Origin of the sequence: Aquisalimonas lutea (genome assembly GCF_030409225.1) — a bacterium.
GTDB lineage: Bacteria > Pseudomonadota > Gammaproteobacteria > Nitrococcales > Aquisalimonadaceae > Aquisalimonas > Aquisalimonas lutea.
This window is the reverse complement of record NZ_JAUFPK010000001.1, coordinates 2137795-2251004: the sequence shown is the minus strand read 5'-3', so window position 1 is coordinate 2251004 and position 113210 is coordinate 2137795. Positions and strand designations below refer to the sequence as shown.

Annotated in this window: 101 protein-coding genes, 4 tRNA genes and 1 riboswitch (2 of these 106 only partly in view); of the genes, 36 read left to right on the top strand and 69 right to left on the bottom strand. The window is 69.7% G+C overall.

The window, feature by feature from the left end:
* Nucleotides 1-822 carry the 5' portion of a sigma-54-dependent Fis family transcriptional regulator gene (locus QWY84_RS10570; RefSeq protein WP_290202551.1) on the bottom strand. It extends 1149 nt beyond the left edge of the window, so only the first 822 of its 1971 coding nucleotides appear in the window; the start codon lies at nt 820-822; its stop codon lies off the left edge, out of view.
* Nucleotides 823-1225: 403 nt separating this feature from the next.
* Between QWY84_RS10570 and QWY84_RS10565 the strand changes: the two genes are divergently transcribed.
* Nucleotides 1226-3028 (top strand): NAD(P)/FAD-dependent oxidoreductase, encoded by a 1803-nt coding sequence (locus QWY84_RS10565; protein ID WP_290202550.1) that lies wholly within the window; start codon nt 1226-1228, stop codon nt 3026-3028.
* A 147-nt stretch (nt 3029-3175) separates the two neighbouring features.
* Here the strand turns inward: QWY84_RS10565 and QWY84_RS10560 are convergent, their stop codons facing one another.
* Nucleotides 3176-3799: a class I SAM-dependent methyltransferase gene (locus QWY84_RS10560; RefSeq protein ID WP_290202549.1), complete on the bottom strand. Its 624-nt coding sequence runs from the start codon at nt 3797-3799 to the stop codon at nt 3176-3178.
* A gap of 53 nt (nt 3800-3852) precedes the next feature.
* Nucleotides 3853-4512, bottom strand: coding sequence for an ArsR/SmtB family transcription factor (locus QWY84_RS10555; RefSeq protein ID WP_290202548.1), 660 nt, complete (start codon nt 4510-4512; stop codon nt 3853-3855).
* A 585-nt stretch (nt 4513-5097) separates the two neighbouring features.
* Between QWY84_RS10555 and QWY84_RS10550 the strand changes: the two genes are divergently transcribed.
* Nucleotides 5098-6528, top strand: a complete 1431-nt coding sequence (locus tag QWY84_RS10550; RefSeq protein ID WP_290202547.1) for a multicopper oxidase family protein — start codon at nt 5098-5100, stop codon at nt 6526-6528.
* Nucleotides 6529-6557: 29 nt separating this feature from the next.
* Entirely contained in the window at nt 6558-6998 is a 441-nt protein-coding gene (locus QWY84_RS10545; RefSeq protein ID WP_290202546.1) for a DUF411 domain-containing protein, read from the top strand.
* Nucleotides 6999-7057: 59 nt separating this feature from the next.
* Here the strand turns inward: QWY84_RS10545 and QWY84_RS10540 are convergent, their stop codons facing one another.
* Nucleotides 7058-7528 (bottom strand): hypothetical protein, encoded by a 471-nt coding sequence (locus tag QWY84_RS10540; RefSeq protein ID WP_290202545.1) that lies wholly within the window; start codon nt 7526-7528, stop codon nt 7058-7060.
* Nucleotides 7529-7553: 25 nt separating this feature from the next.
* A complete protein-coding gene (locus QWY84_RS10535; RefSeq protein WP_290202544.1) occupies nt 7554-7937 on the bottom strand; it encodes an ArsR/SmtB family transcription factor in 384 nt (127 codons plus the stop codon).
* A 152-nt stretch (nt 7938-8089) separates the two neighbouring features.
* On the opposite strand from QWY84_RS10535, the gene nthA reads away from it, so the two are divergent.
* From nthA to QWY84_RS10520, 3 genes are read left to right on the top strand one after another with little or no spacing between them, the layout of a single operon-like run.
* On the top strand, nt 8090-8722 hold the full coding sequence (nthA, locus tag QWY84_RS10530; protein ID WP_290202543.1) for a nitrile hydratase subunit alpha: 633 nt from the start codon (nt 8090-8092) through the stop codon (nt 8720-8722).
* The gene (nthB, locus tag QWY84_RS10525) at nt 8719-9369 is read left to right on the top strand and encodes a nitrile hydratase subunit beta (protein ID WP_290202542.1); all 651 of its coding nucleotides are present in this window, start codon (nt 8719-8721) and stop codon (nt 9367-9369) included. Before nthA ends, nthB begins: the two co-directional genes overlap by 4 nt.
* On the top strand, nt 9359-9709 hold the full coding sequence (locus QWY84_RS10520; protein WP_290202541.1) for a nitrile hydratase accessory protein: 351 nt from the start codon (nt 9359-9361) through the stop codon (nt 9707-9709). The genes nthB and QWY84_RS10520 overlap by 11 nt, the downstream gene beginning before the upstream one ends.
* 21 nt (nt 9710-9730) lie before the next feature.
* On the opposite strand, the gene QWY84_RS10515 is transcribed toward QWY84_RS10520, so the two are convergent.
* The 7 genes from QWY84_RS10515 to QWY84_RS10485 form a co-directional block, all read right to left on the bottom strand.
* Nucleotides 9731-10444, bottom strand: a complete 714-nt coding sequence (locus QWY84_RS10515; RefSeq protein WP_290202540.1) for a glutathione S-transferase — start codon at nt 10442-10444, stop codon at nt 9731-9733.
* Nucleotides 10445-10545: 101 nt separating this feature from the next.
* On the bottom strand, nt 10546-13665 hold the full coding sequence (locus tag QWY84_RS10510) for an efflux RND transporter permease subunit (RefSeq protein ID WP_290202539.1): 3120 nt from the start codon (nt 13663-13665) through the stop codon (nt 10546-10548).
* Nucleotides 13655-14887: an efflux RND transporter periplasmic adaptor subunit gene (locus QWY84_RS10505; RefSeq protein WP_290202538.1), complete on the bottom strand. Its 1233-nt coding sequence runs from the start codon at nt 14885-14887 to the stop codon at nt 13655-13657. The genes QWY84_RS10510 and QWY84_RS10505 overlap by 11 nt, the downstream gene beginning before the upstream one ends.
* Nucleotides 14887-16308 carry a TolC family protein gene (locus QWY84_RS10500; RefSeq protein ID WP_290202537.1) on the bottom strand — a complete coding sequence of 474 codons (1422 nt, stop codon included), beginning with the start codon at nt 16306-16308 and terminating at the stop codon, nt 14887-14889. The genes QWY84_RS10505 and QWY84_RS10500 overlap by 1 nt, the downstream gene beginning before the upstream one ends.
* Nucleotides 16309-16429: 121 nt before the next feature.
* Nucleotides 16430-17164, bottom strand: coding sequence for a DUF72 domain-containing protein (locus QWY84_RS10495; RefSeq protein ID WP_290202536.1), 735 nt, complete (start codon nt 17162-17164; stop codon nt 16430-16432).
* Between the two features lie 16 nt (nt 17165-17180).
* On the bottom strand, nt 17181-18434 hold the full coding sequence (locus QWY84_RS10490; protein WP_290202535.1) for a GGDEF domain-containing protein: 1254 nt from the start codon (nt 18432-18434) through the stop codon (nt 17181-17183).
* A 334-nt stretch (nt 18435-18768) separates the two neighbouring features.
* Nucleotides 18769-19704, bottom strand: a complete 936-nt coding sequence (locus QWY84_RS10485; RefSeq protein ID WP_290202534.1) for an alpha/beta fold hydrolase — start codon at nt 19702-19704, stop codon at nt 18769-18771.
* 79 nt (nt 19705-19783) lie between these two features.
* Between QWY84_RS10485 and QWY84_RS10480 the strand changes: the two genes are divergently transcribed.
* Entirely contained in the window at nt 19784-20152 is a 369-nt protein-coding gene (locus QWY84_RS10480) for a DUF6164 family protein (protein WP_290202533.1), read from the top strand.
* Nucleotides 20153-20242: 90 nt separating this feature from the next.
* Here QWY84_RS10480 and QWY84_RS10475 read toward each other — a convergent pair whose 3' ends face one another.
* From QWY84_RS10475 to QWY84_RS10450, 6 genes are all read right to left on the bottom strand, one after another.
* Nucleotides 20243-20719: a hypothetical protein gene (locus QWY84_RS10475; protein ID WP_290202532.1), complete on the bottom strand. Its 477-nt coding sequence runs from the start codon at nt 20717-20719 to the stop codon at nt 20243-20245.
* 60 nt (nt 20720-20779) lie between these two features.
* Nucleotides 20780-21235: an FxsA family protein gene (locus QWY84_RS10470; protein WP_290202531.1), complete on the bottom strand. Its 456-nt coding sequence runs from the start codon at nt 21233-21235 to the stop codon at nt 20780-20782.
* A 117-nt stretch (nt 21236-21352) separates the two neighbouring features.
* On the bottom strand, nt 21353-21718 hold the full coding sequence (locus QWY84_RS10465; protein WP_290202530.1) for a hypothetical protein: 366 nt from the start codon (nt 21716-21718) through the stop codon (nt 21353-21355).
* The gene (locus tag QWY84_RS10460) at nt 21711-22322 is read right to left on the bottom strand and encodes an IMPACT family protein (protein ID WP_290202529.1); all 612 of its coding nucleotides are present in this window, start codon (nt 22320-22322) and stop codon (nt 21711-21713) included. Before QWY84_RS10460 ends, QWY84_RS10465 begins: the two co-directional genes overlap by 8 nt.
* A 65-nt stretch (nt 22323-22387) precedes the next feature.
* Nucleotides 22388-22888 (bottom strand): hypothetical protein, encoded by a 501-nt coding sequence (locus QWY84_RS10455; protein WP_290202528.1) that lies wholly within the window; start codon nt 22886-22888, stop codon nt 22388-22390.
* A gap of 75 nt (nt 22889-22963) precedes the next feature.
* Nucleotides 22964-23221, bottom strand: coding sequence for a hypothetical protein (locus QWY84_RS10450; RefSeq protein WP_290202527.1), 258 nt, complete (start codon nt 23219-23221; stop codon nt 22964-22966).
* 123 nt (nt 23222-23344) lie between these two features.
* A riboswitch (cobalamin riboswitch) is annotated at nt 23345-23479 on the top strand.
* Nucleotides 23480-23568: 89 nt separating this feature from the next.
* Here QWY84_RS10450 and QWY84_RS10445 point away from each other — a divergent pair.
* Nucleotides 23569-23988, top strand: coding sequence for a hypothetical protein (locus tag QWY84_RS10445; protein WP_290202526.1), 420 nt, complete (start codon nt 23569-23571; stop codon nt 23986-23988).
* Nucleotides 23972-25030 (top strand): NAD(P)H-dependent flavin oxidoreductase, encoded by a 1059-nt coding sequence (locus QWY84_RS10440; RefSeq protein ID WP_353959887.1) that lies wholly within the window; start codon nt 23972-23974, stop codon nt 25028-25030. Before QWY84_RS10445 ends, QWY84_RS10440 begins: the two co-directional genes overlap by 17 nt.
* Before the next feature lie 58 nt (nt 25031-25088).
* On the opposite strand, the gene QWY84_RS10435 is transcribed toward QWY84_RS10440, so the two are convergent.
* On the bottom strand, nt 25089-26843 hold the full coding sequence (locus QWY84_RS10435; RefSeq protein ID WP_290202524.1) for a PHA/PHB synthase family protein: 1755 nt from the start codon (nt 26841-26843) through the stop codon (nt 25089-25091).
* 188 nt (nt 26844-27031) lie between these two features.
* Here QWY84_RS10435 and QWY84_RS10430 point away from each other — a divergent pair, with 188 nt between their 5' ends.
* Nucleotides 27032-27874 carry a universal stress protein gene (locus QWY84_RS10430; RefSeq protein WP_290202523.1) on the top strand — a complete coding sequence of 281 codons (843 nt, stop codon included), beginning with the start codon at nt 27032-27034 and terminating at the stop codon, nt 27872-27874.
* Here QWY84_RS10430 and hspQ read toward each other — a convergent pair.
* Entirely contained in the window at nt 27847-28155 is a 309-nt protein-coding gene (gene hspQ, locus QWY84_RS10425) for a heat shock protein HspQ (protein ID WP_290202522.1), read from the bottom strand. The genes QWY84_RS10430 and hspQ overlap by 28 nt on opposite strands.
* A 168-nt stretch (nt 28156-28323) precedes the next feature.
* Between hspQ and QWY84_RS10420 the strand changes: the two genes are divergently transcribed.
* The gene (locus tag QWY84_RS10420; protein WP_290202521.1) at nt 28324-28914 is read left to right on the top strand and encodes a 2-hydroxychromene-2-carboxylate isomerase; all 591 of its coding nucleotides are present in this window, start codon (nt 28324-28326) and stop codon (nt 28912-28914) included.
* A gap of 29 nt (nt 28915-28943) precedes the next feature.
* Entirely contained in the window at nt 28944-31214 is a 2271-nt protein-coding gene (locus QWY84_RS10415) for a mechanosensitive ion channel family protein (protein ID WP_290202520.1), read from the top strand.
* 42 nt (nt 31215-31256) lie between these two features.
* Here the strand turns inward: QWY84_RS10415 and QWY84_RS10410 are convergent, their stop codons facing one another.
* From QWY84_RS10410 to QWY84_RS10400, 3 genes are all read right to left on the bottom strand, one after another.
* The gene (locus QWY84_RS10410; RefSeq protein ID WP_290202519.1) at nt 31257-31496 is read right to left on the bottom strand and encodes a CDGSH iron-sulfur domain-containing protein; all 240 of its coding nucleotides are present in this window, start codon (nt 31494-31496) and stop codon (nt 31257-31259) included.
* An 86-nt stretch (nt 31497-31582) separates the two neighbouring features.
* Nucleotides 31583-32941, bottom strand: coding sequence for a VWA domain-containing protein (locus tag QWY84_RS10405; protein WP_290202518.1), 1359 nt, complete (start codon nt 32939-32941; stop codon nt 31583-31585).
* 8 nt (nt 32942-32949) lie between these two features.
* Entirely contained in the window at nt 32950-33876 is a 927-nt protein-coding gene (locus QWY84_RS10400; RefSeq protein ID WP_290202517.1) for an AAA family ATPase, read from the bottom strand.
* Nucleotides 33877-34084: 208 nt separating this feature from the next.
* Here QWY84_RS10400 and QWY84_RS10395 point away from each other — a divergent pair, with 208 nt between their 5' ends.
* Nucleotides 34085-35569: an NCS1 family nucleobase:cation symporter-1 gene (locus QWY84_RS10395; protein ID WP_290202516.1), complete on the top strand. Its 1485-nt coding sequence runs from the start codon at nt 34085-34087 to the stop codon at nt 35567-35569.
* A gap of 16 nt (nt 35570-35585) precedes the next feature.
* Here the strand turns inward: QWY84_RS10395 and QWY84_RS10390 are convergent, their stop codons facing one another.
* Nucleotides 35586-36686: a mechanosensitive ion channel family protein gene (locus QWY84_RS10390; RefSeq protein WP_290202711.1), complete on the bottom strand. Its 1101-nt coding sequence runs from the start codon at nt 36684-36686 to the stop codon at nt 35586-35588.
* A gap of 155 nt (nt 36687-36841) precedes the next feature.
* On the opposite strand from QWY84_RS10390, the gene QWY84_RS10385 reads away from it, so the two are divergent.
* Nucleotides 36842-38152, top strand: a complete 1311-nt coding sequence (locus tag QWY84_RS10385; RefSeq protein WP_290202515.1) for an MFS transporter — start codon at nt 36842-36844, stop codon at nt 38150-38152.
* 69 nt (nt 38153-38221) lie between these two features.
* Complete coding sequence (locus tag QWY84_RS10380) at nt 38222-39061, top strand: oxidoreductase (RefSeq protein ID WP_290202514.1); 840 nt, start codon at nt 38222-38224, stop codon at nt 39059-39061.
* A gap of 14 nt (nt 39062-39075) precedes the next feature.
* On the opposite strand, the gene QWY84_RS10375 is transcribed toward QWY84_RS10380, so the two are convergent.
* Nucleotides 39076-39879, bottom strand: coding sequence for a transglutaminase domain-containing protein (locus QWY84_RS10375; protein WP_290202513.1), 804 nt, complete (start codon nt 39877-39879; stop codon nt 39076-39078).
* Between the two features lie 179 nt (nt 39880-40058).
* On the opposite strand from QWY84_RS10375, the gene QWY84_RS10370 reads away from it, so the two are divergent.
* A complete protein-coding gene (locus QWY84_RS10370) occupies nt 40059-41324 on the top strand; it encodes an acyl-CoA dehydrogenase family protein (RefSeq protein ID WP_290202512.1) in 1266 nt (421 codons plus the stop codon).
* Nucleotides 41325-41357: 33 nt separating this feature from the next.
* Here the strand turns inward: QWY84_RS10370 and QWY84_RS10365 are convergent, their stop codons facing one another.
* From QWY84_RS10365 to smc, 5 genes are all read right to left on the bottom strand, one after another.
* Nucleotides 41358-42500, bottom strand: a complete 1143-nt coding sequence (locus QWY84_RS10365) for a toxic anion resistance protein (protein ID WP_290202511.1) — start codon at nt 42498-42500, stop codon at nt 41358-41360.
* A 4-nt stretch (nt 42501-42504) separates the two neighbouring features.
* On the bottom strand, nt 42505-43449 hold the full coding sequence (locus QWY84_RS10360; protein WP_290202510.1) for a cobyrinic acid a,c-diamide synthase: 945 nt from the start codon (nt 43447-43449) through the stop codon (nt 42505-42507).
* 29 nt (nt 43450-43478) lie between these two features.
* The gene (locus QWY84_RS10355) at nt 43479-44330 is read right to left on the bottom strand and encodes a 3-hydroxybutyryl-CoA dehydrogenase (RefSeq protein WP_290202509.1); all 852 of its coding nucleotides are present in this window, start codon (nt 44328-44330) and stop codon (nt 43479-43481) included.
* A 33-nt stretch (nt 44331-44363) separates the two neighbouring features.
* On the bottom strand, nt 44364-45458 hold the full coding sequence (gene zipA, locus QWY84_RS10350; protein ID WP_290202508.1) for a cell division protein ZipA: 1095 nt from the start codon (nt 45456-45458) through the stop codon (nt 44364-44366).
* Nucleotides 45459-45610: 152 nt separating this feature from the next.
* Entirely contained in the window at nt 45611-49135 is a 3525-nt protein-coding gene (gene smc, locus QWY84_RS10345) for a chromosome segregation protein SMC (protein WP_290202507.1), read from the bottom strand.
* A 161-nt stretch (nt 49136-49296) separates the two neighbouring features.
* Here smc and queF point away from each other — a divergent pair, with 161 nt between their 5' ends.
* The 7 genes from queF (at nt 49297) to acs (ending at nt 57937) form a co-directional block, all read left to right on the top strand.
* Nucleotides 49297-49686 (top strand): preQ(1) synthase, encoded by a 390-nt coding sequence (gene queF, locus QWY84_RS10340; RefSeq protein ID WP_290202506.1) that lies wholly within the window; start codon nt 49297-49299, stop codon nt 49684-49686.
* A gap of 91 nt (nt 49687-49777) precedes the next feature.
* On the top strand, nt 49778-50173 hold the full coding sequence (locus QWY84_RS10335; RefSeq protein ID WP_290202505.1) for a hypothetical protein: 396 nt from the start codon (nt 49778-49780) through the stop codon (nt 50171-50173).
* Nucleotides 50170-51075, top strand: coding sequence for a tRNA glutamyl-Q(34) synthetase GluQRS (gene gluQRS / locus QWY84_RS10330; RefSeq protein WP_290202504.1), 906 nt, complete (start codon nt 50170-50172; stop codon nt 51073-51075). The genes QWY84_RS10335 and gluQRS overlap by 4 nt, the downstream gene beginning before the upstream one ends.
* Before the next feature lie 84 nt (nt 51076-51159).
* Complete coding sequence (locus QWY84_RS10325; RefSeq protein ID WP_290202503.1) at nt 51160-51357, top strand: hypothetical protein; 198 nt, start codon at nt 51160-51162, stop codon at nt 51355-51357.
* A complete protein-coding gene (locus tag QWY84_RS10320) occupies nt 51347-54316 on the top strand; it encodes a sensor histidine kinase (protein WP_290202502.1) in 2970 nt (989 codons plus the stop codon). The genes QWY84_RS10325 and QWY84_RS10320 overlap by 11 nt, the downstream gene beginning before the upstream one ends.
* A gap of 43 nt (nt 54317-54359) precedes the next feature.
* Nucleotides 54360-55703, top strand: a complete 1344-nt coding sequence (locus QWY84_RS10315; RefSeq protein WP_290202501.1) for a sigma-54-dependent transcriptional regulator — start codon at nt 54360-54362, stop codon at nt 55701-55703.
* Nucleotides 55704-55999: 296 nt separating this feature from the next.
* A complete protein-coding gene (acs, locus tag QWY84_RS10310; protein WP_290202500.1) occupies nt 56000-57937 on the top strand; it encodes an acetate--CoA ligase in 1938 nt (645 codons plus the stop codon).
* A 97-nt stretch (nt 57938-58034) separates the two neighbouring features.
* Here the strand turns inward: acs and QWY84_RS10305 are convergent, their stop codons facing one another.
* The 4 genes from QWY84_RS10305 to QWY84_RS10290 form a co-directional block, all read right to left on the bottom strand.
* Nucleotides 58035-58808: an SDR family NAD(P)-dependent oxidoreductase gene (locus tag QWY84_RS10305; protein ID WP_290202499.1), complete on the bottom strand. Its 774-nt coding sequence runs from the start codon at nt 58806-58808 to the stop codon at nt 58035-58037.
* Nucleotides 58809-58843: 35 nt separating this feature from the next.
* A complete protein-coding gene (locus QWY84_RS10300; RefSeq protein ID WP_290202498.1) occupies nt 58844-60520 on the bottom strand; it encodes an ABC-ATPase domain-containing protein in 1677 nt (558 codons plus the stop codon).
* 40 nt (nt 60521-60560) lie between these two features.
* Complete coding sequence (locus QWY84_RS10295; protein ID WP_290202497.1) at nt 60561-61226, bottom strand: MOSC domain-containing protein; 666 nt, start codon at nt 61224-61226, stop codon at nt 60561-60563.
* A gap of 83 nt (nt 61227-61309) precedes the next feature.
* Nucleotides 61310-64396, bottom strand: a complete 3087-nt coding sequence (locus QWY84_RS10290; protein ID WP_290202496.1) for a bifunctional diguanylate cyclase/phosphodiesterase — start codon at nt 64394-64396, stop codon at nt 61310-61312.
* Between the two features lie 228 nt (nt 64397-64624).
* On the opposite strand from QWY84_RS10290, the gene QWY84_RS10285 reads away from it, so the two are divergent.
* Complete coding sequence (locus QWY84_RS10285) at nt 64625-65914, top strand: metallophosphoesterase (RefSeq protein ID WP_290202495.1); 1290 nt, start codon at nt 64625-64627, stop codon at nt 65912-65914.
* On the top strand, nt 65911-69195 hold the full coding sequence (locus QWY84_RS10280; RefSeq protein ID WP_290202494.1) for an ATP-binding protein: 3285 nt from the start codon (nt 65911-65913) through the stop codon (nt 69193-69195). The genes QWY84_RS10285 and QWY84_RS10280 overlap by 4 nt, the downstream gene beginning before the upstream one ends.
* 247 nt (nt 69196-69442) lie before the next feature.
* On the opposite strand, the gene flgL is transcribed toward QWY84_RS10280, so the two are convergent.
* The 13 genes from flgL to QWY84_RS10215 all read right to left on the bottom strand — a co-directional run bounded on the left by flgL (nt 69443) and on the right by QWY84_RS10215 (nt 82020).
* Nucleotides 69443-70642 carry a flagellar hook-associated protein FlgL gene (gene flgL, locus QWY84_RS10275; protein WP_290202493.1) on the bottom strand — a complete coding sequence of 400 codons (1200 nt, stop codon included), beginning with the start codon at nt 70640-70642 and terminating at the stop codon, nt 69443-69445.
* Between the two features lie 5 nt (nt 70643-70647).
* A complete protein-coding gene (gene flgK / locus QWY84_RS10270; RefSeq protein ID WP_290202492.1) occupies nt 70648-72684 on the bottom strand; it encodes a flagellar hook-associated protein FlgK in 2037 nt (678 codons plus the stop codon).
* A gap of 17 nt (nt 72685-72701) precedes the next feature.
* The gene (flgJ, locus tag QWY84_RS10265) at nt 72702-73679 is read right to left on the bottom strand and encodes a flagellar assembly peptidoglycan hydrolase FlgJ (RefSeq protein WP_290202491.1); all 978 of its coding nucleotides are present in this window, start codon (nt 73677-73679) and stop codon (nt 72702-72704) included.
* Nucleotides 73680-73689: 10 nt separating this feature from the next.
* On the bottom strand, nt 73690-74814 hold the full coding sequence (locus QWY84_RS10260) for a flagellar basal body P-ring protein FlgI (RefSeq protein ID WP_290202490.1): 1125 nt from the start codon (nt 74812-74814) through the stop codon (nt 73690-73692).
* Between the two features lie 17 nt (nt 74815-74831).
* Complete coding sequence (gene flgH / locus QWY84_RS10255) at nt 74832-75506, bottom strand: flagellar basal body L-ring protein FlgH (protein WP_290202489.1); 675 nt, start codon at nt 75504-75506, stop codon at nt 74832-74834.
* A gap of 25 nt (nt 75507-75531) precedes the next feature.
* Nucleotides 75532-76317: a flagellar basal-body rod protein FlgG gene (gene flgG / locus QWY84_RS10250; RefSeq protein WP_290202488.1), complete on the bottom strand. Its 786-nt coding sequence runs from the start codon at nt 76315-76317 to the stop codon at nt 75532-75534.
* 39 nt (nt 76318-76356) lie between these two features.
* Nucleotides 76357-77100: a flagellar basal-body rod protein FlgF gene (flgF, locus tag QWY84_RS10245; RefSeq protein ID WP_290202487.1), complete on the bottom strand. Its 744-nt coding sequence runs from the start codon at nt 77098-77100 to the stop codon at nt 76357-76359.
* 29 nt (nt 77101-77129) lie between these two features.
* Nucleotides 77130-78377, bottom strand: coding sequence for a flagellar hook protein FlgE (gene flgE, locus QWY84_RS10240; protein WP_290202486.1), 1248 nt, complete (start codon nt 78375-78377; stop codon nt 77130-77132).
* A 15-nt stretch (nt 78378-78392) separates the two neighbouring features.
* A complete protein-coding gene (locus tag QWY84_RS10235; protein ID WP_290202485.1) occupies nt 78393-79070 on the bottom strand; it encodes a flagellar hook assembly protein FlgD in 678 nt (225 codons plus the stop codon).
* 11 nt (nt 79071-79081) lie between these two features.
* Nucleotides 79082-79504 (bottom strand): flagellar basal body rod protein FlgC, encoded by a 423-nt coding sequence (gene flgC / locus QWY84_RS10230; RefSeq protein WP_290202484.1) that lies wholly within the window; start codon nt 79502-79504, stop codon nt 79082-79084.
* Between the two features lie 3 nt (nt 79505-79507).
* Nucleotides 79508-79915 (bottom strand): flagellar basal body rod protein FlgB, encoded by a 408-nt coding sequence (gene flgB / locus QWY84_RS10225; RefSeq protein ID WP_290202483.1) that lies wholly within the window; start codon nt 79913-79915, stop codon nt 79508-79510.
* A 227-nt stretch (nt 79916-80142) separates the two neighbouring features.
* Entirely contained in the window at nt 80143-80970 is an 828-nt protein-coding gene (locus QWY84_RS10220; protein WP_290202482.1) for a CheR family methyltransferase, read from the bottom strand.
* A gap of 105 nt (nt 80971-81075) precedes the next feature.
* On the bottom strand, nt 81076-82020 hold the full coding sequence (locus tag QWY84_RS10215; RefSeq protein WP_290202481.1) for a chemotaxis protein: 945 nt from the start codon (nt 82018-82020) through the stop codon (nt 81076-81078).
* A 285-nt stretch (nt 82021-82305) separates the two neighbouring features.
* Here QWY84_RS10215 and flgA point away from each other — a divergent pair, with 285 nt between their 5' ends.
* The 3 genes from flgA (at nt 82306) to QWY84_RS10200 (ending at nt 83966) form a co-directional block, all read left to right on the top strand.
* Nucleotides 82306-83052 (top strand): flagellar basal body P-ring formation chaperone FlgA, encoded by a 747-nt coding sequence (gene flgA, locus QWY84_RS10210; RefSeq protein WP_290202480.1) that lies wholly within the window; start codon nt 82306-82308, stop codon nt 83050-83052.
* 119 nt (nt 83053-83171) lie between these two features.
* Entirely contained in the window at nt 83172-83483 is a 312-nt protein-coding gene (gene flgM / locus QWY84_RS10205) for a flagellar biosynthesis anti-sigma factor FlgM (protein WP_290202479.1), read from the top strand.
* Nucleotides 83484-83486: 3 nt separating this feature from the next.
* Nucleotides 83487-83966 carry a flagella synthesis protein FlgN gene (locus QWY84_RS10200; protein ID WP_290202478.1) on the top strand — a complete coding sequence of 160 codons (480 nt, stop codon included), beginning with the start codon at nt 83487-83489 and terminating at the stop codon, nt 83964-83966.
* A 72-nt stretch (nt 83967-84038) separates the two neighbouring features.
* On the opposite strand, the gene QWY84_RS10195 is transcribed toward QWY84_RS10200, so the two are convergent.
* From QWY84_RS10195 to gltX, 4 genes are all read right to left on the bottom strand, one after another.
* Entirely contained in the window at nt 84039-84263 is a 225-nt protein-coding gene (locus QWY84_RS10195; RefSeq protein WP_290202477.1) for a hypothetical protein, read from the bottom strand.
* 54 nt (nt 84264-84317) lie between these two features.
* Nucleotides 84318-85796 carry a DHA2 family efflux MFS transporter permease subunit gene (locus QWY84_RS10190; RefSeq protein WP_290202476.1) on the bottom strand — a complete coding sequence of 493 codons (1479 nt, stop codon included), beginning with the start codon at nt 85794-85796 and terminating at the stop codon, nt 84318-84320.
* Nucleotides 85797-86195: 399 nt separating this feature from the next.
* Nucleotides 86196-86271 (bottom strand) — tRNA-Ala (locus QWY84_RS10185).
* 67 nt (nt 86272-86338) lie between these two features.
* A complete protein-coding gene (gltX, locus tag QWY84_RS10180; protein ID WP_290202475.1) occupies nt 86339-87757 on the bottom strand; it encodes a glutamate--tRNA ligase in 1419 nt (472 codons plus the stop codon).
* Nucleotides 87758-87877: 120 nt separating this feature from the next.
* On the opposite strand from gltX, the gene QWY84_RS10175 reads away from it, so the two are divergent.
* The 3 genes from QWY84_RS10175 to QWY84_RS10165 all read left to right on the top strand — a co-directional run bounded on the left by QWY84_RS10175 (nt 87878) and on the right by QWY84_RS10165 (nt 91296).
* Nucleotides 87878-87952, top strand: a tRNA-Val gene (locus QWY84_RS10175).
* 445 nt (nt 87953-88397) lie between these two features.
* On the top strand, nt 88398-88607 hold the full coding sequence (locus tag QWY84_RS10170; protein ID WP_290202474.1) for a hypothetical protein: 210 nt from the start codon (nt 88398-88400) through the stop codon (nt 88605-88607).
* Between the two features lie 565 nt (nt 88608-89172).
* Nucleotides 89173-91296, top strand: coding sequence for a TonB-dependent receptor plug domain-containing protein (locus tag QWY84_RS10165; protein ID WP_290202473.1), 2124 nt, complete (start codon nt 89173-89175; stop codon nt 91294-91296).
* Between the two features lie 150 nt (nt 91297-91446).
* Here the strand turns inward: QWY84_RS10165 and QWY84_RS10160 are convergent.
* The 9 genes from QWY84_RS10160 to pncC all read right to left on the bottom strand — a co-directional run bounded on the left by QWY84_RS10160 (nt 91447) and on the right by pncC (nt 99223).
* Nucleotides 91447-91523: transfer RNA gene (locus QWY84_RS10160), tRNA-Arg, on the bottom strand.
* 375 nt (nt 91524-91898) lie between these two features.
* A tRNA-Ser gene (locus QWY84_RS10155) sits at nt 91899-91987 on the bottom strand.
* A 113-nt stretch (nt 91988-92100) separates the two neighbouring features.
* Nucleotides 92101-92298 (bottom strand): carbon storage regulator CsrA, encoded by a 198-nt coding sequence (gene csrA, locus QWY84_RS10150; RefSeq protein ID WP_290202472.1) that lies wholly within the window; start codon nt 92296-92298, stop codon nt 92101-92103.
* 304 nt (nt 92299-92602) lie between these two features.
* Nucleotides 92603-93850 (bottom strand): aspartate kinase, encoded by a 1248-nt coding sequence (locus QWY84_RS10145; protein WP_290202471.1) that lies wholly within the window; start codon nt 93848-93850, stop codon nt 92603-92605.
* A 51-nt stretch (nt 93851-93901) separates the two neighbouring features.
* A complete protein-coding gene (gene alaS / locus QWY84_RS10140) occupies nt 93902-96508 on the bottom strand; it encodes an alanine--tRNA ligase (RefSeq protein WP_290202470.1) in 2607 nt (868 codons plus the stop codon).
* 53 nt (nt 96509-96561) lie between these two features.
* Nucleotides 96562-97026: a regulatory protein RecX gene (locus QWY84_RS10135; RefSeq protein WP_290202469.1), complete on the bottom strand. Its 465-nt coding sequence runs from the start codon at nt 97024-97026 to the stop codon at nt 96562-96564.
* An 18-nt stretch (nt 97027-97044) separates the two neighbouring features.
* Nucleotides 97045-98085 carry a recombinase RecA gene (recA, locus tag QWY84_RS10130; protein WP_290202468.1) on the bottom strand — a complete coding sequence of 347 codons (1041 nt, stop codon included), beginning with the start codon at nt 98083-98085 and terminating at the stop codon, nt 97045-97047.
* 86 nt (nt 98086-98171) lie between these two features.
* On the bottom strand, nt 98172-98705 hold the full coding sequence (gene thpR / locus QWY84_RS10125) for an RNA 2',3'-cyclic phosphodiesterase (RefSeq protein ID WP_290202467.1): 534 nt from the start codon (nt 98703-98705) through the stop codon (nt 98172-98174).
* Between the two features lie 2 nt (nt 98706-98707).
* Entirely contained in the window at nt 98708-99223 is a 516-nt protein-coding gene (pncC, locus tag QWY84_RS10120; protein WP_290202466.1) for a nicotinamide-nucleotide amidase, read from the bottom strand.
* Nucleotides 99224-99314: 91 nt separating this feature from the next.
* On the opposite strand from pncC, the gene mutS reads away from it, so the two are divergent.
* Together mutS and fdxA are read left to right on the top strand one after the other, a co-directional pair.
* Entirely contained in the window at nt 99315-101888 is a 2574-nt protein-coding gene (gene mutS / locus QWY84_RS10115; protein ID WP_290202465.1) for a DNA mismatch repair protein MutS, read from the top strand.
* 147 nt (nt 101889-102035) lie between these two features.
* Complete coding sequence (gene fdxA, locus QWY84_RS10110; protein WP_290202464.1) at nt 102036-102359, top strand: ferredoxin FdxA; 324 nt, start codon at nt 102036-102038, stop codon at nt 102357-102359.
* Between the two features lie 48 nt (nt 102360-102407).
* On the opposite strand, the gene QWY84_RS10105 is transcribed toward fdxA, so the two are convergent.
* From QWY84_RS10105 to QWY84_RS10095, 3 genes are read right to left on the bottom strand one after another with little or no spacing between them, the layout of a single operon-like run.
* Nucleotides 102408-103157, bottom strand: a complete 750-nt coding sequence (locus QWY84_RS10105; RefSeq protein WP_290202463.1) for a DsbC family protein — start codon at nt 103155-103157, stop codon at nt 102408-102410.
* Nucleotides 103158-103187: 30 nt separating this feature from the next.
* The gene (gene xerD / locus QWY84_RS10100; protein ID WP_290202462.1) at nt 103188-104120 is read right to left on the bottom strand and encodes a site-specific tyrosine recombinase XerD; all 933 of its coding nucleotides are present in this window, start codon (nt 104118-104120) and stop codon (nt 103188-103190) included.
* Nucleotides 104083-104877: a slipin family protein gene (locus tag QWY84_RS10095; RefSeq protein ID WP_290202461.1), complete on the bottom strand. Its 795-nt coding sequence runs from the start codon at nt 104875-104877 to the stop codon at nt 104083-104085. The genes xerD and QWY84_RS10095 overlap by 38 nt, the downstream gene beginning before the upstream one ends.
* A 169-nt stretch (nt 104878-105046) precedes the next feature.
* Between QWY84_RS10095 and rlmM the strand changes: the two genes are divergently transcribed.
* Nucleotides 105047-106126 carry a 23S rRNA (cytidine(2498)-2'-O)-methyltransferase RlmM gene (gene rlmM, locus QWY84_RS10090; protein ID WP_290202460.1) on the top strand — a complete coding sequence of 360 codons (1080 nt, stop codon included), beginning with the start codon at nt 105047-105049 and terminating at the stop codon, nt 106124-106126.
* Here the strand turns inward: rlmM and QWY84_RS10085 are convergent.
* Complete coding sequence (locus tag QWY84_RS10085; protein WP_290202459.1) at nt 106081-106728, bottom strand: hypothetical protein; 648 nt, start codon at nt 106726-106728, stop codon at nt 106081-106083. The two genes, rlmM and QWY84_RS10085, sit on opposite strands and share 46 nt — an antisense overlap.
* Before the next feature lie 338 nt (nt 106729-107066).
* Here QWY84_RS10085 and QWY84_RS10080 point away from each other — a divergent pair, with 338 nt between their 5' ends.
* Nucleotides 107067-107387, top strand: a complete 321-nt coding sequence (locus QWY84_RS10080) for a VOC family protein (RefSeq protein ID WP_290202458.1) — start codon at nt 107067-107069, stop codon at nt 107385-107387.
* A gap of 23 nt (nt 107388-107410) precedes the next feature.
* Here the strand turns inward: QWY84_RS10080 and QWY84_RS10075 are convergent, their stop codons facing one another.
* The 3 genes from QWY84_RS10075 to gloA form a co-directional block, all read right to left on the bottom strand.
* Complete coding sequence (locus QWY84_RS10075) at nt 107411-108892, bottom strand: RsmB/NOP family class I SAM-dependent RNA methyltransferase (RefSeq protein ID WP_290202457.1); 1482 nt, start codon at nt 108890-108892, stop codon at nt 107411-107413.
* A gap of 71 nt (nt 108893-108963) precedes the next feature.
* Nucleotides 108964-109782, bottom strand: a complete 819-nt coding sequence (locus tag QWY84_RS10070; RefSeq protein WP_290202456.1) for a hypothetical protein — start codon at nt 109780-109782, stop codon at nt 108964-108966.
* A gap of 57 nt (nt 109783-109839) precedes the next feature.
* Entirely contained in the window at nt 109840-110376 is a 537-nt protein-coding gene (gene gloA / locus QWY84_RS10065; RefSeq protein WP_290202455.1) for a lactoylglutathione lyase, read from the bottom strand.
* 225 nt (nt 110377-110601) lie between these two features.
* On the opposite strand from gloA, the gene QWY84_RS10060 reads away from it, so the two are divergent.
* Nucleotides 110602-111687, top strand: a complete 1086-nt coding sequence (locus tag QWY84_RS10060; protein ID WP_290202454.1) for a TRAP transporter substrate-binding protein — start codon at nt 110602-110604, stop codon at nt 111685-111687.
* A gap of 49 nt (nt 111688-111736) precedes the next feature.
* On the opposite strand, the gene QWY84_RS10055 is transcribed toward QWY84_RS10060, so the two are convergent.
* Entirely contained in the window at nt 111737-113107 is a 1371-nt protein-coding gene (locus QWY84_RS10055; protein ID WP_290202453.1) for a TRAP transporter large permease, read from the bottom strand.
* Nucleotides 113107-113210, bottom strand: the 3' end of a protein-coding gene (locus QWY84_RS10050) for a TRAP transporter small permease subunit (RefSeq protein ID WP_290202452.1). The gene runs 478 nt beyond the window's last position; 104 of the gene's 582 nt are visible here — the last part of the coding sequence; its start codon lies off the right edge, out of view; the stop codon is at nt 113107-113109. Before QWY84_RS10050 ends, QWY84_RS10055 begins: the two co-directional genes overlap by 1 nt.

The following is a 113210-nucleotide window of genomic DNA, read 5'->3' as shown; positions in this document are numbered from 1 at the left end:
CGTTATCCGCAGCGGATCCGGCCCCTGCCCCGCCTGCCGGCGAAGGAGCTCGCGCCCCGGGGTATTGGCCGCGAGAATGGTACCGTCCTCTTCCATGGCAACCAGGTAGCGGCCGCTCACCCGCACGAACTCCCGCGAGGAGTCGCAGCGCAGGATGTAGCTGTTGCGGTAGCGGCGCAGGAAGTAGGCGTCCTCGATCATGCGTGCATAGAGCATGACCAGGTGGTGGCCGAACGTCTGGCTCTCCGGCGCAGTGGGCGAATCCAGCGCCGAGATGTTGAGTACGGCGAGCCGGTTGCCATCCGGGTCGCGGATCGGCGCCGCGGTGCAGGTCAAGCCGATGTGGGTGGCGTCGAAGTGGTCGGTACGGTGGCAGCTCAGGGAGACATTGTCCCGCAGGCAGGTGCCCACGGCGCACGTGCCGGCGTAGTCCTCGCTCCAGTCCGCGCCAAGGTACAGCCCCGCCTCGCGGAGCCGGGCGTCCCGCCGCTTGTCACCCAGGTACTGCACCGTGATGCCGCGGTCATCGGTGAGCAGCAGCACGTAATCGAGCTGCGCCGCCTGCTGGTAGAGCTGGTCGACACCAGCGCGGGCCACGCTCAGCAGCTCGTCGGCGCGGTCCTGATGCTCCCGCAGCACCTGGCTGGTCACGATCCGGGCGGGACGGGGCCGGGTCGGGTCCAGCCCGTACTCGTCGATGCACCGTTGCCATGACCGGCCGATCAAGGGCGAGTTCGGCGTCTGGGCGATGGGCTTGTTCGTCCCTTCGGCATACCGCAGAACGGAGTCGATGTGCTCGCGCTGTTCGCGGCGAAGGCCCATGTCTTCTCCTCCCGGAAGCCGGTGTCCGGCAACCGATATTATTGGCTGCCGTGCAGGCAGCCTTATCGAGCCAAAACACCACACCCCGAGGGGCCTGTCAAATCGATGTAAAGCCCGGCATATCAGTTCGTTACACCTGTAACGATGAGCGTCTCAGGTGTAACGCCGAGCCCGATCCAGCGCGTCCCCGCTCGCTGGACCGCCCCGCCCGCGAGCCCGAAGAAAATACAACACGCACAATCCGTTACGGGCTCTCGACGAGCCCGGCCGGGAACTGGCACGGGATCTGCTGTGCTCTACCGCGAAGGCCCGGTCGACAGGGCCAGCCGGCCGTGGACGACCGCCGGGCGCAACCGCCCGGCGGTGCCGAAACCACGTGCCTTATCAACGGGAGGAGAACAGCATGTCGGTAACACAGAACACCCCGAACGAGCAGATTTCCGATTGGCTCGCGGATCTCGACGCCGCGCTGCAGCAGCAGGACTTCGATGCCGCCACGCACCTGTTCCTGGACGACTGCTACTGGCGGGACCTGGTGAGCTTCACCTGGAACATCAAGACCGCCGAGGGCCGTGACGCGATCCGCGCCATGCTCGCCGCCACCGTCCCGCACGCCCAGCCGGCCGAATGGGCGCCCGAGGGCGATGCCACCGAGACGGACGGCGTCGTGGAAGGGTGGTTCACGTTCCGCACCGGCGTCGCCAACGGACGCGGCATCGTCCGCCTCCAGGGCGGCAAGTGCTGGACGTTGCTCACTAGCATGACGGAGCTGCGGGACCACCCGGAGCCCATGAACCACCGCCGCCCGAAAGGGGCCAGCCACGGGGCCTCGAAGCAGCGCGAGACCTGGAGCGAGGCGCGCGAGCGCGAGCAGGCGGAGCTCGGCTACTCGCGCCAGCCCTACTGCGTGATCGTCGGCGGCGGCCAGGGCGGCATCGGCCTCGCTGCGCGCCTGCGCCAGATGGACGTGCCCACCATCGTCGTGGAGAAAAACCCCCGCCCGGGCGACTCCTGGCGCAACCGCTACAAGTCGCTGTGCCTGCACGATCCGGTCTGGTACGACCACCTGCCCTATCTGCCCTTCCCGGACAACTGGCCGGTGTTCTCGCCGAAGGACAAGATCGGTGACTGGCTGGAGATGTACACCAAGGTGATGGAGCTCAACTACTGGACGTCCACGGAATGCGAAAGCGCCAGCTACGACGAGGCCGCCGGAGAATGGATCGTCAGCGTCAACCGCAACGGCGAGCGGGTAACACTGCGCCCCAGGCAGCTGGTACTGGCCACCGGAATGTCCGGTGTACCGAATATCCCCGAGTACCCGGGCGCGGAGACGTTCCAGGGCGAGCAGCAACACTCCAGCCAGCATCCCGGCCCGGACGCCTATCGCGGCAGGAAGTGCATCGTGGTGGGCTCGAACAACTCCGCCCACGACATCTGCGCGGCGCTGTGGGAGAACGACGCCGACGTCACCATGCTGCAGCGATCCTCCACCCACATCGTGAAATCGGAATCGCTCATGGATGTGGTGCTCGGGCCGCTGTATTCCGAGCAGGCCGTGGCGAACGGCATCACCCACGACACGGCGGACATGATTTTCGCCTCCATCCCCTATCGCGTGCTGCCGCAGATGCAAAAGCCCGCCTTCGACACCATCCGCGAGCGCGATGCCGAGTTCTACAACCGGCTGGAAGCCGCCGGCTTCCTGCTCGACTTCGGAGCCGACGATTCCGGGCTGTTCCTCAAGTATCTCCGCCGGGCCGGGGGCTACTACATCGATGTCGGCGCCAGCGAGCTCATCGCCAACGGCGACGTCAAGCTTCGCAGCGGCGTCAGCATCGAGCGGATCAACCCGAGCTCCGTCACCCTAACGGACGGCTCGGAGCTGCCGGCGGACCTCATTGTCTACGCGACCGGCTACGGCTCCATGAACGGCTGGGCGGCCCGGATCGTGTCCCAGGACGTGGCCGACAAGGTCGGCAAGTGCTGGGGGCTGGGCTCGGATACACCCAAGGACCCGGGCCCCTGGGAAGGCGAGCTGCGCAACATGTGGAAGCCCACCCGGCAGGAGGCGCTGTGGTTCCACGGCGGCAACCTGCACCAGTCGCGGCACTACTCCCACTACCTGGCGCTGCAGCTCAAGGCCCGCATGGAGGGCATCCCGACGCCCGTCTACGGCCTGCAGGAGGTGCATCACCTGGCCTAGCAGCGCCTCAGTGGCCCGGCGCCGTTACCGCGGCGCCGGGCCATGCAGATGCTCCGCACACCGTGTCGCACCGGCCGGTCGCCGATGCCGACAAGATCGCCCGTGCCGTGTTCCCGGACTGTTCCTGCGGCGCTGTCCTGTAGCCGCCTATCCCGCCGTCCGCAGGCGGAAATGCGCGTACAGGAACTGCTGCGTCGTCCCTGCAGGCGTGACGTGGTCCTCGGTGATGTGCTCCACCAGCGCAAAGCGCGGACCGAGCTGCTCGTGCAGCGTTGCCGCATCATAGCGCACGACGTCGAGCCCGCTGCACTGCTCCGGGCCCTGCGGCCCGAAGGTCGCCATGATGAGGCTTCCGCCCGGGGTCAGGCTGCCCAGCGCCTGGCGCACATAGGCGGCGCGGAGCCCGGGATCGACCAGGAAGTGGAACACCGCGCGATCGTGCCACACGGCATAGTGCTGCTCCGGCAGGGCCGCCCCGGTGATGTCGGCGACCTGCCAGTCCACGTCAAGGGCCCGCTCGCCGAGCCGTTGCCGGGCCACGTCGACGGCGGCCCGGGAGAGATCGAGCACCGTGACGCGCCGGTAGCCCTCCGCCAGCAGGTCGTCGACCAGCGTGGATTCGCCGCCGCCGACATCGATGATGGGCGCCGCGCGATCCGGCGCCGCCTCCCGGATCAGCCGCAGCGACGTCTCCAGGTGCGGGCGGTACCAGCTCACCTCGTCGGGCGCCTTGTCGCGGTAGATCGCCTCCCAGTGGGACTGCATTGTCATCGCTCTCCTCCGGATCGCCCTTCCCCCAACGGCGTGGCATGCGGCGATCCGCGTCAGGCCACGGGCAGCCCGGCCGCCTTCCATTCCGGGAAACCCTCCCGGTACCGCCGCACCCGGAACCCGCGGCGCCGCAGGAACTGCTCGGCCTCGTGGGAGAGCACGCAGTAAGGGCCGCGGCAGTAGGCAACGATCTCCTGGTCGCGCGGCAGCCGATCCAGCATCGCCTCGAGCCGGTCCGCCGGCACGTTGATGGCCTCGGGCAGATGGCCGGCGCGGTACTCCGGCTCCGGGCGCACGTCCAGGAGCGCGACATCGCCGCGCTCCAGCGCCGCCCGCAGCTCGTTCCGGGACATGGGCTCGAGCGCGCCATCGGCGTCGTCGTCGGCGAACAGCCTGCCGACCAGCCGCTCCACCTCGGCAAGATTGGTCTCGGCGACCTCCCGCATGAGCCCTATCAGCGTCACGATCCGCTCGTCGGTGAGGCGGTAGACCACACGGCGTCCATCACGGCGCGTGGTGACCAGCCCCGCCCGACGGAGGTGCTGGAGGTGCTGCGAGGCATTCGCCACGGACAGGCCAGTCGCGTGCGCCAGCGCCTCGACCGGCGCCTCCGTCTGCGCCAGCCGCTCGAGAAGCTCCAGGCGGTGGCCGTTACCCAGCGCGCGTCCTACTCCGGACAGCGTGTCGAAGAGTTCCTGGCGGGCTTGCGGCATCGGCACCTCGTTCGGGAATACGCGCTGTCATGGATGCATACTACATTTTAGTATATTCAATTGATAATTTGAATATACTAGCGAAATGCGGATCTCCAGCATCAAAACCTCCGGCTTTCCGGCGTTTACTTGCCGGTGAGGCGGTGCAATACTCAGTGCATGGTTCGCAGCCCTCTCGTCCTCGCCATTGCGTTGCTGGTCACCGCTGTCATGCTTCTGCACGGGACAGCGGTCATGGCGTGCAACGCCAATGCCCCCAAGGGCAGCCCTGGCACGAACGTAACGGGTGAGACCACTGCGGTGTGCGCGGCATGCGCCGAGCCGGATTCCCCCGCGCCGGCGGCCGATTCCTGCGGTACCACGTGCTCATCGGCCACGGCCTGCATCGATACCAGTACCGCGGGTCAGGATGGCGAGCGCCGGTATGCGGTCAGCGGTCCCTCCCGTCAGACCCGGTATTCCAACACGGTCGAGCCACCGCCGCCGCGATCCACTCCTGTCGTCTGATCCCGATGGACCGGCTCTTGTCGGAGCCGAGGACCGGTCGGTACGCCACCGACCCTGTCTTGACGAGGAGTAGCACCGATGTCCGACCTATACCGCCTCCGGGGGCTGTCGCGCCGCCGATTCCTGGCTGCCAGCGCCAGCGCTCTCGGCCTCGCCGCATTGCCCGCCTGGAGCCGCCGGCTGCCGGCAACCGACGACCTCTTCCGGCTCCGTACCGGCCCCGCCCCGTGGTCCCTGCAGCCTGTCGGCCCTGCAGTCTCCGGCGCCTGGGGCTACAACGGGATCGTGCCGGGTCCGACGCTGCGGTATCGCCGGGGCGAGCAGCTTCGCATTCTGCTGGACAACGGGCTCGCACAGCCCACCAGCGTCCACTGGCACGGGATCCGCCTGCCCAATGCCATGGACGGTGTCCCTCACTTGACGCAACCTCCGGTGGCACCGGGAGAGACATTCGAGTACGTTTTCGAGCTCCCCGATGCCGGAACGTACTGGTACCACTCCCACCTGAACGGCCCCGAGCAACTCGCTCGCGGACTGGTGGGGGCATTGGTGGTGGAAGAGCCGGATCCGTACCCGGTGGACCGGGATATCGCCTGGCTCCTGGACGACTGGCGGCTGACGCGACAGGGCGCCATCACCGAGGACTTCAACAATCCCCACGACATGAGCCACGCGGGCCGGATCGGCAATACGGTAACCGTCAATGGACGGCTGCCGCACGCCATGGACGTTCGCCCGGGCGAGCGCATACGGCTGCGCCTGATGAACGCCGCCAATGGCCGCATCTTCGGGCTCGCTTTCGATGACCTGCCCGTGCACGTGATCGCCTTCGATGGCCAGCCGGTCACGCCCCACCAACCCGAGGGCGGCCGGGTCGTCATCGGCCCGGGCATGCGTGCCGATGTGGTCCTCGACTATCCCGCGGAGGCGGACCGACCGTTCGTGGTCCGCGATACGTTCTACCGGGGAATGGAGTACCAGCTCATGGCCTTCACCGTCACCGGTAGTCAGGTCCGGGAAACAGCACCGGCTGGGTCTCCGCCGGCCTTGCCGGCAAATCCGGTACCGGAGCCGAATCTCGACGGAGCCGAAACCCGTGAGATTGTCTTCGGCGGCGGCATGATGGGCGGCACCGGCATGCAGCAGATGATGCGGATGATGCGTGAAGGCATGGCGTGGACGGTCAACGGCAGGCCCGTGGAAGGCCCGGGACAAGGCAACCGGGAGCCTACGTTCACTCTCGCCCGGGGCCAGAGCTGCCGGATCGTCTTCCGCAACGATACCCGCTGGCATCACCCTGTCCACCTGCATGGCCATCACTTCCGGGTGCTCACGAGAAACGGCTCAGCGGAGCCCTACCAGCCATTCCGGGATACGGTCCTGATGAACCCCGACGACACGATCGAAGCGGCCTTCGTGGCCGACAACCCCGGTGACTGGCTCTTCCACTGCCATATTGCCGAGCACCAGGCCGGCGGCATGCGGGGCATGTTCCGGGTACGCGACTGACCGGCTACACCACGACTGGAGATGAAACCATGAAAGACCTGACCCTGATGATGATCGCCGCGGGCGGACTGCTGGTCGGCGGCTTCGTCCATGCCGACCACGACATGCTCCACGCCACGCTCTACAAGAATCCGCAGTGCGGCTGCTGCGAGGCCCATGCGAATCACCTGCGCGAGCACGGCTTCACGGTGGACACGGAACCGACCCACGAAATGCCGGTGCTCAAGCAGGAGCACGGGGTGACCCGGGAGATGGCGGGATGCCACACGACGGTCGTGGATGGCTACGTAGTGGAAGGTCACGTGCACGCCGGCCTGATCCACCGCCTCCTGGAGGAACGCCCGGATGTCACCGGCATCTCCCTGCCGGGAATGCCGACGGGCTCCCCGGGCATGCCCGGTCCGAAGCCGGAACCGCTGGAGGTCTACACCTTCGACGGCGAGGAAACCGCGTTGTTCGGTACACAGTAGGCGCCGGGTCCGGCCGCGACGGGGACCGCCCCCCCCTGCCGGGGCCGCCCCGCCCCCTTTCAAGCGGACCGCCCGGTTACGCTCCCGGTATCCGGAATCATCAGGCGACCCAGCCCCCAGAGAAAGACCGCGAACAGCAGGTGGGGAACCAGCGAGGCCACGATGAGGGCCGGGCTCACGTCCAGGCCGAGCACGCCCCAGCCGATGACCGGGAAGAAGATCACCAGCGCCGCCAGCCACAGGACCAGGCCGAGGGCGAGCGCGCGGGTGAATGCCAGGTCCGGGTAGGCCGCGGCGATGAACAGCAGCGACCAGAGGGTGACGTAGGCGACGTGGAAGAGCAGTCCGACCGGCAACGGCAGCGCCGTGCCCAGGAGCGTTTCCGCGAACGCGAGACTGGGCGGCTCGGGCATGGGCGAGATGCCTGCCAGGTTCACGGGCACCATCACGGCGGACAGGAGCACGGCGTTGATCACGCCCACGCCCAGCGCCCGCGGCCACAGCTTCTGCAGGTTCGTGGTCAGGCTCATCATCCCCTCCCGGTTTGTCCAGTGGTCATGATCCGGCCCCGGACGCCGGCCCGGCCGGCTCGGGCCGCGGTTCCCCGCCCGGCGTGCGCCGGGCGTCGCAGGCCGGCGAGCAGGCCTCGTCGCTGCGCGCGCAGCAGCGCTCGCCGAGGAACGCCATCAGGCCCTCGACGTGTTCGTAGCGGGCGGCGTAGACGATGTGCTGGCCGTCGCGCCAGGACTCCACCAGCCCCGACCGGCGCAGGCGGTTGAGATGGAACGACAGCGCGTTCGGCGCGATACCGAGCGCGCTCGCCAGCCCGCCGGCGGAAAGCCCGGGCGGGCCCGCCTCCACCAGGGCCACGAATACGTCCAGGCGCGCCTCGTGGGCCAGCGCGTCCAGAATCTCGACCAGGGCTTTCTTTTCAATCATACAACAATTATTGAATTCTTTATTGCCGCCGTCAACGGCAAGCGATCCGCCGGCGTCGCCCGCGATGACGGGACGCCGTCCGGCGGACGCACTGTAGACACGGGCGCCAGACGCGCTATTGTCGGTACCAGGATCGCAATCCGGACGAGCCCATGAGCCACGATCACGATCATCCCGACCACAGCCACGTTCCGCCGGAGCCCGCCCTGCGGGTGCAGGCGCTGGAGTCGCTGCTGACCCGCAAGGGGCTGGTGGACCCCGGGGCGCTGGAAGCCATCATCGAGACCTACTCCGAGGAGGTCGGCCCGCGCAACGGCGCCCGCGTGGTGGCGCGCTCCTGGGTCGATGCCGGCTACCGGCAATGGCTGCTGGACGATGCCACGGCGGCCATCGCCCACCTGGGCTACGAGGGGCGCCAGGGCGAGCACATGGTGGCCCTGGAGAATACCGAGCGGGTGCACAACCTGGTGGTGTGCACCCTGTGCTCCTGCTATCCGTGGACGGTGCTGGGCATCCCGCCGGGCTGGTACAAGTCCGAGGCCTACCGCGCGCGGGCGGTGCGCGAGCCCCGGGCGGTGCTGGCGGAGTTCGGCGTCTACCTGGACGACGACACCGAGGTACGGTTGTGGGACAGCACGGCGGAGATCCGCTACCTGGTCGTCCCGCAGCGGCCGGCCGGCACCGAGGGATGGAGCGAAGAAGCCCTGGCGGAGCTGGTCACCCGGGACGCCATGGTCGGCGCCGGCCGCGCCCTGGCCCCCGGTCAGGCAGGAGGTGCCGCATGAACGGCGCACACGATCTCGGCGGCATGCACGGCTTCGGTACCGTGCCCGACAAGGCCGACGACCACCCCCACCCGGCATGGTACGATCGCGCCATGGCGCTGACCGTGGCCATGGCGGCCTGGGGCCGGTGGAACATCGACGCCAACCGGCGCGCCCGCGAGGACATGCATCCGGCACAGTACCTGGGCTACAGCTACTACGAGCGCTGGATCGACGCCCTGGAGCGGCTCATGGTGGAGACCGGGCTGGTCACCGAAGAGGAGCTGCGCACCGGGGAACCCCAGGGGCCGGCGCTGACGCCGCCGGTGGACGCCGACGGCGCCCGGCGCATGCTCCGCCGCGGCGGTCCCACCGAGCGGCAGGTGGCCACCCCGCCCCGCTTCCGGGTCGGCGACCGGGTGGTCACCCGCAACGAGCACCCGGCCGGCCACACGCGCCTGCCCCGCTACGCCCGGGGGCACACCGGCATCATCCTGCGCCACCACGGCGGCCACGTGCTGCCGGATAGCAATGCCCACTTCCGGGGCGAGCACCCGGAGCACCTGTACACGGTCCGGTTCCCCGCCCGGGATCTCTGGGGGACCGAGGCCGACGGCGCCGACACCGTGATGCTGGATCTCTGGGAGAGCTATCTCTATGCACGGTGACCACCAGCCGCCGTTCGAGGCCCCCTGGCAGGCCCAGGCCTTTGCCCTGGCCGTGCATCTCAACCAGCGCGGGCTGTTCACCTGGAGCGAGTGGGCCGCGGCGCTGGCCGCGGAGCGCCGCCGCTCCGCCGAGGCCGGTGTCGCCGACGAGCCGCAGCAGTACTACCTGGACTGGCTGCAGGCGCTGGAACGACTGCTCACCGAGCGCGGCGAGGCCGCCGCCGACGAGCTGGGCACGTTCCGCGAGGCCTGGGTCGCGGCCTACGAGGCGACACCGCACGGGCATCCCGTGCGGCTGGAAAAGGGCTTCGACGCGCTGTCGCGGTCCCGGCACGGGTAGGCCCGGACACCTGCCGCCCGCTCAGTCCAGTTCCGGGTAGTGCCGGAAGATCCCGTGCTCGCTGAACGCCAGCCGCCGGCCGGACTCCAGGTACGCGGCGATGCGCGGGCGCGCGGCGACACGCTCGCGCAGCCCTTCCAGCCGCGGATAGGCCCCGCCCAGGCCCTGCATGGTCCGCGGAAAGGCGTAATAGAGCCCCTCCAGTACCTGGAACACCGCCAGATCCGGATGGCTGGTGGCCCCACGCACCAGGCAGTCGTCCGCCGCGGGATTGCGCTCCAGCACCGTCTCGAAGTAATCCATGAACTTCGGCAGGCGGCTCTCGCGGAATACCGCCGCGCGCCGGGCCGCTTCGGCCTTCTGCTCCTCGTAGTGCAGCGTGGGGCCGAGCGGGTGGTGGGTGTCGTGGATCTCCACCACCCAGTCGGTGACGGTGAGCTGCAGCTGGGCGGCCCAGTAGCGCCCCGCCTCGTCGGCCGGCGCCAGGTCGTGATGATCGCCCAGGAAGCAGAGGATGTTCGCCGTCTGGGCGATGCACAGCTCGCCGGCCCGGAGCACCGGCGGCGCCAGGGCCGGGAAGTCGCCATCGAGGACGTCGGCCACGGCCTCGACGCCGCCCTCCTCCGAGTCCTCCCGGGCGATGTCCCGGTACGCGACACCCGCATCCTCGAGCGCCAGGCGGATGAACTCGCCGCGGCCCGGGATGAACGGCCAGTAGTAGAGAATGTACGTCATGATCGACCCCGCTGTAGCAAACCGACAGGGACCACGGGGTCAACGTACCACGTCCGGCGCCTGCGGCGATCCCCGCCGGCGACGCCGCGCGTGCGGCACCATCAGTGCGCGCCGCTGGCCGCCGTGTGCCCGGCGGTGCGCGTGCCCGGCAGCCGCCGCAGATCCTCCAGCGCCATGGCCAGGCACGGGATGAGGAACAGCAGGATGGCGGACGAGAACACGATACCGTAGCCCAGGGACAGCGCCATGGGGATCATGAACCGGGCCTGGACGGAGGTCTCGAAGATCATGGGCGCCAGTCCGCCGAAGGTGGTCATGGTCGTCAGCGCGATGGGCCGGAAGCGCCGCACGCCCGCGCTGTAGAACGCCTCGAAGGGCGCGTGGCCCTCGCGCAGCCGGGCGTTGGCGTAGTCGATCATCACCAGCGAGCCGTTCACCACCATGCCCCCCAGGGCGATGATGCCCATGACGCTCACCAGGCTCAGGCTGTAGCCCATGATCAGGTGCCCCAGGATGGCGCCGACGATGCCGAAGGGAATCGCCGTCATCACCACCAGCGGCTGCAGGTAGCTGCGGAAGGGAATGGCCAGCAGGGCGTACACGCCCAGCAGCGCCAGGGTTACCGTGGTGGTGAAGCTCTCCAGGGCCTCCTGCATGCTCTCCTGGCGGCCGCCGAAGTCGTACGACACGCCCGGGAAATCCGCGACCAGGCCCGGCAGCACGGACTCGCGCACCTCGGCGAGCACGCGGTTGGTCTGCTCCATGGGCACGACGTCGGCGGTGATCTGCAGCATCCGCCGGCCGTTCTCCCGGCGGATCCGGGTCAGCGCGCGGTCGCGCTCGATGGTGGCGACCTGCTCCAGAGGCACCCGCTGGCCGTCCGGGGTACGCACCATCAATGACGGCACGGCCGCCTCGCTGTCCACGGCCGCGGGGGGCAGCTGGACCCGCACGGTGACCTCGTTGCCGCCGCGCAGCAGCTTGAACGCCTCCTCGCCGTTGAATGCCGCGCGCACCTGTCCCCCCAGATCATTGGCCGACAGCCCCAGGGCGCGGCCGGACTCCGTGAGGCGGAGGTTCCACTGCGGGCTGCCGAGACGATAGCCGTCATCGACATCGGTGACGTAGCTGAGCTCGCGCAGCCGCTCGGCCAGGGCCGAGCTGGCCCGCCGCAGGGTGGCGGTATCGCGGTGGCTTAATCCGATGGTCAGCGCCGCCCCGCCTCCGGGGCCGCCGCGATCCGAATGGAAGCGGATGGATTCCAGGCCGGGAATCTCGCCGGCACGCTCGCGCCACAGCCGGGCGAAGGCGCTCGTCCCGATGGGGCGCTGATCGGCCGGCTCCAGATAGGTCACCACCTCGATCTGCGTGCCCTCGATCTCGGCGTAGATCCCGCGGCTGAGGCCTGCTCCGCCGTTGTCGGCCACCACTTCCTCGGCCGCCTCCACCAGGGTATCGCGCACGCGCTTCATGGAGGCGTCGGGCGTGCCCTGGGGCAGAACGGCGACGACCTCCGCCTGGTCCGACTCCACCGTGGGCATGAGCGAGAACCCCATGGCACCGCTGAGCGGATACGCCAGGGTCACCGCCAGCAGCGCCATGGCGGCGGCCAGGGTGACGTAGCGCCAGTGCATGGCGAAACGCAGGACCGGCCCGTAGACATTGCTGATGAACCGCGAGAAGCCGCGGCTGACCGCCTGCTGGCCCCGGTGCAGCCACGCCCCCGGCCGGGTGCGCCCGCCCTCGCCGGTATAGGCCAGGTGCGCGGGCAGAATGATCAGGGCCTCGATGAGCGAGATGGCGAACACCGTGCCCACCACGATCGGGATGACGGCCCAGAGCTGGCCGAAGGAGCCGGGAATCAGCGCCAGCGGCACGAACGCGACGATGTTGGTGAGCACGCTGACAATGATGGGCACGGCGATGTCGCGGGCCCCCTGAACCGCCGCCGGGACCAGGCCCATACCCTTCTGCCGGTACTCGTAGATGTTCTCGCCGGCGACGATGGCGTCGTCCACGACGATGCCCAGCGCGATGATGAACGCGAACAGCGAGATCATGTTGATGGTGACGTCGAAGAACGGCAGGAACAGGAACGCGCCCAGGAACGATGTCGGAATGCCCACCGTCACCCAGAACGCCAGCTTGAACTCCAGGAACAGGCTCAGCAGCAGCAGGACCAGCACCAGCCCGATGAATCCGTTCTTCATCAGCAGATCCAGCCGTTCCTGGTAGATCTCGGAGGAATCGCTGGCCACGGACACGTCGATGCCGGGCGGCAGCTCGGCCCGGATATCGGGCAGCACCGCCTCACCGGCCTCCGATACGCCGATGGGGGTCTCGTCGGCGACCCGGAACGTCTCCAGCTGCAGGGCCGGCTCGCCGTTGTAGGTGGAGATCGACTCGACCTGATCCGAGAAGGCCTCGCTCACCGTGGCGATGTCGCGCAGCTGCACACGGGATCCGCCGGCCCCGGCGAGCACCGTGATGTCACCGAACGCCTCGGCGTTGACGCGGCGCTCGTCGACTTCCAGCAGGATATCGCCGCCGGGCGTCTTCACGGTTCCGGCGGCGCGGTCCCGGGCGTTGGCGGCCACGACCTCCGCCACCTCCTCCAGGGTCAGGTCGTGGGCGCGCAGCCGGCTCTCGTCGATGTCGACATGGATCTCGTAGGCGCTGACGTCATCCAGCCCCGCCTGGGTAATGCCCGGCGCCAGCAGCAGCTCGTCGCGCACCGTCTCGGCGGCGGCCCGGAGCGTGTGCTCCGGGACATCGCCGTGCACCAGGAAATCCACCACATCCCGGCGCCAGCCGCTGAACTCGATCTCCGGGTCCTCGGCGTCGTCGGGAAAGGTATCGATGGTCTCCACGGCGCGGGTGACGTCCTGGTAGGTACGCTGGACATCCGCGCCCTCGATGAGCTCCAGGGTGACGGTGCCGCTGCCCTGGCCGGCGACGGCGGTCACCTCCTCGATGCCGGGCAGCCCGCGCACCGCCTCTTCCACCGGCTGCACCACGCCCTGCTCGATCTGCTCCGGCGTGGCGCTGGGATAGGCGACGCTGACCTCGATGGCGTCGGTCTGGAAGTCCGGGAAGACCTCCTGGGTGATCTGAGTGGTCATGTACAGACCGCCCACCAGGAGCAGCATCATGATCAGGTTCGGTGCGACCCGGTGGTCCACCATCCAGCCGATGAGGCCGTCGCCGCGCTCACGCGCCATCCCGGCTCTCCCCGGTCGAGCCCTCGTCGGCGGTACGCAGCGGCATGCCCTCGCTGGGCAGGGCCAGCGGCGAGGTCACGATGCGGTCGCCCGCGGCCAGCCCGTCGGTCACGAGCACCCGGCTGTCATCCCGGTAGGCCACCTCCAGGTCGCGGATCTCCAGCAGCCCCTGGTCGTCCATCACCCAGACGGTATTCCCCGGCCGCAGCCATGACGGCTCCAGGGCCACGGCCTGCTCCAGGGTCCGCCCGCGGATCTCCGCGCGCAGGAAACTGCCCAGCAGCAGCCGCGGCCCGTCCGTGGCCCGGGCCAGGGGATCGTCCACGGCCACAAGCACCCGTGCCAGACGGCCGTCCTCCTCCAGCTCCCCCAGCAGGCGCACGACCCGGGCTTCGCGGTGAACCCCCGGCGCCCACACGCCCTCGTTGTAGAGCCGGACGACGGCGCCGGGCTCGCCACCGTCGGGGAAGCTCAGCCAGCGCAGGGCACTGGCCGGCACGGCCACCTCGATCCACCAGGTATCCACGCCCACCAGCTCGGCAACGGCGGTGCTGGAATCCACCTCGCCTCCCACCGCCACGTCCGTGCTGCGGACCAAGGCGTCGAACGGCGCCGTGAGCTCGGTATCGCCGAGGGCCCGACGAGCGTCCGCGACATCCGCCTCGGCGGCAGCCACGGCCGCCTCGGCGCTGTTCAGCTGCGGCTTGCGCAGCATGAGCGCCCGCTCGGCATCGTCCACCGGCTCGTCCATGAGCTCGAACTCGCGCTGGGCGATGGCCTGCTGGCCCTGCTCCAGGGCCAGGTCGGCGCGGGCCTGCGTCAGCGCCGTACGAGCCCGGCGCAGGTCCACCTCGAAGGGCTCGCGGTCGATGCGGATCAGTGGCTCCCCCGCCTTCAGCAGGCCGCCGGGGGTGAGCGCCTCGCTCACGTGCGCCACCCGGCCGCTGACGCGGGGCCGCAGGCTCAGCTCGCGCTTCGGCCGTGCCTGCCCCCAGGCCGTAACGGAGATCGTGTGGCTGGCCATCTCCGCCGGCGTGGTCTCCACCAGCCGCGCCGCCCGGTCCCTGGACGGCCGTTCACCGGCGGTGCGGTCTTCCTGCAGGAACCAGTACCCGGCGGCAAGGCCGGCCGCGAGGACGGCGACCGCGAGGACCGCGTGCACGCCGGCCCGCAACCGGCCGGTGCGGGCCGGCGCTCGGCCGTTGTCCGGTGATTCTTCCATCAGCTGCTCTCGTCGGCGTAGGGGTTGTCTTCAGCCCCGGAATCCGCGGCCGTATCGCCGGGCCAGCCGCCGGCCAGGGTTCGCACCAGCTCGATGCGGTCGGCGACCAGGGCCCAGCGCGCTTCCAGGAGGCTCCGCTGGTTGTCCTGCAGCGTGGTCTGGGCATCGAGCACGTCCAGGAAGTCGGCGGCGCCGTTGCGGTAGCGGTAGCGCAGCTGCTCCAGCACGCGCTCACCCAGCGAGACCTGCTTCTCCAGGCTCGCCACCCGGCTGCGGTCGGCGCGCTCGGCGGCCAGGGCGCTCTCGACCCCCGCCACCGCATCCAGCACCGTCTGCGCATATTCGTTGAAGGCCACGTCCCGGGCCGCCCGCGTCCGGTCCACGTCCGCCTCCAGCTGGCCGCCCCGGAACAGCGGCACCGTCAGGCCGGCGGCGATACGGCCGATCCAGTCCTGGAACAGCGCCGACGGGGACGCCGCAGCGCTCTCCAGGGAAGCGCTCAGGTCCAGGCGCGGATAGCGGGCGGCGATGGCCGAGGCCAGCTCGGCATCGGCCGCCTGCACCCGCAGGAACGCCGCCTCCAGGTCCGGCCGGCGGCGCAGCCACTCGGACGGCACCCCGGCATCCGGCAACGGCGGCACGTCCACCAGCTCCGCGGACTCCGGCAGCGTCAGCGCGTCGGGGCCGGGGCGTCCCTGGAGCGCTGCCAGCTCGGCGCGCAGCCGTTCCAGCTCGCCGGCCACCGATGCCAGCTCCGAGGTGGTGCTCTCCACCAGCTGGCGCTGGCGGAGCAACTCGTCGGCGCCCGCATTGCCCCGCCGGTAGCGCAGCTCCACCAGCTCCTCGATGCGCCGGTTGGTGTCGATCTGCCGGCGGATGAGCTCCCGCAGGGCGCGCTCCCGCAGGATGCCGTAGTACGCGCTCGCGGCTTCCGCCGTCAGGCTGATCCCCGCGGCGCGGAGATCGCGCTCGGTGGCCCGCGCCTCCAGCGCCGCGGCCTCGGCGGCGGAATCCAGCCGCCCCCAGAGATCCACCTCGAAGGCGGCCATGGCGCCGACGGCGTACTCGTCGGTTGTCCGCCCGTCGCTGCGCGTCGCGGATGCGTCGCCGGTGGCATCCAGGGTGGGCAGGCGGCCGCCGGCCTCGCCCCGGGCGGCCGCCCGGGCCTGGCGCAGCCGGCCGCGCGCCGCTGCCAGGGAGAAGCTGTCGTCGACCACCCGCTCCATGACGTCGTCCAGCGCCGGGTCGTCGAAATGCCGCCACCACTCGCCGGGAACAGCGGGCCCCGCCCCGTCTCCCAGGCGATCGGGCAGGGGCACGTCGGCCCGCTCCGGGGCGGGCGATCTGGACGCGCAGCCGGTCAGGAGTATGGCGACGAGCAGGCCGGCCAGCAGCCGTGCGTCACTCCGGTCAGGGATCATGAATCGCTTCCGATTGCTCTTGTCACGGCCCGCGCTGCCGTGACGTGCGGCGCCGGTGGGGACCCGATGTCTTTGTCCCGCCGGCCCGGCACAGAGTTCCCCGCCCCGCGGCCGCACCCACTCACTCCGGTGACGGGAAGGCCCCGGCCTCGCGAAGGAGATCGTTCAGCGCCAGGGCGTTGCGCAGGCCCGCGGGTGTTGCCGTGTTGTTGAAAATGCACCAGGTCGGGCACCCGGTCTGCTGCAGGCGTGCCGCCAGATCGCGCAGGAACGCGTGATCGTATTCCGACTCGAATCGCTTGGGGGATCCGTGCAGCCGGTAGTATGCCAGCTCCCCGGCACCCCCCGGAACGTCCGCCCCCTCGGTCACGGGCGGGTGGGCGGCCGCCCGGGCGACCCGGAACCGCTGCAGCAGGGCCTCGCCCTCGTCGGTGAACCAGCTCTCGTGCCGCGGCTCGCACACCACGGACCCGTCGAACGCCGCGCGCAGGGTGCCGAGAAAGGCCTCCACGTTCTCCGGCTCCAGCCGCAGCGACGGCGGCAGCTGCAGCAGCAGCGGCCCCAGGGCGTCGCCCAGGCCCCCGACCTCCTGGAGGAACTGATCCAGGCCCTCGGTTCGCCGCAGCCGCGCCGAGTGGGTCAGCGCCCGGGGCACCTTGACCGCAAAGAGACGGCCCGGGCCGGCCTCGCGGGCCCACTTCGCGTACAGCGACGGCCGGTGGGGACGGTAGAAGCTGCTGTTGATCTCGCAGGCATTGAATTGCCGGGCATAGCGCTGCAGGTGCGTCCCCTCGCCGGGAAACTCCGGCTGCATCTCCTTCGGCAACCGCCAGCCCGCACATCCGACTCGCATCATCCGTGCAGCTCCGGGATCACGACACGTCCGCGGGCCCGGCCTGCTGCTCCGGCGGCCGGCCCTCGTCATCGTCCAGAGTGGAAGCAGGCGCCTCGATAACGCAATCCCGCCCGGCGCCCTTGCCGTGGTAGAGGGCCTCATCGGCGCGGTTCAGGGCAGGCTCGACACTGCGCTCGCCCGGCTCCACCTGGGCCAGGCCGATCGTGACCGTCGGCCGCAGGGGCGACGGCGACGCGGGGATCTCCATGTCTGCCACGTGCGCGCGCAGACGCTCGGCGACCTCATGCGCCTGGGAAAGCCCCGTGCCCGGCAGGGCGATGGTGAACTCCTCGCCGCCGAAACGCCCGATGATATCGGCTTCCCGCAGCACTTCACGGCAGCGGCGCGCCAGGGCGCGCAGGGCGCGGTCGCCCACGGTGTGGCCGTGGCGGTCGTTGATGGTCTTGAAGTGATCGACATCCACCATGCACACCGCCAGGGGCGTGCGCTCGCGGCGGGCGCGGCGCAGCTCCTGCTCCACGAGCTCGAAGAAGCGGCGACGGGTATTGAGCCCCGTGAGCTCGTCCGTGCGCGCCATGTGCTTGAGTTGCTCCTCCAGGCGCTGGCGCTCGGCGATTTCCTCCTGCAACCGCTGGTTGATCTCCCGCTCCTCCAGCAGCGACGCGTACTGCTCCCGCCGCAACCGGCTGAGGCGCGCGGCGGTCATCAGCCCCACCGTGTTCACGAACACCAGCAGCAGCGTCATGGTCAGGATGGTTCCCGCCGGTATGGGCGCGTATGCGACGACCGCTGCGATGAAGCCGATTCCCAGGTACAGGTTCAGCAGCACCATCCAGGGAATGCGGTTGGGAAAGAACAGGTAGACGGCGATGGTGGCCACCATGACCGCGGGCACCTGGGTGCCGACGGTCTGCGGGCGCAGGGGGACGATGAGGATGACCGCCGTCACGCCGACGAACACCACCAGGTTCACGGCCAGGGTGCTGTTGACCAGGGCCGGCCGGCGCACGAGCGCGAACGCCAGCGTCAGGGCCGCGAGAACGACCACCAGGCGCACGCCCAGCAGGGCGAGGAAACGGTCGCCGTAGCCGAGCAGTGCGTAGTCCGACAGGCTGAACAGCAGGAACAGTGCAGCCGCGACGAACAGCGAATTGCGCATCTGCTGCGCCGTACGGGCCTGCACGTAGCGCCGGAACTGCTCCTCCAGCCCCGCACTGACGAACTCGCCCCGCCACGGGGAAACGGCATCCACGTCCCTGCTGTTATGCACCCTCGGTCTCCCCGGCCCGCGACGCGGGACCTAAAAGACGCCGGCCGCCCATCGCCGCCCACCGGGCGATGGGGCTAAGGTTCGTATCGTTGTTCATGGACCGTTTCCCGGGATTCCGGCCCGGTGCAAGCGGTGGGCCGGATGGCTCTCGGGTCGACCAACCTTCGGCAGGACAAGCCGGGCCCTGGCGTCGCCGTGCGGCTTGCCGGCAAGACGCGCAAGCGAAGGTCGGACCGTGGAATCAGGGGCCGTCCGGTCTCCGGAAAGCACGAACAGGCCAATGGGAAAACCTATCGTGTCAGCGCACCAACCGCAACCTTGAATGAACAATCAGTCAAGGTTGCGGCAAGGGCGGGATCGCGGCGGGGCGATCCAGGGCAACGAAATGGCTGCTGGCCGGCACCGCGTCCATCTGCACGCCGGCGCCGCCCTGTTTCGCGCCGGCCTGCATGCTCGCGGGCTCGAGCACCCGATCCTCCGCCGGGACGACGACCCGCGCGGACTCCAGGTTGTGCCACAAACCGGGATCCGCGTTGCGGGTCCAGTCGCCGAGGTCCAGCAGGTTGCGCCGCACCGTCACGGCCCGGCGGGGGTTGAACGGCAGGCTGCCGACCAGCCGGCGCTTGCGTGGATCGTCCAATGCGCCCCACAGGGGTGCGTTACGGCGATTGATCGGTCGCCTGCGCCACAGCGGCAGCAACCAGGGCAGCAGCTCGATGATCGCCCGCGGGGGCGTCCATACCGGGCGCACACCCGGCAGCAGCGGCGCCTCCAGCAGGACGTCCGTGCCACGGAAAAGATCGGGCCGTCGGCGCGCGGCCTCCAGCACGACGGCGCCACCGCGCGAGTGGCCGTGCACCCGGACGGATCGCGTACTGATGAGGTGCTCCATGGCCTGCACGAGCACTTCGGCGTCGTGGGCGATGGTGCCTACCGGGGCCATCGGCCGCGCTCCCCAGGGGGCATCGATCTCCGAGCGGCAATCCAGTGCCGGGTGGTAGTCCGCGCTGCCCACCAGGATCACTTCCACTTCGGGCAGATCGTAAAGGGCGGTGAAATACGCCGGACTTTCCAGGAAGCCGTGCATGGCAACCACCGTGGCACGCGCCGTCACCGGGCGCCGGACATAGATGCGCGCGTCGGCCACCCGGTAGCAATCCCCGCCGAAGGGCTCCCGCGAAGGACCCGGGCCGGGCCGGAACAGCAACCATCCGTGCAGACCCGCGACGACGAGCAGCGCGAGGCCACCGATCCCGACTGCTACGAGCATACCCGCTGTCCTCTTGGAAACGGAGACGGAAGATCATGCGCAGGTAACGTTACCATGACGGCTGCGATGAGGAGGGACCATGGCGAGACTGCTGATGAATCTGCGGGGCGTCCCCGACGACGAGGCCGACGAGGTCCGGGCGCTGCTGCACGACAACGCCGTGGACTACTACGAGACACCGCCGAACCGCTGGGGGCTCAGCATGGGGGCGATCTGGGTCCGCGACAGCGACGACTACGACCGGGCGCGGGAGCTGCTCGACACCTACCAGGAACAGCGCACCCGGGACGCCCGCGCCGAGCAGGAGGAACGGCGCCGCGCGGGAACCCACGAGACGTTCGCCACGCTGTTCCTGCGCGCCCCCCTGAGAAATCTCGCCTACGTGGTCATCGTGGGACTGATTCTGTACTTCTCGATCCGGCCGTTCTTCGACCTGATCGGGGACTGACGGGAAGACCCGGGCAAGGGCAACCCGTTCTTACTGCATCGCAACGTTCCCCGAGAAGGCAACCCTCCGGACACCGACGTCCCGGTATCCCTACTGGCCGGCACCGGGTGCACTCCCCGGTGCCGGCTGGGAGCCGGGTTCCCCGGGCGCCCCGGAACGGTTGCCGGGCGCGGCCGGCGTGCGCTGCTCGCCCGGGACCGACGCCCGGTCGCGCCCGGCGGAACGCTCTTCCGGTCGACGCTCGCCCGGCATACCGGCACCGGCGGCACGTCCCGCGGGATCACCGCCGGGACCGAGGCCGGGGCGCGGCTGGTGCGGGTCCTCGCCCGCACGCTGCTCCCGGCGGATACGCTCCCGGACCGGCGGGCCGGGATCGACACCGCCGCGGGGACCCGCCGCTCCGGGCCGCCCCGGCGTCCCGGCACCCGGCTGGGCTCCGGGCTGGGTCCCGGTGCGGGGACCCTGGGGCGTCGCCCCGGCCGGAGAAGTCGTACTGGTCTGGGCCGATGCCAGCGCCGGCAGGCTCAGGAAAAGGCAGACGCAGATGACTCGCCCTGTTCGTCGCATGAATCGCTCCATGTCACGGTCCGCTGCCAGCCGGGACAATCGGGCTGCCGCCCGGGTTCCTCACTGCTGATCATCGCGGTCGCGGCGCTGGTACTCGCCCTCGATGGCATCCCGGCCCGACGATGACCGCTGCCGCGACGCCGCGCCGTCCACGGGCCCGTACTGGACGTGCACCCGGCGGAGCATGGCATGGACGATCAACCGGCGGGTCACCGGGATCAGGCAGGCGAAACCGATCACGTCCGTGGCGAACCCGGGGGTAAGAAGCATGACCCCGCCGATGGCCAGTGCCATGCCCTCGAACATCTCCATGGCCGGGACCGCTCCCCGGTCCAGGTTCGCCCGCGCCCGCTGCAGGGTCTCGAAGCCCTGCTGGCGCAGCAGCATGCCGCCGATGACGGCGGTCAGGACGCACAGCCCGATGGTGGCAAGGGCCCCGATGACCTGCCCGACCTCGATGAGGATGTAGAGCTCGACCAGGGGGACGACGATCAGTAGCAGCAGTAGAGCGGGCACGGCTCACCTCGGCATGTTAGGGACCAGGAACCTCTTCCGGGCAGTCATGGCGGCCCCGGAGCGAAAATGCAAGCCGTCTGCGGAACGCGACATCCTGATTCCCGGCGGAGGCTCGGATCAGTGCAGGTGCTCCGGCTCCGCGGTCAGGCGCAGCTTCCAGTCGCCTCCGTGCACGCGGGCGCACTCCTCTTCGCTGTCGAAATCCACGTGGTGGTCCATGTCTTCCACGGAAATCCCGGCCGCCGCCAGCGCCTCCCGGGTGAGATGGCCGAGATAGGCGTCGTACCCGGCGCGCAAGGCCTCCGCCAGGTGCCGGTTGCTGTCGAACACCCAGACCACCTGGATACTGCTGCTGACGTCGGAGGTATCCACGACGTGGGTGACCCACTGGAAGCCCGGAATCTCTTCCCGGGCCGCCTCGCAGGCGCGCCCGAGGGCGGTGTTGAGCTCGTTCTCCAGGTACTTGCGCTGGGAGTCAGTCATGGGAAGGCTCGCTGTGTACTTTCAGGCCGTGGATTGCACAGAACTCCGCGAGACGGTCGGAGGCCGCCTCGGGCAGCGTCAGATCTGCCTCGACACCCTCACTGTAACGAACGGCGTCAAGCCGCGCGTCGTGCTCCGCCGCCCAACGGCGCAGTGCGGACTCGCTGGCGAAATCCAGCGCCACGGTACGCTGCACCTGCGGCTCGTGCACCACCAGCGGCAAGGCCGCCAGAACCTGCTCCGTGGCCCGGGCGTAGGCCCGCGTCAGGCCGCCGGCGCCGAGCTTGACGCCGCCGAAGTAGCGGACGACGACCACGACCACGTCGCCGATGCCCTTGTGCTGGATGACATTGAGAATGGGCCTGGCGGCCGTCCCCGACGGCTCGCCGTCGTCATCCCCGGCGGCGGCCAGGACCGCGGCCGGATCACCGATGACAAAGCCCCAGCAGTGATGGCGCGCCTCCGGGTGCTCGGCACGCGCCGCCGCCACCCGTGCCAGCGCCTGCTGCCGATCCGCCGCGTGATGCGCCCGGGCGATGAACCGGCTGTTGCGTACCACCAGCTCGCGCTCCAGGGACTTCGCCGGAATCGTATACGCGTGCACTCCGTCCCTCCGGTCGCCGCCCCGCGGCCCGACGCACCCACCGCAGCCGTCCGCGGCGTCGACCGCTATTCCGGCTCGGCGGGCTCGGCCGCCAGGGCGTACTCCTCCACCGCGAACGCCTCTTCATCACGGCACACGCCGAGCCACACCTGCTCGCCGGCTTCCTCCAGCACCTCGGCAACGGCGCCCGCCGGCAAGGCGAGAACCTGCTCCTCGACACCGGCGCAGGCGGTCACCGCACTGCGCCAGCCGTCGTCGACGGACGGGTCGCAACCGTCGGCGAACAACGGCTGCGGTGCCTGCCCGGCGATGCCGTTGCTGCGCAGGAAGAGCCCGTCTCCCGCCACCAGGTGGAGCGCCGGCGGGACCTTGTCCAGGGCGAGATCCTCCCGGGGCGGCGGCATCCCGCGCGCGGGCCTGGGCGCGCCCACCCGCCGGAAGCGCGGCTCCAGCATCTGATCGGGCGTCGGCTCACGCTGCTCGCACCCGCGCGCATGCTCGACCAGGGCGCGCACCGCTGCGGCCTGGAAAGGCAGCCACCGCCATTGCGTCTGCGTCGTGCCCATGAGCTCGCGCACCTCCGGAAGAACAGGGATCCGTCAAGCCGCTCAGTGTAACAATCGCGGCGTCCCCGTGCCCGCTTACTGCTGCGACGCCTCGGCCGGCTCGCAGACCAGCTCGAGCTCGTCCAGCAACCCCCGGATCCGCGAGCGATCCAGATCCGGGCGCTCCTGCCGTGCCAGCACCAGGAAGGCATCCTTGGCGATTTCCCGGACCTGGCTCTCGGGCAGATCCCACTCCCCCGGGAACTCGACCCGGTTGTTGACTTCCGGCAGATCCAGCTCCCCGCGGAAGCGCTCGATGGACGGTTCATCCAGGTGGCAACGCCAGTACGTCATGTCCCCTCCTGTGCACGGGATCGCCTGTCACCAGGTATGGGGGCGGAGCGCACGCACGGCAACCCGAGGCGGGCGCCCCGGGGGCCGGCTGCAATCGTTGCATGGCCCGTCGAAAACCTATATCTTGCTTGTCGTCTTCACAGGACCTACAAGATCGTGGGTTCAGCGGGGAACACCGGTGAGAATCCGGGGCTGTCGCGCAACGGTGTGGCGAGCGTGCTCGCCGAGCCCGAATACCGCCGAAGACACGCACGGGAGCCTCGCGCCAAGGTTCTCCCGGAGACGAGCCACTCTTCTCCCGGGCAGCCCGCGACGGCTCCTCACCCTGCGCAATACGGGAGGAGCCCATGTATACCGACTCGACGCGCCCCGACCCGGGCCCATCCGCTCCAGCCGCCCGCACCGGTGCCGACCGGCCGATGGTCCGGGCACTGATCCTGCGCGACCGCATGCCTGCGGCGACGCGCCGCCTGCTCGCGGCCCTGGGGGTACGGATCGTCGCCGTCCACGGGCCCGGCCTCGTCGGGCCGGCCATGGACTACGTCGCCGGTCCGGCTCCCGAGGACACGCCGGACTGGCTGGATGCCGAGGGCGCCGAGGACCTGATTGCCGTGCTCCGGGCCATGGAACGCCGTCACAGGACCCCGCAGTGGGTGGACACGCTTCTGTCCCGGCACCGTTGCGGCGAGCTGCTGCTGGCCGATGGCTCGCTGGAGCTCGCGGGGCTGCTGGAGCCCCGGCGCCTGATCCCTGCCTTGCTCGGCTAGGCTCCTCAAGACAGATCGGTTCTGTCAGGATGGGCGCTCATCGAACAACTCGGAGATGCCCATGTTGCAGACGCGATTCACGGAAGCCTTCGGTGTCCAGCACCCGATCATTCAGGGAGGCATGCAGTGGGTCGGCACCGCCGAGCTGGTCTCGGCGGTGGCCAATGCCGGCGCCCTCGGCTTTCTCACCGCCCTCACCCAGCCCTCCCCCGAGGCGCTGAGCCAAGAGATCCGCCGATGCCGGGAGATGACGGACCGGCCCTTCGGCGTCAACCTGACGCTGCTGCCGTCGCTCAACCCGCCGCCCTACGAGGAATACCGCCAGGCCATCATCGAGGCCGGTGTCGGCATCGTGGAGACCGCCGGCAACAACCCGCAGGAGCACATCGACGCCTTCAAGCGCAACGGCATCAAGGTGATCCACAAGTGCGTCGCGGTCCGGCACGCGGTCAAGGCGGAGCAGCTGGGCGTCGACGCCATTTCCATCGACGGCTTCGAGTGCGCCGGGCACCCCGGGGAAGACGATGTCCCCGGCCTGATACTCATCCCCGCGGCGGTGGACCGGGTGAGCATTCCGGTGGTGGCCTCCGGCGGCTTCGGCGACGGCCGCGGCCTGGTGGCCGCCCTGGCCCTGGGCGCCGAAGGCATGAACATGGGCACGCGCTTCCTGTGCACCAGGGAGGCACCGGTGCACGAGCGCATCAAGGAGCAGATCGTGCGCAACGACGAGCGCTCGACGGATCTGATCATGCGCACGCTGCGCAACACCTCGCGGGTGGCGCGCAACGCGGTCAGCCAGGAGGTCCGGTCCATCGAGGCCCGCGGCGACGCCACCATCGAGGACCTGGCGCCGCTGGTCTCGGGCCAGCGCGGCAAGGTGGTGTACGAATCCGGTGATCCCGACCACGGCGTATGGTCCGCGGGCCAGGTCCAGGGGCTGATCCACGACATCCCCGGCTGCGGCGAGCTCATCGAGCGGATCATGCACGAGGCAGAGACCCTCATCGGCGAGCGCCTGCAGCGCATGACCGGCGCGCACTGACGGGCCGGCGTCCGCCGGCACCAGCCGCCGTGCGCGGATCCGCGCCCGGCGGGCGGCGCTATTTCAGGTGCACATACCGCCCCGGAGCATCGTCCCGGGGCGCGTAGCCCTGCTCGGGGGCGCCCATGGCCGGCGGCTTGCGCCGGTTGCCCGAGCGCTGGCGCAGCCAGCCCAGCCACTCCGGCCACCAGGAGCCCTCGGTCGCCGGCACCTGCTCCAGGTAGTCGTCGTCATGCAGCAGCAGCTCGTCCGGCTGGTGCGTGCGCGCCCGGTAGCGGCGCCGCGGATGGCCCGGCGGGCTGACGATGCCGGCATTGTGCCCGCCGCTGGTCAGCAGGAAGGTCACCGGGGCGCGGGCAAGGCGATTGATCTTGTACACCGACCGCCACGGGGCCACATGGTCGCGCTCGGTGCCCACCACGAAGAAGGGCACCTTGACGTCGGACAGGTGCACCACGTCGCCGTCCACCTCGAACACGCCGTCGGCGAACTCGTTGTCCAGGTACAGCCGCTGCAGGTACTCGCTGTGCATGCGGTACGGCAGCCGCGTGGCATCCGCGTTCCAGGCCATGAGATCGTTCATGGGGAAGCGCTCGCCCTTGAGGTACTGGTTCACCATGGCCGACCAGATCATGTCCTGGGAGCGCAGCAGCTGGAACGCCCCGGCCATCTGCTTGCCGTCCAGGTAGCCGGTCTCCCACATGATGTCGTCCAGGAACGTGACCTGGCTGTCGTCGATGAACAGGCCCAGCTCGCCGGGCTCGGAGAAGTCCGCCTGGGCGGCGAACAGGGTCAGGCTGGCCAGGCGCTCGTCCCCGCGCCGGGCCATCGCGGCCGCAGCGATCATCAGCAGCGTGCCGCCCAGGCAGTAGCCGACGCCGTGGACGGGCTGCTCCGGCACGATGGCGCTGATCGCGTCCAGCGCAGCCATGACCCCCAGCCGCCGGTAGTCGTCGAAGCCGAGGTCGCGGTCGCCCTCGTCCGGGTTCTTCCAGGAGATGGCGAACACGGTGTAGCCCTGCCCGACCAGGTAGCGGATCAGGGAGTTGTCCGGGCTGAGATCCAGGATGTAGTACTTCATGATCCAGGCCGGCACCACCAGTATCGGCTCGGGGTGAACCCGGGCGGTGGCCGGCTGGTACTGGATCAGCTCCATGAGCCGGTTGCGGTGGACGACCCTGCCCGGCGTCACGGCGACGTTCTCGCCGGGCTGATACGCCTCGGCACCGGCCGGGGGCGCACCGCCGAGGTTGCGCTGGGCGTCCTCCCACAGGTAGCCGGCACCCCGGACCAGGTTGGCGCCGCCCTCCTGGAACGTCTGCCGCAGCACCTCGGGGTTGCTGAGCAGATAGTTGCTGGGCGAGACCATGTCCAGGACCTGGCGCCCCATGAAGTTCACCACCTCCTCGTGGTGCGGCGTGACGCCGCGCACCCCCGTGGTGGCGTTGTGCCACCACTGCTGGGTCAGCAGGAATGACTGGTGGATGATATTGAACGGCCACTGCTGCCACTCGTCGCCGCGGAACCGCCGGTCGTTGGGCAGCGGCTCGATGCACGGCCTGGCACCGGCCTCGTGGCAGTGACAGCTGTACGCGGCCAGGCGCGCCGCCTTGCGCAGCACCTTGTCCACCAGCTGGCCCTGCTTGCCGGGGGCGCTGAGCAGGTGGACGGCCCAGTCCAGGTAGGCCAGCTGCAGCGCCGCCGGCGACAGGCCCATGGTGGCGCGGCCCAGGCCCACGCGCACCAGCCGGTCCAGCGGCGACGGCGGATCGGGCGGATTCGGATCCTGCTGGGGTACGGTACTCCGGGACATGGCTCACTCCCCGTGATTGCGCGTGCCGCCCCGGCGCAGGCGTGCAACGGAACGGCACTTGTTCCATTACAACCGATTCATCGGCGCTCCCCGTTGATCCGGATCAAGAGCACGGGCGTCGCGCTGGTGCAAAGTGCGGTTGATCGCATTCATTCTCAAGGCCATGCCGCACACAGGAGAGCGCACCCATGAACGCCAGCGAGATTCTCGTCCCCGTGGAATGGACGCGGCGGTCCCTCGCCGCTCTCACTCCGGCCCGCAGCCTGGCGGAGAGCACCGGCAGCCCGGTCCATCTGGTGTCCGTGATCCCCTGGGAGGCCTCCGACGACGAGCGCCGCCAGGCGCTGGTCGAGGAAGCCCGTCGCCACGGCCTCCAGCAGCCGCGCATCTCCGTGCTCAGGGCCGACCTCAACACCATGCCGGTGGGCAGCGAAGAAGGCGGCCTGCTGCAGCTCGTGGCCGAATCGCCCGGGACACTGGTGTGCATGGCGACCCACGCGCGCTCGGCCGTCGGCGATCTCCTGCTGGGCAGCGTCGCCAGCGCCATTCTCAACCGGGCCAAGCGCCCGGTGGTGCTCACCGGCCCCCGCTTCAGCGCCGACTGGCGGGGGCCGGTGCGCACGCTGGTGATCTGCCTGGACGGCTCGTCGCTGTCCGAGGCCATCATCGACCCGGCCGCGGACATGGCGTCGACCACGGGTGCGGATCTGCTGCTGGTCCAGGTCCAGTCGCCGGACGCCCCGGAGACGGCCCTTTCCCAGGATGCCGCCGAGAGCGGCTACCTGCAGGCCCGCGCGGCGGACATTCGCCGGCGGCACGGCCTGCAGGCGAACTGGGACGTGCTCCACGGCAAGGACCCGGGCCGGGCCATCGCGGACTACGTCGCGGGGTTCCCCGACGCCCTGGTGGCCATGACCACCCATGGCTACACCGGGCTCCGGCGGCTGGCCTTCGGCAGCGTCGCCCGGGATGTGGTCCACAACGTCGGCTGCCCCGTCCTGGTCTACTGCCCGGAGGACGCGGAGGCATAGTAGCGACCGTCCAGGAAACGGTCGAAGAACTCGCCGAGCGCCGGGTGCGCGATCTGGCCGCCGGACGGATCCGGCTCCAGGTGGCGCTCGGCGACATAGGTGCTGTGGGCCGCACCATCCACCAGCACGTGGTACCACGGCTGGTCCCGGGGCGGTCGGCTGCGCGCCATGGCCTCGTACCACTCGTCACTCCCGCGGTACACCGGATCCACGGCAACGATGACACCGCGATAGTCGAACTTGCGGTGGTGGACGATCTCGCCGACGCTGAACGTGGGCATGACACTCCCCCGCACTCGGAAACCTGGCTTTACTCGCTGAAAGGTTAGTACCCTGTCGCTTGATATGCGGTCGATGCAGACCGAATGCAAAGCCCCGTCCAACGACCTGACAATAGTTCCTGAAAGGTTGCTGGGCCCGGGCTGCCCGTACACTCTGGGGAGGCACGCATGACGCGGCAAGTGGAGTTCTTTTTCGATTTCGTCAGCACCGCCAGCTACCTGGCGTGGACGCAGCTCCCGCGACTGGTCCGCGAGACCGGCACCGAGATCCTCTGGCGGCCCATGGTGCTCGGCGCGGTCATGAAGGCCACCGGTAACCAGCCGCCGCCGAGCATTCCGGCCAAGGGCCGCTACATGCGCACGGACTTCTCCCGCTGGGCGCGGCGCTACGGGGTCGATCTCCACTATCCGTCCCGCCACCCGGTCAACACCATGGCGGCCATGCGCGGCGCCGTCGCCTACCTGGACCGCCCGGAGTTCCCGGCCTATGTGCGCGCGATGTTCGAGGGGTTCTGGGTTCATGACCGGGACCTGGAGGACACCGACGTGCTCACCGAGCTCGCCCGCGAGGCCGGCATCGGCGCCGAGGAATTCCGCGAGGCCGTGGACCGCCAGGACGTCAAGGACCGCCTGCGGGCGAATACCGACGAGGCGGTGGAGCGCGGCGTTTTCGGTGCGCCGACCTTCTTCGTCGGTGACGAGATGTTCTTCGGACAGGACCGCCTGGACTTCGTCATCGAGGAGCTCCAGCGCGCCTGACGGCACGGGCCGGAACGAAGGGGAACCGCATGGACATTGCCGCATGGGCCGTGCCGCCCCGGCGCCGCTGGCGCGCGCATCTCCTGGTCGCAGCCCTGTGGCTCCTGGCCCTCGCCTGCACCCCCCTGGCCGCGCAGCAGCTGCCGGTGGGCCAGCTCACCGGCTCCCAGGGCGGCGACAGCGGCACCACCGACCCGGAGGAGCTGCGGCAGAGCCTGGACCAGGTCATCACGACGCTGGAAGATGCCGAGCACCGCGAGGCCCTGCTCAAGGACCTCAAGGAGCTCCGCGCCGCTGTCGGGGAGGCGGAAGACGAATCCGGCCCCGGGCCGGGCCGGGGGCTGCTGGGCGCCCTGGGTGCGGCGGTGGATGAGCTCGGCCAGCCGGCCGGCTCCGGGGAGACCATCCCGGCGATGTGGCGGGAGCGTATCACCGGCGCCGGCGACGATCTCGCCTCCCGGATCGATGCGGCCAGCTACCGGGGCGCCATGGGCCTGGTCACCGACGCCGGCATGTTTCTCGGCCTGTGGATCGTCACCCTGGGTGCGGCCGCGTTCGCGGGCCGACGCCTGAGCCGGCTCAGGGACTGGCCGGCGCGCCTGCCCGCGGAACCGGGGGGCTGGCTGCTGGGTATCCATTTCCTGCGGCACCTGCTCCCCTGGGCCCTGGCGTTCGCCCTGCTGCTCGCGGCGCTGCAGTTCCTCCCCGCAACCCCGGGGCGCACGGCGGTGGTGGTCATCGCCTACGCCGGCCTGTGCGGACGCGCCGTGGCCATTGTCTGCGAGCTGGTCATTTCCCTGTCCAACCGCGGCCACCGCCGGCCCGCCGTGACCCTCTTCCGTCGCCACGGCCTGCCGCGCCTGTTCGTCATCGGCGTGCTGATCGGGCTCGCCGATGCGCTGGACTCCAACCGGCTCGGCTCGATCCTGGGCGAGGAGCTCGCCTCGCTGCTGTCGCTGCTCGGCACCGGCATCGCCACCCTGCTCATCGGGCACTTCATCCTGCGCTTCCGCCGGCCGGTGCAGCACCTGATCTACAACCGCCCCTACCACCAGCGCCGGCGCAGCAGCTCCACCAACGAGATCCTCCGGGCCCTGGGGCGGTTCTGGCATTTCCCCGCGCTCCTGCTCGTGGGCATCTCCCTGGTGACCCTGGTCGCGGCCGCGGGCGACCCGGGCGAGACGCTCACCCGCGGCGCCGTGTGCGTCGCGCTGCTGATCGTGACCCTGGTGGTCACGCGGCTGATCAACCACCACGGCGAGCGCCTGGCGCGCCGGCCCCGGCGGGTGTCGGAGTACCGGGTGCGCCTGGAGCGGTTCGGCTACATGGTGGGCCACCTGGTTCTGTGGACGGTGTTCGCGGAGGTGACCCTGCAGATATGGGGCGGCTCCCTGTTCGCCGTGGGCGAGGCAACGGCCGGGGCGCGTATCGGGCAGGCCGTGCTGGCGGTGGCGATCACCGCCCTGCTTGCCTGGCTGGCCTGGATCCTCGCCGACACGGCCATCCAGCACGGTCTCGCGTCCACCGTCGAAGGCCGGGGGCGCCGGGTCAACGCCGCGCGGGCGCAGACCATCACGCCCATGATCCGCAATGTCCTGTTCGTCACCATCCTGGTGATCGCCGCCATCGTCGCCCTGGCCAACCTGGGCGTGAACGTCACCCCCCTGCTGGCCGGCGCCGGCATCATCGGCATCGCCATCGGCTTCGGCGCGCAGACGCTGGTGCAGGACCTGATCACGGGGATGTTCATCCTCATCGAGGACTCCCTCGCCATCGACGATTTCGTCGACCTGGGCGGACAGATGGGCGCCGTCGAGGGCCTGAGCCTGCGGACCGTGCGGCTGCGGGACCTGGACGGCATTCTCCACATCATCCCGTTCAACCAGATCGGGGTCATTCACAACATGTCGCGCCAGTTCGGCGTGGCGCTGCTGCGCATCCAGGTGCCGTACACCCTGGCGGTGGACGATGCCATCCAGATGTTCCGCGAGGTCGGCGACGAACTGCGGAAGGACAGCATCATGGGGCGCCACATCTGGGGCCCGCTGGAACTGCAGGGCGTGGAGAGTTTCGAGGAGGGCGCGGCCGTGGTACGCCTGTCCATACGCACGGCGCCGGTGATGCAGTGGGACGTGGCCCGGGAATTCAATCTGCGCCTCAAGCAGCACATGGAGCGCAACGGCGTCGATCTCGCCCGCCAGCGCATCACCCTGGACATGGAGAGCCCGGTGACGGGGTCCGACGGGACCGCGCCGACGGCGTCGAGCGCCGGGGGCGAGCCCGCACCGGAAGGCAACTGACTCTCCGCGCGGTCACGCGCCGGCGCCCATCCGGGCGACGGCTCACCGGTACCGCTTGTGGCTGCCGTCGCAGTAGGGGGCGTTGGCGGTGTGCTTGCATCCGCACAGCGCCACCTTGCCCGGCTCCGCCACGGTGCACTTCTCCGGCGCCAGGCCCGTTCCCTTGTGGGAGCCGTCGCAGAACGGCTGGTTACCGGAGCGCCCGCACCGGCACCACCAGTAGGTGCCCGGCTCGAGCTCCAGGACATGCGGGCTCGTGCTGGCGATCACGGGTTCGGTCATGGTGCCCTCCCGGGGATGGCAATGGCGGTCGTCCCCATTGTTGCCGGAAACGGGGGGCGCCGTCACGGCCGCGGCGACCGGATCTCTCACCCGGCCCGCCGCAGTAGCTGCATCACCGCCCACTCGAGATCGCGCAGCGTGCGGCAGCGCAGGACCTGGTGGCAGCGGCGCGCGTAGGCGGGCATCTCCGAGTCGCCGGTGCCCCAGCTGCCTTCGGCCTCGGGATTCAGCCAGATGAGCTCGCGGCAGCGATCCGCGATCCGCGACAGGGCGGCCAGCGCCGGATCGCCGTAGTTGTTGCGGCCGTCCCCGAGGATCACCACCGTGGTCTGGCGCTGGATCAGGTCGCGGGTCAGGAGGTCGAACTGCGTCAGCGTGCCGCCGTAGTCGGTGGAGCCGTTTCCGTAGCGCGCCAGGGCCTCGGCCATGGCGCGTTCCGGCGGGTCGTGCCGGAACAGCGTGGTCACCTCGGCGGGGTCGCTGGCGAACACGAACGACCGCACCTCCGGGAGCACGTCCTGCAGCGCGTGGACGAACGGCAGCAGGACCGTCGCCTGGGCGCGCACCGACTGGCTGACGTCGCACAGCACCACCACGCGGGCGCGGTCGCGGCGGCGCCCCTTCCACACCGGGCGGAACGGCACGCCGCCCCAGCGCAGGCTCGCGCGCATGGTCGCGCCGGCATCCAGGCGACCCCGCTTGCGCCGGCGCCGGCGGCGGCCGTGGCGGGCCGCCAGGCGACGCGCCAGGCGACGGACCAGCTCGCGCATGCGCGCCTGGTCGCGGCGATCCAGCGCCGACAGCGGGGTCTGCCGGAGCACCCGGTCACGGAAGCTCCAGGCCTGCGCCTCTGCCTGCATCCGCACGCGCTGCTCCACGCGCTCGCGCAGGCGCGCATCGAACCCCGCCCGGGCCCGGGCGAGCTGTTCCGCGGGCTCCCCGGCCTCGCGCCGGGCCCGGATGAGATCATCCACCGCCGCGAGATCCAGCGCCTGGCGCACCCGCTGGGTGTACACGCCGGTCTGGGTCCAGTGGCGCGCCTCGTCCACCCGGGCCTCCGCCATGGCCGTCGCCAGGCGGGCCTCCAAGGCCGCGGTGTCTCCCGTCTCCAGCTCCCTGGCCAGACCGCCGCCGCTGCCCGGGGTCACGCCGGCCGCACCGGGAGCCGCATCCACCGGTTCATCGGTCTCGTCCGTCGTCTCCGTGCCACCCGCCTCCGCGTCCACCTGGCCCGCCACCCGGAAGAAGCGGTCGAAGCAGGCGTCGAACGCCGGGCGCTCGTCCGCGGTTTTCACCAGGGTGGCGGCGAGAACCGCCCGGGCGCGCTCGCGGTCGGCCATGCCGGTCAGGGTCAGGGCCCGGGCCGCATCCACGGCCTGCGCCGGGCCCACGTCGATACGGGCCCCGCGCAGCAGCTGGACGAACTCGGCCAGGCGCCGCTCCATGGTCGCGGCTACCCCCGGCGCCCGTTCTGGATGGCGCGGATCTGCGGCAACGCCGTGTCCACGTCGTCCTGGAACTTCAGCAGGACATTCAGGGTACGCTCGACCGTCGCCGGGCCGAGCTGGTCGGCCTGCAGCAGCACCAGGGTGCGTGCCCAGTCCAGGGTCTCGGAGATGGCCGGGCGCTTGCGCAGGTCCAGATCCCGCAGGCCATGGACGAACGCGACGATCTCGTCGCGCAGGCTGGCGCTCAGCTCCGGTACGTGCTGCGAGAGAATGCGCGCCTCCAGGCCGCGGTCGGGATACGGGATGTGCAGATGCAGGCAGCGCCGTTTCAGCGCCTCGGACAGCTCGCGGCTGCCGTTGCTGGTGAGGAACACCAATGGTGCATGACGCGCCGGAATGGTGCCGAGCTCCGGGATGGTGACCTGGTAGTCCGCCAGGAACTCCAGCAGGAACGCCTCGAACTCGGGGTCGGCCTTGTCGACCTCGTCGATGAGCAGCACGGCGCCCTGCTCCGAGCGCAGGGCCTGCAGCAGCGGCCGGGCCTCCAGGAACGGCTCGGAGAAGAAACCGCCGCCGAGGTCGTCGAGGCGGGCCACGGCGGCGTCGAGATCCGGCGCATCGGCGAGCAGCGCGGCCAGCCGGTCCCGCAGGAGCTGCGTATACAGGAGCTGCTTGCCGTACTTCCACTCGTACAGGGCGCGGCTCTCGTCCAGGCCCTCGTAGCACTGCAGGCGGATGGCCTCGCGCCCGGACGCCGTGCCCACGGCCCGCGCGAGCTCGGTCTTGCCCACGCCCGGCGGGCCCTCGACGAGCACGGGCTTGCCCAGGGCCTGGGCCAGGTACACCACCGTGGCAATGTCCTCGCCGCAGATGTAGCCGGCACCGGCCAGGTCGTCGTTCAGCGCCCGAATGCGCTCGGCGGCGTCGGTCATGTTCCCTCCTTGCTCCGCCTCCACCGTCATCGGTACGTCGCTCCCCGGAAAGCGAGCCGGGGCCCCGCTTCTGGAACGGGAAGTGCATGAAAACAAACCGATTGACGCATCATAGCCGAGCACGTACAAAGTTTTTGTATACAGAAGAACAGAGTTACTGCGTACATATCACCATAAAGCAACACCGGGCGGCACCCTGGAGGCCATCGTGAGCATCAAAGACAGCGATCTGGAAATCAAGTCGCAGGACGGGACCCTCTACAACGAGGATCTCGCGCCGGTCAAACACAGCGAACGCTCCTGGGGATGGTTCGAGATCTTCAACGTCTGGTCCAACGACATCCAGAGCCTGTTCGGCTACACCCTGGCCGCATCGCTGTTCCTGACCTACGGCATCAACGGCTGGGCGGTCATGGCCGCCATCATTCTCGCCGGCTTCGTGGTCATGGTGCTGGTCAATCTCACCGGCAGCCCCAGCGTCAAGTACGGCATCCCGTTCCCGGTCATGGCGCGCGCCAGCATGGGCATACGGGGCGCCAACTTCCCGGCGCAGCTGCGGGCCATCATCGCCATCTTCTGGTACGGCGTGCAGACCTATTTCGCGTCCACGGCCGTCTCCCTGCTGCTGGGCGCCCTGGTCACGGCCGGCACCACGGCGACGTTCCTGGGGCTGACCACCATCGACTGGATCTCCTTCATCATCGTCTGGGCGTTCCAGGTGCTGCTGTTCTGGCGAGGTATCGAGGGCATCAAGGTGTTCCTGAACTTCGCCGGGCCGTTCGTCTACGTGGTGATGGTCATTCTGGCCGGCATCATCTGGTACCAGGCCGGCGGCGAGCTGATGCCGGCCATCGGCACGGTATTCAGCAGCAGCGGCGACTACGAGGGCAGTGCCATCGCGGCATTCTTCGCCATTGCCGGCACCATGATCGCCTACTTCGCCGCCGTGGTGATCAACTTCGGCGACTTCACCCGCTTCGTGCGCAGCGACCGCGAGCTCAAGATCGGCAATTTCCTGGGCCTGCCGGTCAACGTCGCGCTGTTCTCGTTCCTGGCGCTGATCATCACCGCCGGGACCATCGTGCTCTTCGGCGAGACCCTCACGAATCCCACCGAGATCGTGGAACGCGTCGACGCGCTGTGGCTGACCTTCCTGGCGGCGGTAACGTTCTTCGCCGCCACCGTGGGCATCAACCTGGTGGCGAACTTCATCCCGCCGGCCTACGACCTGGCCAACCTGTTCCCGAAGTACATCACGTTCCGGATCGCCGGGCTGATCACGGCCGTGGCCGCATTCTTCATCGGCGGGCTGTGGGTGGCGGTGATCAGCGAAATCGGCATCACCGGCTTCGTTAACGCCCTGGGCGCCGTGATCGCGCCGTTCTACGGCATCCTCGTGGCCGACTTCTACCTGATCAAGAAATCCAGGCTGAACGTCCCCGACCTGTTCACGGCGGACCCGGACGGCGCCTACTACTACGTCAAGGGCTGGAACGTGCGCGCCGTGATCGCCTTCGTCCTGGCCGGGGCGTTCTCCGTCTCCTCGGTCTGGGTGCCCGCCCTGGCGGCGCTGGACGGCTACGCGTGGCTGATCGGTGCGGCCCTGGGCGGGCTGTTCTATTTCCTGCTCATGCGCGGGCACGTCCAGACCGCGGCGGCGGCCCAGCGCACCCACGGCGACTCGGCGGTGTGAGCGTGCGGAAACGGTTCTAGCCGCGATCGGCCGGCTCGCCCTGCGTCAGGGGCGCGCCGGTCGCGCCGGCGGCGTCGCTGAGCTGGGCCCGGATGCGCGGCAGATAGGCGGGGTAGTCCCGCTGCACGAACGCAACCAGGCCCTCCCGGACGCGGCAGCGCAGGTCCCAGGCCCGGGAGGAATCCGGCGCGCTCATGAGGAAGCGCACCTGCACGGCCTGGTCCGAGGAGTCGGTGACCTGGACCGTGCTGGTCACGCCGTCCCACTCCGGGGCCTGCCCCAGCAGGCGCAGAAACTCCTCGCGCAGGGCGTCCACCGGCATGCGGTAGTCCACCCAGAGGAAGACCGTGCCCAGGATATTGGTGGAGTTCCGCGTCCAGTTCTGGAACGGGTTCTCGATGAACCACTGCAGCGGCACCACCAGGCGCCGCAAGTCCCACACCCGCAGCACCACATAGGTGCTAGTGACCTCCTCCACCCAGCACCACTCCCCCTGGACGAAGACCACGTCGTCGATGCGGAACGGCTGGGTCAGCGCGATCTGCATGCCGGCGAGCAGGTTCGTCAGCACCGGCCGGGCCGCGAAGCCCAGGACGATGCCGCCGATACCCGCCGAGGCCAGCAGGCTGGTGCCGATCTGGCGCACGGGCGGGAACGTCATCAGCGCCGTGGCGATACCGACGATGACGATGAGGATGTTCAGCCCGCGGGTAATGAAGCGGGTCTGGGTCTCGATCTTGCGCGCCTGGCGGCTCTGCTCCGGCAGGGGCGGATTCAGATGAATGATCACTTCCCCGATCGCCGCGGAGCAGCGCACTGCGGCCCACGTCAGTGCCGCGATCAGGCCCAGGGTGAGCAGATACTCCACCGGGCCGGCCAGCGGCAGCTCCGTCGGCGCCGCCTGCCAGAAGACCTTCAGCGCGAACAGGCAGATCACTGCACCGAGGGCCCGGGCGGCACTGTCCAGGAACATGCGCGCGACGCCGTCGGCCCGGAGAATCCGCCGCAGGCTGGCCAGCGCCAGCCAGTACGCGCCGAGCACCAAGAGCGCCACCATGACCGCCGCCACGGCGATCACCAGCCACCCCTGCGCCGCCTGCTGCAGCTCTGCAATCATCGGCACCTGCCCATCCTTCGTAGCATCGCGGACGCGTCGGCCTCCGATCGTACCGGTTCCGACGCCCTGCCGGCACCCCGGGCTGCCGCGGCCGCCGCGCCTTGCCCCGTTGCCGTGCTTGGACGAGAATGCCGGCAGCAACCCGGAGTGTGCCTTTGCGCCAGTTCCTGATCTCGATCACCGCCCTGCTCGCCTCCATGGCATTGCTCCTCATCGGCGGCGGGCTCATGGGCACGGTCGTCAGCGTCCGGCTGAGCTTCGACGCCGTGGACCCGCAGATCAAGGGGCTGATCCTGGCGGCCTACTACATCGGCCTGGTGGCGGGCTCCCAGCAGGCCGGCCGGATCATCCGCCACGCCGGCCATATCCGGGCATTCGCCATCTTCGCCGCGGTCAGCACGGCGGCGATCCTTCTCCAGGGCATGTATGTGCTCCCGGCCGCCTGGTTCGTCGCCCGGGTCGTCATCGGCTTCTCCACCGCCGGCATCTACATGGTGGTGGAGAGCTGGCTCAACGAGCGCTCCGATACGGACAACCGCGGGCGCGTGTTCTCCGTCTACCAGATCATCTCCTACGTCGCCCTGGGCGCGGGTCAGTTCCTCATGCACCTCGGCGACCCGGCCGGCGCCGAGCTGTTCATGGTCGTGGCCGTCCTGTTCGCCCTGTGCCTGGTACCGGTCGCGCTGAGCCGCGCCAGCAACCCCCCGGAGCCGACCCCGCATACGCCCATGGCGCTGCGGCAGACCGTCACCGGCGCCCCGCTGGCCGCCTGGACGTGCCTGGCGTCGGGGCTGATCAGCGGCGCCATCTTTACGCTCACGCCGGCATTCGGCGTGCGCCTGGGTCTGGATGTCGGCGCCATCGCCACGCTCATGGCCAGCCTGATCCTCGGCGGCGTCGCCCTGCAGTGGCCCATCGGCCACCTCTCGGACCGCTACGGGCGCCGGCCGGTCATCCTGGCGGTGGGATTCATTGCCGCCGTCCTGGCCGCCGGCATCGGCTTCGCCGGCGCGCGCATGCCGTTCGAGGCCCTGCTGGTGAGCGTGGCGGTGCTCGGGGGCTTCTCCTTCACCTTCTACCCCCTGGCCGTCTCCCAGGCCAACGACACCATCGCCCGGGCCAGCGACTTCGTGGCCGTCGCCGGGGCGCTGCTGTTCATCTGGGGCATCGGCGCGGCCGCCGGCCCCATCGCTGCCGGCTGGGTGATCAACCGCACCGGCGATCCCGGGCTGTTCGTCTACATCGGCGCCGTCGCCCTGGCGACCGGCGCCGTCGCCTGGATCATGCGCTGGGAGTCGGCGCTGGCGCGTAACCCGTACCGGACGTTGTCCCGTACAACGGCGGTGATCACCGAGCTGGATCCGCGCGCCCGGGAGGACGCGGCGGAACCGTCCGCGACCCAGCCCGGCCAACCCGCGGCGGACAACGGGGAGGACATCACTCCCCCGGCCGCCGGGCGTCCCTGACGACCCGCTCCGGTTCCGGGGGCGGTCGCGCGGGGCTACACTGGCAGGCACAACCGGGAGGACAGGACCATGCCGCGCAACTGGATCATTACCGGCGCCTCGAGCGGCTTCGGCAGGGCCCTCGCCGAGGCCGTCCTCGCGCAGGGGGACCGTGCGGTGGTGACCGCGCGCAGCGAAGCATCCCTGGCGGACCTGCGCTCGGCGTATGCCGACCGGGTCGCCCCCGTCGTCCTCGACCTGACCCAGCCGGAACGGATCACGGCCGCCGCCCGGGAAGCCGAGAACGCGTTCGGGCAGGTGGACGTGCTGGTCAACAACGCCGGCTACGGGGTCATCGGTGCCGTCGAGGAGATGTCGCCGGCGGAATACCGCCCCATGATGGAAGCCAACTTCTTCGGCACGGTGGAGTTCACCCGCGCCCTGCTCCCGGCCATGCGCGCCCGCGGCCGCGGGCACATCGTCAACATCTCGTCGGTGGCCGGCATGGCCGCCCGGCCCGGATACGGCTTCTACGCCGCCTCCAAGTTCGCCCTGGAGGGCATGTCCGAGGCCCTGGCGGGCGAGCTGCGCCCGCTGGGCATCCACGTGACGCTGATCGAGCCCGGGCCGTTCCGCACCGAGTTCACCGGGCGCTCCCTGCAGCTCGCCGAGCAGGTCATCGGCGACTACGCGGCCACCGCCGGTGCCAGCCGCGAGACCGTGCGCAACCGCCACGGCAGCCAGCCCGGCGATCCCGCCCGGGCGGCCGCCGTCATCCTGGAGGCGGTCGCCTCGGAGGATCCGCCGTTGCGGCTCCCGCTGGGCAGCTACGCCTACGGCCGCATCCGCGAGAAGCTGGCCGGCGTGGCCGCCGACCTGGACGCCTGGGAACCCCGGGCCGGGGCGGCCACGGAGTTCTCCGGCGACTGAGGCGCAGGCGGGCCCTACGAACCTTCGCCGCGCTCGTCGATCGCCGTTACGCTGACCTCCATGCGCGACGGCGTCACCGGCGGGCCGAACTGGTTGAATACCGGGACGTCGGCAGCATCCCGGCCCACGGCCACGGTGACGCGCGCGGTGTTGCGGTCCGGCTGGGTCGGGTCGAACGTGTACCAGCGCCCGCCCACCCAGGCCTCGAACCAGGCATGCAGGTCCATGGGCTGGAGGTCCTGAACGTAGCCCACGACCATCCGTGCGGGGATGTTCAGGCTCCGGCACAAGGCCATGCCGAGATGCGCGAAGTCGCGGCACACGCCCTCGCCGCGCTTGCGGACCTCGTCCGCCGAAACCGGCGCCGGGTCCGAGCCCGAAAGATACTGGAGACGTTCGTATACCCACCGGGAGATCCGGGCCACCTGGTCGTAGCCCGGGCGGGCGTCCTGGACGACTTCCTGCGCCAGCGGCCCCAGGCGGTCGGACTCGCAGAACCGGCTCGGCATGAGATAGAGCAGAACCGTGTCCGGCAGCTCCTGCACGGGCACGTACGGCGCCCCCGGACAGACATCCTGCTGCGCGGGGACCCGCACCCGGGCGTGGTTGTCGATGCGGAACGGGCCGGCGGTGGTGACCAGCCGCTGGCAGCGGTTGCCGAAGCCGTCGGTGTACTCGGTGGCCGGCACCCGGGGGGCGAGGACGTAGCTCTCCGATTCCACCCACTGGTGCGCACCGCTGCTCGGGCGCAGCAGCAGGATCATCGGGGTCGGCTGCGGACAGTCCATCCGGATGCTACAGGTAACGTCGAGCCACATGGGCCATCTTCCCCGCCAGTCGGTCCGCCCGGGTGAGCATCTCTTACCCCGCCAGCATACGCGTCTTTCGGCCGCTCTTGGGACCGCTCCCGGGCCGCTTGACCTGGGTCATGGAGCCCGGGCCGCCGGCCGCCCACACTGCGATACAGGGACACCTTCCGCGATCGCCGGAGAACGCCATGGACTTCAGCCACAGCTCCCGCAGCGAGGCCATCCGCAGCCAGGTCTTCCAGTTCATGGAGCACTACGTGCTGCCGTACAACGCCCAGTGGCACCGGGAAGTCGCGGCCGGCCGGTACCCGCTGGAGCTGGTGAACGACATCAAGGCCCTGGCCCGCTGGGACGGCCTATGGAACCTGTTCCTCCCCGGCCTGCGCGACGACGAGCCCGGCACACCGCTGAGCACCCTGGACTATGCCCCGGTGGCCGAGACCATGGGGCGGGTGCACTGGGCCGCCGAGGTATTCAACTGCTCCGCGCCGGACACCGGCAACATGGAGCTCCTGCATCGCTTCGCGACACCGGCCCAGTACCGCGACTGGCTGGCTCCGCTCCTCGACGGCGAGATCCGCTCGTGCTTCGCCATGAGCGAGCCGGACGTGGCCTCGTCCGATGCCACCGGCATCCGCACCAGCATCCGCCGCGACGGCGGCGACTATGTCATCAATGGCCGCAAGTGGTTCATCACCGGCGCGCTGCACCCGAACTGCCGCCTGGCGGTGGTGCTCGGCGTCTCCGACGAGGCGCCCGACAGCGACCCGCATCACCGGCACAGCATGGTGCTGGTGCCCATGGACGCGCCGGGCCTGGAGATCGTCCGCGATCTGCCGGTCATGCACTACCACGCGCCCGAGGGGCACTGCGAGCTGGTCTTCCGCAACGTCCGCGTGCCGGCGGCCAATCTCCTGGGCGACGAGGGCCGGGGCTTCGCCATGGCCCAGGCGCGCCTCGGGCCCGGCCGCATCCACCACTGCATGCGGTCCATCGGCCAGTGCGAGCTGGCCCTGGAGCTCATGCGCGAACGCGCCCTGGAGCGCCGCAGCTTCGGCCGGTATCTCTCCGAGCAGGCCAACATCGGCGACTGGATCGCCTGGTCGCGCATGGAGATCGACCAGGCCCGGCTGCTGGTCCTCCACGCCGCCTGGCTCATCGACCAGGGGCGCGACAGCGAGGCGCGAACCGCCGTATCGGCCATCAAGGTGGTGGTCGCGCAACTGCAGACCCGGGTGGTGGACCGCGCCATGCAGGTCTTCGGCGCCATGGGGCTGACGCCGGACACGCCCCTGAGCTACCTCTGGACCTGGGGCCGGGCCATGCGCTTCCTGGACGGCCCCGACGAGGTGCACCTGCGCAGCGTGGCCCGGTCCGAGCTGCGGCGGGCCCGCGAGACACGCGGAGCCACGGCGCGATATTTCACGCTGCCCGGCGGCGGTGCCGAGACCTGACAGGATTTCCGGCAAGGCGCCTCAGCCGGGCGATCAGCCCTCCGGCGGCATGTCGCGCAAGGCCGCGTCCCCCTGCCGGGCCAGCTGCTCCAGGCGGTCGATCTGGGCATCCAGCCGCGGCAGCGCGTCGCGGCGATAGCGCGCCACTTCGTCGATGGCCGCCATGACGTTGGCGAACGCCTCCTCCAGCTGCTCCATGTCCAGCGACGTGGACGCGGCCCGCTGCTGGATGGCCACGCCCTGGTCGCGCAGCTTCTGCGCCGTGCCGGCGATCATGTTCGAGGTGCTGGCATTGAGCGCCTCCACCCGGTCCAGTACCAGGCGCTGGTTGGCCAGCCCCAGGGCCACGGTGACGGCCACGTTGAGCGCCGAGACGGTTACGTTCAGGGCGCGGTCGACGCCGCGCATGAGCTCGCGGTTGTTCCGGATCACCACCTCCAGCGCCAGGATCCCCTGCTGGGCCACCACCTGCTGCTGCTGGAGATCGGTGATGCGCTGGCGCAAGGGGAACAGCAGCTCGTTCTCCAGGAAGGTGCGTTGCGGATCGTCCTCGGCATGGCTCGAGGCCGCCGCCGCCAGCCGCTCGTCCATGAGCCGGCCCAGGGCGACCTGGCGCCGCAGGCGCTGGAGGCTCTCCTGCAGGGCCGCCTGATCGTCGCTCAGGGTGATGTTGTCCCGGCGCAGCATGTCCCGGCCGGACTCCAGGTCACGGATGATGCCGTCCAGCGCCTCCTGGGCCGTCTCGAAGCGGCGGAAGTAGCGCTGCAGGCGGCTCCCCACCCCGGGGATACGGGCCAGCAGGCGCGACATCCCGTCCCGGGAGAGATTGTGGCGGTTGGGGTCCAGCTCCTCCATGCGCCCGCGCAGCGCCTCCAGGGACTCCGCCACCGGCCCGCCGTCGTCGCCCTGGTGGGCCAGGCGCCGCAACGGCGTCTGCAGCATGGCGCTGCGATGGGCCGCCTCCTGCTGCTCCTCCAGGCCCAGCCGGTCCACGGTCTCGCGCGCGCTCCGGCCGTCCGCCCGGGCATCCTCGACCAGGCGGTCGACTGACGCCCGCGCCTCCGCTTCCAGCCCCGGGTCCGTATCCGGGGCCGCACCGCCGGCGACGTCCTCCGCGCCCGGCAACTCCAGGCGGAGCGGCTCGCCGCCGGCGGCATCCCCCTGTTGCTGGCTCATGCCCCTACTCCCGTGTCGATTCCGTGGTCCGCTGATACCGCTCCGCTCCCTGCACGAACCGCTGCAGATCCGCCAGGGCCCGGTCCGCGGTGACGGATGCGTGCCCGCGGCCGGTCTCGATGCCGGCCAGGGCCACGACGGCGTCGTCCAGGGCGGTCATGACGGTCTCCAGCCGCCCGGCCCGGCGCCGCAGCTCGGCCTCGGTGTCATCCACCAGCTGCAGGCGCCGCTCCAGCGCCCGGCGTTCCTCGGCGGTCAGTGTATCGCCCTCGGCTCGCAGCCGCCGCTGCACGTACTGCGCGTCCACGCCGAGCACGCCGGCAGCCCGGGAGGCCATGGACTCCAGCTCGTCCACGCCGTTGTGGCCCACCGCCCGGAGCAGCTCCAGCGCACGCTCGCCGGTCACCTCGCGGGCGTCGAAGCGCCGGCGCAGCAGCTCCAGCGCCCGCCGGTAGCGGGTGTAGAGGCGATCGGCATGCCCGGCCAGGTCCGCCCGCCGGGCGTCCAGGAGGCGCTGCTTGACGCGGCACAGGGCGTCAACCAGGGCGTCCGCATCCGCCGGCGGGTGCGCGGGATCCAGCTCGGTGACCCCTGCCTCGCGCTCCGAGGCCGCCCGGGCGGCCCGGCTGCGCTCGGCGCGGGCGCGCTGCTCCCGGTCCCGGCGCCCCGCCCGCCAGCGGCGCCAGCACCGCTCCAGGGGCAGCTCCACGGCGACGGCCAGCAGCCCCGCGATCCAGCCCAGGAAACCGGGGCCGAAGCCGCCCCACAGCGAGGTCAGCCACAGCACGAACGCGATGAACGGGATCGCCAGCCAGTAGCGCAGGATGACCTGCAGGCGCCCCGCCGGCTCCGCCGGCACGGCCAGGGCCGGATTGATCAGCCCCGCCAGGAACCAGGGGCCGCAGGAGACGAACAGCCCCAGGGCGAACCCCTGCAGGAAAGCCAGCATGCCCGCTCCTCTTGCCCGGCCCTACGCCGCTAGTCGTAGACGTAGAAGCCGCGCCCCACCTTTCGGCCCAGGTAGCCGGCGTCCACCATCTGCTGGAGCAGCGGCGAGGGCCGGTACTTGGGGTCGCCGAGCGAGCCGTGCAGGACCTTCATGACTTCCAGGCACGTGTCCAGCCCGATGAGGTCGGCCAGGGCCAGCGGCCCCATGGGGTGATTGGCGCCCATCTGCATCACCCGGTCGATGTCCTCCGGCGACGCAATGCCCTCGGCGTAGGCGAAGCAGGCCTCGTTGATCATGGGCACGAGGATGCGGTTGACCGCGAAGCCCGGACTGTCCTTGACCGCCACCGGCTCCTTGCCCAGCTGCCGGGTCAGCCCGTCCACCTGCTCGAACACCGCGTCGCTGGTCTGCAGCGCCCGCACGACCTCCACCAGCTTCATCACCGGCACGGGATTGAAGAAGTGCATGCCGATCACGCGCTCCGGCCGGGTGGTGGCCGCAGCGATGCGCGTCAGGGAGATGGACGAGGTGTTGGAGGCGAGCACCACGTGCTCGCCGACGAGCCCGGAGAGATCGCGGAAGATCTGCAGCTTGAGCTCTTCCCGCTCGGTGGCCGCCTCGACCACCAGGTCGCAGTCCGCCAGCGGATCCAGCCCGACGACGCCTTCCAGGCGCTCCAGGGCGGCGCCGTGATCGGCGACGCTGATCTTGTCCTTGGACACGAGCCGGTCCAGGCTCTTCTCGACCGCCTTGCGGCCGCGCTCGACCTGCTCGGGCCCGATGTCGGACATCTTCACGTTGAAGCCGCTGGCGGCAAACGCCTGGGCAATGCCGCTGCCCATGGTCCCGGCCCCGACAACGCCGACAGTCTTGACGCTCATTCATCTACCTCGCTGATTACTGGTTGACGGATATCAGGCGCGATGGCGCCGGGCGGCCAGGTGGGCCAGCCGCCGGTACTCCCGCAGATCCTCGCGGATGTGCTCCACGGTCTGATTGGTCAGGTCGCAGCGATTGCCGTCCAGCAGATGCCCTTCCAGGCGGTCCGCCAGGCGCCGGGCGCCCTCGAGCATCTGCTCGAACCCGGACAGGCCGTCGAACGGGCCGGGCAGCTGCATGAACAGCGCCAGCCCCGGCGTCTCCAGCGTGTCCGGATCGTTGGGGTCCAGGGTGCCCGGCTTGACCATGCTGGCGACGCTGAACATGGGCTCGTGCCCGCGGCTGGTCTCCACATGCCGGTGGAAGATGCCGTGCTGGCCGAAGCGCAGCCCCAGGGCCTCCAGCGCCTCCTGGACGGCCGGGGCGGTGAAGCACAGTCCTTCGCCCGCGTGGACATGGAGCACGATGATCTTCTCGCCGACGGCGGCGGCGACGGCCTCCCGCTCCGAGGTCTCCCCGGCGTCGCCGCCGGCTTCCTCGCGCCCGGCCGAGCGCTCGCCGTCCCGGGTCCAGGACGGCCGCGGAATGCGCACCGGCCCCAGGTTCCACGACGCGTCGTCATTCCGCGCCCCAGTACGCGCTTCTTCCCGTTCCGCCCGGAGGTCATCGGCGGGCGGCGGCTGGGTATCGAATTCCGGCTCGGGCTCGGGCTCGGGCTCCGGCGGCGGCCGCCGCTCGGGTTCTTCCCGCGAGGCCGCCGACCCGGCGGGCTCACCGACCTGCCGGACCCGCACCGGCCCCACCGTGTCATCGGCGTCGTCCAGGGCCCGCGGATTACCCACGGTGCGGGCGCGCCCGACGCCCTCGTCGGCGGATCCGAACGACGTGGCCCCGGCATCGCCGCCCGCGCGGGCGTCGACGTCATCGTCGTCGCCCAGGACGAAATCGTCCATGTCCTGCAGCGCCGCCTCCACGTCCCGGTCCTCGCGGCCGCCGCGCCGCGGACGCGACGATCGGCGCCCCGGGCGCTTCGCCCCGCTCTCCTGCCACTTGTAGTAGCCGAACAGGCCGGCAATCACCAGAACACCAACAGCCAGCAGTATCCAGCGCAGCGCGTCCATTGTCTCCATCCGCCAATCTTCAGGGCCTGCCCGTGCCGGACCGGGACCGTTTCCGCTCGGACCGGCTCCGTGTACAGGGTCCACGTTCGGGCCGCCACCGTCCAGCGTCTTCACAAGGAGACGCCCGCACCCGATATTCTGTTCCTTCTGCTGTGTTCCTGCTACACGGCCACCGCCATCTCCGCGGCCTCGTCGACGTCCACGGCGACCAGCCGGGAGACGCCGGCCTCGTGCATGGTCACCCCCATGAGGTGGCTGACGATCTCCATGGTCGCCTTGTTGTGGGTGATCAGGATGAACTGCACCCGCGCCGACATCTCCTGGACGAGCTCGCAGAACCGCCCCACGTTGGCCTCGTCCAGGGGCGCGTCCACCTCGTCGAGCATGCAGAACGGCGCCGGGTTGAGCTCGAAGATGGCGAAGATCAGGGCCACGGCGGTCAGCGCCTTCTCGCCGCCGGAGAGCAGGTGGATGGTGCTCACCCGCTTGCCGGGCGGCCGCGCCATGATGGTCACGCCGGTCTCCAGGAGGTCGTCGCTGGTCATCTCCAGGTAGGCCTCGCCGCCGCCGAACAGCCGCGGATACATGCGCTGGATGCCGGCGTTGACCTTGTCGAAGGTCTCGCGGAAACGCTGGCGCGTCTCGCGGTCGATCTTGCGGATGGCCGACTCCAGGGTCTCCATGGCCTCGGTGAGGTCCGCGTGCTGCTGGTCCAGGTAGCCCTTGCGCTCGGAGAGCTGCTCGTGCTCGTCGATGGCCGCCAGGTTGATGGGCCCCAGGCGGTTGATGCGCTGCTCCACCTGCTCCAGCCGCGCCTGCCAGTCCGCCTCGGCGGCCGACTCGGGCAGATTGGCCTGAAGCGTGTCCAGGTCGAAGCCGAGCTCCACCAGCTGCTCGGACTGCGTCTGCCGGTGCACCCGCAGCTCCTGGTCCCGCAGCTGCATCTGCTCCACCTCCCCGCGCAGGGCCTCGACCCGCTGCTCGGCCTGCTGGCGCTGCTCCTCGAGCTCCCGGAGGCGGCTCTCCACGGCGGATACGCGCTCACGGGCCGCGGTCAGCGCCTGCTCCGCTTCCACCCGCTGCTGCAGCAGCCGCTCCCGCTCCGCCTCCAGCCCCGGGACCGGGTCGCCCTGCTCGTCGCCGGCGGCCCGCAGCTCCTCCTGCTGCCCCTGCAGCCGCTCCTGCTGATCGCGGAGGCGGCGCAGCTGCTCTTCCAGGGACTGCTGCGCGGAGCTCGCGCTCTCCTGCTTGAGGGACAGCTCGTGCCGGCGCTCCCGGCGCTCGCGCATCACCTCGCGGGCGTCGTTGAGCGCCTGCTCGTGCTGCTCCCGCTCGGCCTGCAGCGTCTGCCGCTGCTCCTCGTCCGCCTCGCTGCGGTCCATGGCCTCCTGCAGGCGGGCCCGGGCGCTGCGCACCGACTCGTCCACCTCGACGGCTTCCCGGTCCAGGGCGTCGATGTCGTGCGCCAGGCGCTCGCCGCGCTCGCGCAGCTCGTCCAGGCGCTGGCGGCGGCCCTCCTCCCGCGCGCGCACCTCGGTGAGCCGCTGGGCGACCGTGTCGCGTTCCTCGCGCAGGCGGTCCCGGGTCTCCTCGTGGTCCATGCGGCGCTCTTCCAGCTCGCGGCGCTGCTGCAGCAATGTCTCCAGCCACTCCCGGGACGCCTCCAGGGACGCCCGCAGCTCCTCCATGGCGCGCTCGCGCTCCAGCAGGCCGTCGCTGTCGCCGTCGCCCCCGGCAACCTGGCTCCAGCCCCGGCCGTGCACCATGCCCTCCGGCGTCACCAGGCGCTCCCCGGGGCCCAGCTGCCCGCGCAGGCGCTCCGCCGCGGCCGCATCACCGGCACAGAAGACGCCGTGCAGGAGATCCGCCAGCGGTGCGGGCGCGGTGACGTGCGCCGCCAGGGGCTCGAGCCCGTCCCGGCCGCCGTCCGCCGACGGGGCATGACCGTCGCGCCGCAGCAGCGTGGCGCGGCCCTGTTCCGGCGCCCCGAGGGCATCCGCAGCGGGCATCTCGGCCTCGCCGACACACACCGCCTGCAGGCGTTCGGCCAGCACCGCCTCCACGGCCCGCTCCCAACCCGCGGCAACGGACAGGATCTGCGCCAGCCGCGGGTGGCCGTCCAGGCCGTGGCGCGCCAGCCACGCCACCACCGGGCCGTCGTCACCGGCGCCCAGGGCGTCCTGCTGCAGCGTCTCCAGCGACGTCAGGCGGGCCTCGCCCTGCTGGATCTCGCCGCGCAGGTCGTGGATGCTGTCATCCAGCTCCGTCTCCTGCTCGGCGAGCTCGGTGACCGCCCGCTGGGCCTCCTCCAGGGACTCGGCCAGCGTCTCCTGGCGCTCGGCCAGCTCGGCGGCCTCGTCGGTGAGCTCGTCCAGCTCGGCGGCCACGGCGTCCGGGTCCAGCTGATCCCGCTCGGCGACCAGGCGCTCGCGCCGCCGGGCCAGCTCCTGCTGGCGCTGCTCCAGCCCCTCGATGCGCGTGCGCTCCACCTGGGCCTGCTGCACGGCCTGGGCGGCCGCCTCGTTGAAGGCCTCCCAGCGCCGCTGCCAGTCGTCCATGGCCTGCTGCGCCTCGATGACCTGATCCGAGGCGGTCTCCTCCAGCCCCTGCAGCTCCTCGATCTCCGGCGTGAGCTCCGCCAGCCGGTCGCGGGCGGCGGCCAGCTTGTCCTCGTCGTCGCGGATGGTCTGCTGGAGATCCTCCAGCGCCTGGCTGTTGGCGGCCAGATCGTCCGCCTGCTTCTTCTGGCGCTCGCGCTCGTGCTGGATCTGCTGCTCCACCCGCGCGATCTCGCTGCCCAGGGAGTAGTAGCGACCCTGGGCGGTGTTGACCTCCTCGCCCAGCTCGCTCTGCTGCTCCCGCTGCTCCACCAGCTCGCGCTCGGCGGCGCGCTGGCGCCCGACCTCGGCCTCCAGGGCGTTGCGCTTTTCCTCCAGGGCCTGCTCGCCGGCGCGCATCTCCGCGACCAGACCGCGCAGGCGGATGGCCAGCAGCTCCGCGCGCAGCTGGCGCTCCTCCTTCTTGTATTCCTTGTAGCGCTCGGCGGTGCGCGCCTGCCGGCTGAGCTTGTCCAGCTGGCCGGCGACTTCCTCGCGGACGTCGTCCAGGCGTTCCAGGTTCTCCCGGGTGTCGCGGATGCGCCGCTCCGTCTCCCGCCGCCGCTCCTTGTACAGCGAGATGCCCGCCGCCTCCTCCAGGTACACGCGCAGCTCGTCGGGCTTGGCCTCGATGATCCGCGAGATCATGCCCTGCTCGATGATGGAGTAGCTGCGCGGGCCCAGGCCCGTGCCGAGAAACACGTCGGTGATGTCGCGCTTGCGGCAGCGGGTGCCGTTGAGCAGGTACTGGGACTGCCCTTCCCGGTTCACCTGGCGCTTGACGGAGATCTCCGAATAGCTGGCGTACTGCCCGCCCAGGGTGCCGTCGGCATTGTCGAACACCAGCTCGATGGACGCCTGGCTCACCGGCTTGCGGCTGCTGGAGCCGTTGAAGATGACGTCGGACATGGACTCGCCGCGCAGGTGCTTCGCCGAGCTCTCACCCATGACCCAGCGCACGGCGTCGATGACGTTGGACTTGCCGCAGCCGTTGGGGCCAACGACCCCGACGAGGTTGCTCGGCAGGTGCACCGTGGTGGGATCGACGAAGGACTTGAACCCCGCCAGCTTGATCTTCTTCAGACGCATGCAGCTCCGTCCCTTCCCCGCGGGGGCGTGTGGGTCATATCCCGGCATGGTCGCGGCGACGCCGCCGGCGCGGGTATAATCCGTCGCCGGGCACCCGCCGAACCTGCCCGGCGCCTCGGCGAAGGCGCCATTATCGCGTTGACTCAAACCGTTGGAAAGCCATGACCCAGGAACCCAGCCGCCAGATCGAGACATTTCCCAATCCGCAGCCGGAGCGCGACTACACCATCCGCATGCGGATCCCGGAATTCACGTGCCTGTGCCCCAAGACCGGACAGCCGGATTTCGCCACCATCCATATCGAGTACGTGCCCGACCGGGACTGCATCGAGCTGAAGTCGCTGAAGCTGTACATGTGGTCGTTCCGGGACCAGGGGGCGTTCCACGAGCAGGTCACCCACGACATGCTCAGCGACCTGGTGGCGGCCACCGCACCGCGCTTCATGCGCGTGACCGGCGACTTCAACGTGCGCGGCGGCATCTACACCTCGGTCATCGCCGAGCACCGGGCCCCGGGCTGGACGCCGCCGCAACCGGTAACGCTGCCGTAACGCGTTCCGGGTGACTATACTAGTGCCCTGTCCCCGAGGAACTCGGGACAGGACACTTGAGTTTGGCACGCGCGACGCAGTGGAAGGAACCATGCCGGACGAGGATCAGGATCAGTTGCCCCGTACCGCCTGGGAACAGGAGATCCGCCTGGTGCGCGGAACGGGGGATACCGTCAGTGCGCACAGCGAGAGCCTGTTCCAGCGCGGGCTCGCCGTGCTCGTGGACACGCCGCTGATGACCGGCGAGATCGTGGACGTGCACGCCGTTGTCCCCAATCACGAGGCCCACCGCCTGGAGCCGATCCACATCCGGTGCCAGGTCAGCTACCTGGTGGAGCTCACCCGCCCGGCGGCGCGGTTCCGCGCGGGGCTGACGGTAACGCACATGGCGCCGGCCGACCGTGAGCGGCTGCTGGCGTTCGTGCGCCAGGAGGCCCGGCGACGCCAGCGCCAGCGCCAGCGGATGAGCGGCCAGGGCGGTGCATGACGGCGACGGCGGCCTATCGCGGCCGGTTCGCACCGAGCCCCACCGGTCCGCTGCACTTCGGCTCGCTGGTCACCGCCCTGGGCTCGTACCTGGAAGCACGCAGCCGCGGCGGTGAGTGGCTGGTCCGCATCGACGACATCGATCCCGCCCGGGAGCAGCCGGGCGCGGCCGACGCCATCCTGCACACCCTGGCGCGCCTCGGTCTCGAGCCCGATGGCCCGGTGGTCTACCAGAGCCGGCGTCTGGATGCCCACCACGCCGCCATCGCCGAGCTGGTCGAGCACGGCCGTGCCTTCGCCTGCAGCTGCACGCGCAAGATGGTGCTGCGCCAGGGCAGGCCCGGGCCGAATGGCGTCATCTATCCCGGCACCTGCCGCAACGGCCTGCCACCGGGCCACGAGGCGCGCACCTGGCGGGCCCGGGGCGAAGGCACGGTGCGTTTCCGCGACGGGCTGCAGGGCCCGGTCCAGTGGGACCTGGCCGAGACCACCGGCGATTTCCTGATCCGGCGCGCGGACGGCTGGCCGGCCTATCACCTGGCGGCGGCGGTGGATGACATCGCCAGCGGCATCACCCACGTGGTGCGCGGCCATGACCTGCTGGCATGCACCCCGCCGCAGATCCGGATCATGCAGTACCTGGGCGCGGAACCACCCGCCTATGCCCACCTGCCCCTCGCCGTCAACGCCGACGGCCGCAAGCTCAGCAAGCAGAACCTGGCGGCACCGCTGGACGACGACGCCCCCGGCGCCGCGCTCCTGGCGGCGCTGGCGTTCCTGCGGCAGGAGCCGCCGGGGGAACTCGCCGGGGCGCCGCCGGCCGAGCTCCTCGCCTGGGCCGTCGCCCACTGGGACGCTTCGCTGCTGCAGGGTGTCACCGCTGCGGCCTCTCCCGTCGGCTGATCCGCATTCGCCCCGACAGAACCGATGTGCTACATTCGGTAACAATAACAAGAACAACCCCCACGCCGCGGGAGGAGAACCACGATGGCGCAGTTCCAGGAAACCGGCCCGGGCGGGCTGAGTGTCTTGCTGTTCCTGCTGGGGCTGCTGTTCCTGGCCTCGCCGTTCACGACCTGGTGGATGAGCACCGGGGCGCCCTGGTACACGGTGTGGGTCCTGTGGGCCGTCCTCATCGGGCTCTCCGGGGCCCTGGCACGACGCAGCGGGCACCATGACGTTTGACCTCGGCGTTCTCACGGCCATCGCCGTGGGCTACCTGCTGCTGCTGTTCCTCATCGCCTACGTCACGGACCGGCGGTGGCTGCCCACCTGGCTGACGCGCAACCCGTTCGTCTACGTGCTCTCCCTCGGGGTGTACGCCACCACCTGGAGCTACTACGGCAGCGTCGGCTTCGCCCAGTACCAGGGCCTCAACTTCCTGACCATCTATCTCGGCGTCACCCTGGCCTTCGTGCTGACACCGGTGCTGCTCATGCCCATACTGCGGCTGACGCGCACCTACCAGCTCACCTCGGTGGCGGACCTGTTCGCCTTCCGCTTCAACAGCCAGCCGGTGGGCGTGCTGGTGACCCTGCTCATGCTGGCCGGGGTGCTGCCCTATATCGCCCTGCAGATCCGCGCGGTGGCGGAATCCACCCAGGTGCTGACCCGGGAGTCCTCGCCGGACGTGCTGGCCTTCTGGTTCGTGGTGCTGGTCACCGTGTTCACCATCATCTTCGGCGCCCGTCACGTCTCGCCCCGCGAGCACCACGACGGGCTGGTGGCCGCCATCGCCTTCGAGTCGCTGATGAAGCTCGTCGCCCTGCTCCTGGTGGCGGGCGTGGCCATGTACATGGCCTTCGGCGGGCCCGTGGGCATGCAGCAATGGCTCGCGGCCCACCCGGAGCAGGTCGAAGCCCTGTACGCGCCGGCGCGCGAGGGGCCCTGGGCGAGCCTGCTGGTGCTCGCCTTCGCCGCCGCCTTCCTGCTGCCGCGGCAGTTCCACATGCTGTTCGCCGAGAACCAGGCGCCCGGGCACCTGAATGTCGCCTCCTGGGCGTTCCCGCTGTTCCTGCTGCTGCTCACCCTGGCCGTGCCGCCGATCCTGTGGGCCGCCCAGGTGCTGGAGCCGGGGACGCCCGGGGACTACCACGTGCTCGGCATCCCCCTGATGAGCGGCTGGCCCAGCCTGGCCCTGCTCGCCTACCTGGGCGGCATCTCCGCGGCCAGCGCCATGATCGTGGTCAGTACCCTGGCCATTTCCTCCATGACCCTGAACCACCTGGTCCTGCCCCTGGCCGGACCGCAGCCGCACCGGGACTTCTACGGGGCCCTGCGCTGGGCCCGGCGGGTCGCCATGGTGGCGGTGATCGCCGCCGGCTACGGCTTCTACCGCATTCTCGAGCCCACCTCCGGGCTGGTGGGCTGGGGCCTGATCTCGTTCCTGGCCATGGCCCAGCTCCTGCCGGGGATCGTCGGCCTGCTGTTCTGGCCCCGTGCAACTAGTCACGGCTTCATCGCCGGTCTGCTGGGCGGCGCCAGCGTCTGGGTGTTCACCGTGCTGCTGCCGCCGGTGACCGGCGACAGCACGCTGGCCTGGCTGGGCCTGACGGCCGCCGGCGACGGGCCCGCCGAGGCGTATCAATCGTCGACGTTCTGGTCCCTGAGCCTGAACGCCCTGCTGTTCGTCACCGTCTCGCTGCTCAGCCGGCCGGACGAGCAGGAGCGCGAGGCGGCGGCGGCCTGCCGCGACCTGAACCCGTCGCTGCCCGTGGGCGACCTGCAGGCGCGCTCGCCGAAGCAGTTCGTCAAGCGCCTGGCCACGGTCATGGGCAAGGACGCCGCGCGCAAGGAGGTGGACAAGGCCGTCCGCGAGCTCGGCCTGTCCTGGGACGAGCGCCGCCCGAACCATCTGCACGGGCTGCGGGCGCAGATCGAGCGCAACATCTCCGGGATGATGGGGCCGGTGCTGGCGCGGATGATCGTCGACGAGCGCCTGCAGCTGGACAAGGAGAGCCGCACGGCGCTGGCCCAGAACGTGCGCCTCATCGAGGACCGGCTGGAGACCTCGCGCACGCGGCTGCGCGGCCTGGCCGCGGAGCTGGACCGCCTGCGCCGCTATCACCGCCAGATCATCGAGGACCTGCCCCTGGGCGTATGCGCCGTGGCCCAGGGCGGGCGCCTGGTGCGCTGGAACCCGGCCATCGCCGAGCTCACCGGCATTCCCATGTCCGACGTCATCGGGCGGCGCCTGGACGAGCTCCCCGGCCCCTGGGGCATGCTCCTGGCCTCGTTCCTGGAATCCGACGCCAACCACTGGCACCGCCAGGAGATCCACACCGACGACCGCGCACGCTGGTACAGCCTGCACAAGGCGACCATCGAGGATCCGGGGCTGACCAGCCGCAGCGACGACACGGTGCTGCTGGTGGAGGACCTCACCGAGGTCTCCCTGCTGGAGCAGGAGCTCGCCCACAGCGAGCGCCTGGCCTCCATCGGGCGCCTGGCGGCGGGGGTGGCCCACGAGATAGGCAACCCTGTCACCGGCATCTCCTGCCTGGCCCAGGAGCTGCGCGACGAGGACACCGACCGCGAGCGCGAGCAGGCCATCGCCGAGGAGGTCCTGCATCAGGCCCAGCGCATCAACAACATCGTCCAGAGCCTGGTGCGCTACGCCCACGGCGGCGCCGACAGCCAGCAACCGCCGGAGCCGGTGCGGCTGCGCGAGACCGTGGACGAGGCCACGCGGCTGACCACGCTCAGCCGCCGGGCGCGTTTCGTGCGCTTCGACAACGATCTCCCGGAGACCCTCACCGTGACCGGCAATCCGCAGCAGCTGGTCCAGGTGTTCGTCAACCTGTTCAGCAACGCCGCCGACGCCTGCGCTGACCACGCCGACGAGGGCATCATCCGTGTCACCAGCGTCGACCGCGGCGACGGCTGGCTGACCGTCCAGGTGCGCGACAACGGCGAGGGCATTCCCGCGGATGTCCTCGACCAAGTCCTGGAGCCCTTCGTCACCACCAAGCAGCCCGGGCACGGCACCGGCCTGGGCCTGCCGCTGGTGTACAACATCGTGCGCGAGCACGGCGGCGAGGTGCTCATCGACAGCGATCACGAGGGGACCTGCATCACGCTGCGGTTCCGCCCCGGGGAGCCGCATGCCGCGGCCGCGGACACGGTACGGGAGCAGGCGGGCTGAGCCCGGACGGGACCCGGTTCACGAATCAGGAGGAAGCCGATTCATGGCATGGATTCTCATCCTGGAAGACGAGAAGGTCATCCGCCAGTCGCTCCGGCGGCTGCTGGAGAAACGCCAGCACACCATCGCCGAGGCGGATTCGGTGGAAGGCGCCGCGCGCGAGCACGACCTCACCGCCTTCGATCTCATCATCGCCGACCTGCGCCTGCCGGGGGCGGCCGGCACCGCGGTGCTGGAGAAGGCCCCCGGCGTGCCGACCATCATCATGACGAGCTACGCCAGCGTGCGCTCGGCGGTGGACGCCATGAAGCTGGGGGCGCTGGACTACATCGCCAAGCCGTTCGACAACGACGAGCTCCTGCTCACCGTCGAGCGGGCGCTGAAGGAACAGCGCATGCAGCGCCAGAACGCCGCGCTCAAGGCCGATCTCGACCGCGACTACCCGGTCTCCGGCATCGTCGGCAGCTGCAAGGCCATGCGCGATGTCTTCGACCGCATCACCCGCGTGGCGCCGGCGGCGACCACCGTGCTCGTGCTCGGCGAGTCCGGTACCGGCAAGGAGCTGGTGGCGCGCGCCCTGCACGAGGGCAGCCCGCGGCAGGACGGCCCCATGATCACCGTCAACTGCGCCGCTATCCCGGACACCCTCATCGAGGCGGAGCTGTTCGGCCACGAGAAGGGAGCGTTCACCGGTGCGGTGGGCGCCCGGGAGGGCCTGGTGGAGTCCGCCGACGGCGGCACCCTGTTCCTGGACGAGATCGGCGAGCTGCCGCTGGCGGCCCAGGCGCGGCTGCTGCGCGTCCTGCAGGAGGGCGAGATCCGCCGGGTGGGCTCATCCCAGCCCCGCCATGTGGACGTCCGCCTGATCGCCGCCACCCACCGCGACCTGGGGCGGCTGGTCAGCGACGGCGGTTTCCGGGAGGATCTCTACTTCCGCATCAACGTCATGGAGATCCGCCTGCCGCCCCTGCGCGAGCGGGGCGAGGACCTCCCCGAGCTCGCCCGGCACCTGCTTGAGCGCACCTGCAAGCGCCTCAAGAGCCCACCCATGCGGTTCAGCAACGAGGCCCTGGAGGGCATCCGGCACTACAGCTGGCCGGGCAACGTGCGCGAGCTGGAGAACGCTATCGAGCGGGCGGTGATTCTCAGCGACAGCACGGTGATCACCCCGGACATCCTGGGCATCCGGCCCGATGCCGAGCCGCCGCCGGATACCCGGAACCCGGGGCTGTCCCTGGAGGACTACTTCCGCCAGTTCGTGCTGGCCAACCAGGACCACTGCACGGAGACGGAACTGGCGCGGCGGCTGGGAATCAGCCGCAAGGCCCTGTGGGAGAAGCGCCAGCGGCTGGGCATACCGCGCAAGCCGCGGACCGAGGAGGCATGACCGCCGCGCGTTACACAGGACCTCAGCCGATGTTACTCTCGGTAACACGGAACCAGGGCCGCAAAGCCGTAACTCCCTGTCCAGAAGGGCGTTTCACACGTGGCACACGTTTCGCAGCAAGCGCAAAAGCATCCGTTCGCCAGACCCCGCCCGCTCCCGCATCAGGGAGCGGCACCCGGCCGGCGCGTCTCCGGCACGCCCCGGCCGGAGTGCTAGGCTTGGCGGTAGCAGGACCAAGAACACGCGGCGCGGCGGTATAGCCGCTGGCCGTACAATCCCAGAGGAGGAGTCATCCCATGTCCGAGAGCAAGGTCTATCCCGTTCCCGCAGACATCGCCAAGAGCGCGCATATCGATGCGGATACCTATCGGGCCATGTACAAGCGATCCCTGGAAGACCCGGATGCGTTCTGGGCCGAACAGGCGGAGCGCCTGACCTGGTTCAAGCGCTGGGATACGGTGAACAACTCCGACCTGAACAAGGGCGAGATCCGCTGGTTCGACGGCGGGCGCATCAATGCCGCCTACAACTGCCTGGATCGTCACCTGGACAGCCGCGGCGACCGCACCGCCATCATCTGGGAGCCCGACGACCCCAAGGATCCGGCCCAGCACATCAGCTACCGGGATCTGCACGAGCGCGTCGGCCGCCTGGCCAACGCCCTCAAGGAGCGCGGCGTCAAGCGCGGCGACCGCGTGTGCATCTACCTGCCCATGGTGCCCGAGGCCGCGGTGGCGATGCTGGCGTGCGCGCGCATCGGCGCGATCCATTCCGTGGTCTTCGGCGGGTTCTCGCCCCAGGCCCTGCGCGACCGCATCCAGGACTCGGACTGCCGCGTGCTGATCACGGCGGACGAGAGCGTGCGCGGCGGCCGCAACTTCCCGCTGAAGGCCAACGCCGACGAGGCCCTGCAGGAATGCCCGGACGTGCACACCGTCCTGGTCGTGCAGCGCACCGGCAACAAGGTGGACTGGCAGGACAACCGCGACGTCTGGTACCACGACGCGGTCAAGTCGGTCTCCGCCGACTGCCCCGCCGAGGAGATGGAGTCCGAGGATCCGCTGTTCATTCTCTACACCTCGGGCTCCACCGGTAAGCCCAAGGGCGTTCTGCACACCACCGCCGGGTATCTCCTGGGCACCAGCCTCACCCACGAGCACGTGTTCGACTACAAGGACGGCGAGGTGTACTGGTGCACCGCCGACGTCGGCTGGGTCACCGGCCACAGCTACATCGTCTACGGCCCCCTGGCCAACGGCGCCACCACGCTGATGTTCGAGGGCGTGCCCACCTACCCCGATGCCAGCCGGCTGTGGGAGATCGTGGACAAGCATCAGGTGTCCATCTTCTACACCGCGCCCACCGGCATACGCGCGCTCATGGCCAAGGGCGAGGAGCCGGTGAAGAAGCACAGCCGCAAGTCGCTGCGCATCCTGGGCACCGTGGGCGAGCCCATCAACCCGGAGGCCTGGGAGTGGTACTACCGCGTCGTCGGCGACGAGCGTTGCCCCATCGTCGACACCTGGTGGCAGACCGAGACCGGCGCCATCATGATCTCGCCCCTGCCCGGCGCCATCGACCTCAAGCCGGGCTCCGCCACGCTGCCGTTCTTCGGCGTGGAGCCGGAGCTGCGGGACAACGAGGGCAATCTCCTGGAGGGTGCCACCGACGGCAACCTGTGCATCGCCCGGTCGTGGCCGTCGATGATGCGCACCATCTACGGCGACCACAAGCGCTTCATGGAGACGTACCTGTCCGCCTACAAGGGCAAGTACTTCACCGGCGACGGGGCCCGCCGCGACGCCGACGGCTACTACTGGATCACCGGCCGCGTCGACGACGTGCTCAACGTCTCCGGCCACCGCATGGGCACCGCCGAGGTGGAGAGCGCCATGGTGCTGCACCCCAAGGTGGCCGAGGCCGCCGTGGTCGGCTTCCCCCACGACGTCAAGGGCCAGGGCATCTACGCCTACGTGACCCTGGTCGAGGGCGCCTCGCCGTCCGACGAGCTCAAGCAGGAACTCGTCGACCTCTGTCGCAAGGAGATCGGCGCCATCGCCAAGCCGGACTTCATCCAGTGGGCCCCGGGCCTGCCGAAGACCCGCTCCGGCAAGATCATGCGCCGCATCCTGCGCAAGGTGGCGTCCAACGAGCTGGACAACCTGGGCGACACCAGCACGCTGGCGGATCCCTCGGTGGTGGACGAGCTCATCGACAACCGCGAGAACCGCTAGCGAGCGGAGCGTGGTGCTCCCGGGCAGCGCCCCGGGAGCACCCGCGCAAGCAGGACTCGCCCCGCGGCTCCAGGGCCGCCGGGCGGGTTTGCTGCGGCTAGAGCGATTTCAGCAGGTGGCCGCCGTCCACCGGCAGGGCTACGCCGTTGACGAAGGAACCGGCGTCGGAGGCGAGCAGCAGCAGCGGACCCGACAGCTCCGGCAGGTCGCCCAGGCGCTGGCCAGGAATGTGCTCGCGGATGTAGGCCTGGCCCTTGTCCGAGGCGAAGAAGTCCCGATTCATCTCGGTCTCGAAGTAGCCGGGACAGATCGCGTTGACGCGAATGCCGTAGCGCATCAGCTCCAGCGCCATGTGGCGGGTAAGCTGGACCACCCCGGCCTTGGAGGTGGCATACAGCGACTCGCCGAACTGCACGCCCAGGCCCAGCAGCGAGGCGATGTTGACGATGCTGCCGGGCCGGCCGGCCTGCTTCATGCGCTCGGCGCCCGCGCGCGCCACCCGCCAGGCCGCCTTGAGATTGGTATCCATGACGTAGTCCCAGTCCGCCTCGGTGGTCTTGAGAAACGAGCGCGGCTGCGCCACGCCGGCGTTGTTCACCAGCAGGTCCACCGTGCCGAAGGCTTCCCCGGCGGCATCGAAGCCCGCCTGCACGCTGTCCGGGTCGGTGACGTCCATGGCAATGGCCCGGGCCTCGCCGCCGTCGGCGGCAATCCCCTCCACGAGCTCCTGCAGGCGCTCCACCCGGCGCGCCGTCGCCACGACACGGGCGCCGTTACCGGCCAGCACCCGGGCGAAATGCGCCCCGAGACCGCTGGACGCCCCGGTAACCAGGGCGACACGGCCTGAAAGATCGAACAGCTCGTCGTTCATGGGATCTCCTCCGATGATGGTTATTCCTGGGGTGTTCACTCGCCCGGTGGCGTCGCCCCCGGCCGGAACCGGGCGGAACGCAGCCGGTTCAGTACCGCCATGACCTCCGCCAGCCGCGGGCGGACCAGGTCTCCGTCCGGGCGCCCCGTGAGCTCCTCCCAGGGGCGCTGCAGGTGTGCGCGGAACCAGGCCGGCACGTCGTCGACGTCCGCCACTCCGGCTGCTCCCGCGGCCGGCAGGAGCAGCCCGATGGCGCGGACCTGGGACGGGTCCACCAGCTGCTCCAGGGCGCGCAGATCCACCACGTCGTCGCCGAACTCCAGCGACTCCACCCCGCGCACCTTGACGCGGCGCTTGCCGCGCTTGCCCGCCGGATCCACGGAACGCGTGGCCAGCACGCGGGGGCGCGGCGCCCGCAGCGGTTCCGGGGCTTCCATGTGCCGGGCGGTGTCGTACTCACGGGCGATCCGGTGGGCTTCCGCCGTGACGTCCCGGGGCTGGTAGTCGTGCATCTGGATGACCGTATCCGCCGCGCCGAAATAGTCGCCGGAGCCCCCCATCACCAGGATCGTGGACACGCCCAGCCGGTCGCGCAGCTCGGCGATGCGGTCGACGAACGGGGTGATGGGCTCCTCCTCGCGGGCCACCAGCGCCTGCATGCGGGCATCCCGGATCATGAAGTTGGTCGCCGAGGTGTCCTCGTCCACCAGCAGGGGATCGGCGCCCAGCTCCAGGGCCTCCTGGAGGGCCGCCGCCTGGCTGGTGGAGCCGGAGGCCAGGGCCGTGGAGAACGCCCGCGTGGACTTGCCGAACGGCAGCTCCTTGATGAACGGCGACAGGTCCATGGCGTGCACGGCGCGGCCGTCCTCCGCCCGCAGCTTGACGGCCTCGTCCCGGGCCACCACGCGGTCGCGGCCGTCACCGGGGAGATGATCGTAGACGCCGTTCTGGACAGCGCTGAGCAGGGTGGACTTGCCGTGGAAACCGCCGCCGACCACCAGCGTGATCCCGGCGGGGATCCCCAGGCCGGCGATCGCTCCGGCGTTGGGCGCGTCCAGGGTAACCCGCAACGACTCCGGTGCACGAAAGGCGACCGCTTCCTCCAGGGGGCGATCGTCGACGCCCGAGCGGCGCGGCAGAATCGAGTCGTCGGCCACGAACGCCACCAGGCCGGCCTCCGCCAGGCTGCTCCGCAGGGCGCCCTGGTCCTCCACCGTATCGCAGTGCCCGCGGAGGGCGTCGTCATCACGATACTCCGGGCGCAGCGTCGCCCGGACGATCCGCGGCAGCGTCCGGCACAGCAGATCACGGGCGGTCTTGCCCAGGATCGTCCGCCCCTTGGCGGGGAGGTTCACCGTGAAGCGCAGCTCCACGCCGTCGCCGGTGAACAGCACCGCCGTGCGGTCGAGCACGGTCTGCCCGCCGGCATCGATGCGGATGTCCGGCGTCTCACGGGCCGCCTCGCGGAAGGCCCGGCCCAGCCAGTCGCGCGCGGCCCGCTCCCGGGACGCCGGCTCCCGCGCGCCGTCCGGCAAGCCGGCCTCGGACCACGGCATGACGGCACGCATGCGCGACGGGCTGGCGAAGGGGTCTCCCTGGACGTGGTCCACCTGCAACCGGAAGTCGTCGAAACGGTACGTCCCGGTCAGCTGGCGGTAGGCCTTGTAGCCCTTGCCATCGATACCGAGCAGCAGGGACTGCAAGCGCTTCATTCATCCTCCCGTCGGAAATGCCGCGGATTGCGGTCAGGGTCTACGCGTGGCGGCGCAGCCAGTCCAGGCGCTGGGCGAAGCGGCGGCGCCAGGAATCGGCGAGCACGTCCAGCTCGGCGAGCGCTTCCAGGTCCTCGATGGACGGCCGGGTGCTGTTGTGGATCGCCCACATGTCCGCCAGGGTAATGCCGTGCGCCGCGGTATCGACCCGTTCCGCCACGTCCCCCGGCCCCAGGTAACCGGGCTCCAGGACGCGATACAGCCAGCCGGAGCGGCCGGTGCTCGCGACTTCCCGGGCCAGGTCCGGGATCTCCAGGCGCTGGCTGATCTTCCAGCACGGCTGCCGGGGCTGGCTCACCTCGACCACGGCGGTCCCCATGCGAAAGACGTCGCCCACGCGCACGTTCCTCTCGGTCAGGCCGTTGGTGGAGATGTTCTCGCCCAGCACGCCCGGGCCGAGCAGCGACGCCGCGTCGGGGTAGAGCTCCGCCCAGATGGCGTAGTGCTCCGCCGGGTAATGACTCAGCGCCCGGTCCGGGCCGCCGTGGGCGCGCGCATCGCCCTGGTGATCATCCTCGATCCCGGCATCGTCCACGGCCACCGCCTCGCGCACCGGCACCTTGTAGATGGCCGTGGGCCGGCCGTCGCCGTCCATCGGGCGGACCTGGCCCTGGTAGACACCCGTGATGGTCACCATCTCCGTCATGCGCTTCCTCCGGCGTCAGAGCGTTGCCCGGGGCATCAGGCTACAACGGTTCGGGCCCGCTGTGCACGGAGCGCGGCGTTTCCCTAGAGATGCTCGAGGATGGCGTCCGGGCTCGCCGGGCGGTGGAAGTAGTAGCCCTGCAGGGTGGTGCAGCCCAGCTCGCGCAGGCGCTCGGCCTGGTCCCGGGACTCCACCCGCTCGGCGACCACGTTCAGTCGCAGCGCCTGCGCCATGGCGATGATGGTGCGCACGATCTCCTCGTCCTCCGGACTGAGAAGCATGGCGTCGACGAAGGAGCCGTCGATCTTGAGCTCGTCGATGGGCAACCGCCGCAGGTAGGCAAGGCAGGAGTAGCCGGTGCCGAAATCGTCGATGGCGAAGCGCACGCCCAGGTCCCGGAGCCGGTTCATGCGCCCGACCACGCCGTCGCCCTCGTCCGCCAGCAGGCTCTCCGTGACCTCCAGCAGCAGGGCGCGGGGCGGCAGGCCGCTTTCCTCCAGGATCCCGGCCACCATGGTCTCGAAATCGGGATCGTGGAACTGGCGGACGCTGACGTTGACGGCCAGCGCCGGCAGCGGCCGCTCCGGGGCGCCGCGATGCCAGTCCGCGAGCCACCGGCAAGCGGCCCGGAGAATCTGGGCCCCCAGGGGGCGGATGAGGCCGGACGCCTCGGCGATGGGAATGAACTTCGCCGGCGACACCGGCTCCCCGTCGAACTCCCACCGGGCCAGTACCTCCAGGGCCGTGATGCCGCCCTCGACGTTCACCAGCGGCTGCAGGCAGAAGCCGATGCTCGCGTCGTCCACCGCCTGCCGCAACGCGCGCTCCAGCTCGCGGCGCTCGCTGGCCTCGGCCTCCATTTCCGGTGCAAACCAGGCCACGCCGTTGCCGCCCTGATGGCGTGCCTGCCCCGCGGCGATCTCGGCGCGCCCCAGCAGTGCCGACGGATCGTCCATCCCGGCTTCCATGACGGCGACCCCGATGCTGACCCCCGACTGCACCATGGTGCCGCTGACTTCCACCGGCTGCAGGAAGGCCCGTCGCAGGCGCTCCGCTTCGTCGGCAACCCGGCCCCAGAAGGCCTTTCTCTCCTTCGGCAACGTGGCGCCGCTGAGCAGCACGGCGAACTCGTCGGCCCCCACCCGCGCCACGGCGGCGGCCCCCGGCACCAGGGCCCGGAGACGCGCCGCCTGGATCTCCAGCAGCGAGTCCGCCGTCTCGTAGCCCATGCCCTCGTTGACGCGACGAAAGCCGTCCAGGTCCATGACCATCAGGACGTCGCCGCGCCCCCTGGCCGGGACCTCGTTGTTGCGCGCCAGGCGCCCCAGCAGCGACGCCCGGTTCGGCAGCCCCGTCACGCCGTCCTCGAAGGTCAGGCGATGGATGCGCTCTTCCGCCTCCCGGTGCCACGTCACGTCCAGGAAGCTGCCGATGAAGTGGGCGTCCCGGTCATCCGCCCCCTCCAGGGCGGTCAGACTCAGCCGGTAGAGGCGTTGCCCCCCGTCCCGGCTGCGTGCCCAGACCTCACCGTGCCAGCGACCATTGCGACGCACCGTCTCCTGGATATCCCGGCGCACCGGGCCGCCACGCCTGCCGCCCAGCAGCAGGCGCAGGCCGTGGCCGACGACGGCGCCCGCCGGATAGCCGGTCATGCGGCTGAACGCGTCGTTGACGTGCACGAAGCGGTAGTCCCGGTCCAGGATCATGATCGCCTCGTGGGTCTCGAAGGCCAGAGCCGCCAGCCGCGTATCGCGCTCCGCCCAGAGCCGCTGCAGCTCCAGACGGATGCGGACGGCCGCGTGCTCCAGCGTCCGCTGGACCGGTTCCACCGGCCCCAGGGCATGCCTGCCGACGACCGCCAGCAGCCCGACGGACCGCCCGTCGCCGTCGCGCAGGCGGACACCGGCGTAGCTCCGTGCATCCAGCCGGGTGAGAAGCTCATCGTCGGGATACCGGGCCTGCACCTCGTGGTTGATGACACAGGCGTCGCAATGGTTCAGCTCCGCACAGGGCGTGCCCGCAAGGGCGTAGGAGTCGATATCCAGGGGCGCGCCGCGCGCGCTCGCGGAAAGCACCCGGGCGACGTTCCGGCTCGCGTCCACGGACGCGACCACCGCCGCGTCGGCCCCCATGACGCTGCGGATCTGCTCCACGAGATGGTCGAGGTAGCTCCAGCCGCCGCCGGCCTCCGGAAGCGAGGCGACGCGGTCCATGTACCGGCGGATCAGGGTGCTCTCGGTGACATCCTTGAGCAGCGACAGGAAGCCGGTGATGCGCCCGTCACGGCCCGTTACCGCCAGGTTGAACCACTCCACCCAGATGGGGACGCCGTCGCTGCGCCGGCAGCGGGCATAGGTGTGCATGTGCCGCATGCCGCCGCGGCGCATGTCCTGCTTGATCGCGGTCAGGCCCTTGCGATCCTTGTCGTGGAGCAGGAAGTCCTCACCGGTCATGCCGATCAGGTGATCCGGCAGGTAGCTGAACATCTCGGCCGCGGCGGGATTGCCGAAGCGGATCCGGAAATCGGGATCCCACTCGATGCAGCCGATGGAGCTGCCCTGGATGTAGCGCAGCAGCCCCGCGATGTCCCGATCACCCTGCTGTCCGAGCTCCTCGATGACCAGCGCCGTGCGCACCAGGCCCACGAGCCGTTGCATGGGCTCCTGCGCCCCTTCCGGAGGGGCATCCATGCGCTGCGGGAAGTGCATCGATACCGTCGCCAGCACCTGGCCCGAGCCGTCGAGCACCGGCACGGCCCAGACCGAGCCCACACCCAGGGGCCGGATCAGCTCGCGGTAGCGCGCATACGCAGGGGAGTCGAGGACATCGGCCACGAACACGGGCTCGGCCAGCGTCGCGGCGCGCCCGCAAGCGCCGCTCTGCCTGGCCACCTGCAGGCCGTTCACGGCCCGCCAGAAGGCGCCGGGCATACCGGGCCCCGCGACGTACGAAAGACGGCCCTCACGGATCAGGCAGACAGTCGAGCGGACGCCGTCATCGCCGAGCTCCGAATCAATGCCTGCACAGATCCGCGACAGGGCGTCGGACAGGCTGCCGCCTTCCAGCAGCACGTGCGCCAGCGTATCGGCGCCTTCCGTGAAGGCCGTCTCGGCGCCGGCGGGCGGCCCCGTGTCGGCCACCAGTCCGGTCGACAGGCCCTTGATCGGCATAGCTCTGCGTCCCCGTCTGCGTGACCCGCGACCACACGTCCGCACCCGTGTGCCCGGGTGGCGTCTTCCTGAATTCCGGTATCGTTATCGTGACGCCGTTGTTATTCAGTATCCCAAATCAAGACCATACGTACACCATTGCACGTAAAATGTGAAGCAGTTCCGGTTTGTGCGCCTGCGCGCATTCCGCAGTACTCAACCCCCCGGCAACCGTGATCCAATAGAGACATGCAGCTACTCGCCGTGGGAGATCTCCATCTGGGCCGGCGCCCCGGCCGCCTGCCGGAGGCGGTGCGGGCACGCCACGATCTCGGCCGGCTCGGACCGGCGGGCGCCCTGGACCGGCTGGTGAGCGAGGCGGTCCACCAGGGCGTGGATGTCGTGGCGTTCGCCGGCGACGTGGTCGAGCAGGAAGACGATTTCTTCGAGGCCTACGGCCGTCTTCGCCGCGCCGTGGCGAGCCTCGTGGATGCCGGGATCACCGTCGTCGGCGTCGCCGGCAACCACGACGTCCAGGTACTGCCGCAACTGGCCCGGGAGGTGCCCGGCTTCCGGCTCCTGGGAGCCGGCGGCAACTGGGAATCCGTCACTGTGCGTGATGCGGGCGGCGTCCCGGTACGGCTGCACGGCTGGTCGTTTCCCCGCCCCGTTCCCGCCGAGAACCCGCTGCAGGGGGTGCGCTTCTCCCGCGACGGCACCCCCGCCCTGGGGCTGCTTCACTGCGACCGGGATCAGCCCGCCAGCGCCCACGCCCCGGTAACGAGCCGCGAGCTCGCCGCCGCGGGTCTGGATGCCTGGCTGCTGGGCCACATCCACAAGCCGGACGCCATCAGTGCCGGCCATCCCTCCGGCTACCTGGGATCAGTGAGCGCGCTGCGGGCCAGCGAGACCGGCGCCCGCGGCCCGTGGCTGTACACCATCGGCAGCGGGGGCATCGAGGCCGTGACCCAGTGGCCCCTGGCCCCGCTGCGCTGGGAAGCCCTGGAGGTGGACGTCACCGGCATGGACAGCGCCGCCGAGGTGCGCAGCCGGATTCTCCGGGCGGCCGACGAGACCGCGGCGGATCTCGCCGACCAGCCCTGGCAGCCTGCCGTGCTGGGGCTGCGGGTCCGCCTGCACGGACGCACGGGGCTGCGGCGCCAGATCGGGAGCCTGCTCGCCGGCGAAGACATGGACGATCTCCCCCTGGCCGGCGGAATCCAGGGCTTCGTGGGCCGATGGTGGCTGGACACACGGCCGGAGATGGATATCGACGCCCTCGCCCGGCGGCCGGACCCGGTCGGCCTGCTCGCCCGCCGGGTCCAGCTGCTGGACCAGGCGCCCGGGAGCGACCCGGAGCGCACGGCCCTGCTGCAACGCGCCCGGGAGCATCTGATGCCGGTCCACCGGGACACGGCATGGCAGGGGCTGGACGCCGGCGAGCCGGATGACGCCGCGGTCGCCGACTGGCTGCGGCGGGCCGCGCTGGCGGCGCTGGACGAGCTCCGGGAGCGGGACGATGCCGAGGTGACCGCGTGAGGCTGGACGCGCTCCATATCCGTCGCCTGCCGGGCATCCAGGGCACGCTGGCCGTGGACAGCTTCAGCGCCGGCGTCAATGTCGTCACCGGTGCCAACGCCTCCGGCAAGAGCAGCCTCCTGCGGGCGCTGCGCCTGCTGCTGACGCCGCGCCGGGATGACCCGCCCAACGTCATGCTGGAGGCGGTCTTCAGCGATGACCATCACCGCTGGCAGGTGGAGCGCATCGGCCGCGAGATCCTCTGGCACCGGGACGGCGAGCCCCACGCCCCGCCGCCGCTGCCCGATGCCGACACCCTGGGCGGCTATCTGCTGCCCGTCGACGAGCTCCTGCAGCTCAGCCGCACCGACCAGGCGGTGGCCAGCCGGCTGCGGCGCGAGCTCGCCGGCGGCTACGATCTCTCCGTGCTGCGCGGCGACGGCGGCGTATTCGCCGTCCACCCCCGGCGTGACCGCACCGCGGGTGAAACGCTGCAGCACAGTGAACAGGCGCTTCGCCGGGCCGAGGCGGACAACCGCCAGCTACTGGAGCAGCGCCGCCGGCTCCCGGAGCTGGACGAGGACATCGCCCGCGCGGGCACGGCCCTGCGTCGCGCCCAGCAGTATCGCGCCGGACTGGAGCTCGCGGACGCCTGCCGGGCGACCCGGGAGGCGCGCCTCTACCTGGACCGCTTCCCCGACTCCATGCCGGAAGGCATTACCGCCGAGGAAGTCGACAACCTGGAGAAGGCCCGCGAGCGCGAGTCCGGCCAGGCCGAGGCCGCCCGCGAGGAGGCGGACGCTGCCCTGGCGCGGCTGCAGGCCACGGGGATGGAGGAAACGGCACCGGAGGCATCCGCGATCGCCGCCATGCGCACCCGCCTGGACGAGCTCCGGGACCTGGAGGCACGGCGGGAGAAGGCGTGCGAGGAGCAGGCCGCGGCAGCGGAGCGCATGCGCGAGGCGGGCGAGCTCCTGGGCATCGATGTCGGCTCCCGCGCGCAGCTGGATACCGCGCAGGTGGCACGCCTGGAGGAAGCGGTGCAGGAACTCGCCCAGGCCGCCGCGGACCATCGCCAGGCACGTGCCGTCGCCGCGGCGCACGAGGCGAATGCCCCCGCGGGGCGGCCGGCTGCACGACGTCACCTGGCCGTGGCCTTCACCCTGATCGGCGGCGGCGCCCCCGCCGGCGGCGGCTTCGCCGGCTGGGGCCCGCTCGGCTGGTGGGCCGTGCTGGCGGCCGCGGCGGCGGCCGCCGGTGTCATCGGTCTCGCCTGGCTGCTCCGGCAGGCGTTGCGCCCCGCGACGGCGACCGGTCGCGATGCGGCCGCGGCGGACCGGCTGAACGAGGCGGATCAGGCGCTGGCCGCGGCCCGGGAGCGCCTGCGGGCCCGGGCCGCCGAGGCAGGCCTGCAGCTGGACCCGGAGCACATCGCCCAGCATTTCCAGCTGGTTCTCCAGCGCGTCGTCGCGCTGGACCAGGCCCGCGCCGAGCACGCCGGCGCGTCGGCCCGGATCCACCACCTGGACGACAGCGCAGGGCCGCTCCGCGAGCGGCTGGTGGAGTTCCTGAACGGCTGGGATGCCGCTGCCGACGGCCGCGACCCCGCGGCCCTGGGACGCGCCCTGGAGACCCTGGATCAGCAGACGCAGACGGCGTGGCAGGCGCAGCGCGAGTACCAGCAGGCACAAGAGAAGGAAGCCCGTGCCCGCGCGGCCGCCCGGGATGCCGATGCCCGGCTCCGGGAGCTCTATCAGCGCGCCGGGGTGGAACCCGGCGACCGGGCAACGCTCCTCGAGCGCATCCGGGATCTTCCGGCGTGGGAACAGGCCCGCGACGCCCTGCGCACGGCCCGCATCCAGGAGGACACGGCACGGCAGCGCCTGAGCGACGCCCCCGAGGACATCCGCGCCCGCGCGGAGGCGGAGGACACCGCCTGGCTGCAGGAGCAGCTCAACATCGCCGCCGCCGAGGCGGACCGGCACGAGGCGCTCATCCACGAACGCGCCGGGATCGATCACGCCCTGCGGGACGCCGAACGCCAGTTGCGGCTGGAGGCCGCCCGGGCGGAGCGCGACGAGGCCGCGGAAGCCGTCGCGGATCGATACGAGCAGCGCATGATCGCCGAGGCCGGGCGTTGCCTCCTGGATGAGGTGGAGCAGGAGCACCGCAGCCGGCACCGGCCCGAGGCCATCCGGCTGGCTGACGAGCGCCTGCGGCGTTTCACCCACGACGCGTTCACGCTGGAGCTGAACGACGCCGGCGAGCCCTGCGCCCGCGAGACCGCCACCGCCGCCGTCCGCCCCCTGGCGGAGCTCTCCGTGGGCACGCGCATGCAGCTGCTCATCGCCCTGCGCATGGCCTGGGTCGAGCAGCACGAGCAGCACCACGTCGCCCTGCCGCTGATGCTGGACGAGGCCCTGACCACCACCGATCCGGCGCGCTTCGACGCCGTCGCCGGCGCCCTGCACGCGCTGACCCGGGCCGAGGCACGACAGCTGGTCTATCTCACCGCCCAGCCGGAGGACGCCGAGCGCTGGCGCCGGGCCACCGGCGAGGCGCCGCGGGTCATCGACCTGGACCGCCTGCGCATGCCCGACACCCCGCCGCCGGAGCCGCTGCCCCTGCCGGCCCGGGAACGCATCCCCGCCCCGGAGGACCACGACCGGGAGAGCTACGCGGCGGCGCTGGGGGTTCCCGCCGTCGATCCACGGGCGCCGGCGGGGTCGCTGCATCTGTTCCATCTACTCGGCGACGACCTGGCGCTACTCCACCGGCTGCTGGCGGATTTCCACGTCACCACCCTGGGGCAGGCGGACAGCCTCCTCCAGGGCCCGGCCGGGCAGCGCCATCTGGACCAGGCGGCCCGCCGGCGCCTGGTCCATCGCATCGCCGCGGCCCGCGCCTGGTTCGACGCCGTGGACATCGGCCGCGGCACCCCCGTGGACCGCCCCGCCCTGGAGCAAGGCCCCATGAGCAACTGGCAGCACCTGGACGCCCTGGCCGAACGCGCCGCCGAGGTGGCGGGCGACCCCCGCGCCTTCGTCGAGTCGCTACGCGACAACCGCATCAGCGGTGTCGGGCCGAAGAAGATCGAGCAGATCGCCGCCTGGCTCGAGGAGCAGGGGTTTGTCGATCCCCGCTCGCCGCTGGACGCCACCGAACGCTGGCATCACGTCCTGGCACGGCTGCCCGACGAGGCGACGGCCGTGGCCGAGGCCCAGTGGGTCGTCGCCGCGCTGGAGCAGGCCGTCGGACAGGAAGCATCGGCGGACGGCAACGCCGTCATGGCGGGGTGGTGAGGGGGAGCGGCGTCTTGCACCACGGTATCGGCCAGCATCCGTAGGAGCGACATCAGTCGCGACCGTTGCAGGGGATGCTGCCCTCTGGAACGTCGGGGCTGAAGCCCCTCCCACAATGGCACCAGGGCCCGAGGCCGGGGTTGTAGGAGCGGCTTCAGCCGCGACGTTCCAGAGCATCAGGTTCTCTGCAACGGTCGCGACTGATGTCGCTCCTACGGGCGCGTTCGCTCGCGGATACCGGCAGCGATCAGATGTACTGGAACAGCGACAGGTTCTGCACCTGGGCATAGCTCTTCTGGGCGGCCTGGAGGCCGACGCTCTGCTGGTTGAGGCGGCTGATGGCCTCGGCGTAGTCCAGGTCCTCCACCCGCGATAGCTCGGTCTTGAGATCGAGCTTGGCCGTCTCGTTGGCCTGGTACTCCGACTCCAGGGCATTCATGCGCGCCCCGGTCTCGGCGCGGGTCTCGGAGAAGGCGTCGATGGCGGCGTCCAGATCCTCCAGCGCCTGGTAGCTCTCGGTGGCGAGGCGGGCACGGTCGGCATTGTTGTCGCCGCGGGTCTCCAGGGACTCGATGATGTTGTCGACGGTGCCGAAAATGGACCGGCTGTCGGCTTCTTCCACGGTGAAGCTGTCGCCGAACTCCGGGGTTCCCTCGAAGGTCACGGTCCGGCCGTCGAAGGTGATCTCTTCGCCCGGCTCGTAAGGGCTCGTGCTGACGTTGCCGCCGCCGTCCTCGACCTCGACCTCCAGGTCGCCGCTGCCGTTGTCCACGAAGCGGATCTGGTACGGCCCGTCGAAATCGGCCTGGGGATTCGTGCTCTCCCCCGCCAGCCGGGCGCTGCCCTGGTTGGCCTCGTCGGGCACCACGCGGAACTCGCCGTTGCCCGTCGGGATGTCCATGAACGTCTCGAAGCCGTTGTGGCTGCTGTCCACCTTGCGGGTGGGACCGACCTGGATGTCGCGCTGGCCCTGGTCGCCCTGGTAGGCGACGCCGCCGCCCTCGCTGACAAAGGGCTGGGTATCGGTCTTGAGCCCGGAGAAGAGGTACTCGCCGCGGCCGTCCTTGGCATTGGCCAGATCCACCAGCTCCTCGCGGCGCTCGCGCAGCTCGGCAGCGATGGAGGCGCGGCTGTTCTCCGTCTGCGTGCCGTTGGCCGCCTGGACGGTGAGCTCGCGGATACGGTTGGTGATGTTGGACACCTGGTCCAGGATGGAGTCTTCCTGCTTGAGCCGCAGCTCCGCCTGCTCGTTGTTGCGCTGGTACTGCTCGGTGCTCTTCACCGCCGAGTCGATGTCCAGCGCACGGGTCGCGCCGGCCGGATCGTCGGACGGCGTCAGGATCCGCCGCCCGGTGCCGAGCTGGTTCTGGGTCTTCAGCAGCTGGGCCTGCTGATCCAGGATGGTATTGGTCGTCGCCTGCTGGAACTCACTGGTGGATACACGCATCGCTATCACCGCTGCACTGCGCTGAGCAGGCTCTGGAAGACTTCATTGGCCACCGTGGTGGCCCGGGCGGCCGCCTGGAAGCCCTGCTGGAAGCGCAGGAGATTGGCCGCCTCCTCTTCGAGATTGACCCCCGAGACGGCCTCGCGGTCGGCCCGGGCCTGGTCCAGCAGCTGCTCCTGGGCGTCGCGGCCGCTCTGGGCGCGGCGGGTCTCGGTGCCGATCTCGCCCACCATGCCGCTGAAGAAGTCCTGGGGGCTGTCGTTGCCGTTGTTCAGCAGCCCCTCGTCGGCAATGCCGGCCAGCTCCTGGGCATTGCGGTTGTCGCCGATGGCGTCCGCGTTCGCCTCCATGACGAAGGCATCGCCGTCGTCGGGCTCACCGGCGAGGGTGAACGACACCCCCTCCAGCGGGTTGTCCGGGAAGTTGGTGGTCGAGTAGTCCGCGCCCTGGGCATCCAGATCCGCACCGGAGAACGCCACCCCGCCGCTGTCGGTCTGCGGATCGTAGCCGAGCACCACCGGGTTGCCGCCGCCGTCCTCGAGCACGTTGCCGGCGTCATCCTGGATGACGAAGCCGTTCTCCGCCTCCCGGTACTCCAGGGTCACGTCGTTGGCGAACGGGACGTTCGCGTCCGAGCTCACCTCCACGCCCCCGATGGTTCCACTGCCGCTGTTGATCGCCTCGCCGCCGCTGCCCGTCACCTCGCCGGCGGCAATGGGCCCGGCTGCAGCGATGCGGTCACCCGAGCCCGGCAGCACGTCCATGCCACTGACCGCCTCGCGTGTCGGCTGGAGCAGGAAGCTGTCGCCGTCCTGCGCTCCACTGATCGGCGCGGTATCGATCTCCAGCCCCTCGAACGTGGCCGTATTCCCGGCAGCGATCGTCTGGGTGGCGCCGCTGTCGATGTTCTCGACCTGCCACTCGCCGGCGCCGCCGTCGAAGGTCATGCGGTAGTCCGCACCGGTGAGCTGTCCGCCGGCGTTGTCGGCGATGGCCACATCCGGGCTGCCGGAGATGGCGCCGCTGTTGAAATCCGAGGCAAGCACCCGCGGCTGCCCCGTGGCAAAGAACGCGCTGCCCTGGTTGCCGTTGGCGTCCAGCCCGAGCTCGTGCTGGGCGTTGAAGGCACCGGCGAACTCGGTGGCCAGGCGCCCGAGATCGTTCCGCGCCGGATCCAGGATCTCGGAGCGGAAATCCAGCATGCCGCCGATGCTGCCGCCGCTGATCGTCCCGGTGATGGTCTGCTGATTGCCGCTGCCGCCGGTGAACGTAATCTCGCTGCGGCCGGGGTCGTACTCGCTGGGCTGCATGGCCAGCTCGCCGGCGCGGTCGCCGCTGACCAGGGGCTGGCCGTTGCCCACGAAGACATTGATGGCACCGTCGTCCTGTCGCACGGTCTGGGTGCCGATCTTCTCGGAGAGCTTGCGGATCTGCAGGTCGCGCTGGTCCAGAAGATCGTTGGGGGGCTGCCCGGTGCGGCCTTCGGCCTCGCGGATCTCCTGGTTGAGCTCCGCGATGCTCTCCGCGTACTGATTGATCTCCTTGATCTCGCCCCGGAGCTGGGAGCTCACCTCGCTGTCCAGGTCGCGGAACCGCTGGTCCAGCAGCTCGAAGCGGCTGACCATGTTGTCCGCCTCGGCCAGGGCCACTTCCCGGGCCGAGCTGGAGGACGGATCGTTGGCCACGTCCTGGATGCTGTCGAAGAACGACTGCATGGCCGGCGCCAGTCCGGCCTCCTTGTCGGCGAGCAGGTTGTCGATGCGCCCGGCGTAGGTGGCCAGGGTGTCCATCTCCTGGAAATCGGAGCCGGCGTTGCGCAGCGCATCCTCGCGCTGCTGGTCGAACAGCCGGCGCACGGTGTCCGTCTGCACGCCGTTGCCGATGAAGCCGTCGCCCCGGGGCGTGGCGAGCCGGGTCTCCAGCTCCGCCCGCTGGCGGCTGTATCCCTCGGTGTTGACGTTGGAGATGTTGTGGGAGGTGGTCGCCAGGGACCGCTGGAACGCCAGCAGGCCGGAGACACTTGTACCGAGCATGTCCGCCATGATGTGTTACTCCTTCCCTATGTCTCCGTTATCGGCCGATCCGCCGAGGGCTTGAGCGGCTCGAGCGCCGCCTCCAGCTGCCGGCCGCCCAGGATGCGCTGGAGCTTGTCCGCGTAGGCCGGATCCGTGGCATAGCCGGCCTCCTGCAGCCCCTCCGTCCAGGCCTGCGGGTCGCCGGCGCTGTCCAGGGCCTGGCGGTAGCGCGGGTTGTCCTCCAGGAAGCGCACGTAATCCTGGAACCCCTCCTCCAGCGAGCCGTATGCGCGGAAGCTGGCCGTCTCCCGCTGGGGGATGCCCTCCCGGAACTCCAGGGTGGGAACACGCACGGAATCCCCGTCCCAGCCGGCGTCCGCCTTGATGCCGAAGAGGTTGTTGCTGCTGTTGCCCTCGCCGTCGCGGATGACGTGCTGCCCCCAGCCCGTCTCCAGGGCCGCCTGGGCCACCAGGGCGCGCGGATCGGCCCCGAGCTGCTCGGCCGCCCCCTTCGCCGCCGGCCAGACGTCCCGCACGAAGGCCTCCGGCGTGTCCCAAGCCGCACCCTTGCCGCCGGGGCGATGCGGCTCCGGGGCGCCGGCGCGGGGTGCGGCCGCTTCGGTGTCGGGCACGTTCATCCGCATGGGCGGCAACCGCCGGTCATAGGCCTCCAGCCCCCGATCGCCCACACCCGTCGCCCGGGTCTCCAGGCCGGCCTGCTCGCGGAGCTGGCGCTCCACCATGTCGGCGATGCCGAAGCCGCCCTGCTGGCCCACGCTCCGCGCGAGCTGCTGGTCGTGGAGCTGCTGGTACTTCTCCATCGCCTGGCCGCCGAAGAGCTCGTCGCCCGGCGTGGCGGCGCGCATGTTCTTGAGCATCATGCCCACGAACACCGACTCGAACTCCTCGGCCACCTGCCGGAGATCCGACGGCTGCGGATCCTTGAGGCCGTGGCGCAGCCGGTCCAGGGAACCGGTGTCGAAGATGTTGGCCTCGGGATGCTGGGGAGCGCTCAGGACCATGACAGCTGCCTCAGATGATCACCAGCTCCGCGCGCAGGGCGCCGGCCTGCTTGAGGGCCTCGAGAATGGCCACCAGGTCCCCCGGCGCCGCGCCGACGCGGTTGACCTGCTCGACGATCTCCTCCAGCCGGACGCCGGGGCCGAACAGGAACATGGGGTTGTCCTCCTGCTGTACCTCGATGTCGGTGTCCGGCGTGACGACGGTCTCGCCCTCGCCGAAGGGCGGCGGCTGATCCACGTCGAAGTCCTCGGTGATGGTGACCGTCAGGCTGCCGTGGGTCACCGCCGCCTGGCGCACGCGCACCTCGCTGCCCACCACCACGGTGCCGGAGCGGGAGTTGACGATGACCTTGGCCGGCGCCGCCCCGGGATGCACGCGGATCTTCTCCAGATAGGCCATGAAGCCGACACGCTGGTCCGGATCGTCGGGGGCGCGGACGCTGACGGCGCCGGCGTCCTTGGCGCGGGCGGTCTCGGGGCCCAGCTCCTCGTTGATGGCGTCCGCCATGCGGCGGGCGGTGGTGAAGTCCGGGGTATTCAGGGTGAGCTCGATGGTATCGCCGCTGTTGAACGGCGAGGCCACCTCCTGCTCCACCGTGGCACCACCGGGGATGCGGCCGGCGCTGGGAATGTTCACCGTGATGCTGGAGCCGTCCTCGCCGCCGACGCCGAAACCGCTCACCGTCAGATTGCCCTGGGCCATGGCGTAGATCTCGCCGTCGGCGCCGCGCAGGGGCGTCATCAGCAGCGATCCGCCGCGCAGGCTCTCGGCATTGGCGATGGACGCCACGGTCACGTCGATATCCTGGCCGGGCCGGGCGAACGCGGGCAGATTCGCCGTCACCATCACGGCGGCGACGTTCTCCGTCTGGAAGCTCACGTCGGGCGGGACCTGCACGCCCTGGGAGCTCAGCATGCTGCGGATGCTCTGCGCCGTGAACGGTGCCTGGGTGGTCTGGTCGCCGGTTCCGTCCAGGCCCACCACCAGCCCGTAGCCCACGAGCTGGTTGTCCCGCACGCCGGCCACTTCGGCGAGATCCTTGATGCGCTCGCCGGTCCAGTCCTGGGCGTGCAGGCTGCCGGCGTTGGCGCCGAGCACCAGGGCGATGAGAGCAATGAGAGGCATACGTAGCATGGCCAGTCTCCTGGTTGTCAGAACGGCCACAGAGGGCTGTTGAGAATGCGCTGACCCCAGCCCATGCGGTTGGAGTCCGCGAGCGTGCCGGTGCCGGTGTAGGCGATCTGGGCGTTGGCCACCCGCTCCGAGGAGATGGTGTTGTCCGGCGCCACGTCGTCGGGACGGACGAGGCCGGTGAGCGTAATGTACTCGTCACCCTGGTTAATGGTCAGTCTCTTGCGGCCCTGGACCACCAGGTTGCCGGACGGATGGACCTCCACCACGACAGCGGTAAGCGTGCCCGTCAGCTCGTTGCCCTGGTCCACGCTGCCCGAGCCGTCGAAGCCGCGGGATCCCTCCAGGCTCGCCGATACCGGGTTGCCGTTGATGGTGGCATCGCGCCCGAAGATGCTCGGCACGCCCAGTTCCGCGCTGCTGTCCTTGGTCACGCTGGTGCTGGCGTTCTTGCTGGCACCGGTCTGCTCCTGCAGCTCGATGGTCAGGATGTCACCGGGGCGCAGCGCCGTGCGGTTCTCGAACAGCCGCTGTCCCTGGTTCGCCTGGAAGATGGCGCCGTTGTTCTCGCGCTCCGGTTCCGACACCACCGGCTCCGGCAGGGCCGGCGGGTCCCGGTACTCCGGCGGCGTCGTCGTGGCGCAGCCGCCGAGGACCAGGGTCGCCAGGGCAATGATCGCCGTTATCCATCGCATGAGCGGGCCCTCCACGCGGCCGCGGTTACAGGTTCTGCGTGACGAACTGCAGCATCTGGTCGGACGAGGAAATGGACTTGGTGTTGGTCTCGAAGGCCCGCTGGGTCTCGATCATGTTCACCAGCTCCTCGGCGATGTTGACGTTGGACGACTCCAGCGCCCCCTGCATGACCGAGCCCAGGCCATCGAGCCCGGGCGTGCCCACCTGGGGCTGGCCGCTGGCGGCCGTCTCGCTGTACAGGTTGCCGCCCATGGGCTGGAGCCCCGCGGGGTTGACGAACTCGGCGAGCTGGATCTGGCCGATCTGCTGGGGTTCCGCCTGCCCGGGCACGGTGACCGTCACCGTGCCGTCGCGGCCGATGGTGACGTCCTGGGCGTTATCCGGGATCTGCAGCGGCGGCTCCAGCTCGAAGCCGCTGGAGGTCACCACGGTGCCCTCGCTGTTCACCTGGAAGGAGCCATCCCGGGTGTAGCCCACCGTGCCGTCGGGCTGGAGCACCTGGAAGAAGCCGTCGCCCTCGATGGCGACATCCAGGGCATTGCCCGTCTGCTGGAGATTGCCCTGGGTGTGCTCCTTCTCCGTGGCCACCACGCGCACCCCGGTCCCCAGGGACAGGCCCGTGGGCAGCTGTGCGTCCTGGGTGTTCTGGGCGCCCGCCTGGCGGACGTTCTGGTAGACCAGGTCCTCGAACACCGCGCGGTCCTGCTTGAAACCGGTGGTATTGACGTTGGCCAGGTTGTTGGAGACGGTCTGCATGCGCGTCTCCTGGGCTTCCAGGCCCGTTTTGGCTACCCACAGTGCCGGATTCATCTGGTTACCCTCCCTGCCGCAACCGCGGCGTTATCCGGTTCAGCCCTGCAGCCGCAGGAGCTGGCTGCTGGCGGAGTCATTCTCCTCCGCCTTGGTGAGCATCTTGATGTTGGTCTCGAACTGGCGCTGGTTGTCGATGAGCTCGACCATCGCCTCCACGGAGTTGACGTTGCTGCCCTCCAGCATCCCGGAACGCACGCGCACGGCCCCGTCGGCGGGGGCGACTCCGCCGTCGGCGAGACGGAACAGGCCGTCGTTGCCCTTCTCCAGGTTCTGCGGGGCGGCATCCACGAGCTTGATGCGGTCGATCACCGCCATCTCGCCGCCCTGGCCGCCCGGCGGCACGATGCTGATGGTGCCGTCCTCGCCGATCTCCACCTCGTCCGCGGGCGGCACGGCCACCGGGCCGTTCTCGCCCATGACCGGGTCACCGGCACCGGTCTCCAGCAGGCCCATGCTGGAGACACGGAGGTCACCGCGCCGTGTGTAGGCCTCGTTGCCGTCGGCACCCTGGACGGCGATGAAGCCGTCGCCCTGGACGGCGACATCCATGTCGCGACCGGTGGTGCGCATGGGCCCGGGCTCGAAGCTCGCGCCGATGCTGCTCTCGGCGGAGTACGCGCGGCTGTCGAACCCGGGCCCCTGGACCGGCTGCGTGACCAGCTGGTCCAGGTCCGCCCGGAAGCCCGGCGTGTTGGCGTTCGCCAGGTTGTGACTCGTGTGCTGCTGCGCCTGCAGGGCGTGCTTGGCACCGGTCATGGAGAGATAGGAGAAATTGTCCATGGCTCGTTTCCTCGCCGGCGTGCGCCGGATCAGCGGATATTGAGAATCTCCTGGGTCACCTGGTCCTGGGTGCTGATCATCTGGGCGTTGGCCTGGAAATTCCGCTGGGCGGTGATCATGTTCACCAGCTCCGCGGTGATGTCCACGTTGGACTGCTCCAGGGCCCCCCCCTCGACACCGCCGAGGCCGGAAGTCCCCGGCGCGCCGACAATGGGCGCTCCGGACTCGGCGCTCTCGGTCCACATGTTGTCGCCCTGGGGCGTGAGGTTCTGCTCACTGGGGAAGCGCGCCAGCGGCACCTGCCCCATCGCCTGGGACTCGCCGTTGGTGTAGCGGCCGAAGATGGTGCCGTTCTCGGCGACCTCCAGCCCGGCGAACTCACCGGCCTCGTAGCCGTCCTGGTTCAGCTCGTTGACCGCCGAAGGGGTACCGAACTGCGTCGTGTCCGAGAAATCGATATCCGCAACAATGGGGTCGATGCCGCCGCCGAGGTTGAACTGGTAGGGATCGTTCTCCGGGTCACCGGAGGCATCCGCGATGCCGGCATAGGAGCCGTCGTTGTTGAACGTCAGCGTCTGCTGGTCGCTGAAGTTGTCCGGCGCCTGGCCGTCCACGCGCACGTTCACGCCCCATTCGTTGGCGGCATCATCCGTGTGCGTGAAGTAGAAGTTGGCTTCGTGGGCCCCGCCCTGGGAATCGTACACCGTGGTGGAGGTAGAGAAGTTGTACGTCTCCGGGTCGGTGGCATCGAAGGGATTGGCCGTCTGGTCGATCTCGTCCGCTTCCGAGGTCAGGTTCGCGTTCACGGTCATTCCGCCGGTGGCCTGGGGTTCGATGTTGCCCGTGTTCACCTGCAGCGGTGCCAGGTTGCCGCCGATATTGCCGTTATTGTCCGCCGGATAGCCCGTGAGCTGCAGCCCGTCGGCGTTGACGATGGTCCCGTTCTCGTCGATCTGGAAGGCGCCGTTGCGCGTATAGGAGATGGCGCCTTCCTGGTCGCTCATGCGGAAAAAGCCCTCGCCGTTGATGCCGAGGTCCAGGCTGTTGCCGGTGAAGTCGAACTGGCCCTGGGTGAACTGCTGGGCGACATTGTTCAGGCGCACGCCCTGCCCGATGGCATTGGACGCGACACCGAGCTGGGAGCTGGCGAAGACGTCGGCGAACTCCGCCCGGGAGTTCTTGAAGCCCACCGTCTCACTGTTGGAGATGTTGTTGCTGGTCACATCCAGATCGGACTGGGCTGCGTTGAGACCGGACAGTGAAGTATTGAAAGCCATGGATGCACCCCTTGCTTACTGAATGTGGCGAACGGAATCGAGGGAGACGTCACCCACCCCCGCCAGGTTGAGACGCGGGCTCTGCCCGTCACCCTCCAGGCTGACGCTCTGGACCTCGGCCGAGGCCAGCGTCTGCACCGCCACGCTGTCCTCGCCGCTGCCGGCCCGGGCACGCACTTCGTACGTTCCTGCCGGCATCATTTCGCCGTCGTCATTGCGCCCGTCCCAGCTGAAAGCGACATCGCCGGCATCCTGCTGGCCCATGGCGATCTCGCGCACCTTCTGGCCAGCACCGTCGTGGATCTCCACGGTGAGGCTGCCGGTGTTCTCGGACAGGCGCGCCACGCCGCTGAGACCGCCCTCGTCGAGGCGCATAGTGTCGCTCTCCGCCAGCACGTTGCGGCCCACGAGGCTGCCGGCGCGCAGCGCCTGGCTCTGGCTCATCTCACTGGCGAAGTCCTTGAACGACTGCTGCAGCTGGGAGATGCCGTTGGCCGTGGTGAACTGCGTGAGCTGGCCCATCATCTTTTCGCTGTCCATGGGCTCGAACGGATCCTGGTTCTGGAACTGGGTCATCATCAGGTTGAAGAAGTCCTTCTGTTCCAGATCCTGCATGGACTTGCCCTGGGCGTCGTCCGGTTGCCTGGTGTTCGAGCTGCCGCTGCTGCCCATCAGTGCGTCCAGTCCGTTCATGGTCCATCTCCTCAGTTCTGGCCGAGCTGCAGCGTCTGCAGCGCAAGCTGCTTGGAGGTGTTCATCACCTCCACGCTGTTCTGGTAGGAACGCGAGGCGGAGATCATGTTGGTCATCTCCTCCACGGTGTTCACGTTCGAGCGGTACACGTAGCCGTTCTCGTCCGCGGCCGGATGGTCGGGCATGTGCAGCCGCTGGTTCGGGGCATCGCTCTCGGCGACATCCCGCATGGTGACACCCACCGCCGCCTGCTCGCCGCCGCCCTGGACACTGCGCAGCGCCGCGGCGAACACCGGCTGGCGGGCCTTGTAGGCCTCCTCCGGCGAGCCGGCGACGGTCTCGGCGTTGGCAAGATTGCTGGCCGTCATGTTCAGGCGCAGGGACTGCGCGTTCATGGCGGAGCCGGCGACATCGAACACGCTGAATACGGACATGGCTTACTCTCCTCGCAGGGCACCGATCAGGGACGTGACCTTGCCGCCCAGGAAGTTCAGGGACGCCCGGTACTTGACGGCGTTCTCGGCGAACTTTGCCTGCTCGACGTGGGTCTCTACGGTGTTGCCGTCCAGGGATGGGCTGTTGGGCACGCGGTAGAGGGTATCCACGCCCGACGTGCCCTGGCCGCTGCCGTTGCCGATATGCCCCTGGTTCGTGGTCGCCAGCTGAAGCTGACCGTTCTGGCCCTGCTGCACCTGCTCCAGTGCCGTGGCGAAATCGAAATCCCGGGCCTTGTAATGCGGCGTATCCGCGTTGGCCAGGTTCTCCGACAGCAGCTGGTGCCGCTCGCCCCGAAGTTTCAGCGCCGCGGCGTGAACACCGACGGCATCGTCAAAGGAAAGGCTCATGACCTGTCTCCTGTCGCTTCCCGGGCAAGAGCTAGCAATCCCCGTGCCATGAGCGCCGGATGCGGCGAGACGAGCCGGGTCGCAGCGGGGAACCGCAAAGGCCGGGGCACGATTCGGGGAGGGATGCTCAAGTCCCGGACGGGACGGCCGATACGCCGGGGTGACGGAATCCCGCCACCGGCAATGCGGCAACCGGGCGGCAAGCCCTTGCCGCCCGGCGCGGTTTGCTACTTGCCCCGCAGGCGGTAGATCACGCCCCCGTGGCTGCGGACCATTTCCAGGTCCCGGGCATGGCGCGCCAGGGACTCGGAGGCACCCACGATGAGATAGCCGCCGGGGCGCATCTGCTGGATCATGCGCGTGAGAATGCTCTCGCGGGATTCGGCGGAGAAGTAGATCAGGACATTGCGGCAGAAGATCAGGTCGAACCGCCCCAGGTTGCTGTAGCTGTCCAGCAGGTTGTGCACCGTGAACTGCGTCCGCCGGCGGATTTCCGGGCGTACCACCCAGTCGGCCCCCTCACGGACGAAGTAGCGATCCCGCCGCTCGGGACTCAGGCCGCGATTGACGGTGGATGCGGAGTAGCGGGCCTCGCGGGCCTGGGTGATCATCGCCGGGGAGATATCGGTGCCCACGATCTCCGCCTCGAGCCGGGCACCCCGGGCCCGGTACTCCTCCAGCGCGATGCTCAGCGAGTACGGCTCCTGGCCGGAGGAGCAGGCGGCGGACCAGATCCGCATCTGCTGCACGCCCCGCCGCTGGTACTCCGGCAGGAGCGTCTCCTGGAGGATGGTGAAGGGATAGGTATCCCGGAACCATTGCGTCTCGTTGGTGGTCATGGCTTCGATCACCATGCCCCGCAGACGCTGCCCGCCCGGCTGCTGGACCCGATAGACCAGCTCGCCCAGGTCCTTCAGGCCCTCGCGCTCCATGAGCTGGCCCAGGCGGCTGGACACCAGGTACTGCTTGTTCTCGCCGAGAACGATACCGCAGGACTGCTCCAGAAAGGCACGGAACGCCTGGTAATGCTCCGGGATGATCTCTCTGGAGGACACCAACAGGGATTTCCTTCGCGGCTGCTCGGATCAGGACCTCACCGGCCAGGCTACAAGCGCCGGTGCGGCGATTGTAGCCCGTACGGTACCAGGACAACCAACCTGTCAGGCGTTCACCTGCTCCATGCGCTGGTGCACCCGCTCCGCCAGTTCGCCGGCGGCGAACTTCGCCAGAAAATCGTCAGCGCCGACCTGCCGGACGAGCTCGGTGTTGAACATGCCGCTCAGCGACGAGTGCAGGAGCAGGTAGATCTCGCGCAATGCATCGTCGCGACGGATTTCCGTCGCCACGGTGTAGCCGTCCATGCGCGGCATCTCCACGTCGGAGATCACCATCAGCAGCTGCCGCCACGGCGATTCCTCGGGCCGGGACGCCCAGTCCCGGAGGACCTCCAGCGCTTCCTGGCCGTCCCGGGCCAGGGTGACCTGCAGCCCCATTTCCTGGAGGGTGTCACGAATCTGACGCCGGGCCACGGTGGAGTCGTCCACCACGAGCACGTGCCAGGACCCGGCGTCTGCCCCCGCGGACTGCAGACCGCCCTCGTCCATGCCCGGCAGACGTCCGAGCCCCCCGGCCTGGTTGAGCTCGTCCATGACCTTTTCCACGTCGATGATCTGCACGAGCCGCTCTTCCACGCGGGTGACACCGGTGAGATAGGCGGTGTTCGACCACTTGCTCGGCGGCGGCATGATGTCCTTCCAGTTCACGTTCACGATGCGGTCCACGGCACGCACCATGAAGCCCTGCACGCTGCGGTTGTACTCGGTGACGATCACCGAGGTGCCCGAATGCTCCTCAAGAGGCCGGCCAGTGGTCGCCATGGCGAGGTCGAGCACGGATATGGCCCGGTCGCGGATGTAGCAAACGCCCGCCACCACGGGGCTGGAGTGGGGCAGGTGCACGAGGCGGGGCACCGGGATGACCTCGCGCACCTTGAAGACGTTGATTCCGAAGAGCTGGGCACCCGCCAGCTGGAACAGCAGCAATTCCATGCGGTTGGTTCCCGCCAGTGTGGTCCGCTGATCCACCGAATCCATAATGCTGGCCATGATTAGCTCCCCAACGCGCGACCCGTCTCCGGATCGTGACCTTGATGCCGGCGGACATCGGTCCGCCCACTGTCTGCTTGCCCGCGGCCGCCCCGACCCTCGCGGCGCGCCCCGATCACCGGCGGCAAAACCATGCCGGCCTGGATGCTATCGGCAGCCACGCCGCCGACTTGATGGAGCCCGTCGACACAGGCCCCGCAATCATCCTGGCCCGATTCCTGCTAGACACTCGGGCACACGGCAGCCAGGCCGCAATTCCTGGAATCAGGGTAGCTTGAGTGAACCATGGACACTCGGACGCGCATCACAGCTTGCACCTCCCGGATCGGCCGCGGATCGCGCCGCGCCGTCGCCATGCTGGCCGTCACCGCCGTGCTCTGGACCGGGGCCGCGGGCGCGAATGACCGGCAATCGCTGGACGAGATCCGCGAGGCCGTAACAGAGCACGCGCGCGCGAAGCTCGCGGAAGGGAGCAACAGCACCGTGGAAGTCAGCCGCGTGGACCCGAGGCTGCGGCTGGCGCCGTGCGGCGAGCCGCTGGAGACATTCGAGCCGCCGGGCCGTGGCGGTCGGTCACGGGCCACCGTCGGCGTGCGCTGCCACGCCCCGAGCCCGTGGACACTGTATGTCTCGGTGCGCATCGAGACCATCAAGGATATCTTCGTCGCGGCCCGTACCATCCCGCGCGGCACCCTGCTCACGGAGTCGGACCTCACCCGCGTGGAGCGCAACGTCAATCGACTCACCCGGGGCTACTTCACCGATGCCGAGCAGCTCCTGGGAATGGAGGCCAGCCGCCCTCTGCGGGAAGGCGAGATCATCACCGCCGGGCGCATCGACGCCCCGCGGCTCGTGGAGCGCGGGCAGACCGTGTTGATCACCGCGAGCGGCTCGGGAGCCAGCATCAGCATGAGCGGCGAAGCCCTGCAGTCGGGCGCCCTCGGGGATCGCATCCGGGTACGCAACAACTCCTCCGAGCGTGTTGTCGAAGGAGAAATTGTGGCCGACAGCCGGGTTCAGGTGGGATACTGATGCGAGGCGGCCATCGAACCCGTATCCGGGACTCAAGTTTCACCGTAAGGTGCCGATAGGCACTGGAAACCGGGGAACCGCATGGGGCCCCGGAGCGCATTAACGACAGGAGCGACCTCATGGCGAACCCGATAGACGGCAGTGGACGGCCCACAGGTAACCCGTTGCAGGAGGCACGGGGCAACCGCCAGGTCCAGCAGCAGCTCGATCCCTCGCGGGAGAGCAACACCCAGGGCGACAGCGCCCGGAAAGTCTCCTCCGGTGAGTCGGAGCGCCTGCAGTCCGTCCGCGAGGCCATCGACCAGACGCCGGAAGTGGACCGCGAGCGGGTCGATGCATTGCGCGAGCAGATTGCCAACGGCGAGTACCCGTTGAACGCCGAGAGCATCGCGGATCGATTCGCCGAGCTCGAAGGCCTTCTGGAGAGCTGAGCGGTGACTGATCCCCGCAGCGATCTGGACCAGCTCCTCCACGACCAGCTGGAGCGCCTCGAGGCGCTCAACCAGCTGCTCCAGGACGAGCAGACGGCGCTGGTGGCCCGGGACATGGAAGCGCTCCCCGGCCTTCTCAGCCGCAAGGTGGAGCTGCTCGGGGCCGTGGAGGCCGACGAGCAAAGGCGCGTCCAGCTGGCCGCGGCGATCGGCGACGACCACGGCGAAGCAGGCATGGAGGCATGCCTGGAGCGCATGCCGGACCCGGACGCCGCGCGCAGGCGATGGCACGACCTGGTCGAGGCCCTGCGGCAGTGCCGTGCCCTGAACGACGCCAACGGCCGCGTGATCCAGAAGCAGCAGACCGGCGTCCAACGCACCATGGAGCTGCTCCAGGAAGATACGTCCGCCTCATCGGCGTACGGCCCGGACAACGCCTCCGAGCCCTCGCCGGGGGGCGGGCGCGAGATCAGCCGCGCCTGACATCCCCACGCCGTTCCATTCCCACCGGGCGTCCGTGCCTGCCCTGCCCGGGCTCCGGGCAAAAAGCCCGGATTACCGCCTTCGCAGCCGACGCATAACGCCCGTAACAGCAAACAGCAGAATCATCCAGAATCCCAGCGAGATCACCCCCGACCAGAAGACGTAGGACTCCGTCGTGAAGCCGAACCCGTACCGGATGACGATGTCCGGGCAGGTATAGGCGAGCCAGTCCATGAACGTGCCGCCCGGCCACAGCAGGATCTTCTGCCAGGGGGACAAGGGAAGAGTCTCGAACACGGCGTTCCCCGCGATGCGGTCAGATGCCTTCCATGATAACGCGCGTAACCGCCCTCATGATCGCGAACCCTGGCTGCGGGCGAACCGCGCCGCGGCGAGCAGCGCAACCAGGAAAACCGCCCCGAGCCCGACAAAGCTCCACTGGAATGCAGCGGCATAAGCCGTGCGGTAGACGGACACCGGCAGCCCGGCCAGGACACCGTCCGCGGCGGCCAGGGCGTCGGCATCCAGAACGCGCGCCTCCCGCAGCGCCCGCCAGTCCAGCACCAGGGACAGGCTCGTCACGCCCAGCGCGCCGCCGAGCTGCTGGGCGAAGTTCAGGGCCCCCGCCCCCGGTGCCGTCCGCCGCAGCGGCAGCCGCGACAGGGTGCCGGTGTGGATCGAAGGCATCCCGAGGCCCAGCCCGACACGCCCCAGCGCCGCCCACAGGGTCACCGCGATCACGGTGGTCTCGGGCCCGGCCATGCCCAGGGCCACGCAGGACGACGCCATGATCACCAGGCCGATGACAATGGGCACAACCACCCGGATCCGGTCCGCCAGATGGCCGCCGAGGGGGAACATCGCCGCCATCACCAGCCCCGCCGGCATCAGGGCGAGGCCGGCCATGGTCGGGCTCAGCCCCTGGACTTCCTGGATGAACAGCGGAATCAGATAGGTCGAGCCGAACAGCCCCGCGCCGAACAGCAGCGCCATGACCGAGCCGGCCGCAAACCCCGGAACCGCGTACAGCGACGGGTCCAGCAGGGGGGATCGTGTCGTCCTCTGGCGCACCACGAACACGGCCACGGCAACGAGCGCCCCCGCAAGAACCGGCAGCACCGGCCACTCCAGCCACCCCAGCCGCTGGCCGCTGACCATGGACCAGAGGATCCCCGTCACGCCGGCGCCCAGGAGCACAACGCTGGGCCAGTCCAGGCGCACGCGGCGGCCGGCCGCCCTGCCCCGCGGGACATAGACCAGGGACAGCAAACCGCCCAGAAGTGCCGTCGGCACCGGCAGCAGCATCACCGCCTGCCAGCCCGTCAGATCGACCAGTACGCCGCCCATGGCCGGTCCCACGGCGGGTCCCAGGATCACGCCCAGGCCGAACAGGCCCACGCCCAGCCCCCGCTGGTGTGGCGGGAAGACCTGGTAGATGAGCGTAATCGCCATGGGCTGCAGCAGGCCGGCCACCGCCCCCTGCAGGATCCGCGCGACAATGACGAGCCACAGCTCCGCTGCCCAGACGCCCAGCAGGGACGCCGCGACGAACACGGCCATGCCGGCCACGTACACCCGCCGCATGCCGAAGCGCTGCAACGCCCAGGCATTGAGGAGAATGGCGGTGGTCATGGCGGCCAGAAAGCCGGTGGAGAGCCAGTGGGCCCGGCTCTGGCCGACATCGAACGCGCGCATGACGTCCGGGATGGCGACGTTCACGACGGTGGTCGCCACCGCGGCCGACAGCGTACCGAGCATGACCGTGGCCAGGGCCAGCCACTTGTAGCCGGGCCCGTGCCGCCGGAATAAGCGCCTGACTTCGTGGTACACCGTTTCTCCGTCCTGTTGGATGGCAGTAGATTACCGGCAATGACTACTGGATGCTCCGAACGGCGCTGGCTTATCGCGGACATCGGCGGCACTCATGCGCGCTTCGCCGTCATCGAGCATACCGGGCTCATCGGGCTCGCGTACGGATACACGCCGCACCAGCCAGCGGCGCATGCCCTTCACCGTATTCGGTAGCACTCGCCGCTGGCGGGCGCGCGGATTGCGACGCGCGCCACCGGCGCTGGCACCAGGGCAGATCAAGAGAAGGTGTACAAGAGGAAACAGGAATTCGTCGGGGCCGGAAACCGGCGCTCTGCGCCTGCGGGCGATGGACCCGCGGGACGCTACCCCGGACAAGCAAACGCCCCGCAATGCGGGGCGTTCATTCCTTCATTCGTTTGGTGGAGCCAGGCGGGATCGAACCGCCGACCTCCTGCATGCCATGCAGGCGCTCTCCCAGCTGAGCTATGGCCCCTCGACAACGCTGCGCATGATAGGCAGGCCGCCCATGATTGTCAAACACCGCGCAACGGCGGCGCGTCTCATCCGGCCGCCTGGCCCTGCTGGTCAATGAATTGCAGGGCCGCGTCGATCCGGGCCAGCGAGCGGTCGCGGCCGAGCAGCTCCAGGGTCTCGTCGATGGGCGGCGACACCGGGCCACCGGACAGCGCCACGCGCAGGGGCTGGGCCACCTTGCCCAGCTTGAGGTCCAGCGACTCCGCCACACCGGTGACGGTCTCGTGCAGGCGCTCCCGCTGCCATTCGGGGGCTGCAGCCAGGGCTGCACGCAAGGCTTCCAGGGCCGGCCGCGTATCCGCCTTGAGATTCTTCCGTGCCGCCTTGTCGTCGTAGCTCTCCGGCATGCGGTAGAAGAACAGGCTGTTCCGGGCCATCTCCACCAGGGTGTGCGAACGCTCCCGCTGGGCGACCACGATGTCCTCCAGGGCCGGGCCCTGGGCCGGGTCCACGCCCAGCTGCCCCATGTGCCAGCTCAGGTGCCGGGCGACATGCGCGGGATCCATGGCCTTCATGTACTGCTGGTTCAGCCAGTTCAGCTTAGAGACATTGAGCGCCGAGGCCTTGGCGTTCAGGTCGTCGATATCGAACAGCTGGATCATTTCGTCCAGGGAGAAGATCTCCTGGTCGCCGTGGGACCAGCCCAGGCGCACCAGGTAGTTGAGCACCGCCTCGGGAAGATAGCCTTCATCCCTGTAGCTCATGACGCTCACCGCACCGTGGCGCTTGGACAGGCGCTTGCCGTCCTCGCCCAGGATCATGGGCACATGCGCGTACACCGGCGCCTCCACCCCGAGGGCGTGCAGGATGTTCACCTGGCGCGGCGTGTTGTTGAGATGGTCGTCGCCGCGGATGACATGGCTAATCCCCATGTCCATGTCGTCGACGACCACTGTCAGATTGTAGGTCGGCGAGCCGTCGGTGCGGGCGATAATGAGGTCATCCAGCTCCGTGTTGCTGAACGCCACACGTCCGTGCACGCGATCATCAACCACCACCTGGCCTTCGAGCGGATTCCGGAAACGCACCACGTACGGCGCGTCCGGCGACGGCGGCTCGGTGAGGTCGCGGCACTTGCCGTCGTAGCGCGGCTTCTCCTTGCGCTTCTGCTGCTCCTCCCGCAGCGCATCCAGGCGCTCCTTGGAGCAATAGCACTTGTAGGCCTTGCCCTCGTCCAGCAGGCGCTGGATCACCTCCCGGTAGCGGTCGAAGCGCCGGGTCTGGTAGAACGGGCCCTCGTCGTACTCCAGGCCGAGCCAGGTCATGCCCTCGAGGATCGCGTTCACCGACTCCTGGGTCGACCGTTCCTGGTCGGTATCCTCCACCCGCAACACGAAGCTGCCGCCGTGCTTGCGGGCATACAGCCAGGAGAACAGCGCCGTACGGGCGCCGCCGATATGAAGATAGCCCGTGGGACTGGGGGCAAAACGCGTCTTCACGGTCATGCGGACGATCCTTTCTGCACTCGCTGGAAAGAGCGCGCATGATACCAGAGCACGCGCCCGTACCGCAGGTGCAGCGTTGACACCACCCGCTCCCCCGCCTAGAATTCCCAACCTCAAAGCGGGCGCGTAGCTCAGCGGGAGAGCACTGCCTTCACACGGCAGGGGTCGGTGGTTCAATCCCACCCGCGCCCACCACGAATATCAAGGGCTTGCAGCATCGCTGCAGGCCCTTTTCTTTTTGGCGCACACCATTCCGGAGACAGCAACCTGCAGATAGGCATTTGCTACGACCCGCCATCCTCAGTAGCGCCGCACAGCGCCAGCTACTCCCCGATGTCGCCGAAATCCCCGTGCCGGCCCTTGCCGCCGGCAAAGCCGGCCGGCGCCGGAAACGCTCTCCTGGGAGAGCACGCCGATGCTGTTGTACCACTCCCGGCGCAACCCCTCGCGCACGGGTTGCCCGTGCACTCGCCGATCACCGGCAGCGCGTGCTCACGGGACACCAAGCCGCGGAATCGCTTCTCGCCTGCGCGCGGAAATCCGCCATGACCGTGATCCCTTGGATTCCGTGACCGGCGCCCGCATCTATGCGGCCGATCCTATTTCGTGATTGGCCACCCGCTGCTCGGAGAGACGACCGATGACTGAACGACTTCGAACCCGCATCACGGATCGCGGCGAATGGCCCGACGATTCCCTGCGCTCGTTGCGGACCGCCGTGGAGCAGGAACTTGCGCGACGCACGAGCGCATCCGCGAGGTCAGACGACGACGAGCTCGAGACCCTGGAGCAGCGCCTCCTGCGCGAGGCCCGGCGCTACCGGAACGGCAGTGCTGCCATCCGCGGCTAGCGCCGTCGTCTAGCGCAGCCGACGACGAGTCACTTGCCCGATGCGCCCCTGTTGCGCCGCCGCAATCTTCAAAGGTTCCGTGGCCTGAATCGGATCCCGTATCAGGGGAACGAAAGCGACCCTGATCGCGTGCGGCGCATTACCATCGGGCGGTCCGTCTCAAGCTGGGGTGCACGCAAATCAGCAGTATCAACACACGCCCAGCGATCTTGGTGCTCTCTTGCATGAATTAATGCAATGTTATAACGTATTTTTCGATTTACCGGGCAAGTCCGGACTGAGCCAATGGAACGCATCAATACACGTATCGCGGGCCGCACACCATCACACCCGAGCACATTGAAGCCATGCCCTTCGCTACACCAGACGTAGCGCGACGGAAGCGCCTCCGGGCGCCGGCACAAGGCATCGCCTGCTAGCGCGTGCGCATGATCCGGCCGGTTCGGTAGGTCACGAAAAAGATACGATATAACGTTCTTTTATTTGTTGAAAAATCCATTCCAGAGGAGACCAAGTGATGGCTGCCAGGAAACGCCGCGCTGATCCGCACCACGGAAGACCTCTAATGCATCGCGCAGGGCTGGTCTGCGCCCTTCTGTCGGTCCTTCCCCTCGCCCAGGCCGACGAACCGGAGACCGCGGGCAGCGCGGTGCTGGATCCGCTCGAGGTCACCACCGGCGTTCCGGCACCCGGGGATCCGGCCATTCAGGCCGCGAGCATTGATGTGCTCGAGGGCCGCGAGAAGGAGCGCCGCGAGCGCGCCAGTCTCGGCCAAACCCTCGAGCACCTGTCGGGTGTTTCAACCGTGACCGCCGGCAACAACGTCGGCAAGCCGGTGATCCGTGGGCTCTCCGGGAACCGGGTCCGGATCCTCTCCGACGGCATCGCAGTGGATCATCAGCAGTTCGGCACGCGGCACAGCCCGAACGTAGACCCCTTTCTGAGCGAGCGCATCGAAGTCGTCCGTGGTGCATCCAGCATCCTTTACGGATCCGACGCCCTCGGCGGGGTTGTCGACGTCAAGCCCCTGGCGCTGGGCTTCAGCGAGGATGGCGCCCGCCGTGTGAGCGGCGACACCCTGGTTGGCTTCGGCTCCAACAACGAGCAGTGGGATACCGGGCTGCGGCTGCGCTCCGAGGGACCGGCCTGGAGCTTTGTCGGCGCCGTCGTGCGGCGCGACGCCGGCAATACCACCACGCCCTCGGACCCGGTGTTCTTCCCGCCGCCCCCGGGCCCCGGCCGGCAGGACGAACCCGCGTACACCGGAGAGCTCGACTTCACGGACTTCGAGCAGACCACCGGCCAGGTCGGGGTCGGCTACCAGGGCGATTTCGGCACCGTCTCGCTGCGCTACACGGGCTGGCGCAACGAGCACAACTTCCTGCTGCCGCCTCCCGCCGGCAATCTGCCGCCCGGTGCGGGTCCCGAGGGGATCGGCCAGAGCCTGGAGAACGACGAGCTCCAGCTGCGCGGCGAGCTGCCCGCGGGCGAGCGCTGGACGCTACGCCCGATTCTCGCATGGCAGAACAATCTGCGCCGGTCCAACGCCGCAGGCACGCCGCGCAGCGAGCTCTTCGACGGGACCATCGACGTCGAGTTCGACCAGTACACCGCCAGGCTGGAGGCCGAGCACGGGCTGCTCGGCGTCTTCGATGCGGGGACGCTCGGCATCGAGTATCGCTACAAGGAGCAGGAGTCCCGCGGCACCACCCAGCTGACACCGGGCGGCGAGCGCACGAATATCGGTGCGTTCGCTTTCGAGCAGCGCACGATCGGCGCTCTGACGCTTCAGGGCGGGTTGCGCTTCGACTTCATCGAGACCGTGGGAGACGAGCACAGGACGCGGGCGCCGACGCCCTTTTCCGGGCACGCCAGCAACGACTACCGGGTCACCACCGGCTCCCTGGGTGCGACCTACGCGCTCACGCGGGAGCTGACGCTGGCGGCCAACGCGTCCCGCGGCTTTCGCGCACCGACGCTGTTCGAGCAATTCGCCGACGGCGTCCACGGCGGTGTTGCCGCTGTCCAGCGCGGCAACCCGGATCTCGATCCGGAGCGCTCGCTGAACACGGATCTCGGCCTGCGCTGGCGGTCCCCGCGTATCTCGGCGAGCGCGACGGTGTACCGCAACCGGATCAATGACTTCATTTTCCTTCAGGACACGGGCGCCTCGGCGCCGAACGGCCTGCCGATCTTCGTCAACCGGCAGGCGGACGCGACCCTCAAGGGCATTGAGCTCCAGGGCAGCGTCAAGATCACCGAGACCGTGGAGCTGTCCGCCGGCGTCGATCTCGTCGATGGCAAGAATGAGCGCACCGGGGAGGAACTCCCCCTGCTGCCGGCGGACGCGTTCCGCGTGGAGGGGACGTGGTCGCCCCGCAGGCTTCCGTTGAACAACCCCTACATCCGTGTCGGCATGCGCTACAACGCGTCCAAGGACGCGGCACCGGGGGAGCCGTTCGCGCAGTTCGACGATGCCCCGTTCGGCACGGCATCCACGGACAGCTACATGGTCTACGACCTGGGAGCGGGCTTCGAGATCCCCGGCCCGGGCACCCGGCCCGCTCGTCTGGATCTGGAGGTGCGCAACCTCACGGACGAGAGCTACCGGGACTTTCTCGATACCTACAAGGGCTATGCCCTCAGTCCCGGTCGCAATGTAAGCGTGCAGCTGCGGGTGCCACTGTGAATCGAGGGCAATGATGAGCCCCGATTCGAGGGCTGCCTTATCTGCCGCGCAGCCACAGAAAACTTGATCGACGTCGGGTGAATATCGGAGCAGGTAGCGGGCAAAAAGTGGGGGAGGCTCCGAAAAGTGGGGGAGCCTCCCTTCTGAAGATGGCGCGCCCGGAAGGATTCGAACCTCCGACCGCCTGGTTCGTAGCCAGGTGCTCTATCCAGCTGAGCTACGGGCGCCTTGTTGAGCGGCGATGATTATGTCGAACGGCCGGCGCGGAGTCAACGCGCTGCCCCCGGAACCCGCTCGTCCACCGCCGAGAACTCGAATCAGCTCCTCATCGAACCCGAATCCGTTGATCATCGAGGGTTCGAATCGACTTCTTCGTGAACTTCCCTGAGCAGGGCCTACGGCCCTGCTCAGGGAAGTTGGCGGAGAGGGAGGGATTGCTGCGGCGCTCGCGCGCCTTGCCCTCCGGGTCGTTGCCGCTGCGCGGCAACGGGCTACTCCGCTTCGCTGCGTAGTCGAACCCCAATTCGTCGATTATCGAGGGTTCGAATCGACTTCTTCATCGAACTTCCCTGAGCAGGGCCTGCGGCCCTGCTCAGGGAAGTTGGCGGAGAGGGAGGGATTCGAACCCTCGATGGGCAGTACCCATACTCCCTTAGCAGGGGAGCGCCTTCAGCCACTCGGCCACCTCTCCGTTCGGATCCTCCGGCGGCAGCGATTGCCTGCATGGCCACCGGAGCGCGGTAGAGTACGGGATTTGGCGTGATGGGTAAACCCGTCCGGCGCCGCCTCCCGTACCCGGTACCGTCAGCCGGTTGTCGGCGTGCTTTCGTCTTCGTCGCCCTCATGCTGTATCCGCTCGTAGATCTCCTCACGATGGACGGAGACGTTCTTCGGCGCATTCACGCCGATCCGCACCTGATTCCCTTTTACGCCGAGGACAGTCACCGTTACCTCGTCGCCGATCATCAGGGTCTCGCCAACCCGCCTGGTTAAAATCAGCATTGCCTCACTCCTACATTCCGCTGGCATCCGCGACACCGGCAGCCCATGCCGCCGGCGCTGCCACGCAGGTGCACACCCGTTGCGACGAGGCATCGCCTCACCGCTGCTCCCTGTCCTGCGTGGACCTGCGGTATTCCTCACGAGTTCAACGGCTGGCGTCCCTCACAACCGTCACCTTCAGCTAAGCACTCAATGTCACCACACTTCCCGGAAACACCGTTACGCGGCATCTCTCACCTCCGGGATACCGGGCCACGCACCACCCATGGCCCGGTGCTGGGCGATTCACCCTCCGTGAACCACCTCAGTTCCTGCCCTCGACCTGCACGCTGGCGTCTTCGTCATCCAGCTCGAACGCCGTGTGCAACGCACGCACGCCCAGCTCGAGGTACTTCTCGTCGATCACCACGGAGATCTTGATCTCCGAGGTGGAGATCATCTGGATGTTGATCCCTTCCCGGGCCAGCGCCTCGAACATGGTGCTGGCCACGCCGGCGTGGGAGCGCATCCCCACCCCGACCAGCGACAGCTTGACGATCTTGGTGTCGCCGAAGACCTCCCGGGCTCCGAGCTCGTCGTTGATCCCCTGGAGGATGCGAAGGGTCTTCTCGTAGTCGTTGCGATGGACGGTGAACGTGAAGTCCGTCAGCCCGCTCTGGCTGATGTTCTGGACGATCATGTCCACTTCGATGTTGGCCTCCGAGATGGGCCCCAGGATGCGCCCGGCGATGCCCGGCTGATCCGGCACACCCAGCACCGTGAGCTTGGCTTCATCGCGGTTGAACGCGATTCCGGAAATCAGCGGCTCTTCCATGGTTTCATCCTCATACGTAATCAGCGTCCCGGGCCCCTCGCCGAAGGAGGACCGCACCCGGAGCGGCACATGGTACTTGCCGGCGAACTCCACCGCGCGGATCTGGAGGATCTTGGAGCCGAGGCTCGCCATCTCCAGCATCTCCTCGAAGGTGATCCGCTCCAGCCGCCGGGCCTTGGGGACCACCCGCGGGTCCGTGGTATAGACGCCGTCGACATCGGTATAGATCTCGCACTCGTCGGCCTTCAGCGCTGCAGCCAGGGCCACCGCGGTGGTATCCGAGCCGCCGCGGCCAAGCGTGGTGATGGCCCCGTTGGAGTCCACGCCCTGGAAACCCGCGACCACGACGATGCGCCCTTCCTGGAGGTCCTGCGTCACCACCTTGGCATCGATCTCCTGGATCCGGGCCTTGCTGTGGGCGCTGTCCGTGAGAATCTTCACCTGTCCGCCGGTGTAGCAGCGGGCCCGGTATCCCTGCTTCTCGACGGCCATGGCGAGAAGGGCGATGGTCACCTGCTCGCCGGTGGAGAGCATCATGTCCAGCTCCCGCGCCGGCGGATCCGGGTTCATCTGCTTGGCAAGCTCGATGAGCCGGTTCGTCTCGCCGCTCATGGCGGAGACGACCACGACCACGTCGTTACCGGCCTCCTTGGTCTTGATCACCTTGCGCGCGACCTCCTCGATCCGCTCCACGGAGCCGACCGAGGTGCCGCCGTACTTCTGAACGATCAAAGCCATCAGTCCATTTACCTGTTCACGGGTGGCCCGCCCCAGCGGCCACCATGGGCGTCAGTGCAGCCGCTGCCGCACCCACTCCGGCACCGTCTTCATCGCTTCGGGCAGGTGCTCGGGATCGCTGCCGCCGGCCTGGGCCATGTCCGCCCGGCCGCCGCCGCGCCCGCCGACCTGCTCGGCCACGGCATTGACCAGCTCACCGGCCTTGACCCGGTCGGTGAGATCGCTGGTCACACCGGCCACCAGACGCACCTTGCCGCCGTCCACGGCGGCGAGCACCACGGCGGCACTGCCGAGCTTGTTCTTGAGCTGGTCCACCGTCTCCCGCAGGGCCCGCGCATCGCCGCCGTCCAGGGTCGACGCCACGACGCGGACGCCGTCCACGTCCACGGCGGAATCGGCCAGGTCGCCGCCGGCCTGGCTGGCGAGCTTCTGCTTGAGCCGCTCCAGCTCCTTTTCCGTCTGGCGCTGGCGCTCCAGGGTCTGCTCCAGCCGCACCGGGACATTCTCCGGGCTCGCCCGCAGCAGGTCCGCCACGGCCTGGACGGTCCGCGCCTGCTCCTCGACCCATTCCACGGCGCGAGCGCCCGTGACGGCCTCGATGCGCCGCACGCCGGAGGCCACGCCCCCTTCCTCGACGATGCGGAACAGGCCGATATCGCCGGTGCGGTGCACGTGGGTCCCGCCGCAGAGCTCCGTGGTCAGCTCGCCGAAGCGCACCACCCGGACGTCATCGCCGTACTTCTCGCCGAACAGCGCCATGGCGCCCATGTCGATGGCCTGCTGGTACGGCATCACGCGGATATCCGCCGGCTCGTTGGCCCGGATGCGCGCATTGACGATCTGCTCGATGCGCTGCAGCTCCTCGGTGCTCACGGGCTCCGGATGGGAGAAGTCGAAACGCAGCCGCTCCGGCGCCACCAGCGACCCCTTCTGGTGCACGTGCTGCCCCAGGCGCTCCCGCAGCACCGCGTGCAGCAGGTGCGTGGCGGTATGATTGAGCTGGGTGGCGGCGCGTCGCTCGGCGTCCACCGCGGCGTGCAGGGACTGCCCCACCTCCAGCACGCCCTCGGCGACGCTGCCCAGGTGGCCGGTGGCACTGCCCTGCTTGACGGTATCGTCCACCTGGAAGCGGGCGCCCGGCCCCTGCAGCACGCCGGTGTCGCCCACCTGGCCGCCGGCCTCGGCGTAGAAGGGCGTGCGGTCCAGCACCACCATGCCCTTGTCGCCCGCCTCGAGGCGGTTCACGCTCCGGCCGTCGGCGAACAGGGCCACCACCGTACCGGCGTCCTGGAGCTGGTCGTAGCCGGTGAACCGGGTCGAGGCGTCCACTTCCGCGCCCCCGGCATGATCGGCACGGAAGCGGCTGGCGGCCCGGGCGCGCTCGCGCTGGGCCTCCATGTGCTCCTCGAAGCCCTCCATGTCCAGGGTCAGCTCGCGTTCCCGGGCGATATCGGCGGTGAGGTCCACCGGGAAGCCGTAGGTGTCGTAGAGGCGGAACACCGTCTCGCCGGGGATCTCCGCGCCCCGCAGGTTCGCCAGGTCGGACTCCAGCAGCTTCAGGCCCTGCTCCAGCGTCTCGTGGAACTGCTCCTCCTCCCGCCGCAGGAGGCGCTCCACCTGGTGCTGGCTCTCCGCGAGCTCGGGATAGGCCGCGCCCATCTCGTCCACCAGCGGCTGCACCAGGGTATGGAAGAACGGGCGCTCCTGGCCGAGCTTGTAGCCGTGGCGCACGGCGCGGCGGATGATCCGCCGCAGCACGTAGCCGCGCCCCTCGTTGGCGGGGAACACGCCGTCGGTGATCAGGAACGCGCAGGCGCGGATGTGGTCCGCGATGACCTTGAGGGAGCTGTTCTCCAGGTCCTCCGGGACACCAGTGGCGCTCGCGGCCGCGCGGATGAGGTTGCGGAACAGGTCGATCTCGAAGTTGCTGTGCACGCCCTGGAGGATGGCGGCCAGGCGCTCCAGGCCCATGCCGGTGTCGACGCACGGGCGCGGCAGATCGGTCAGTGTCCCGTCGGCCGCCCGGTCGTACTGCATGAACACCAGGTTCCAGACCTCGATGTAGCGGTCGCCGTCCTCCTCGGGCGTCCCGGGCGGCCCGCCCGGGACCTCCGGCCCGTGGTCGTAGAAGACCTCCGAGCACGGCCCGCAGGGACCGGTATCCCCCATGGACCAGAAGTTGTCGTGGGCGCCGATGCGCGAGAAGCGCTCCGGGGGTACGCCGATCTCCTCCAGCCAGATGCGCGCCGCCTCGTCGTCTTCCTCGAAGACGGTCACCCACAGCTTCTCCGGCGGCAGGTGGACCACCTGCGTGAGGAACTCCCAAGCGTAGTGGATGGCCTCACGCTTGAAGTAGTCACCAAAGCTGAAGTTGCCGAGCATCTCGAAGAACGTGTGGTGGCGGGCCGTATACCCCACGTTCTCCAGGTCGTTGTGCTTGCCGCCGGCGCGCACGCAGCGCTGCGCCGAGCAGGCGCGCACGTAGCCGCGGTCCTCCCGCCCCAGGAACACCTCCTTGAACGGGACCATGCCCGCGTTGGTGAACAGCAGCGTCGGATCATTGGCCGGCACGAGCGGGCTGCTGGGCACGACCTCGTGGTCGTGCCGGCGGAAATAGTCGAGAAACGCGCTGCGCAGCTCGGCACTGGTGATGGTCATGAATGGTCAACCTGCCTTTGCAAGACCGCGATCGCCACCGCGGTGGTTCCGTGTCACTCGTCCGTGCGCGCGTCCAGTACGCGATACACCTGCTCGGAGCTGAAGCCCCGGGAGGCAAGGAACCGGGCCTGCCGCGCCCATTCCCTGCGATCCGCAGGCAGGTTTTCGCCGAACCGTCGGCTGCGGGCCAGCCGCGCCTGCTCGATCCAGTCGACGTCCTGCCGGTCCAGGTACTGGCGCGCCAGGGCTTCATCGATCCCGCGCTCGGCCAGGGCCGCAATGATCTTCAACGGCCCCTGCCCCTGCTCGCAGCGCTGGCGCACGAACGCTTCCGTGAAGCGGTCATCGCTAAGATACCCTTCGCGGAACAACCGGTCCACAACGTCGTTGACGACGTCACCGGAAAAGCCGCGACGGGCCAGCTTCTGCGCCAGCTCGCGCGAGGCATGCTCCCGGCGGGCGAGCAGCCGCACGCCGGTCTCGTAGGCCTCCTCGGGATTGTCGTCATCCGTTTCCATGGACCGGGGATGCCGCCATCAGGCCTCCGCTTCGGAGGTGGATTCCTGGTCGTCCTCGGCCGCCGCCTTGCCGGGCAGCAGCACCTCCCGCAGCTTGGCCTCGATCTCGTTGGCCACCTGGGGGTTGTCCTTGAGGAAAGCGCGCACGTTGTCCTTGCCCTGGCCGATGCGGTCGCCGTTATAGCTGTACCACGCGCCTGCCTTGTCGATGATGCCGTGCTTGGCGCCCAGGTCGATGAGCTCGCCCTCCCGGGAGATGCCCTCGCCGTAGAGGATCTCGAACTCCGCCTGCTTGAACGGCGGCGCCATCTTGTTCTTGACCACCTTGACCCGGGTCTCGTTACCGACCACCTCGTCGCCCTTCTTGATCGAGCCGATCCGGCGGATATCCAGGCGCACCGAGGAGTAGAACTTGAGCGCATTGCCGCCGGTGGTGGTCTCGGGGCTGCCGAACATCACCCCGATCTTCATGCGGATCTGGTTGATGAACACCACCAGGGTGCCGGTGCGCTTGATGTTGCCGCTGAGCTTGCGCAGCGCCTGGGACATCAGCCGCGCCTGCAGGCCGACATGGGAGTCGCCCATCTCCCCCTCGATCTCCGCCTTTGGGGTCAGGGCCGCCACGGAGTCGACCACGACGACGTCCACGGCGCCGGAGCGCACCAGCATGTCGGCGATCTCCAGTGCCTGCTCACCCGTGTCGGGCTGCGAGACCAGGAGCTCGTCCACGTCCACGCCGAGCTTGCCGGCGTACTCCGGATCCAGGGCATGCTCGGCGTCCACGAAGGCCGCGGTGCCGCCGGCCCGCTGGGCCTCGGCAATCACCTGCAGGGTCAGCGTCGTCTTGCCGGAAGACTCCGGCCCGTAGATCTCCGCCACTCTGCCGCGGGGCAAGCCGCCGATGCCGAGCGCCATGTCCAGGCTCAGCGAGCCCGTGGAAATGGCGGCCACATCCTTGACGGCCGCGGCATCACCCATGCGCATCACCGCGCCCTTGCCGAACTGCTTCTCGATCTGTCCGAGGGCAGCCCCGAGCGCCTTCTTGCGGTTCTCGTCCATTGTTCGACCTCTGGCTTGACAGGCACGCCGAAGGGTGGAAGCACCACGCTTCCACCCGTGATTCACCGCCGGGCATTATTCCATACTCACCCGACCCCTCCCACCCCCGACGAGCCGGGCAGGGACCACCGGCCGACGGGCTCGTAGACCGCGCCGGCGGGCTCCGTGCGCGAGCGCATGAGCACGAAGTCGTTGAAGGCAATGGTGATCGGCGCGCGCAGCTCGCCCCCGCCGCGGCGGGCCCGGCGGGCCACGGTGAGATGGGGATGCCAGATGCGGGCATCGAACGGCAGCTGCGCTTCGCGCAGGCGCCGGGCGAGCTCGGCGCGCAGCGCCTGCGCGGCCGGCGGCACCTCCTCGGGGACGAGCACGCGGGCGCGCGAGCGCGGCCAGTAGGCGAGCTCCGAGAAGCACAGCGCGAACGGCGATGCGGCGATCTCGTCGGCCACGGCCCGGACGGCCGTCTCCTGGTCGCCGTCGAGCTCGCCGAGGAAGACCAGGGTCACGTGCAGGTTACTCTCCGGCAAGGGGCGCGCCGCCGCCAGGTCGTCGGGCAGGCTGCACGCGATGGCCTGCCGCCCCCGGGCATCCGGTTGCAGGGCGAAGAACAGCCGGGCCATGGTCACTCCAATTGACGCAGCACTCCCTCCAGCGCCGTTGCCACCGCCGCGCGCCGGACGGCGTCGCGATCACCGGGAAACCGCTCCACCCGCGAGATCAGGAACCCCGACGCCAGCGCCCAGCCGAACCACACCAGGCCCACGGGCTTGGCCGCCGTGCCGCCGTCGGGGCCGGCGACGCCGCTCACGGAGACCGCCACGTCGGCGCCGCTGCGCTCCAGGGCCCCGGCGGCCATGGTGCGAACGACCTCCTCGCTCACCGCCCCGTGGCGTGCCAGCGTCGCCTCGGGAACGCCCAGGAGCTGCTGCTTGGCGCCGTCGGAATAGCTCACCACCGCCTGCTGGAACCATGCCGAGCTGCCGGGGACGTCGGTGATGACCTTGGCGATCCAGCCCCCGGTGCAGGACTCCGCCGCCGTCAGCACCTGGCCGGCCGCCTCCAGGGCCGCCCCGGTCCGCCGCGCCAGCGCCTCCAGCTGCCGGTCGTCGGGTGGCTGGGCGGTGTCGGCGTAATCCATGGCTCCCGATCCACGTTGCAGGGTCTCAGGACAGACTCTAGCATAGCGCTCTCCGGTTCCCCGACCCGAACCCGACCTCCGGCGGACAACCATGACCGATGCTGGCGCGCGCCAACACACCCCCATGATGCAACAGTACCTGCGCATCAAGGCGGAGCACCCGGACATCCTGGTGTTCTACCGCATGGGCGACTTCTACGAGCTGTTCTACGACGACGCCCGCCGCGCCGCCGAGATCCTGGACATCACCCTGACCGCCCGCGGCCAGTCGGCGGGCGAGTCCATTCCCATGGCCGGCGTCCCCGTCCATGCCGTGGAGAACTACCTGGCGCGCCTGGTCCGGCGCGGGGAATCCGTGGCCATCTGCGAGCAGATCGGCGACCCGGAGACCAGCAAGGGCCCGGTGGACCGGCAGGTCACGCGCATCGTCACCCCCGGGACGCTCACCGAGGACGCCCTGCTGAACGAGCGCGAGAGCAATCTGCTGGTCGCGTTCGCGGCCGGCAGCAAGGGCTACGGACTGGCGGCGCTGGAGCTGTCCAGCGGGCGTTTCACCGCCCAGGAAATCGACGACGACGAGGGCCTGCTGGCCGAGATCGAGCGCCTGCGGCCGGCGGAGCTGCTCTACGACGAGGACCGCCCGCTGCCGGCGGGGCTGGCCGAGCGCCGGGGCCTGAGCCGGCGCGCGCCCTGGCACTTCGAGGAGGACACCTGCCGGCGGCTGCTCACCCGCCAGTTCGGCACCCGCGACCTCTCGGGGTTCGACTGCGATCACCGGCCACTGTGCATCCGCGCCGCCGGGGCCCTGCTGCAGTATGTCTCGGAGACCCAGCGATCCGCCCTGCCCCACGTCGCCGGCATCACCGTCGAGCAACGCGACGAGGGCATCGTCATCGACGCGGCCAGCCGCCGCAACCTGGAGATCGAACACAACCTCGCCGGCGGCACGGACAACACCCTGGCGGCGGTGCTGGACACCACCCGCACCGCCATGGGCAGCCGCCTGCTGCGGCGCTGGCTCCACCGCCCGCTGCGCGACCAGGCCCGCATCCGCGCCCGCCACGACGCCCTGGACGAGCTCGTCGCGCGCCGCCGGTACGACGGCATCCGCGGCATTCTCCACGGCAGCGGCGACGCCGAGCGCATTCTCGCCCGGGTGGCGCTGCGCTCCGCGCGGCCGCGGGACCTGGAGGCCCTGCGCCACGCCCTGGAGCGCCTGCCGCAGCTGCAGGAGGCCCTGAGTGATACCGAGGGCAGCGAGCTCGCGGCGCTGGCCGATGCCCTGCGGCCCCACCCGGAGACGACGGACCTGCTGCGGCGCGCGCTGGTGGACAACCCGCCGGTGCTCACCCGGGACGGCGGCATGATCGCCGCTGGCTACGATGCCGAGCTGGACGAGTTGCGCGGGCTCAGCAGCAACGCCAACCAGTTCCTGGTGGACCTGGAGGCCCGGGAGCGCGAGGCCACCGGCATCGCCACGCTCAAGGTGAGCTACAACCGTGTTCACGGCTACTACATCGAGGTCACCCGCGCCAACGCCGAGCTCATTCCCGGGCACTACATCCGGCGCCAGACCCTGAAGGGGACCGAGCGCTACATCACGCCCGAGCTCAAGGAGTTCGAGGAGAAGGTTCTCAGTGCCCGGGAGAAGGCGCTGGCCCGGGAGAAGGCGCTCTACGACGAGCTCCTGGAGGCGCTGAACGAGCGCCTGGCGGAGCTGCAGTCGGCCGCCGCCGCCCTGGCCCGGCTCGACGCCCTCGCCTGCCTGGCCGAACGCGCGGACGTCCTCGACTACAGCCGCCCGGAGCTGCGCGAGACCCCGGGCCTGTCCATCGAGCAGGGCCGCCACCCGGTGGTGGAGCACACGCTGGAGTCGGCGTTCGTGCCCAACGACATGCACCTGGACGACGACAGCCGCATGCTCGTCATCACCGGCCCCAACATGGGCGGCAAGTCCACCTACATGCGCCAGGTCGCCCTGATCACCCTGCTCGCCCATGCCGGCAGCTTCGTGCCCGCCCGACAGGCCGCCCTGGGGCCGGTGGACCGCATCTTCACCCGCATCGGCGCCTCGGACGATCTGGCCAGCGGCCGCTCCACGTTCATGGTGGAGATGACGGAGACGGCCAACATCCTCAACAACGCCACGGACCGCAGCCTGGTCCTGCTGGACGAGATCGGCCGCGGCACCAGCACCTTCGACGGCCTGTCCCTGGCCTGGGCGGCGGCGGCCTGGCTGGCCGACCGGCTGCGCGCGTTCACCCTGTTCGCCACCCACTACTTCGAGATGACCACGCTGCCGGAGCACTACCCGACGGCGCGCAACGTCCATCTGGACGCGGTGGAGCACGGCGAGCAGATCGTGTTCCTGCACGCCGTCCGGGGCGGGCCCGCCAACCAGAGCTACGGCCTGCAGGTGGCCGCCCTGGCCGGGGTACCGAAGGCGGTCATCGAGACCGCGCGCAACAAGCTGGAGGACCTGGAGCGGGAGACCCAGCGGCGGGGCGAGCCGGCCGCGCAGCTGCCGCTGTTCGCACCGGCCCCGGAGCCCGGCCCGGCGGAGACCCGGCTGCGCGATCTCGACCCGGACACGCTCACCCCGCGCCAGGCACTCGACCTGGTCTACGAGCTGAAGGGACTCGTGACCACGGACGAAAAACGCTAGACTGTGCGGCCGGGCGCCGGCGCCTGCGCGGGCCGCCGCTGCGACTTCGCCCCGCCGCCCGACCAGTCAACCGGCCTGTGATCGGCGCGTGAGTCCCCCGCGCGAAGATCCGGGCCGCTATTGCGAACACGATTATGGAGTCATCGCATGACCTTTGTCGTCACGGAAAACTGCATCAAGTGCAAGTACACGGACTGCGTCGAGGTCTGCCCCGTGGACTGCTTCCACGAGGGCCCGAACTTCCTGGCCATCGACCCGGACGAGTGCATCGACTGCACCCTGTGCGAGCCGGAGTGCCCGGCGGAGGCGATCTACTCCGAGGACGACCTGCCCGACGAGATGAGCCATTTCCTGGAGCTCAACGCCGAGCTGGCCCAGCAGTGGCCGGTGATCACCGAGCAGAAGGACCCGCCGGAAGACGCCGAGGAGTGGGACGGCAAGAGCGGCAAGCTGGAGCTGCTGGAGCGCTGATACGCCGGCGGCTCCCGTCCCGGCGTCCTCTTTCCCGAGAGCGCACGATCAGCTGTCGCCGTCCAGGCGGGCAGCGAGCTCGTCGGGGGGCACGTAGCCGCGATGGACCGTGCCGTCCTCGGCCACGATGGTCGGCGTGGCATTCACGCCCAGGCTCCGCGCCAGCTCCAGCTGGCTCTCCACCGGATTGTCGCAGTCCCGCCGCTCCATCTCGCCGCCGCCCTTGGCCCGGTCCATGGCGGCGCGGCGGTCGTCCGCGCACCACACGCTCACCGCCTTGTGGTACGAGCCCGATCCCACGCCGGCCCGCGGCATCTGGATGTAGCGTACGGCGATGCCGCGCTCCAGGTACGCGTCCATGTTCCGGTGGAATCGCCGGCAGTACGGGCAGTCGATGTCGGTAAACACCGTGACCGTGTGCCGGGTCTCGCCGTCGGGCCGGTAGACGATCATGTTGTCCTCGCCGTGGGCCTCGATGCGCTCGCGGCGCAGCTGCCGCTCGGTCCCGGCGGAGATGGACTCCCGGGTCTCCAGGTCCATGACGTCGCCCTGGATCAGGTAGCGGCCGTCGGCGGAGATATAGGCGATCTGCCCCTGTACCACGATCCGGTAGATCCCGGGCAACGGCGACGGCTCGACCCGTTCCGGCTCGAGCTGCGGATTGATGGCCTGCAGGCGCTCGGTGATGCGCTCGGTGACCTCATCCAGGTCGTCGTCGCCCGCCGTCTGCGCCGACACGGGCGCGGCCGCCAGAACGAGCGCGACCAGGATGCCGGGCAATGCCATGGAACGCACCATTGGCTCTCCTCGTTTGCGTTGCGGCAGCGGTCAGCCGCGCGGGTGGTGCTCCGCGTGCAGCTCCTGCAGGCGCTGCCGCGCCACGTGGGTATAGATCTGCGTCGTCGACAGGTCGCTGTGACCGAGGAGCAACTGTACCACGCGCAGGTCCGCGCCGTGGTTGAGCAGATGCGTGGCGAACGAGTGACGCAGGGTGTGCGGCGACAGCTGCTTGCTGATGCCGGCGGTGACGGCGTGCCGGCGGATGCGGTACCAGAAGGCCTGGCGGGTCATGCCGCCGCCGCGGCCGGTGACGAACACCGACTCGCATACCCGCCGGCCCAGCAGAGCCGGTCGCGCCGTGGCGTGATAGTCCGTGAGCCACTCCAGCGCCGACTCGCCCAGCGGCACCAGGCGCTCGCGGTCGCCCTTGCCGATGACCCGGACCACGCCCTGGCGCGTGTTGACCTGGGACAGCCGCAGCCCCACCAGCTCCGAGACCCGGAGGCCGGTGGCATAGAGCACCTCCAGCATGGTGCGGTCGCGCAGCCCCACCGGATCGCCGGTCTCGGGCGCGGCCAGCAGCGCCTCGACCTCCGTTTCCGTCAGCGCCCCCGGCAGGGCCTGGCCGATGCGCGGCGACTGCACGTCAGCCGTGGGATCCCGGCTGATGCGCCCCTCCCGCACCAGCCAGCGATAGAAGCGGCGCAGGCTGGACAGCAGTCGCGCCGTGCTGCGCGGGCGGGCGCCGGCCTGGACCCGCTCGGCCAGGTAGGCCAGCACGTCCGCCCGGTCCGCCGAGTCGACGGCCCCGGCCCGGCGGCCCGCAAGCCACCGGGCGAACGCCGTCAGATCGCTGCGGTAGGCGCGCAGCGTGCCCTCGCTGAGCCCGCGCTCCAGCCACAGGGCATCGAGGAACGCCTCGATCCGGTCCGTGCCCGGCGGATCAGGCGCTCGCGCCGCTGTCGCCTCCGGTGCCGCCACTGCTGCCGCTCCTCTTGAGGATGTCGCCGACGGACTGCATCAGGTCCATGGGCATGGGGAAGACGATGGTCGAGTTCTTGTCCTGGCCGATGGTCGTCAGCGTCTGCAGGTAGCGCAGCTGAATGGCCTGGGAATTCTGGGACAGGATGTTGGCGGCGTCCTGCAGCTTCTGGGCCGCCTGCATCTCGCCCTCGGCGTGGATGATCTTGGCCCGCCGGCTGCGCTCCGCCTCCGCTTGCTGGGCGATGGCGCGGATCATGCTCTCGTCCACGTCCACGTGCTTGATCTCGACATTGCTTACCTTGATGCCCCAGGCATCGGTGTGCTCGTCCAGGATCTCCTGGATGTCCTGGTTCAGGCGGTCGCGCTCCTGGAGCATCTCGTCGAGATCGTGCTTGCCCAGCACCGAGCGCAGGGTGGTCTGCGCCAGCTGGCTGGTCGCGGCGAAGAAGTCCTCGACGTTGATGACCGCGCGCTGGGCATCCACCACGCGGAAATAGACCACTGCGTTGACGCCCACGGAGACGTTGTCCTTGGAGATCACGTCCTGGCTGGGCACGTCCATGACGATGGTGCGCAGGTCCACGCGGACCATCTGCTGGATGAGCGGGATGACCAGGATCAGCCCGGGCCCCTTGACCCGCCAGAAGCGTCCGAGCTGGAACACGACCCCACGCTCGTACTCGCGCAGGATGCGAATGGCCGAGGCCACGAGCGCCACCAGCGCCGCGCCGATAATGAGCAGAATGGTTTCCATGGGCTTCTCCTTGGTATTCGCTGGTAACCGCCACCCGCCGCATTCATTCTGCGGTCAGCATGCTGGACACCGTCGGTGCCGCTGGCGTTCAGCATACTCCGCGCCGTCGGGCCCACGGAACACCCGTGACCATGCCCCGCGCGGCGGGCCGAGCAGGTAGAATGGCGCCATGGATTCCGTCGCCTGGCCCGACAGCCCCGCCCTGCTCATGACCACACGCGCCGGCTTCGAGAGCGACGCCGCGGCGGAGCTCACCGAGCGCGCCGCCGAGCAGGGCTACTACGGCTACTGCCGGGCGCGCGCCGACACCGGCCTGGTCGAGTTCCGCGCCCACGACGGCGGCGCGGTCGCCGGGCTGCAGGAGGCGCTGGCCTTCCCGTCGCTGATGTTCAGCCGCCAGTGGCTGGCCGGGCCGGGCTGGCTGACGGACCTGCCCCCGGAGGATCGCCTGTCGCCGCTGCTGGCATCGCTGCCCTCGGGCGCCCGATACGCGGACGTCTTCCTGGAATACCCCGACACCAATGACGGCAAGGCCCTGTCGCGGTTCTGCCGCGGATTCGGCCGCGCCGTGCATGCGGCCCTGGAGAAGCGCGGCCTTCTGGACCCGCGGGCCGCCCGGCGCCTGCACCTGCTGTTCACGGACTCGGCCACCGTGTTCCCGGGGGTGGCCCCGACAGCCAACAGTGCCCCCTGGCACCTGGGGATTCCCCGGCTGCGCATGCCCGGGGATGCGCCCAGCCGGTCCACCCTGAAGCTGGAGGAGGCCCTGCTCACGCTGCTCACGGAACACGAGCGCGAGCGGTTCCTGGCCCCCGGCCGTACGGCGGTGGACCTGGGTGCGGCGCCGGGTGGCTGGACGTGGCAGCTGGTGCGCCGGGGCATGCACGTCACGGCGGTGGACAACGGCCCCATGGCGGCGACGCTCATGGACTCCGGCCTGGTCACCCACGAGCGCCGGGACGGCTTCCGCTTCCGCCCGGCGCGCCCGGTGGACTGGCTGGTGTGCGACATGGTCGAGCAGCCCGGGCGCATCCTGCCGCTGGTCGGCCGCTGGCTCGCGCACGGCGACTGCCGCCAGGCCGTATTCAACCTCAAGCTGCCCATGAAGCAGCGCTACGCCACCGTGCGCGACGGCCTGCAGCGCCTGCGGGAAACACTGGACCAGGCGCGCTACCCGGCCTGCATCCGCTGCAAGCAGCTCTATCACGACCGCGAGGAAGTCACCGTCTCGGTGGTCCCCGCTTCCTGAAGGTCGTCGCCGAGGCCGCTCGCCGCCAGCAGCGGCTCCAGAGCCAGGCGGAAGCCCACGGCGATGGGTGCGCCGTCGTGATGCAGCACCCCGCAGTCACCGACTTCCCGCCAGGCCCCGTCGAGCCCGATATCGATGCGGAAGCCGGCCACCGGCCCGCTGCCGGCGGACGGCAGCAGCCGGTACGGGCAGCCCGGCAGCGCCGCCGCCATGGTCGGGCGCACCAGGCCCGCCAGGGCGATGGAGTCGGTCTCGCCCAGCACCCAGTAGTCGAGCTGATGGCCGGTCAGCGCCGTGGCACCGGGCTGCCGCCCGCCGCAGACGAGCCCCGGGCAGCGGACAACCAGCCCGGGGCTTGCCTCGGCGAGCACATCCGCAAGCGCGGCCAGCACCGTCTCGGTGGTACTGTGCCGCAACTGCCAGCCGTCCCGGCCCGCCACCAGAGGCGGCGTGCGCAGGGTACGGCGGGGACGGCCGGGGTTGCCGCCGTCGAGGCGCTCGACCAGCGTCTGCATCGGGTGGTCCCCCTGCGCGGGGTCGGTACAGTCGCGGCGCTCCATGAGGGCGCGAAGGGAATCCGGTCGATCCGTACTGTCGGTCATGCCAGCTCCTGTTCCGTGCAACCGTCCCGAACCTGCCAACGAAAACGCCCCCGATCTCGGATCCGGGGGCGTTCGGTGACGGTCGCCTTTCAGGTGGATTCCATCAGCGCAACAGGGCACCTCCCCCGGAACGGTCTACGAGACCGGGGCTGGTAAATCGCCAGTCGGAACGCCAGCAGAAATGACCGCTTTCGTGAATCATGGCAAGCAACATAGCACCCGGCGCCGCCGCGGCGCAAATCCGCGGCGGCGGTCCCCCCGGGAATCGGCACGCCCGACTGCTATGCTTGGGTTAACCCTTGCCTTCAACGGGCGGCCGCGAGCGGGAGGCCACCGCCATGAAACGGTTTCACGTCGCCCTGGCCGTCGCCGACGTCGAGGCGAGCATCCAGGACTACACCCGGCGACTGGGCGTGGAGCCGGAGCTGGTGGTCCCGGGCCGCTATGCCCTGTGGCGCACGGCGGAGGTCAACCTGTCGGTGCGCCACCTGCCGGAGGAGGCCGGCACCGTCCGCGAGCTGGGCTGGGAAGACACCAGTGCACCCACGCTGAGCATCGACTACGACATCAACGGCCTGGTCTGGGAGCGCTTCTCGCCCGCCGACCAGCGCCGGGAAATCGCCGCACTCTGGCCGCCCGTGGCCAACGGTACCGGCTAGTTTCCTGTAACGCGCCGCGCCGCTCAGCCCTCCTCCACCAGTGTGGCGGCATCGCGGGCCCAAGCCTTGGGCATGAGGCTCGCGATGCGGGGATCCCCCGTCGCGCGGTCGTAGATCAGCTGTCCCAGGCCCAGCACGTACCCCCGGTACCGCAGCACCACGTAGCCCGGCCCGGTGCAGGCGGCCAGCTGTGACGACGCCAGGCCGGTGATGTCCGCCCGGTCGAGATACGCCTGGGCCTGATCACGGCCGAGATCCACGTGATTGCGCGTCGCCGCGCCGCCGTAGAGCATGGCGGCGGCGGTGGTCGGCTTGGGCGGCATGCTCCGGCGACGGACGGCGGGCAGGCCGAGCATCACCGGCGCCGGGGCCTCGGGGTAGCGATGATCCACCGGCGCCAGGTGCAGGTGCTTGTTGCCGCGCTTGACCGGCACCACGCCGGCAAACGCCGAATCCGGAATGCCGAAGCGCTCGGTCAGGGGCGCCAGCCACTCCCGGGGTTCCTCCGGCGGCCGGAACCAGCGCGGCTCCGGCAATGCCTCGCCGTCGCCGCTGCGCTCCAGCACGGCGACGAAGAAGCCGCCGGTATCGTTGCGGTGGGGCCACACGCGGAGCGTGTCGGCGACCGAGGGGTGATACGTACGGCCCGCCCAGTGCGTCACGCCCGCGTCCGCGGCCAGGCCGTCGAGCCTCGCCGGCACCACGCGCAGGCCGTCGCCGTGGCGCTGGAGAACCGTGTCGACAACCGCCTCGTTCTCCTCCGGCGCAAGCGTGCAGGTGGCATACACCACCCGCCCCCCGGGCCGCGTCAGGCGGACGGCGCGCTCCAGCAGGCGCACCTGGGTCGCCGCCTGGCGGCTACGGAACGCTGCGTTGCTGGCGTGGGGGTGGGCGACCTTGCGGAACGTGCCCTCGCAGGTGCAGGGGGCGTCCACGAGCACCCGGTCGAACATGCCGGCGCGGGCGCCGATGCTCTGCCCGTCCTGGGCCGTGATGACCACGTTCATCAGGCCCAGGCGCTTGATGGTCTGCCGCAGCGCCGCGAGCCGGCCCTTCTGCAGGTCGTTGGCCATGACTGTGCCGCGGTTGCCCATGGCGACGGCGATCTGCGCGGTCTTGTTGCCGGGCGCCGCGCACAGGTCCAGCACCCGCTCCCCGGGCCGGGGATCCAGGAGCGTGACCGGGAGCATGGACACCTCTTCCTGCACCTGGAACAGTCCCGCCAGGAACCCCCAGTGCCTCCCGGGCCGGGCATCCGGCGGCAGGCGTACGCCCCCGGACCACCAGCGCATGGGCGCCGGATCCAGGCCGTCGGCGACCAGGATGTCCATGAGCTCATCCCGGGACAGCCGCAGCGGATGCGCCCACAGCGTCGCCGGCAGGGGCCGCAGCAAGGCCTGAACCAGCGCTTCGGGATCGTCCACGATGCCGTGGTAGCGCCGGCACAGCTGCCGGGCCAGCGACTCACGGTCGGGTTGCAGGGGATGCTGACCCACGGCGTTCACGAGCCGCCTCCTCGGTTTAAACGGCGCGCCATCGTACCCGATCGGCATTCACGGATTAAGGAAACGTTTCCTCAGGAGCGGGCGGTATCTTCCGCCTCGTCCTCCACCACCTCCGGCGCATCGGCTTCGTCGCCCAGGAACACGTCGCGGTAGGAGACGTACAGCAGCGCCCCGCAGAACGGCAGCAGGATGATGAAGGCCCAGCCCGCGGTCACCACCAGGGCCGCGACGGCGATCATCAGCAGCCCGGTGAGCCCCATCACCGGCACGGGATTGAGCGGGTACGCCCTGGCGCTCATGGCCATGGCCGGGGGCAGCGGCGGCTGGTGCAGCACCATCATCGGCAGGATGAACCACTGCCCGAAGGCCAGCAGCATCAGCAGGATGCCCAGCAGGGCGGCGCCGAACAGCACACCGGGCACCAGTATCGGGCCGAGCAGGGTCTGCCGCAGCGGCGGCTCGGCGGGCAGCCCGTCGCCGCGCACCGGCTGCCACAGCCCTGCCTGCTCCACGAATGTCCGGAAGCCGTCGACCAGGGGATCGGTCATGGCGATCAGGGCCCCGTGCAGGGCCATGGCCGCCGCCGCGCATCCCACCGCGAGCAACAGGTCGCCGTTCACGGGCATCAGCTGGGTCGGCCGCGGCCGGCGTGCGTGGTCGACGAACCACGCCAGCCGCACGAACACCATCAGGCCCAGGGTGACGCACAGCAGCATGGCAAACCGGCGGACCGGCAGCCACTCCACCAGGTGCACCGCGTACAGGAGGACCATGAGCAGCGCCAGCGCGCTGCCGGTATACAACGGCCGCCCCGCGAGCAGACGCACGGCCTCGCGCGCCCATTCACTCCAGGCGTCCGGCTCGACCTCACGGGGCCCCAGGGCAGACATGGGCGGGCGCGCTCTCCAGTGGCAGCGGAATAACGGCGGCCAGCGCCGGGCGTGTGCTCAGAGGCCGCCCATGCGCGCCGGCTCGACAATCTCGATCCAGTATCCGTCGGGATCCCTGATAAAGGCGATTCCTTTCATCTTGCCATCGTCGGGGCGCTTGACGAACGCCACGCCCAGGTCCTCGAAACGCTGGCAGGCCGCATAGACATCCGGCACCGCCACAGCGATGTGCCCGAACCCCTGGGGCGGCTCGTTGCCGCTGTGATACTGCACGGACGGATCGTTCTCGCTGCCCCAGTTGTGCGTGAGTTCCAGCACGGCTTCGCGGCCGAAGGTCCACGCCGTCCGCTCGCCCTCGTCCACGGGCACGCCACCGGCTTCGTCCTCCGGAATCAGCGCCAGGAAGTACAGCGTGAACTCCATGGCCGGGAACTCGAGCTTGCGCACAAGCCGCATGCCCAGCACCCGGGTGTAGAAATCCAGGCTGCGCTCCGGGTCCTTGATGCGCAGCATCGTGTGATTCAGGGCGAACCCCCAGGTCTGCGGGTCGGGCTGTTCGCAGAGCCCCGGTGCGGAGTCGAAATGCCGTCCCATGATGTCCTCCTGCGGATCCTGTGACTGGCGACGCAGACCGGCAACGATACCCGTTCGCCCGGAGGGAACAAAGCGCTCCCGGGCGAAGCCGCAACCCGCGTCGTTCTCGCGTCCGGCGGCAACCCGCGTTATGGTTGCCTGGTGCGGGTGACCCGCGGGCCGAACCCCGTCCGCGATCACCCCCGGTTTCCTCTGGCACCAATAACGAACGAGGGAGAAGCCCCCATGAAACGACGTCATTTTCTCACTGCCTCCGGTGCGACTGCGACCGCGGTCGCCGCCAGCACCGTCTACTCCCCCAACGTCATCGCCCGCAACCGGACCTTCCGGCTGGAAATGCCCACGTCCTGGCCGGCCGCGCTGGACAACCTCTACGGCACCGCCGAGTACTTCGCCCGGCGCATCGGCGAGATGACCGACGGCGACGTGCAGGTCCGCACCTACCCCGGCGGCGACCAGATCGGGCCCCTGGAGGTGTATGACGCCGTCTCCAGCGGCGCGTTCTCCTGCTGCCATACGGCACCCTACTACTACATCGGGCAGTCGCCGGCGCACGGGTTCTATACCTCCATTCCGTTCGGCATGACGCTCACCGAGCAGAATGCCTGGATGCTCGCCGGCAACGGGCAGAAGCTGTGGGACGAGCTCAACGCCCGCGACAACATGATCGCCTTCCCGGGCGGCAACACCAGTGCCCAGACCGGCGGCTGGTTCAACGAGCGCGTGGAGTCGCCGGAGGACCTGCGCGGGCTGCGCATGCGCTTCCCCGGTCACGGCGGGCGCGTCATGGCCAAGGCGGGTGTCAACATCCAGCAGCTGCCCGGCGGCGAGGTCTACACCGCCATGGACCGGGGTGCCCTGGACGCGGCCGAATGGGTCGGCCCCTACGACGACATGACCCTGGGCATGCACGAGGTCGCCCGGTACTACTACATGCCCAGCTGGGCCGAGCCCAGCGCCATGCTCGGCTTCTACTTCAACCTGGACGTCTGGAACGACTTCCCCGCGGACATCCAGCACCAGATCAAGGCATGCTGCTACGAGGCCAACAGCTGGATGGCGGCCCAGTACCTGAGCACCAACCCCGAGGCGCTGAAGACGCTCCAGGAAGAGCACGGCATCGAGGTGCTCAACTTCCCGGACTCCGTGCTGGATGCCTTCCGCGAGGGCGCGGCGGAAGTCCACGAGGAAGACATGAACGACGAGATGTACGCGCGCATCTACGAGGACTGGGTGGCGTTCCGCGACAAGCTGCGGGGCTGGAACCAGCGCACCACGTACCAGTACCGCGACTACATCTTCAATCGCTGATGTCGACCGGCGGACGGGGCCGGGCCCCGTCCGCTTCCCGCCGACGCGCCTAGTTGCCGGCGAGACCGGGCAGCCACAGCACCAGCTCCGGGAACAGCACCAGCACCACCAGCATCAGAAGCTGGATGGCGATAAACGGCACGATCCCGCGATAGATATCCCGCGTGCGCACGCTCGGCGGCGCGGCTCCCCGCAGGTAGAACAGCGCGAAACCGAACGGCGGCGTCAGGAACGACGCCTGCAGGTTCATGGCGATCAGCACGCCGAACCACACCGGGTCGAACCCGAGGCGGATGGCCACCGGCGTGACCAGCGGCACGACGATGAACGTGATCTCGATGAAGTCCAGGAAGAACCCGAGCACGAAGATGGTCAGCATGACCAGGAACAGGAAGCCCCACTTGCCGCCGGGCAGATTCGACAGGAAGTCCTCGACGATCCAGTGGCCGCCCAGGGCATTGAAAACCATCGCGAATGCGGTGGCGCCGACCAGGATGATGAACACCATGCTGGTCAGGCGGACGGTCTCCTCGTTCACCGCCGTCACGTTGGCCAGCGTCAGCCGGCCGTTGAGAAAGGCGAGAATGCACGCGCCGAAGGCCCCCATGGCGCCGGCCTCGGTGGGACTGGCGATACCCATGAAGATGGTGCCCAGGACCACCGCTACCAGCGCCAGGGGCGGCACCAGGCTGCGGGCGACCGCGAGCCCCAGGTTGCTCACGGCGAAATCCTCGTCCACGCTCGGCATGGCCGGAGCGCGGTCGGCCTTGACGTAGGCATAGAGGGCGATCCAGACGATGTACAGGCTGGCCAGCACCAGACCCGGCAGCAGCGCCCCCATGAACAGGTCACCGACGTTCACCCGGGTCATCTGGTCGCCCAGGATGATCAGCACGATGCTCGGCGGGATGACCTGCCCCAGGGTGCCGCTCGCCGCAATGGTGCCGCTGGCGAGCCCGCGGTCGTAGCCGTACTTGAGCATCACCGGCAGCGCCAGCACCGTCATGGTCACCACGGACGCGCCGACGACGCCCGTCGATGCCGCCAGCAGGGCGCCGACGGCCACCACGGAGATCGCAAGCCCGCCGCGCATGCGCCCGAACAGCCGGCCCATGGTCTGGAGCAGATCCTCGGCCAGCCCCGAGCGCTCCAGCATCACTCCCATGAACACGAAAAACGGCACTGCCACCAGCGTGTAGTTGTCCATGATGGAGCCGAAGATCCGCTGCGGCAGGATCGTCAGCCGCCGGGCGCTGAACGCCGGCTCCCACGGAAACGACAGCACGCCCAGGGTGGGCAGCAGGTCACTGAACAGCACGGTGAACACCACCGCCGAACCGCCCAGCGCGAACGCCACCGGGTAGCCGGTGAGAAGGAACACCACCAGCAGCGGGAACATCCAGAAGGCGAGATAGTCCATTACCCCTGGTCCCCTTCGGCCACGGCCCGACGCATGTCGTCCTCACCGGGCCCGGGTGCGCCGGGCACGCCGCGCAGCCACGCCGCCCGCTTGATCATCTCGC

Excerpts from the sequence above, each read along its gene's own strand:
- QWY84_RS10415 (WP_290202520.1), top strand. The coding sequence starts at position 28,944 with ATGGACATTGCCGCATGGGCCGTGCCGCCCCGGCGCCGCTGGCGCGCG.
- QWY84_RS10485 (WP_290202534.1), bottom strand. The coding sequence starts at position 19,704 with ATGCTCGTAGCAGTCGGGATCGGTGGCCTCGCGCTGCTCGTCGTCGCG.
- smc (WP_290202507.1), bottom strand. The coding sequence starts at position 49,135 with ATGCGTCTGAAGAAGATCAAGCTGGCGGGGTTCAAGTCCTTCGTCGAT.
- QWY84_RS10540 (WP_290202545.1), bottom strand. The coding sequence starts at position 7,528 with ATGAGCCTGACCACGAACCTGCAGAAGCTGTGGCCGCGGGCGCTGGGC.
- QWY84_RS10170 (WP_290202474.1), top strand. The coding sequence starts at position 88,398 with ATGACTGAACGACTTCGAACCCGCATCACGGATCGCGGCGAATGGCCC.
- QWY84_RS10365 (WP_290202511.1), bottom strand. The coding sequence starts at position 42,500 with ATGAGCCAGCAACAGGGGGATGCCGCCGGCGGCGAGCCGCTCCGCCTG.
- QWY84_RS10505 (WP_290202538.1), bottom strand. The coding sequence starts at position 14,887 with ATGGAAGAATCACCGGACAACGGCCGAGCGCCGGCCCGCACCGGCCGG.
- QWY84_RS10375 (WP_290202513.1), bottom strand. The coding sequence starts at position 39,879 with ATGTGGCTCGACGTTACCTGTAGCATCCGGATGGACTGTCCGCAGCCG.
- flgH (WP_290202489.1), bottom strand. The coding sequence starts at position 75,506 with ATGCGATGGATAACGGCGATCATTGCCCTGGCGACCCTGGTCCTCGGC.
- QWY84_RS10135 (WP_290202469.1), bottom strand. The coding sequence starts at position 97,026 with ATGGAAACGGATGACGACAATCCCGAGGAGGCCTACGAGACCGGCGTG.
- QWY84_RS10235 (WP_290202485.1), bottom strand. The coding sequence starts at position 79,070 with ATGAACGGACTGGACGCACTGATGGGCAGCAGCGGCAGCTCGAACACC.
- QWY84_RS10400 (WP_290202517.1), bottom strand. The coding sequence starts at position 33,876 with ATGACCGACGCCGCCGAGCGCATTCGGGCGCTGAACGACGACCTGGCC.
- acs (WP_290202500.1), top strand. The coding sequence starts at position 56,000 with ATGTCCGAGAGCAAGGTCTATCCCGTTCCCGCAGACATCGCCAAGAGC.
- QWY84_RS10420 (WP_290202521.1), top strand. The coding sequence starts at position 28,324 with ATGACGCGGCAAGTGGAGTTCTTTTTCGATTTCGTCAGCACCGCCAGC.
- zipA (WP_290202508.1), bottom strand. The coding sequence starts at position 45,458 with ATGGAGACAATGGACGCGCTGCGCTGGATACTGCTGGCTGTTGGTGTT.
- QWY84_RS10380 (WP_290202514.1), top strand. The coding sequence starts at position 38,222 with ATGCCGCGCAACTGGATCATTACCGGCGCCTCGAGCGGCTTCGGCAGG.
- QWY84_RS10480 (WP_290202533.1), top strand. The coding sequence starts at position 19,784 with ATGGCGAGACTGCTGATGAATCTGCGGGGCGTCCCCGACGACGAGGCC.
- QWY84_RS10500 (WP_290202537.1), bottom strand. The coding sequence starts at position 16,308 with ATGATCCCTGACCGGAGTGACGCACGGCTGCTGGCCGGCCTGCTCGTC.
- QWY84_RS10450 (WP_290202527.1), bottom strand. The coding sequence starts at position 23,221 with ATGACGTACTGGCGTTGCCACCTGGATGAACCGTCCATCGAGCGCTTC.
- QWY84_RS10430 (WP_290202523.1), top strand. The coding sequence starts at position 27,032 with ATGAACGCCAGCGAGATTCTCGTCCCCGTGGAATGGACGCGGCGGTCC.
- fdxA (WP_290202464.1), top strand. The coding sequence starts at position 102,036 with ATGACCTTTGTCGTCACGGAAAACTGCATCAAGTGCAAGTACACGGAC.
- QWY84_RS10105 (WP_290202463.1), bottom strand. The coding sequence starts at position 103,157 with ATGGTGCGTTCCATGGCATTGCCCGGCATCCTGGTCGCGCTCGTTCTG.
- gltX (WP_290202475.1), bottom strand. The coding sequence starts at position 87,757 with ATGACCGTGAAGACGCGTTTTGCCCCCAGTCCCACGGGCTATCTTCAT.
- queF (WP_290202506.1), top strand. The coding sequence starts at position 49,297 with ATGACCCAGGAACCCAGCCGCCAGATCGAGACATTTCCCAATCCGCAG.
- QWY84_RS10215 (WP_290202481.1), bottom strand. The coding sequence starts at position 82,020 with ATGGCCAGCATTATGGATTCGGTGGATCAGCGGACCACACTGGCGGGA.
- QWY84_RS10410 (WP_290202519.1), bottom strand. The coding sequence starts at position 31,496 with ATGACCGAACCCGTGATCGCCAGCACGAGCCCGCATGTCCTGGAGCTC.
- nthA (WP_290202543.1), top strand. The coding sequence starts at position 8,090 with ATGAGCCACGATCACGATCATCCCGACCACAGCCACGTTCCGCCGGAG.
- flgM (WP_290202479.1), top strand. The coding sequence starts at position 83,172 with ATGGCGAACCCGATAGACGGCAGTGGACGGCCCACAGGTAACCCGTTG.
- flgG (WP_290202488.1), bottom strand. The coding sequence starts at position 76,317 with ATGAATCCGGCACTGTGGGTAGCCAAAACGGGCCTGGAAGCCCAGGAG.
- nthB (WP_290202542.1), top strand. The coding sequence starts at position 8,719 with ATGAACGGCGCACACGATCTCGGCGGCATGCACGGCTTCGGTACCGTG.
- QWY84_RS10455 (WP_290202528.1), bottom strand. The coding sequence starts at position 22,888 with ATGGGCACGACGCAGACGCAATGGCGGTGGCTGCCTTTCCAGGCCGCA.
- flgC (WP_290202484.1), bottom strand. The coding sequence starts at position 79,504 with ATGTCCGTATTCAGCGTGTTCGATGTCGCCGGCTCCGCCATGAACGCG.
- flgJ (WP_290202491.1), bottom strand. The coding sequence starts at position 73,679 with ATGGTCCTGAGCGCTCCCCAGCATCCCGAGGCCAACATCTTCGACACC.
- QWY84_RS10495 (WP_290202536.1), bottom strand. The coding sequence starts at position 17,164 with ATGATGCGAGTCGGATGTGCGGGCTGGCGGTTGCCGAAGGAGATGCAG.
- QWY84_RS10165 (WP_290202473.1), top strand. The coding sequence starts at position 89,173 with ATGCATCGCGCAGGGCTGGTCTGCGCCCTTCTGTCGGTCCTTCCCCTC.
- QWY84_RS10300 (WP_290202498.1), bottom strand. The coding sequence starts at position 60,520 with ATGAAGCGCTTGCAGTCCCTGCTGCTCGGTATCGATGGCAAGGGCTAC.
- alaS (WP_290202470.1), bottom strand. The coding sequence starts at position 96,508 with ATGACCATCACCAGTGCCGAGCTGCGCAGCGCGTTTCTCGACTATTTC.
- QWY84_RS10295 (WP_290202497.1), bottom strand. The coding sequence starts at position 61,226 with ATGACGGAGATGGTGACCATCACGGGTGTCTACCAGGGCCAGGTCCGC.
- QWY84_RS10055 (WP_290202453.1), bottom strand. The coding sequence starts at position 113,107 with ATGGACTATCTCGCCTTCTGGATGTTCCCGCTGCTGGTGGTGTTCCTT.
- QWY84_RS10325 (WP_290202503.1), top strand. The coding sequence starts at position 51,160 with ATGGCGCAGTTCCAGGAAACCGGCCCGGGCGGGCTGAGTGTCTTGCTG.
- QWY84_RS10565 (WP_290202550.1), top strand. The coding sequence starts at position 1,226 with ATGTCGGTAACACAGAACACCCCGAACGAGCAGATTTCCGATTGGCTC.
- QWY84_RS10510 (WP_290202539.1), bottom strand. The coding sequence starts at position 13,665 with ATGGCGCGTGAGCGCGGCGACGGCCTCATCGGCTGGATGGTGGACCAC.
- QWY84_RS10465 (WP_290202530.1), bottom strand. The coding sequence starts at position 21,718 with ATGACTGACTCCCAGCGCAAGTACCTGGAGAACGAGCTCAACACCGCC.
- QWY84_RS10545 (WP_290202546.1), top strand. The coding sequence starts at position 6,558 with ATGAAAGACCTGACCCTGATGATGATCGCCGCGGGCGGACTGCTGGTC.
- flgE (WP_290202486.1), bottom strand. The coding sequence starts at position 78,377 with ATGGCTTTCAATACTTCACTGTCCGGTCTCAACGCAGCCCAGTCCGAT.
- QWY84_RS10360 (WP_290202510.1), bottom strand. The coding sequence starts at position 43,449 with ATGCTGGCTTTCCTGCAGGGGTTCGCCCTGGGGCTGTTCGTCTCCTGC.
- QWY84_RS10085 (WP_290202459.1), bottom strand. The coding sequence starts at position 106,728 with ATGACCGACAGTACGGATCGACCGGATTCCCTTCGCGCCCTCATGGAG.
- QWY84_RS10560 (WP_290202549.1), bottom strand. The coding sequence starts at position 3,799 with ATGACAATGCAGTCCCACTGGGAGGCGATCTACCGCGACAAGGCGCCC.
- QWY84_RS10535 (WP_290202544.1), bottom strand. The coding sequence starts at position 7,937 with ATGATTGAAAAGAAAGCCCTGGTCGAGATTCTGGACGCGCTGGCCCAC.
- thpR (WP_290202467.1), bottom strand. The coding sequence starts at position 98,705 with ATGGCCCGGCTGTTCTTCGCCCTGCAACCGGATGCCCGGGGGCGGCAG.
- QWY84_RS10285 (WP_290202495.1), top strand. The coding sequence starts at position 64,625 with ATGCAGCTACTCGCCGTGGGAGATCTCCATCTGGGCCGGCGCCCCGGC.
- gloA (WP_290202455.1), bottom strand. The coding sequence starts at position 110,376 with ATGGGACGGCATTTCGACTCCGCACCGGGGCTCTGCGAACAGCCCGAC.
- flgF (WP_290202487.1), bottom strand. The coding sequence starts at position 77,100 with ATGGACAATTTCTCCTATCTCTCCATGACCGGTGCCAAGCACGCCCTG.
- QWY84_RS10370 (WP_290202512.1), top strand. The coding sequence starts at position 40,059 with ATGGACTTCAGCCACAGCTCCCGCAGCGAGGCCATCCGCAGCCAGGTC.
- QWY84_RS10550 (WP_290202547.1), top strand. The coding sequence starts at position 5,098 with ATGTCCGACCTATACCGCCTCCGGGGGCTGTCGCGCCGCCGATTCCTG.
- rlmM (WP_290202460.1), top strand. The coding sequence starts at position 105,047 with ATGGATTCCGTCGCCTGGCCCGACAGCCCCGCCCTGCTCATGACCACA.
- QWY84_RS10335 (WP_290202505.1), top strand. The coding sequence starts at position 49,778 with ATGCCGGACGAGGATCAGGATCAGTTGCCCCGTACCGCCTGGGAACAG.
- QWY84_RS10260 (WP_290202490.1), bottom strand. The coding sequence starts at position 74,814 with ATGCTACGTATGCCTCTCATTGCTCTCATCGCCCTGGTGCTCGGCGCC.
- gluQRS (WP_290202504.1), top strand. The coding sequence starts at position 50,170 with ATGACGGCGACGGCGGCCTATCGCGGCCGGTTCGCACCGAGCCCCACC.
- QWY84_RS10070 (WP_290202456.1), bottom strand. The coding sequence starts at position 109,782 with ATGTCTGCCCTGGGGCCCCGTGAGGTCGAGCCGGACGCCTGGAGTGAA.
- QWY84_RS10355 (WP_290202509.1), bottom strand. The coding sequence starts at position 44,330 with ATGAGCGTCAAGACTGTCGGCGTTGTCGGGGCCGGGACCATGGGCAGC.
- QWY84_RS10405 (WP_290202518.1), bottom strand. The coding sequence starts at position 32,941 with ATGGAGCGGCGCCTGGCCGAGTTCGTCCAGCTGCTGCGCGGGGCCCGT.
- QWY84_RS10555 (WP_290202548.1), bottom strand. The coding sequence starts at position 4,512 with ATGCCGCAAGCCCGCCAGGAACTCTTCGACACGCTGTCCGGAGTAGGA.
- QWY84_RS10290 (WP_290202496.1), bottom strand. The coding sequence starts at position 64,396 with ATGCCGATCAAGGGCCTGTCGACCGGACTGGTGGCCGACACGGGGCCG.
- QWY84_RS10390 (WP_290202711.1), bottom strand. The coding sequence starts at position 36,686 with ATGATTGCAGAGCTGCAGCAGGCGGCGCAGGGGTGGCTGGTGATCGCC.
- mutS (WP_290202465.1), top strand. The coding sequence starts at position 99,315 with ATGACCGATGCTGGCGCGCGCCAACACACCCCCATGATGCAACAGTAC.
- QWY84_RS10080 (WP_290202458.1), top strand. The coding sequence starts at position 107,067 with ATGAAACGGTTTCACGTCGCCCTGGCCGTCGCCGACGTCGAGGCGAGC.
- QWY84_RS10515 (WP_290202540.1), bottom strand. The coding sequence starts at position 10,444 with ATGACGTACATTCTCTACTACTGGCCGTTCATCCCGGGCCGCGGCGAG.
- recA (WP_290202468.1), bottom strand. The coding sequence starts at position 98,085 with ATGGACGAGAACCGCAAGAAGGCGCTCGGGGCTGCCCTCGGACAGATC.
- pncC (WP_290202466.1), bottom strand. The coding sequence starts at position 99,223 with ATGGATTACGCCGACACCGCCCAGCCACCCGACGACCGGCAGCTGGAG.
- flgA (WP_290202480.1), top strand. The coding sequence starts at position 82,306 with ATGGACACTCGGACGCGCATCACAGCTTGCACCTCCCGGATCGGCCGC.
- flgK (WP_290202492.1), bottom strand. The coding sequence starts at position 72,684 with ATGGCGGACATGCTCGGTACAAGTGTCTCCGGCCTGCTGGCGTTCCAG.
- QWY84_RS10435 (WP_290202524.1), bottom strand. The coding sequence starts at position 26,843 with ATGTCCCGGAGTACCGTACCCCAGCAGGATCCGAATCCGCCCGATCCG.
- flgB (WP_290202483.1), bottom strand. The coding sequence starts at position 79,915 with ATGAGCCTTTCCTTTGACGATGCCGTCGGTGTTCACGCCGCGGCGCTG.
- QWY84_RS10320 (WP_290202502.1), top strand. The coding sequence starts at position 51,347 with ATGACGTTTGACCTCGGCGTTCTCACGGCCATCGCCGTGGGCTACCTG.
- hspQ (WP_290202522.1), bottom strand. The coding sequence starts at position 28,155 with ATGCCCACGTTCAGCGTCGGCGAGATCGTCCACCACCGCAAGTTCGAC.
- QWY84_RS10145 (WP_290202471.1), bottom strand. The coding sequence starts at position 93,850 with ATGGCTTTGATCGTTCAGAAGTACGGCGGCACCTCGGTCGGCTCCGTG.
- QWY84_RS10445 (WP_290202526.1), top strand. The coding sequence starts at position 23,569 with ATGTATACCGACTCGACGCGCCCCGACCCGGGCCCATCCGCTCCAGCC.
- QWY84_RS10315 (WP_290202501.1), top strand. The coding sequence starts at position 54,360 with ATGGCATGGATTCTCATCCTGGAAGACGAGAAGGTCATCCGCCAGTCG.
- QWY84_RS10520 (WP_290202541.1), top strand. The coding sequence starts at position 9,359 with ATGCACGGTGACCACCAGCCGCCGTTCGAGGCCCCCTGGCAGGCCCAG.
- flgL (WP_290202493.1), bottom strand. The coding sequence starts at position 70,642 with ATGCGTGTATCCACCAGTGAGTTCCAGCAGGCGACGACCAATACCATC.
- QWY84_RS10475 (WP_290202532.1), bottom strand. The coding sequence starts at position 20,719 with ATGCGACGAACAGGGCGAGTCATCTGCGTCTGCCTTTTCCTGAGCCTG.
- QWY84_RS10305 (WP_290202499.1), bottom strand. The coding sequence starts at position 58,808 with ATGAACGACGAGCTGTTCGATCTTTCAGGCCGTGTCGCCCTGGTTACC.
- QWY84_RS10060 (WP_290202454.1), top strand. The coding sequence starts at position 110,602 with ATGAAACGACGTCATTTTCTCACTGCCTCCGGTGCGACTGCGACCGCG.
- QWY84_RS10095 (WP_290202461.1), bottom strand. The coding sequence starts at position 104,877 with ATGGAAACCATTCTGCTCATTATCGGCGCGGCGCTGGTGGCGCTCGTG.
- csrA (WP_290202472.1), bottom strand. The coding sequence starts at position 92,298 with ATGCTGATTTTAACCAGGCGGGTTGGCGAGACCCTGATGATCGGCGAC.